The following is a 109,583-nucleotide window of genomic DNA, read 5'->3' on the forward strand; positions in this document are numbered from 1 at the left end:
ACGATCGAGGACGAGGTGCCCCACCGCGGCTACCTCGTTCTGGAGTGGTCCTGAGAGCCGGGCTGCCTGCTCTGGCGCCTGCCCGACGGCGAGCCGCCGCCCCGCCCTACACCTGATACCGGTCCGGGGCGAAGAGGTTGAGGTTGGCCGCGACCCAGTCCGACGTGCGGGCCAGGCCTTCGGAGAGGGAGACCTGCGGCTTCCAGTCCGCCCACTCGCGGGCGCGGGAGTTGTCCGACAGGAGGCGGTGCACCTCGCTGCCCGAGGGGCGCAGGCGGGACGGGTCCACCACCACGTCCGCCTCCCGGCCGGAGGCCGTGATCAGGGCCTTCGCCAGGTCGCCGATGGATATCTCCTGGCCGGAGCCGAGGTTGACCACCTCGCCCAGCGCCCGGTCGCACTCCGCCGCCGCGAGGAAGCCCTCGGCCGTGTCCGTCACGTACGTGAAGTCCCGGGTGGGCGTAGTCGATCCCAGGCGGATCTCCCGGGAGCCCGAGTGGAGTTGGGCCAGGATCGTGGGGATGACCGCGCGCGCCGACTGACGGGGACCGTACGTGTTGAACGGCCGTACCACCGTCACCGGCAGCTCGAAGGCGTGGTGGAAGGAGAGCGCCATCATGTCCGCGCCGATCTTCGACGCGGAGTACGGGGACTGCGGCTGGAGCGGGTGGTCCTCCGCGATGGGGGCCGTCAGGGCCGTGCCGTAGACCTCGCTGGTGGAGGTGTGCACGAGACGGCGTACGTGGTGGCGGCGGCAGGCCTCCGCGATGTTCTCCGTACCGGTGACGTTCGTCTGCACGTACGCGCCCGGCGAGGCGTAGCTGTACGGAATCCCGATCAGGGCCGCCAGGTGGAAGACGGTGTCGCAGCCGGCGACCGCGTCGCTGACCCGGCCCGCGTCGCGGATGTCGCCCGCCCACATCTCCACGGGGCCGCCCGGGTCGGCCAGGTAGCGGGCCAGGTGCCCCTTCTCCGCGTACGGCTTGTAGTGGACGAAGGCGCGTACCCGGGCGCCCCGCGCCACCAGCAGGTCCACCAGGGTCGAGCCGATGAAGCCCTCGGCCCCGGTGACGAGGACGGTGCGGCCGGACCAGTTCGTGGCCATGTTCCTGTTCATGGTCGTGGTCATGTCGGTGCTCATGCGTGCTCCAAGGTGGGAAGGGGAAGGCGGATGCCGGCCACGCGGAGGACCTCCGCGGCCAGCAGTTCGGCGGCCCGCGCGTGCGGGCCGGGGTCGGCGGCGCCGGCCATCGACGCCAGCCGGGCCGGGTCGGCCAGCAACGGGCCGATGAGACCGGCGAGCCGCTCGGCGGTGGTCTCGGAGTCGGGCAGCAGCAGCCCGGCTCCCGCGTCGGACAGCACCCGGGCGTTGTGGGTCTGGTGGTCGCCAGGGGCGTACGGGTAGGGGACGAGCACGGCCGGGACCCCGGTCGCCGCCAGCTCCGCGACCGTCGCCGAGCCCGCCCGGCACACCACCAGGTCGGCGGCGGCGTACACCAGGTCCATCCGGTCCAGGTACGCCACGGCCCGCGCGATCCGCTGCCCGCCGGACGCCGCGAGGTCCCGCGCCGCGTCCGGCAGCGCCGCCGGGCCCGTCTTGACCAGCAGCTGGACGTCGTCCCGGTGCTGCCAGAGCCCTGCCAGGGCGACCGCGGCCCCGGTGAGCCGGACCGCCCCCAGACTGCCGCCGTTGAAGACGACGAGGCGCTTCCCGTCGGGGACCCCCAGCTCCCGCCGGGCCTCGGTGCGCAGCGCAGCCCGCTCCGGCCCCGGCAGGCCCGCGAGGCCGGAGAGCGCCGCGGAGATGGGCATCCCCGTGGTCAGCGCCCGCGCCCCGCCCGCCAGATGGGGGCGGCTGCGGTCGAAGGCCACCGCGACGTGCTCGGTGAGCCGGGCCGCGAACTGGTTGGCCCGGCCCGGGACCGCGTTGGACTCGTGGATCACGGCGGGCACGCCCGCCAGCCGGGCGCCGAGCACGGCGGGCGCGCTCGGATAGCCGCCCATGCCGACGACGACCTGCGCGCCCTGCGCCCGGATCACGGAACGGGCCTGGTGCGCCGAGCGCAGCAGGGCCGCGGGCAGCAGGTACCGCTTCGCGCCGAGCGCCGGGTCGAAGGGAATCATATCGACGGTGTGCAGGCGGTATCCGGCGCCGGGGATCAGCTCGGTCTCCAGGCCCCGTTCGGTACCGACGAACGAGATCACGGCGTCCGGGACGGCCGCGCGCAGCGCTTCGGCGAGGGCGAGGCCCGGGTAGATGTGGCCGCCGGTGCCGCCCGCACCGATCACGACGGACAGGGCCGCGGGTGCGTGTCGAGGGGTTCGAGTGGTCATGGACGCACACTCGCGGTGCGGCTTAAGAACGTTCTAAGAGGATCGCGCCGACGCCTTTGGCAGGCTTTGCCCCATGCAACGCATTCTGGTGGTCGACGACGAGCCCGAGGTCAGGGCCGCCGTCCAGGACGGCCTGGCCGTCGAGGGGTACGAGGTACGGGGAGCCGCGGACGGCCTTGCCGCGCTGAGCGAGGTGGCGCGCTGGGAGCCGGACGCGCTCGTCCTGGACGTGATGATGCCGGTCCTCGACGGGCTCGGGGTGTGCCGTCAGCTGCGCGCGATGGGCGACCGTACGCCCGTACTCGTCCTGACGGCGCTCGACTCCGTCAGCGAGCGCGTCGACGGGCTCGAGGCCGGGGCCGACGACTACCTCGTCAAACCCTTCGCGTTGGACGAACTGGTCGCCCGGGTCCGGGCCCTGCTGCGGCGGGCCGCGCCCGAGCCGCCGGGCAGCGGCCCCCTGGCCTTCGCCGACCTCGTCCTGGACCCCGCCACGCGCACCGGGCGGCGCGGCCGCCGGCCGATGGAGTTCAGCCGTACCGAGGCGGCGCTGCTCGAACTGCTGCTGCGCCACCCCGGTCAGGTGCTGCCGCGCGAGCTGATCCTGGAGCTGGTGTGGGGGCGCGACTTCGGTCCTGACTCCAACTCGCTGGCCGTGTACGTCGGCTATCTGCGCCGGAAGCTGGAGGCCGAGGGCGAGCCGCGGCTCGTCCACACCGTGCACGGGGTCGGCTACCGGCTGGACACGCTGTGAGCGGGGGCGGCCGGCGGCGGCTCGGGGGCGTGTGGCGCAGGCGGCGGCCGCTGCGGACCCGGCTCGCGCTGGCGGTCACGGCGGCGGTGGCCCTGGTGGCGGTCGGGGTGTGCGCGGCCGCTTACGTCGTCGTACGGTCCGCGCTGTACGACCAGCTCGACCTGAGCCTGACGCAGTCCGCGCGGCTCGCGGCGCAGCGCGATCCGGGGCACCCGCCGGGCACGCTGGCGGGTGAGTGCCGCTTCCTGGCCGCCCCGGCCTGTGCGGAGGTGGTGTCGGCCGACCCGGCCCAGGACCCGCGTCCGCCGGGGCAGCTGCCGGTGGCGCCGGCCGCGCGGGAGGTCGCCGCCGGGGAGCGGGCCCCGTACTACACGAACATCACGGTGGCCGGGCACCCCGCGCGGATGCTCACGACCGACTACGCGAAGGGGCGGGCGCTCCAGGTGGCGCTGCGCGCCGACACCGTCGAGGCGGGCATCGAGGAGGCCTCGTGGTGGCTCCTGCTGACGGCGGCGGCCGGGGTGCTGTTGGCGGCCGTCCTGGGGTACTGGGTGTCCCGGACCGGACTCGCCCCGGTGACCCGGCTCACGGCGACGGCCGAGCGGATCGCGGCGACCCGTGATCCCCGGCACCGGATCGAGCTTCCGGCTCGGGGAGCCGCCGGGCGGGAGGACGAGATCACGCGCCTTGCCGGAACCTTCAACACCATGCTCGGGGAGCTTGAACAGTCCGTCACCGCGCAGCGGCGGCTTGTCGCGGACGCCTCGCACGAACTGCGGACCCCGCTGACGGCGCTGCGGACCAACGCGGAACTCCTCGCGCGGGCGGACCGGCTCACACCCGAGCAGCGGACGCGGGCGTCGACCGCGCTCGGGCGGCAGCTGCGGGAGGTGACCGGCCTGGTCAACGACCTGATCGAGCTCGCGCGGGACGAGGAGCCGACCCCGCTGGTGGAACAGGTCCGGCTGGACGCGCTCGTGGAGCACGGCGTGGAGGCGGCGCGGGCCCACTGGCCGGGGGTGCCGTTCGGCGTGCGGACGGAGCCTGTGGTCCTGCCGGGGGTGCCGGCGCGGCTGAGCCGGCTGCTGGGCAACCTGCTCGACAACGCGGCGAAGTTCAGCGGGGAGGGGCTGCCGGTGGAGGTGGAGCTGGTGAGCCTCGGCGCGGGCGCGGAGCTGACCGTACGGGACCACGGCCCGGGGATCGCGGCGGAGGACCTGCCGTACGTCTTCGACCGCTTCTACCGCGCGGGCGCGGCCCGCGCCCTGCCGGGGTCGGGCCTGGGCCTGGCCATGGCCCGGCAGATCGCACGGGCCCACGCAGCGGAACTGGTCGCGGAGAACGCGCCGGGCGGCGGCGCGCTGTTCCGACTGACGTTCCGCGAGGGCGGCTGAACGCGGCCGCCCTCGCTCCCTCCGAGGCGGGGTTCAGAGGGTGGGCCAGGGGACGTCGGTTTCCACGGGGGCTGTGTAGTCGACGCCGGGCACGGAGAAGCCGTAGAGGCGGCGGACTTCGTCGCTGAACCAGTCCAGATCGGCGAGTTCGGCGATGGTGTCGCTGGTCGCGGTGGTCCAGCGTCCGGCGACGGCGTCCTGCACGGCGGGGTCGAGTTCCCAGGTGTCGAGGCGGACCCGGCCCTCGTCGTCGAGGTCGAGCGGGCGGGCACCGGTCAACTGGTCCCACAGCTCCACCAGTTGACCGATCGGGGCCACCATGCCGTCGCCGAGGACACCGCGCAGCAGTCCGACGTACAGGGCGATGCCGGGGATGGCGGTGGAGGACTGGGTGACCGCGGCCGCGTTGACCGAGGTCACGGCCCTGCCACCCACGGTCTTGCCGAGGCGCTCGTCCAACGTGCGTGCGGTGGCTTCGAGATGGGCCTTCGCGGCGCCGATGGTGCCCTGCCGGTAGACGGCCGCGGTGATCGGCGAGCCGATGTAGGACAGGGCCGCGGTGGTGAAGCCGTCGGCGAGCAGGGAACGGTCGGCGAGGAAGGTGATCCACCGTTCCCAGTCGGCGCCGCCCATCACCGCCACGGTCTGCTCGATGTCGTCGCCCTCGGCCGGCGCGGTGGTGACCTCCTTCACCTCCGGCTCACCGTGCTCGTCGAAGACGAGGGTCTTGGTGGTGTGGGGCGAGCCGACCGGCTTGAGGACCGAGGCGTACACGGTGCCGGTGTCCGGGTCGGTGCGGCGCGGAGCGGCCACCGAGTAGATCAGGTAGTCGAGGCGTCCCCCGAACCGCTCGGCCAGGAGATCGGCGACCTGCTCCTTGACCGTGTCGCTGAAGGCGTCGCCGTTGACGAAGACCATGTCCCGCCCGTGCTGTCGGGCGAGCCGTGCGGTGGCGTCGGTGCGGTACCAGCCGGCCGTGCCGGTGCGCCGAGCGGGCGCCTTCTCGAAGCACACCCCGATGCCGCGGATACCGACCCGGGCCAGGCCCGCGATCGTAGCGGCCAGCCCGTACCCGGCGGACGAGCCGATCACCAGGGCCACCGGCCCCTCGCTCCCGGCGGGGGCCGGGGCGGGAACGGCCTGCCACATCTCGTCCACCAGCTGCCGGCAACCACCGGGATGGGAGTCGAGGAACAGGAAGCCCCGGCTCTTGGCTGCAATGACGCGTTCGCTCACGGTGTGGTTCCCCCAGGTGTCGTACGGACAAGGTCACGGCGGCCGCGCTCGGGCTCGGCGGCTGCCTCCCGCAAGTCTGTGACCGAGCGGACGAAGACAGTGATCTTGGTCGGCACAACGATGACCGGCCGTGCTTGGAGGGTTTCACCACTTCCCTCAGCGGCACGGCTTCCGCCTCTTCCCCTCAGCAACACGGCTGAGTCAGCGAGCGGCTGAGTCCAGGGCGTCCTCGCCGAAGAGAGCCTGCACCCAGTTCGGCTGGTAGATCGTGTCGAGATAGCGCTCGCCGAGGTCCGGCGAGATCGCCACGCACGTGAGGTGTTCCGCCTGATGGGCGTCGAGCCAGCCGGTCGCGCCGCTGACGACCGTCCCGGTGGACCCACCGAAGACGAATCCCCGCGCGGCCATGGCACGACAGGTGCGGATCGTGTCGGACTCCTCGACCCGGACCACCTCGTCCACGTACCGCTGGTCGAGCAGAGGCGGGCGCATGCTCATGCCGAGGCCGGGGATCAACCGGCGACCTGGCGGGTCCCCGAAGATCGCCGACCCGATGGTGTCCACGGCGACGATGCGCACGGGTCGGTTCCAGGTGCGGAACCAGCGCGCGCAGCCCATCAGGGTGCCGGTGGTCCCGACGCCGACGAACAGGACGTCGATCTGGGGAAAGGCACGGGCGATCGCGGGCGCCGTCCGGCGGTAGTGGGCCTTCCAGTTGTCGGGATTGGAGTACTGGCTGAGCCACACACAATGCGGATCGGACGCGCACAGGCGCCGGACGGCCGCGAGCCGGCCGCCCAACAGACTGCCGTCCCTCTCCTCCGACACGATGTGCACGCGGGCTCCGAGCGCCTCCATCATCAACCGGGTCGTGAGGTTGCATCGCGAGTCGGTGACGCAGACGAACTCGTACCCCTTGCTCGCCGCGATGACGCTGAGTGCCACGCCGAGGTTGCCGGATGAGGACTCCACCAGAATGGACTCGGGGGTGAGAACGCCCCGCCGCTCGGCGGACTCGACCATCTCCGCAGCGGCCTTGAGCTTGATGGAGCCCGCGAAGTTGAAGCCCTCGCACTTGAGAAAGAGGGGCCGGCCGAGCGTCGGCATCAGGTCGACGTAGAGGTCGTCCTGATTGAAGGCGTGGGGGGCGGTGATGACGGGCACGGTGCTCTCCTCCTCGGGCGACGCTTCGGCCGGTCGGTTCTGACGCGTGTTCTGACTCCGCGTTCCGACTCGCGTTCTGACTCGCGTTCTGGCTCGTCGGGCCCGTCTCATCCGTACCGGCTCAGCTCGTCGAAGAAGTCCTCGACTATGGTCAGTTCGCCGGAGCGCGCCAACTGGTCGTAGACGTACTTGCCGACCATCAGGTCGAGGACGCCGAGTCCGAACGGCGAGAAGATCGCGGTACGGTCCGCCGGCACGGACACGCGGCCGGACATGACGTCGGCGAGCGTGCCGTGCACGAAGTCCCTGTTCCCCGTGAGCTGTTCGGTGAGGTGGGGTGACGTCTGGGCGCGCAGGCAGTGGTCCGTGTCGTCGACGATGTTCGTGGCGGACAACAGGATCTGCGGATCGAGGTCGCGCAGGGAGACGTCGAGGACCACCGGGTGGTGGTCGAACCATGCGGGCTCGGTGATGTGGGGCGTGCTCGCGACGGTGGCGATGACCACCAGATCGCTGTTGCGGACGAGTTGTTCGGGGTCTCGGTGCACGGTGACCCGGCCCTCCATGGCGGACTGCTCCAGGTAGAGCCGGAAGCCCGCGGCGCTGTCCGCGGAGCGGTCGTGGACCCCGATGTCGTCGAAGGACCAGCCGGTCCTTCGCAGGTAGGTGTGGATGTAGCGGGCGATCAGGCCCGCCCCGATGAATCCGACGCGGGAGGCCCGGGGGCGGCCCAGGCTGAGCCAGTTGGCGGCGGAGGCGGCGGACGCCGCCGTCCTCGCGGCGCTGATGACCGAGCTCTCCATGCAGGCGAAGGGGTAGCCGGTCACGGGATCGTTGAGGATGAGGACCGCCGATGCCCGTGGAATACCGGACCTGACGTTCGCCGGGAAGCTGGAGATCCACTTGAGCCCGTCGACCTGCGCGTCGCCGGACAAGGAGGCGGGGAGGGCGATGATGCGCGAGGCGGGGCGGTCGGGGAAGCGCAGGAAGGTCGAGGCGGGGTTGACCGTCCGGCCTGCGGCGTGCAGGTGATAGGCCGACTCCACCACGTCCTTCACCGTCGCCTCCCTGCCGTCGAGGACCTGTTTGACCTGGCGCCCCGGGACGACCGCGAAGGGGGGAACCGCGGGGTCCTCGGTGGACCGGGCGGTGTCCTCCGTGGACCGGACGGCGTCGGACAGAGGCTGGGCGGGGTCGGACAGGGGCTGGGTGACGGTCATGTCGCTGCACTCCTCAGCTGCGCGGCGGGCGATGCCTGCCGCTTGGGGTCGGCCATCGCCACCACCACCTGCCGGGGCCCCTCGTAGGGCTCCCTGCTGTGGGCGGTGCGGATGTTGTCGACGAGCATCAGGTCGCCGGCCTGCCACGGCCTGCGGACGGTATGGGCCTCGTAGACCTTGTTGATCTGTTCCACCGTCTCGGCGGCGACGCTGTCGCCGTTGCCGTAGGACGTGTTGAACGGCAGCCCGTCCGGGCCGTACTCCTCGACCAGGAAGTCACGTACCTCCCGGTCCATCGTCCACTGGTTCAGAAACGCGATCTGGTTGAACCAGCAGCGCCTTCCGGTGCCCGGATGCCGCACGACGGCACTGCGGTGCTGCCGGGTGCGCAGTGACCCGTCCGGCTGCCAATCGGCCACGATGTCCCTGTCCCGGCAGTGGCGGTCGATGGCGTGGGTGTCGGTGGTGCCGAAGGCCTGGGTGAGGCTGGTTCCGATCTCCTCGTGGTACGCACGGGTGAGCAGCCAGCCCTCCCGCTCGAAACGTTCCACGAGTTCCGAGGGCAGAGCGTCCAGTACCGCGGTGGCATCGGCGAGGGCGGTCGTTCCGCCCGTGGAGGGAGCCCGCAGGCATGCGAAGAGCAGGAGACCGGGGAACTGTCCCGCATAGCTCAGCTCGTGGTGCATGCACATCGGCTGCCGGGGCGGCCAGGCCGCCGAGGAGTAGACGCCGTACGCGTGCTCCGTGCGGGCGGCGAAGCCCTCGGCCTCCCGGACCGGACGCACACCCAGTTGCCCGAGCACCGCCTCGACGTCGGAGACGCTGTGCAGACCGAGGCCTGTCACGACGGCGGCGCCGTGCTCGGCGACGACGGCGAGCACCTCTCCACGGTGCTCGGCCACCCAGGCCGCCGCTCCCGCGCCACCGGTCGCGCTCTCGATCTCGGGCAGGATCGTCGGTGCCGATACGTGCTGTCGGTGGAAGAGTGCGGACCTCATGACGAATTCCTCTCTCCTGTAGGGGCGTTCGCCCCGGTGCGTGCGTCGATGAGCGCGGCCAGTTCCTCCAGTACCGGACATGCCGTCAGGTCGCGGAGCGACACCACTCGGTCAAGCACGACGGCGAGGCGCACGGCGGTCAGGGATGTTCCACCGAGGTCGAAGAAGCCGTCCCTCCGCCCGATCCCGGAGGCCGGTACGTCGAGCACCGCGGCCCACGCGTCGGCGAGTCGCTCCTCGGTCGCGGTGAAGGGAGCGTCGCCGGAGCCGTCCCCGGAGCCCTTCTCACGGCCCTCCCCACGGCCGTCACCGCGGCCGGACGCCTCGGCGAGCGAGCCGAGCGCCTTGCGGTCGACCTTCCCGTTGGGTGTCAGCGGGAGCGCGTCCAGCCAGTGGCACGAGGCCGGCACCATGTAGGCGGGCAGCAACTCCCCCAGCAGGTGGCGCAGGTGATCGGAGTCGAGCGCCGGGTCGCCGGTGTGGAAGGCGACCAGTTGGCGCCCGTGTCCCTCCGCCCCGGTGACCACGACGGCGCCGTCGCGTACCTCCGGCACGCGCAACAGAGCGCTCTCGACATCGCCGATCTCGACCCGGAAGCCTCGGATCTTGACCTGCGCGTCGCGTCGGCCCAGGAACTCGAGCTTCCCGTCGGGCAGCAAGCGCCCGAAGTCCCCTCCCCGGTAGAGCCGCTCGCCGGGGCGCAGCGGATCGGCCCGGTAGCACTCGGCGGTGCGGTCGGCGTCGTTGACGTAACCCCGGCCCACGCAGACCCCGGAGAAGGCGATCGCCCCAGGGGCGCCGAGTGGGACGGGCATCAGATGGGCGTCCGTCACATAGGCGCGCACGTTGGGGATCGGCCGCCCCAGGGAGATCCGTTCCCCCGGTGGCGCGGCTTCCATCACCTCGTGATGGGTGTCGTCGGACGTCTCGGTCAGCCCGTACGCGTTGACCAGGCGGCTCCCGGGCCTGACGCGGAACCACCGCCGCACCAGCTCCGCGCGGAGGGCCTCGCCGGTCACCGAGACGCTTTCCAGGTCCGGCAGCCCTCGTGGCGTGCGTTCCAGTGCCGAGACCAGTACATCGAGGTAGGAGGGGACTACCTGGAGCACGTTCACCCGCTCCCGCGCGATCAGGTCGAGGAATCGGTGGACGTCCAGGACCGCCTCCTGCTCCACCAGCAGCGTCCGTCCGCCCACCAGGGGGCCGGCGAACAGCTGCCACAGCGAGATGTCGAAGCACTGCGACGCCGTCTGCGCCACGGCGGATCCCGGTCCGACGCGAAGGTCTTCGACCTTCGCCAGAAGGTGGTTGAGGAGGCCCGCGTGCTCGACCATCGCTCCCTTGGGCTCGCCGGTCGATCCCGACGTGAAGTAGATGTACGCGAGGGCGTCGGCCGGTACGGGGATGCCGAGGTCACGGCCTTCGCTCTCGCGCTCGGCGACGGAGGGCGCGTCGACGACGCGCGGGGCGGTCGACGACGCGAGTGCCGCCGCGAGGTGGCCGGAACTGCCGGGCTCGGTGAGGACGAAGCGGCACTCGGCGCGTCCCAGCATCGTGCCGATGCGTTCGGACGGGTAGTCCGGGTCGACGGGCAGATAGGCGCCGCCCGCCTTGAAGGTCGCGAGGACGCAGGCCATCCAGTACAGGTCCCGCGGGAGCACCACTCCCACCGGGTCCTCGGGCCGCAGCCCCTGGGCCAGCAGGGCCCGTGCGAGGCGATTGGCACGGAGGTTCAGGTCCCGGTACGTCCACCGGCGTCCGCGATGCACCGCGACGACGACGTCCGGGTGCCGGCGTGCCCGTTCCTCGAACAACTCGTGGAACCTCTTGTCCGGCAGGGGCCTTGAGGGTCCGGCGAGACCGTCGACCTGGAACCGGATCTCCTCGGAGGACAGCAGGCAGTGGCGGTCGTGGCGCGAGTCCGGGTCGGCGAGGAGGCCTCGGAGTGCCGTGAGGTGGTAGCCCGCGATGCGCGCCGCGGCGTCGCCGTCGAGCGCGTCCGTACGGAAGCGCAGGCTCAGCGCCTGTCCGTCGGCGTCCTCGCGCACCGTGGCGCAGAGGACCGCGCCGTCGGGCAGGACGGGCCCGTACCCGTCCGGGTCGAACACGGCCTCGGGGCGGACCGCGCGGCCGGTGTCGGACGCTTCGGGGCGGGGGCGCCAAGCCCCTTCCCCGTCGCAAGCCCCTTCCTCGCCGCCGAGCAGCTCCTCCGCACGTACGGCGTCCCCGACAAGGTCGCGCCACGTGCTCGGAGCGACAGTCATCCGGCAGGGCACGTACCGTCCCGGCTCCACCAGACGGGCAGTCGTCACCACCGGATCCCCGGAGAGGGCGGCGAGGACCTTGGCGTGCGCCGCCAGGTGGAGCGCCGAGACCCGCACGCCCAGCTCCTGGGCACGCGTCCGCAAGCCGGTCGCCATGGCGTCCGGGAGGGCGATCGCGTGCTCGGCCGAGCCCGGCATCGGAGCCGTGGTCCACCGGGGGACCTCGGTCCATCCCGTCGTGGACTGCGTGCCGTCGGGCAGCGCGTCGCGTGTGACCGTCATCGGAATCCGCCTCCGTCGGCGCCGTCGTCATGGAGTTCCACGGGTCGGGCGGGGTTCCCCGTCCACCGGCTGTCGTCGGGCACCGTCTCGCCCTTCATCAGGAAGCAGTCGGCCTCCAGCACGGCACGCGCGCCGACCTCGACTCCGTAGTGGACGAAGGCACCGACGCCCAGCGTGCTGCCCGGGCCGAGCGTGCTCGGTTCGGACTTGAAGGCGCCGTCCTCCTGCGAGTGGCACTGGACGACGCTCCCCGCGTTGAGCGTGCAGCCGTCGCCGATCGTCACCATGGACCGCTCGGGCAGGCCGCAGCCGTCGTCGAAGACGTTCCTGCCGATCCGGACCCGCAGCATCCGCCAGACGGCGCTCTTGAACGGCGTGCCGTTCAGCACCTGCAGATACGCCTCCGACGGGACCTTCCAGTACCGTTCGCGCCGCCAGAACCGAACGTCGTAGATCGAGCAGAACAGCGGCCCGAGCGGGGCGAAGAAGGTCACGATCCGCTCGACCAGCACGTAGTAGAGGATCGTGAACGGGAGCAGAACGCCATTGGCCAGGGCGAGCGCCCACACCCCCATGGACCCGTACAGGTCCGCCGCGCCGGCGAAGAGCACGGTGACGAAGAAGAGGTAGAGCCAGGCGGTGGCCAGATACCAGACCATGGTCATGGCGTTGTGCCGGTTCTTCGCCGCGAGCCGGCGACGCAGCTCCTCCCCGTCGCGGACGTCGTCGAACGTACTGTCGCGGAGCACCGAACGCGGGATCTCGAAGCTGGGGGAACCGAGGAGACCGACGTTCTCCCGGATCTCCCCGTCCACCGGGACCATGACCTTGGTGGCCAGGAGGCAGTTGTCACCGGTCCTGCCACGCGCGGGATAGGCGATCTTGTTGCCGAGGAAGTTGCGGGCACCGATCCGGGTCGGTGACAGGCGGAACGAGGTGCTGGAGTAGTCCGCGTTCATGAGCGAGAGGCCGTCGGCGACCATCGTGCCCCTGCCCACATGGCTCATCAGCGGGCTCTCGTGCTTCACGACCGTGCCGAAGTTCGACCCTGTCTGCTCCACGTGGGACAGGTCGTATCCGACCCACCGCAGGTAGTGCACGATGGCCGTGCTGTCGCCGAAGAGCCGTGTCAGGCTCTTCCGGTTGGTGAGCACCGTCGACAGGCGGTGCAGCGTGTGGTGGAGGCCGAAGAGCGGGTACACACGGCCCGGGACCACGATGCGGCCGACCAGGCGGGACACGGTGGCCAGGAGCAGCAGGGCGAGCGGTATCGCGCCGAAGAACACGAGGGCTGTCACCGCGAGCAGGTCCGTGTAGAAGGCCCCGTCGGTGAGGGCCGCGGGCCCGGGTTCCAGTACGACCGCCAGCTGCGGGACCTTGGAGAGCAGGACGTCCACCCCGCCGACGGCCAGCGGCGCGACGAACAACACGGCGAACAGGATCTGACCGACGGCGTGGGAGGCACGCCGTACGCGGCCGCAGCGCGTGTCCTCGACCCCTCGGAAGTCGGTGTCGGCGGGCTGGGCGGGCGACCCGTGCCAGCGCTCGCCGTCGGGAACGGTCTGGCCGGCGTGGAGCGACGACGCGTGGCCGAGCTGGGCACCGTCGCCCATCGACGTCCGGATGTCCAGAACCGTCGACTCGCTGACGAGAACGCGCCGGCCGAGGGAGACGGGGCCGGTCTCGATCACGGCGTCGCGGGCGCTGTAGCAGTTGATCAGTGTGTCCTTGCGGACGATCGTGTGGTCACCGATGGACAGCAGGTCGGTGCAGACGGGAACGCTGCGGGACAGAACGGTGACGCCCCGGCCCAGGTGCGCGCCGAGCGCCCGCAGGTAGAGCGAGTACAGCGGCGACCCCACCGAAAGCACCAGCGGATTCGCCCGCACCAGCGTCTTGACCAGCCAGAACCGCAGGTAGCCGAGGCTCCAGACACGGATCCTGCGCGGCTGCCAGCGCCCGATGAGCAGCCACTTCGCCGCGATGGGCAGGGTGCACAGGATCAGGAGCACGGCCGCACCGAACACCACGGACCTCAGGTAGTCGTCGAGCAGACCGCTGCCGGCCGATATCCACTCGTATCCGCGCGTGACGACGACGGCGAGGAGAAGTGCGTAGCCGAGGTAGCTCAGCAGTTGCAGCAGTCCGCAGAGGACAGGTCGCGGTCGGCCGAGGCGGCTGGTGGGCGCGATGGGCATGCCGGGGGTCTCGGGCATGTCGGGTGTCTCGGGCAGCACGTCGGAGGGCGCCTCGCTCGTCGCCCCCGGACGTGCGGAGGGCCGTGCGGCGGCCGATTCCGCCAGGGCGGCGCCGAGTCCGCGGATCGTCGGATGCTGGTAGACCTCCTTCATGGACACCGGCCGCAGTCCTGGCTGCTTCCGAACGCGCGCGCAGAAGTGGGCCATGAGCAGCGAGTCCGCTCCCAGATCATGGAAGAAGTCACTGTCCGGGGGTACGGATTCCAGCCCGGCGACCTCCGAGAACAGGCGGGTGAGGAGCTCCTCCACGGCGGCCGTGTCGAGCTGATCGGTGCGCGCCGGGGCCACGGCGACGGGGGCTGTCGCCGTCATGTCGAGCTGCTTGCCTCTCATGAGGTCTCCCTGGACGGTGTCCGGTGTCGTACAAGTGATTCGTTGCCGACGCCGGCAGGTATGAGCTGATGCCGAGACTTCTCGGCGTCCGTTCATCCGTCCGTCCGTTCCGTTCCGTTCCGCGGACCGATCCGCTGCGCGGACCGGGTCGGCCCCCGGACGTACGATGAAGGCCACGGACACCGGCATTCCCGATCAGCCGTGTCGAGGGCACCATGACCGACCCCTTCGGCTTCCTCCACATACCCCGGCGACCCGCCCCCTCCAGGCCCCCCGACGAACGCGTCGGGGACTGGCACGAGGTGTACACGGGCCAGCCGCTGCTGCCGGTGGTCTCCGCCCAGGCGCGGCGGTGCATGGACTGCGGCGTGCCCTTCTGCCACGGTGGTTGCCCGCTCGGCAACCTCATACCGGAGTGGAACGTGTACGCCGCCCACGGCGACTGGGCCACCGCCTCCGAACGGCTGCACGCCACCAACAACTTCCCCGAGTTCACCGGCCGGCTCTGTCCCGCTCCCTGCGAGGACGCCTGTGTGCTCGCCCTCACCGGCGAACCGGTGACGATCAAGAACGTCGAGCAGGCGATCGCCGATCAGGCGTGGGCGCGCGGCTTCGTGCGTCCCCTGCGGCCGCCCCGGCCCTCCGGTCACTCGGTCGCCGTCGTCGGGTCAGGGCCGGCAGGACTCGCGGCGGCTCAGCAACTCACCCGCGCGGGGCACGCGGTGACGGTGTACGAACGAGCCGACCGTGTCGGCGGGCTTCTCCGTTACGGCATCCCCGACTTCAAGATGTCCAAGGACCGACTGGACTCCAGGATCGCCCAGTTGGAGGAGGAGGGGACGCGATTCCGCCCCGGTGTCGATGTCGGCCATGACGTCGACGCGGTCTGCCTGAGGGCTGACCACGGCGCTGTGATCGTCGCCACCGGAGCGACGGAACCGCGTGACATCGACTGCCCCGGGCGGGAGTTGGGAGGCATCCACCACGCCATGGAGTACCTCACGGCCGCCAACCGCTCCGCCGGGCCCTCCCCCGTACCCGTACCCTCGGTGCTCTCCGCGCGAGGCAAGGATGTCGTGATCGTCGGTGGCGGCGACACGGGCTCCGACTGTCTGGGCACCGCGCTGCGCCAGGACGCGTCGTCCGTCGTCCAGATGGACATCAACCCGCTGCCCGACAAAGGCCGTACGGCCGACGAGCCATGGCCGCTCGTCCATCCGAAGGTCTACCGGATGTCCCACGCCCACGAGGAGGCGTGCACCCGCGACGGCGCCGACCCCAGGTCCTTCTCCTCCGTCACCGTTCGCTTCGACGGTGACGGGTCGGGACAGGTCGTGGCCGTGGTGCTGAACGAGGTCGAACCCAGGACCAGACGCCCCCGCCCTGGTACGACCCGCGTCCTGCCGGCCCAACTGGTGCTGCTCGCGCTCGGCTTCCGTGGCCCTCGCCACCATCCGGACCTGACCGGCCCCCTGGGTCTCGCGCCCAGCCCCGGGGGAACCTTCGCACGCACCCCGGATTTCGCCGCGCTCTCGTCATCGGCGACGACACCGGGAGCGGAGGAAACCGCCGGCGTCTTCGTCGCCGGCGACGCCGGGCGCGGTCCGTCCCTCGTCGTCTGGGCCATCGCGGAGGGCAGAGCGGCCGCGGCCGCGGCGGACCGCTACCTCCGTGGCGCCACCGAGCTGCCGGCCCCCATCCGCGCCACGGACCGACCCCTCGCGTGACCCATCGCCCGACGCCTCTCCCGGGCGGTGGTGAGGACCAGGCCCCGGGGCCTGGTCCTCAGTGGCAGGAGTTCGGGTCAGCCGTGATGGCAGTCCCAGTGGCCCTTCACCCAGTGGTGCTCCCAGTGGGCCGGGATGTAGACCCACTTGTACTGGTGCTCGATGCTCCAGTAGCCCTTGTGCCAGTTGCCGTGCTTGTCGTGATGGCCCTTGTGCCACGTGTTGTGGTGGGTCCACTTCTTCTCCCAGTGGCCCTTCACCCACTTCTTCTCCCAGTGCCCCTTCTTCCACTCGCACCGGTCGTGACGTTCGTGATGGTCACCGGCCACGACGGTCGAGACGGATGTGGGCGCGGGTGCCGCGGTGGCCGTCCCGGACATGCCGAGCGCGGCACCGCCGGCCAGCAGTCCCGCCGCCGCGGCGCTCGCCACCAGACGACGGGCACGTATGGACGCGGTCATCGGACGCACCTCCCTCGCTTGATCGACATCGTTGAGCACGTCGAGATGGGTCGTACGGCGGCCAGGACGACCGGAGAAACCGGTCGGCAGGGCGGATCCGACGGCCGACTCGCCGTGCGGGGTCACCAGGGATTCGGAACCGGACCACCGCCGGATGAGAATTCGGCGGGAATCCCGCACGACGTGAGCGTGCTGTCGTCGCCGATCACTCATCCGGGCTCCGTACGGCTACGAATCCCTCACACAGCAGGATTCGCCTCCAGGGAGCGGTCATGACCACCACCGCACCACCGCCAGCACCCTCAACACCCTCAGCACCCACCATGACGCGCCACGTCGTGGCCCTGCCCTGCGGACTGCGCAGCCCGGCCGTCGCCCGTCGCATCGCGGCCCGATGGCTGGAGGCGGCCGAATACGCCCGTACGGCCGACGCCGTCCTGATCGTGTCCGAACTCGTCACCAACGCGGTCCGCCACACCCGCGGCCCCTGTGAGCTGACCCTGACCTCGCACGACAGCTCCCTGGACATCGCGGTCACCGACCACAGCGAGGAGATCCCCGATCTCCACCGGTATTCGGGCGGCGACGGGCGAGGCGGTTTCGGCCTGGAGATCGTGCGCCGCCTGGGGGGATCCATCAGGGTGGTCCCCCGTCTGGGCGGCAAGACCGTGCATGTCGCACTCCAGGTCCATGCGTCGGCACACGACCGGCGGGGACCACCGTGAAGCCTCGTCCGCTCCATGCCGACCTCACCCGAGCGGCGCGGCCACGCGACACGACCCCGTCGCAGACGGCAGAGTCGGTCGGGGCGAGCCGCCCCGGGCAGGTCGGCTCGGCCTGCGTCACTCCGGCGACCGACCACCAGAGGCATGATGGGGAGCGACCATTGCCGCACGCAGCATCCGAATCGGACGCCGACGTCGACACGCTCCTGCTCCGGGCGGCGGACGGTGACCGGGACGCGTTCGCGGGCGTGTACGACGCACTGGCCAAGTCGGTGATGGGGCTCGCATGCCGGATCCTGCGGGACGCGGCCCAGGCCGAAGAGGTGACGCAGGACGTCATGATCGAGGTGTGGCGTACGGCCGGGCGATTCGATCCCGGCCGCGGTACGGCCAAGGCGTGGGTGCTCACTCTCGCTCATCGGCGGGCCGTGGACCGGGTGCGGAGCGTCCGGGCCAGCACAGACCGGGAAAAGCTGGCCGGAATGCTGTCGGCGGACAGGGAGTTCGACCACGTCGCCGAGACCGTCGAGGGCCATGACGAACGGCGCCGGGTCCATCGCTGCGTGGCGGCCCTGGCCCGCCTCCAGCGGGTGCCGCTGGTCCTCGCCTACTACCAGGGCATGACCTACCTGGAGGTCGCCCGCTCCCTCTCCACCCCCGAGGGAACGGTGAAGTCCCGCATGCGCAACGGCCTCAAGCAGCTGCGTGCCTGTTTGGAGGCCGGCTCATGACAACGCCGGAAGATCCACACCTCAACGCCGCGGCGTACGCTCTGCACGCTCTCCCGCCCGTGGAGGAAGCCGCTTTCGAGAAGCACCTCGCCGGCTGCGAGGCCTGCCGCCGGGACGTCGCCGAGTTCGAGGAGACCGCCGCCCGTCTCGTCGCCTCCGACACGGCCCCGGTCCCCGAGGAGCTGCGCGCACGCGTGATGGAGCTGGTCTCCCGCACCCCCCAGGACCGCCCGCATCACATCGCCCGGCCCCATGCCAAGGCCCGCGGCCAACGCGCACTGCGCCTCGCACTCGCCGCGAGCCTCGCGGCGGCGGCCGCGCTCGGCTCGATCGCCGTCTGGCAGCACTCGGAGGCCGAGGACGCGCGCGCCCGCGCGGACCGAGCCCAGCAGCAGGCCCGCACGGCGAGCGCCGCCTTCGCGGAAATCCTCACCGCCCCGGACGCCACCGTGCACACCGGCACGCTGGCCGACGGAGCCGATGCGGCGGTCGTCGTCTCCCGCCAACAGGCGCAGGCCGCGTTCACCGCCCGCGACCTCCCGGCACTGCCGAGCGACAAGGTCTACGAACTCTGGTACGCCGCCGAGGCAGGCGACCTCCGCCCCGCAGGCCTCCTGGACAACACCGGCGACCGAGCGACCCGAGTCCTCGACGGCCCCCTGGCCAACGCGGTAGCCGTAGGCATCACGGTCGAACCCGCAGGCGGCTCCACCCAACCCACGACCGAACCCCTCGGCATCATCCCCATCAGCTCATGACGCCCGTTCACTCAGGAACCTGGAGGGCTCCGCTGTGAAGTACACCGTCTCGATCGAGATCGCCCTGCCACGGGAGAGGGTGGTCCAGATGCTCGCCGACCCGGCACACCTGCCGAAGTGGCTGCGGGGCCTGGTGGTGCACGAGCCGCTGAGTGGGGTGCACGGGCAGGTCGGGACCAAGTCGCGGGTCGTGATGCAGATGGGGCAGCAGAAGTTCGAGGGCACCGAGACGATCACACGCCGGGAGCCGGCGGACCTGCACGGGATCCCGAAGGGGAGCGTCGTTCACTTCGACCGAGAGATCGTCGGCAAGGGCATGTGGAGCGCCGTGCGCGACCGGCTGACCGAGGCCGGTCCGGAGAAGACGCTCTGGATGAGCGAGAGCGAGTACCGGTTCAGCGGCGTGCTGATGCGGCTGGTGGGGCTCCTGATGCCCAGCACCTTCCGTAAGCAGTCGCTGCAGCACATGGAGGACTTCAAGGCGTTCGCCGAACAGGGAAAAGACGTCCGCGAAGCGACGGGCTGACCTGGAACGACTTCGACCCCGTCGCCTACCTCCCCTAGCTCCGCAACCTCGGGGTCACCATCACGGAGGAGGGGCCCGGGGCCGCACCCGCGCGTACCTTCCACGGCTCGCTGCCGTGCGGCAGGTGCAACTTTCGCCACTCGAACCCTGGAAACAAGTCCCGGAATCCGCGGTGCCAGGGCCGGAACACTGGAGAGAGAAGGGCGCACCAAGCCCCGGCCGGGGCCGCTCAGCGGCCCGCCGGGCTCTGCAGACGGTGCGCACACCCTGCCCCCTTCAGCGGCGTCGCGCCGCCGCGCGCGGCCGCTCTGCCCCGCTGTCCCGGAAGGAACCTCTCCGTGAAGCCTCTCAGTACCCGTTCCACCACTGTCCGTAAGAGCCTGACCCGCAAGATCGCCACGCTGGGCCTGGTCGCCGCCGGCGCTGTCACCGCTGTCGCGGTGCCGGGAACCGCGCACGCAGAGGCCCAGGCCCCGGTCCGGCCCGCTGCTCAGGTCCAGACCTCCGCGGTCGGCCTTTCCGGTGGCCTGGACAGCTGGATCGCCCAGGCTCGCGCCATCCTGACCGCACACGGCGACAAGGTTCCCTCCGCGGCCGCCATCAAGGCCCGCGCGCTCACCGAGTCCTCCGGCAACCCCCGGGCCGAGAACCACTGGGACGCGAACCAGGCCCAGTACGGCGGCACGTACGGGCTGCTGCAGACCATCCGCCCGACGTTCGCCGCGTACGCGCTGCCGGGCCACACCAACATCCTCAACCCGGTCGACTCGATCATTTCCGGCGTCCGCTACGCCAACGCCCGCTACGGCTCCTTCGAAACCATCGCCCACACCAAGGCCGGCTACTGACTGCCCATCGGGCCGTGCGGTGGCATCCGGATGTCCGCCCATCTCCTCCGCAGGTCAAGGCAGCCAGAAGGTCACGCCGGAGGGGCCCGCGGGGCGCCGGCGACAGGGGCGAGAGGCGCCCCGCAGGGACTGCGGCCCAGGTGCGTGCGGTAGGCGACCGAAGAGGGCGTGACCGCCCCGGTACGGTCCGCGGGGTACGGAACAGTACTGGCGGCTGTCCGTATCAGCCGGTTGCGAGCAGGCCCTCGCGCAAGCGCTTCACGGTGCGCGAGAGGAGGCGGGAGACGTGCATCTGGGAGCAGCCCAGGTGTTCCCCGATCTGGGCCTGGGTGAGTTCTTCGACGAACCTCAGGTGGAGGATCTGCCGGTCGCGCTCGTCGAGGTCGGCGATCAGCGGGGCCAGGGCGTGGAAGTCCTCCACCAGCTCCATGGCGGGGTCCTCGCTGCCGATGAAGTCGGCCAGGCAGGCCTCGCTGTCCTCGTTCTCGCCGCTCAGCGCGGCGTCGAGCGACGAGGAGTTGTAACCGTTGGAGGCCAGCCGGGCCTCGGTGACCTCTTCCTCCGTGAGGCTCATCAGCTCGGCGAGTTCCGAGGCCGTCGGTGTCCGGCCCAGGCGCGTGCTCAGCTCCTCGGTCGCCTTCGCCAGTTCCACCCGGGCCTCCTGCAGCCGGCGGGGTACGTGCACCGCCCAGGAGGTGTCTCGGAAGAACCTCTTGATCTCCCCGACGATGTAGGGCACCGCGAACGTGGTGAACTCGACCTCCCGCGAGATCTCGAAGCGGTCGATCGCCTTGATCAGTCCGATCATGCCGACCTGGACGATGTCCTCCATCTCGTCGCCGCGATGACGGAACCGCCCGGCCGCGTAGCGGACCAGACTCATGTTCATCTCGATGAGGGTGTTGCGCGCGTACTGGTACTCGTGCGTCCCCTCCTCCAGCACCGTGAGTTCCTGGAAGAAGACCTTCGACAGAGCCCGCGCGTCCTTCGGCGCGACCGCCAACGCGTCCGGGATCACCGGCAGCGTTCCCGTTCCGGCCTCAATTCCCTTGGCCGACATCGTGGTGAGCGTCACGCCATTCCCCTTTCACGTGTGTCCCCGAGCCGAAAATCGTGGCTCCGTGTCAGGTCGCCTACCCGGAGCGGCGCAGCGCACACGGCCGAATCTGTCGAGAGCCTTCCCGAGGGGTATTCAGAAGGCCTCCCCGCGCTGCCTGTCGGGGCTGTGAAGTTGGGCCCGTCAGGGGCCGGCGAGCCGTGGCCCGTTCGCTGCGCTGCTCGGGGTACGTCAGTGCGGTCGCCAGTCCGCCGGGGTCGCCGTGTCGGCGTACTCCCGCAGGAGGGAGAGACGCGCCCGGACTCGCTTCCCCTCCGGGTGCGGCTCCACGCTCAGGCTCTCGCAGACGGCGACGACGATCTCGACGCCGTGCTGCCCGATCCGGCCGGGATCGTGTCCGCGGGGCACGGGAGCGGCCACCTCACGGTCGAACACCGAGATCTCCAGCGTGTCCTGGAGCAGCTCCAGGACCAGTCGGCAGGGGCCGACCGCGTGCCGGACCGCGTTCGTGACGAGCTCGCTGACCACCAACTGCGCCAACTCGACGCGCTCGTCGGCCACAGGTTCACGCCGCACGCACGGGACCGCCGCGAGGAAGTCGGCCGTGAAGGCGCGCGCGGAGGAGATCGCACCGCCGCCAGAGGAGTTGTCGTAGACAACACTCGCGGACAGCAAGGGGTCCCGTGCCGCGGTCATCGCATCCGTCATGGCGCTGGTACTCCCCTCGTCCGGTGGGTGCGCAGGGCACCTCGTACATCGCTTTTCCCCTCTTCATGGTTTCCACACCGCTCAAAGGGATCACACCGGGACGTAAACGATGTCCTCGAACCGCGTCACGCGCCTGCTCGACGTCGGCGATCTCGTGCACGCTCCGAACGGGGAGTGCCGGGCTCGTTCATGTGGGAGGGATCGGTCCACACCGCCGGTGGACGACCGGGGCCGACTACCAGCGGTACCAGCGGCCCGTGCCTCCCTTGGGCCGGGCCACGAAGCCCAGCAGCCACAGGACGAGGACGAGGACGGCGATCCACCAGAGCGCCTTGGCCGCGAAGCCGAGGCCGAAGAGCAGCAGGACGAGCAGGAGAACAAGGAGCAGGGGAATCATACGTATCTACCTCCTGAAGGACGGTGGTGAAGGAGCCGAACGGACGGGTACGAGGTGTACGCGTGAGGGGGAGCCTCGCCCCGCCAGAAGTGGCGTTGGAGGAGCAGGGCCACCGCTTGTCAGATGGCACCGGTGCCGCCAGAGAAGGGGCCGCCAGTGCGGTAGTGCTGGGCGATCTCCTCGCGGTACTGCCGGTCCGCCAGGTGCTTGTCGGAGACGAACTCGGGGGCGTCCTTGACCTGTTCCTTGGACAGGGCGAGGTGGATCGTGTGGTCCTCGAGGTCCACACGGGTCACCGCGCTCGCCGGGATCAGCGCCTCCTTGCCGAAGATCCAGGGGCCCGTGTCGACGACCAGATAGGAGTCGTCCACCTCGTCGGAGTGTTTGTCGACCTTGCCGATGTGCCCGTCGGACGCCTCGACCCGCCACCCGATGAGGTCGACGCCCGCCAGGTGGCCGGACTCCGTGCTGTAGGCCCAGATGCGATCGGTCATCACTGTCACTCCTCTGTCGCTTTACGTCGTGTCTGTCACGGCATCGAACGCGCGGGCCGCCTCAGATCAGGTCACGCCGGTCATCGGTGCGCCGTGGGGCGCCACGGGCGGAACAACCAACCGGCGGCGGCGGCGAAGGACGCTCGTGTGCACGGCGGTTCCGTTGGTCCTTCCCGAACGGGTTGGACAGCGTCCGCGTACCCGGTCCCCCGGGGATCATTCGGCTCGCACCGAGCACGGGCCCGGCCGCACCCACCCGAAGCCGCACAGGCCGCATCGTCACGGACAGGTTCGCGATCCGGCGGATCCGGATGGTGTGGGACGGCTGCGACGGGCAACACGGAGTGACAGAACACGAAGCCCGTTGCCCCTCGCCCCCGGCGGAAGGAACACACCCATGGCGTACGACATCTGGACCTACAGGGAGACCGCGGCCCCTGCGGCGCATCTCGACCTGACCGGGTACAGGGTCGAGGCCTTGGACGGTTTCGCGGGCACCGTCGACACGCACGAGCCCACGGCCGGCCGCGCCCATGTCGTCGTGGACACGGATCCCTGGATCCCCGGCAGACGCGTCATCGTTCCGGCCGGCGTCGTGACCACGGTCGACCCCGGCGCCGAGAGGCTCGACATCGGCTGCACCAAGCAGCAGATCGCCGACGCCCCGCCGTTCGAGCCCGGACCCGACCGCGACCTGGACGACGACGAGCCGCACCGGATGGGGCTCGTCGACTACTACCTGGCGTTCTTCCGATAGGCGACCCCCGCAGGAACGTCCCGCCCTTGCGACCCAAGGAGAATCCCATGAGCGCACTGCTGACCCGTATCAAGCGATTCGCCCACAGCCCGCAGGGCCGTAGCGCGGTGGCGTCCGTCCGCCGGGCCGCCGCCGACCCTCGCAGGCGCACCCAGGTGCAGCGCCTCCTCACCAAGCTGCGTGGCCACCGCTGACGGCCACTCACCCGGCCCGGCAGGGCCGGTGGATCGACGCCCCGCGCGGCATACGGCGCGGGGCGTCGCCGCGCGCGGCGCCCGCCGGGGTCAACCGGGCCGGTCCCGGCGACTGGCGGCGAGTGGCAGGCTGGTGCCAGGGGAGAACGACACTCTGGGCTCCCCGTAACCAACGGCCACCGTCATCTGCAGGGCTTCCGGCTCCCGCGTATCTCGCCGAGGGTCTCGACCAGACCGGCCCGGTCGGCCTACACACCATGTGTCGGCACGCCTTAGTCGGCCTGGCCGTCTGCTCGAGCGTCCTCACGGGGATGTCCCAGCAGGCCGAGCGCGGTCAAAACAGTGACGCACAACGTCATCCAGGCGATGAACGCACCGCCGCCGTACAGCACGGCGCCGGCTACTTGGGTTCCTGTCAAGCGAGACAGAACGCCCGCCAGTACGCCGACGAGCAATGACGACATGAACGACACGATCACGAGGAGCACCTGAACGGGAAATGTCAGCCTCACCAGTCGATCCCTCCGCAAGAGGGTGGTCGACCAGTCGGCAGGCAGCCTCAGCTCGACCACCGCTTTCGATGGCCTGCTGAGACTCCGCGACGATTAGAGACTCATCCGTGATCTGTTCTCGATCGAGGCCGGAACACCGTCCCCCAGTCGGACACGTCGCCGGTACTCCATGTAGCTCTCGACAGATCAACGGAGAGCCTAGCGAAGGCTGTTCACCGTCGCGACCACATTGGGTCCATCGGGGCCCATCGTCCGAGCGTGTGGATCCCTGAAAACGGCTCTGCCCGCAGTTCCGTGAAGCGCCGTTAGGATCTTCTGCTCATGGATGCGAGTGCAGGGCCCGAGATGATCGCAGTTCCGGCCGGGCAGGTCACACTGTCGGACCGGCGGACGCAGCGCAGTTGGGTGGTGGAGCTGGACGCCTACCAGCTTGCGATGTACCCCATCACCCAGATGCTGTACGCGCACGTGACCGGCGAGCACCCAAGTACCGTCCATGGGGACCGTCTGCCCGTCGAAGGCGTCTCCTGGTGGGACGCGGTCCAATTCTGCAACGCCTTGTCGCAGCGCAAGGGGCTCAGGCCCGCCTATCGTCAGGTCGGCGGCCAGGACATCGAATGGGACGTGACGGCCGACGGGTACCGGCTGCCGACCGAAGCGGAGTGGGAGCACGCCTGCAGGTCCGGTACGGCGGGGCCGCGCTATGGCTCTCTTGACGAGATCGCCTGGCATCGCGGCAACTCGGCCGAGACCATCCATGAGGTGGGAGGCAAGCACCCGAACCTCTGGGGCTTTCACGACATGCTCGGCAACGTGTGGGAGTGGTGCTGGGACGTCTACGACGCCGAGGTCTACGGCACCTACCGAGTTCTGCGAGGCGGCGGCTGGTTCGACGAGCGCTGGAGCTGCCGGGCGTCCGTAAGGCGCCGCAGTCACCCCACGTTTCGGGTCGACGACGTCGGATTCCGCATCGCACGTTCCGTAATGCGCTGATCCACAACCCAGCCTGGAGACCACCCTCAGTGAGGTGGAGGCGGGCTGTGTGGGCCCGCCTCCACTGTCAGGGCTGGTCAGTGCTGGTTGAGGGGGAGGGCGACGTCGACGACCTGGCGACCGGCCGGGAAGTCGCCGACCAGGGTGGCCTTGCCGGTGAGGACATTGACCTTGTAGAAGCGCTGCTTGCCGCCGGTGGACAGGGTCGCGTAGCCGCGGTTCGAGCCGTCGGAGGCCTGGTAGTAGATGTCGAACCCGGCCGACGGGCCGGTGTTCACGCCGAGGTTGCCGGTGGGTGCCAGGGTGCCGGCGTTGGCCGGGGACTGCAGCGAGACGCGGTCGTTGGTGGTGTCGATGTCGAACAGCGTGGTCGCGGTCGCCGCGTCGAGATCGTTGTTCGTGTATCCGGCACCGGTGACGCCGAGTGCCGTCGACGGCGGCATCGTCGGGTTGGTGAGTGTGCCGTCGACGGTGGTGGTCTTCGGGGCGGCGGGATCGTCGATGTTGTGGCGCAGGTTCTGCCCGGTGTCGCTGATCACGCGCAGGCGGTTGGCGGCAGGGTTGAAGTCGACACCGAAGTACCGGCCCTGGAGCGCCACGGTCAGCTGCGAGACCTTGACGGCCTTGGCATCGCTGGTGAGCGTGTAGACGCCGCCCTTGTCGCCGACGCCGTAGAGCTTGCCGTTCTGGACGCGGAAGTCGATCCCCACCAGCTTGCCGTCGCCCCCGAGGCCGGAGACCTTCCCCCGCGACCAGGTGTCGGTCGGGTCTGCGGCGTCGAAACCGACCAGGCGCTGGTCCGCGGTCAGACCCACACTGAACAGACCGTGCCCAGCAGCGCGGCCCTCCAGCCCGAACGGATCGCCGCCCTCCGCGGTCGCCGCAGCCAGGCCCGGGGAGAGCAGGGAGACAGCCATCGCGGCAGCGGCGACAGAGGTGGCGGCGACTCGACGAGTACGCACAAGAGGACTCCGATCGGTTTTGCGAGCCTCAACCGTGAGGCACGTATGCGCCTCCTTCGGCGCCCCGCAGGGCGCGGATTGCGAGCTCGGCGCGACAACCCCCCAACGGCCGCATTAGTCCTATCGCCACGCCCACCTGCACACCAATCACCGCCCTGGCCCCGCCCCTCCCCCCGGGTCCCACCAACGACTCGATATCTGACCAGCCGGCGCCCAGACCCGATCCGGGCCGCCCGCCCGGGGTGACCCGTCCGAGGGTCTTCTCGTTGGGCAGTCATGTTGACTGGCATCTTCCACGCCATCGGAATATCCACCGCCGGGACCACAGGACCCAAGCGCCCTCCCCTGGACCACGCCGAGGCCGCGCTCGTCGAGCAGTATCCGCGGCTCGTACGGCTCGCCTATCTGATCCTCACGCCCGAACTGGGAAGACACCGGCGCCTGCTCGCCGCACACTCCCTCGTGCAGAAGTCCCTCTCAGGTGCGGGACGTACGCGCTCGGGGCCGACAGTTCCGGCCCCGCGTGGCGAGTCGGGCGAAGCCTTCCTCTGGCTGCGGGGGCACGTCGTGTCCGCCGCGCTCCGCGCCCCCGGGCGCTCCCGACGATTCCCCGCGTGGCCCACGCTTCCGGCAGTCCTTGGGCTGCGGCTGTTCCCCACGGCCGGTAGCGACGGAGAGCCCGCGCTGGACCGTGCGCTGGCCGGTGTGACCCCCGCGGTACGGGCCGCCTTCGTACTGCTGCTCCTCGAAGGCCTGGCACCCGAGGCAAGCGCACGCCTGCTCACGGACGCCGGTGTCGCGGACCCGGACAAGGCACTTGTCTCCGCCGATCGGCTCCGGGCCTCCTTCGGTCGGGAAGCCGAATCGCTTCTTCAGGGAGTCGAGTTCGACCCCTGCACGGTGCAGGCTCGCCCCACGGACCTGCTGCGCCGTCGGCGACGGACACGGCTCACCGGGCTCACGGTGGCTCTGGCCCTCCTTGCCACCGCCGGGGCCGTGGTCGTGAAGGGCAGCAGCCAGTGGGACGACCGGCCGCCTGCCGTCGCCGTCCCCACCCTGGCTTCCGCTGAGGCCTTCGTTCGTGCCTCCGAAGCACGGCATCTGGTGCGGGTGCCCGGGGAGCGGTGGGCCGATACCGCTCGCGTCGACTTCTCGGCGTGGCCCGCGCGTGGTGCCCGTACCGGTGACACGGCTCTCCTGACCCGCGCCCTCCGAACCTGGTTCCGGGAGGCGGGGGTTGGCGGGACACGGGCGGCGAGCGGCAGCCGGGTCGCGGTCGCGGTCACGGTCGCACCGGGAACTCCCAGAACCCCGCCCCTGACGCCGGCACAGCTGCTCTTCGCCGACACCGTCGGGAACTCGGCCGTGGTACTCCTGCACGACGGCCACCGGATCATTCGCTACACCGAACCGCTCGCGGGCGGAGGACCGGCCGCCCTCGAACTGGCGCGGACGGACGACGCGGACGTCACAACGGGCGCGGCCGTCGTCGTAAGCAGTGCGGACGGGATGGTCCGGTTTCTCGTCGCGCCTTGGATCGAAGAGATCGGGGTACGAGACCTTCTTCGCCGCGACGCCACCGCGGCGCCCTTGGGCGTGTCCGACGTCGGAGTCACCGATCCCATGTCCCGGATGCCGAGCGACTGTGGCAGCGCGCCCGTTCTTGAGCTGCGCAGTTCCGCGCGGATCGTCGAGGATCACTCCTTCCTCCTGACGGAGCTCGGGGAGCTGACACCCGTACACCTGACGTGGACGCCTCCTCCGGGCGCCGGAGCTCCGGCGCGTCAACCCCGCGAAGCGACTTCTCCGGCCGGGCTGACCGCCTGGAGAAGGTCGGTCTGTTCGCTGCCCGCCTTGCGCGGAACCGGGGTACGGGCGGTGAACCGCTGGGAGTTCGCCCAGCAGAACCTCCCCGAGCAGCGTGGCCGGGCGACCTGGACATGTCTCAGAGCGGAGAACTGGGAGGGCCGTGGCCGCGTCGCGGTGGCTCTGGAGGAGCCGACGGGAGCGAGTCATGCGGTATCGGGCCCCTCACCCGTGCCGGCGGACACCGCCGCGTGCAGCAGGTTCGGCCAGCACGTGCTCGCCGGAACGTACTGGGTGGCGCCCTCCGGAGCGCGCCACTACCTGGCAGCGGGTAGCCGCCGACTGACCTCGGTCACCGCCGGCGGGGCCGTCTCCGCGACGGCACGGGGACCGCTCCTGGCCGTACGCACAACCACGAACGGCCCGGTGACGTTGACCGGAACAGTGCCCGGCTCCGGCGAACTCCGTGGATGGGACGGGACGGGCTCGGGGGACGACGGCCGACTCCTGAGGTGAGCACGACGGCCGACCTCTGAGGTGAGCACTGGGGCGCGGGGACCGCACCACCCCCTCTGTCGCCCTCATGGGCCGAAGCCAGAGGCGCCAACGCTCCGCGCGAGGGGAACGCATCCGAAGTACGCCCGCCTGCCGAAGGTGGAGGTGAGCGCACGACGCGCCACGAGGCAGAAAAACGGATCGAGACCGCATGACAGGTACAGGTACAGGTACTGGTACTGGTACTGGTACGCACTGGCTCTTCGGCGACCAGCTGGCCCCGGCCTTCCTCGCGGCGGACGGTGACCGTCTCGCGCGTGACGTCCCCGTGGTGATGATCGAGTCGCGTGGCGTCTTCCGCCGTCGGCGCTTTCACCGGGCGAAGGCCCACCTGGTCCTCTCGGCGATGCGGCACCGTGCCTCCGAACTGGGCGCACGCGTGACGTACGTCCGGGCAGACACCTACCGGGAAGGGCTGCGGCGGGCCGTGGGCGACGCAGGGGTGACCGTGCACCACCCCACGTCCCGGGCGGCGCTCGCCCTCGTACGATCCCTGGACAACGTCACCGTCCTCCCGCCGCGCGGCTTTCTTGTGCGTCAGGAGGACTTCTCCGTCTGGGCACACGGGCAGCGGGGGCTCCGGATGGAGGCCTTCTACCGGCAGGTCCGACGCGATCACGACCTCCTGATGGAGGGCGGGGAACCGGCGGGCGGCACGTGGAACCTCGACCACGAGAACCGAGAGCCGCCCCCCAAGGGTGCGCGGACGCTGGGAACCACGGCTCCGTATCGGCCCCGGGAGGACTCCGTCGACGAGGAGGTCCGCCGTGACCTGGACCGCTGGGAACGCGACGGGGATGTCGCCTTCGTCGGCCGCGACGGGCCGCGGCTGTTCCCCGCAGACCGCCGGGAAGCACGTGCCTCGCTGCGCGGATTCCTCCGGCACCGCCTGCCCGGCTTCGGCGCGCACGAGGACGCGATGCTCGCCGACGACGACACCATGAGCCACAGCCTGCTGTCCTCCTCCCTGAACCTCGGCCTGCTCGACCCTGCCGAGTGTGTGGAGGGCGCGGAGGCCGCGTGGCGAGCGGGCGAGGCACCGTTGAACTCGGTCGAGGGCTTCGTCCGACAGATCGCCGGCTGGCGCGAGTACGTCTGGCAGCTGTACTGGCACTTCGGCGAGGACTACAGAGCGTCGAACGTGCTCGGCCACACCGCGCCCCTGCCCGACTGGTGGAACGAACTCGACGCGGATTCCGTGTCGGCCCGCTGCCTGACGACGATGCTGCGCCAGGTCAGGGACACCGGATGGACCCATCACATTCCGCGGCTGATGGTGCTGGGAAGCTACGCGCTTCAGCAAGGCTGGGATCCCGCCGCCGTGACCGACTGGTTCCACCGCTGCTTCGTCGACGGATACGACTGGGTGATGCTGCCCAACGTCGTGGGCATGTCGCAGTACGCGGACGGCGGCCGCATGACGACGAAGCCCTACACGTCCGGCGGTGCCTACATCGACCGCATGAGCGACCTGTGCGGCCCCTGCGCCTACCGCCCGGACCGGAGAGTCGGGGCGGACGCCTGCCCGTTCACGGCCGGCTACTGGAGCTTCCTGCACCGCCATCGCGACTTGCTCGAACACAACGCCCGGATCTCCAGATCGGTGCACGGACTCGACCGGCTCAAGGACCTGGCTGCGCTCCTTGAGCAGGAGCGAGGACGAGGCGAGGAACCGCCGTGAGTCGGCCGGGACTGCGGTCCTGCCCTGTTCGCGGTGACATGCGGGACATGCGGGTCAAGGCCACGTACGAGGAACGAGGATGAGGACGCCATGCGGAAGACGGACAGCGGGCGGTACGACGTAGTGGTCGTCGGCGCGGGGGCAGCGGGGCTCGCCTGCGCGGGCGACCTGGGCGCGGCGGGCCTGCGGGTCCGCCTGCTCGAAGCGGACGACACGGTGGGCGGGCGCATGCGTACCGACCACGTGGCGGGCTTCACGGTCGACCGAGGCTTTCAGGTTTTCAACACGTCCTATCCGCAGGTCAAGCGGCGTATCGACCTGAAGGCGCTCCGTTTGCGGCCGTTCACCCCGGGTGTACTCGTGCACACCCGTGACGGGTTCCGTCGGTTCACCGACCCGACCCGACGGCCCAGAGAGAGCCGTGATCTTCTGCCGGGCCGGCTCGTGTCCGGCCGTGATCTGCTCGCCCTCGGCGCGCTGTCGGCCCGCGACGCACTCGCGCCGGCATCCGTGCTGCGGCGTGGCCCCGACGGCAGCACAGTCACCGCCCTGGCCGAGGCCGGCGTGTCACCCCAGTTGGTGGAGACCTTCTTCCGGCCCTTCCTCTCCGGTGTCTTCCTGGAGGACGAACTGGAGACGTCCGCCCGCTTCTTCCACCTGGTGTGGCGGAGCATGCTGCGCGGCACTCTCTGCCTTCCGGCAGAAGGGATCGGGGCGGTTCCCGCGCAGCTCGCCTCCCAGCTGCCTTCACACGTGCTGCGGACCGGCAGCCCTGTCGGGGGTGTGACGCCGGAGGGGGTCACCCTCGCGAGCGGCGGCGAGGTGGCGGCCCGCGCGGTCGTCGTCGCGACCGGCCAGCGGGCGGCGAGCGAACTACTCCCGGGACTTCGCGTCCCCGAGGGCCGTACCGTGACCACGTTCTACCACGCGACGGCCAGGGCTCCGCTGGCCGAGCCCGTACTCGTCGTCGACGCGCAGCGCAGGTTCCTCAACACGTGTGTCCTCAGCGCCGTCCATCCCCGCTTCTCGACCGACGGCCGGGCTCTGGTGTCCACCTCGGTGCTCGGCTCCCCCGGGCCGACCGAGACAGCGGCTGTCCTGCGCGCCCTCGACGAGGTGTACGACACGGACACGACGGACTGGGAACTCGTCCACCGGGTCACCGTCCCCGACGCCCTGCCGGCCATGCCCGGTCCAGCACCCCTCTCAAGAAGAACTCGCTTCGGGCCGGGCCGGTACGTGTGCGGCGACCACCGCGCCACCAGCTCACTGCAGGGAGCGCTGGCTTCGGGGGCACGCGCGGCCCGCGAGGTGCTCCAGGACCTGGATTCCTGAACTGACCGACACCGACCAGGCGGTCCTAGGTCTCGTCAAGCCTGGTCCGATGCATCCGATGCTCCCACTCACACGGAAGCATCAGTGTCGGGATTGGGGGGCCGGAGGGCCCTGGTGTGGGAGACGGAGGACCATGCGGTGATCAGTGTCGAGCGCAGTATCGAGGTACGGCTTCCCTTGGCCGAGCTCGTGACGTATCTGGAGGACTTCGTCCGTACCGAGGAATGGGATCCGGGGACGGTGTCCTGCGTACGGCTGGACGACGGGCCTGTGCGCACGGGTGCGCGCTGGCGCAACACGTCGGTCTTCCGGGGCCGTACGACCGAACTCGAGTACCGGCTCGACGTGCGTGAGCCCAGGCGGCTGGTGTTCGTCGGAGAGAACAAGACGGTGACCGCCGTCGACGACCTCCGCTTCGATGACGAAGGCGACCGCACCCAGCTGTCGTACAAGGCCTCGCTGGCCTTCAAAGGCCTCGCGAAGCTGGCATCACCGTTCCTGCGAACGGAGTTCGAGCGGCTGGCCGACGAGGTGGCCGCACGCCTGCCGACCGCCGCAGCAGCCGGGCGCGGGCGCACCTGACGGCTTCGAAGTCGACGAGTGGTTCGCAAGATGCCTGAACGCCGGCGCGACTCCCGTCATCGAGCCCGAAGACACGGCATGGAGATCGCGACGCGCTCGTGTTCTGGATCCGGCGGGGTACGAGTGGAGGGCGGGCACGTACGGGCCGGGCTGAGCGATGAGGGGCGAGGACGACGCGCGCGTCAGCGTGGATCGGCGGCTATGAATCCTGCGAGTTCGGTCTCAGTCACCCTTGACCCTGCGCAGCAGTTGCCATGATCGCAGCGATCAGGTGCATTTCCACTGCTTGGGTGGGGTCGGCTCCCGTGGGCATCTTCGGCGCGCTGCCGATCACCGCCCGGTCAACGAACTCGCCGCCAAGGTGCGGCATGCGCACGTCCACGATGCGAATCCCGCGGCTGCGTTGCTCCCGCTCCACCACGCCCAGCCAAGCGGCGAGCGCTGCCTTGGCTGCCGTGTAGTCGGCCATTCCGCGCATTGGTTTGTCGACGATGACTCCGGTGACGACCGCGACGACGCTCGCGGGCTCAAGTACCGGCAGGGCCCCGCGTACGACGGCCATGGGCGCGAGCGCATTGACTGTCATGAGGTGCTCTGCGGCCGCCTCATCGACTTCTTCGGCACGGCCGAAACCGGCTACGCCGATGGCGACAACCACCGCGTTCAGCCCCTCAAGGGCTTCTGCGGCCCAAGGAACGAGAGAGGCGCAGCCTTCAAGGTCATACGCGTTGAAAGACCTGTACGGGCAGTGGCCCAGCAGTCTCGACCGCTCCGCCAGCAGGTGGCCGTCTCGGCCCGCCAGAGCCACAGAGCTTCCTCTGCGAGCCAGGATCTGCGCCGCGAGACCTCCGATCATTCCCGTCCCACCCACAACGAGCACCTTGCCACCGGCCATCTTTCGGACCTCCAGTACCTCACAGCCACGGGCATTCAGACCCCGGTTCAAGAGCCGGAGAATCCCAGACCGCCCTTGAAGGGGCCGAGGATTTCGTCGGTGATCCACCCTCCGTAGAAGTCACCGCCCTGGGCTCGCACGCGCTCCCCGTCGACCGTGCAAAGGTCAACTCTTCCCGCATAAAAGGCAAGGTGGCCGGAAATGCTCTCGTACCCGGACGAGGCAGCCTCATAGCTCCAGGCGACGTCGTGGACGGCGAGCCCTTCCACAACCAAGGTCCAATATGTGGCCACCCCCTTCCACTCGCAGGTCGACGTCGCCTCCGACGGCGAAAAGAGGTCGGTGCGCACATCGCCGCGAGGCACGTAGAAGACAGGTGGGTGACTCGTTTCCAGGACCCGTTTGCAGTTCCGGGATTCGGCTAGCTTCACTCCGCGATGCTCGACCACCACGCGTCGCGCGTCAGGCATCACACGGGGTGGCCGAGGATAGTGCCAGACCGATTCCGTCGGCAGTGGGCCATGCGCGCCCGACTCGTCACTCATCGCATCCACCTCCACCAGCCCTTCCCGACTTCAGCGACTTTGGATGCGCCAGGCCGCAATCTGACCTCAGTGACGGTGCCAGGGACTGTCTCAGCCGATCGCGCCCTCAGACCCTTCGACCCGGACCAGGAAGACTTCGTCGACGAAACACCATGCCCAGGATTCGTCCGGGGCAAGGGACAGGACCAACGGGTGACCCGTCTGCGCGTGGTGGGCATAGGCGTGACGGCCCCGAGAGCTGTCGCAACATCCGACGTGCCCGCAAGTGGTGCACCATCTCAGCCGACTCCAGGTCCAGCCGCGTTCCTGGCATTCTGCACAAGCCTGGGACGGTGTGCTCGGGCAAGCGGGCAGCGTTGCCAGGTGTGAGCAGGTGCGCCCCTCGGGACGTCCTCCGTCCGCTGACACTGCCCATGTCGCGAGCGGCTTTCGACGGTCGTCGAAATTGCTGCCGGTTTGGGTCATCGCACATTCCTTCCGCCCTGGGGCGCCGGCACGTCACTGCGACAGCACCGCCTCACCCCGGGCGCGGGCATGCTCCGTGCGGGCGAGTCAGCTGTCCTGGTGCGCCGGGCCTTCCCGAGATTCAGGGCAGTCGGGATTACTGCAGGGGCCGGGCCGCCATACGGGCACGAAGATTCCGAAGGCCTTGTGCCGTCCTTTGGCGATCGCCGTAACGGGCTGCTTGCAGGCTGGACAGACAAGCGTTCGCTGGGGGCGGGTCTCACGCTCGACTTTACTCATTCTTTGACAATATGCTCAAATTTAACGAAATGGGAGTAAACGGGAAGATGTACCCGCAAACCCGTCTCATCAGTCCGCAGCTCGGGGCGGATCATCACTCGCATCATCCTGCTCGGTAGGCACCCCGCCCCCGGGGCGAGGGTCCTCCGTGGCCGCCACATCGGACGGCGAGGTCGCCTCCTCGCTGGGAACGGCAGGGGCTGGGAGTGGGGCGGGTCGGAGCAGGCTGAGCACCACAGAGCCGGCCAGCACGACGACGATGACCGCCAGGCTGACGGGTGAGGGGATTTCCGGGATGCTGCTGCTGATCGTCTTGTGGGATGCCTGAAGGACGAGCTTGACGCCGATGAAGGCGAGGATGATCGCAAGGCCCCTGTTCAGGTAGTGGAACCGGTCCAGGAGACCGGCGAGCATGAAATAGAGGGCCCGCAGTCCGAGAATGGCGAAGGCGTTGCTGGTGTAGACGATGAAGGCGTCGTCGCTGACAGCAAGGACTGCGGGCACGCTGTCAACGGCAAAAACGAGGTCGGCCGCCTCGATGGCGGCCACGACCGCCAGGAGCGGGGTGGCCACGCGTTTGCCGGCTTCCTTGACGAAGAACTTCATGCCGGCGTACTCGTCGCGGACCGGCATGATCTTGCGGAGCATCCGTACGGCGAAACTCTTTCCCGGGTCGAAGCTCTCCTGTTCGTCCTTGAGAAGTTTGTAGGTGCTGTAGAAGAGGACGGCGGCGAAGGCGAAGAGCACGGCGGTGAAGCGGCTGACCACGGCGACGCCGAGGGAGAGGAAAATCCCCCGGAAGACCAGGGCGCCCATGACGCCGAAGAACAGCACGCGGTGCTGGTAGGCGCGGGGCACCTTGAAATAGGCGAAGATCACGGCGAAGACGAAGAGGTTGTCGACCGACAGGCTCTTCTCCAGAAGCCAAGCCGTGGTGTATTCCGTGCCCGCAGTCGTGCCGAGGACCAGGAATACGACTCCACCGAAGATCAGGGCAAGGCCCACCCACAGGGCACTCCAGGCCCCTGCTTCCTTGAAGCCGATGACGTGTGCGGTGCGGTGGGCGAGCAGGTCCACCGTCAGCGACACCACTACCGTTGCGGCGAACGCCACCCACAGCCAGAGCGGGACCTCAAGCACACCATCACTCCCCGATGGCCCACGCCACCGCACGGGCCCCTCTACCGCATTCTGCGTCCATTCGCTCCTTTAAGCGATCCGGCAGGGTGGACCTGACAGCTCTCTCGCGTGGCGCCGGGCTGCCGGGGCTTTACGAGGCCATGGCCCGTACGGCCGCCGGGGCGCGGTTCCAGTGCATTCGGGACCACGGGAGGGCGAGGTCGCTCTGGTTGGACACCTCACGCGGGGCGAGGTCCTCGATCCGTGCGGCCTGCCCGTGGCGGGCGTAGACGGTGTCGACGTAGCGGTGGCCCGTGTCGGGGGCGATGAAGAGGATCGTGCGGTTCGGGGAGCGGTCGCGTTCGTGGCGGGCCGCCAGGTAGCCGGCGCCGGTCGACAGGCCCGCGAAGACCGCGTGCCGCCGCAGCAGGTCGACGCTGCCGGCCAGGGCCGCTTCGAAGGAGATCCAGTGCAGCGTGTCGTACAGCTCGTGCGAGACGTTCTCGAAGGGGATGGAGCTGCCGATCCCGGCGATGATGATCTCCGGGTCCGAGACGTGCTCGGCGCCGAAGGTGACGCTGCCGTACGGCTGGACGCCCACGAGGTCGACGTCGGCCGGGCCGTCGGGCGCCGCGCGCAGGTAGCGGGCGAGGGCGCCCGTCGAGGCGCCTGAGCCGACGCCGCCGACGATGGTCAAGCCCTCCACGCCGGTGGACTCCCGGATCCGGTCGGCGATCGCGCGGTAGCCGAGGTAGTGGATGTCGTCGTGGTACTGCCGCATCCAGTGGTACTCGGAGTGTTCGGCGAGGATCTCGTGGATCCGCTCGACGCGTCGCTTCTGGTCGAGCTTGAGGTCGCTGCACGGGTCCATCTGCTCCAGCGTCGCGCCGAGGATGGAGAGTTGGGTGCGCAGCGTGTGGTCGACCGTCGTCGAGCCGACGATGTGACAGTGCATGCCGTGCCGGTGGCAGGCCAGGGCGAGGGCGTACGCGTAGATGCCGCTGGAGCTGTCGAGGAGCGTGTCCCCGCGCCGTACGACTCCGGTGTCGAGCAGGTGGCGCACCGCCGCGAGCGCGGAGACCACCTTCATCGTCTCAAAGCGCAGGCAGACGAGCCGGTCGTCGAGGCGTATCAGGTCCGGCCGGCCGATCGCCTCCGCGATGTGCTGGTCCATTCAGGATCTCCTTGGTGGTGGTGAAGGTCGTGAAGGCCCGGGTGGCGGGGATGCCGTGGGCGTCCAGGGCGCGCAAGCAGCTGCGCATGCGGTGCCGCAGGCCCGGGGCGGCGGGGTCGAAGAGGACGCCCGCCACCGCGCCGCTGTGCGCGATCTGGACACCCGCCGCACCGACCCGCCTGGCGATGGCCGTCAGTGCGTCGAACTCCGCGTGGGCGAGGACCTGTTGGCCGCGTCGGGCGCTGGCAGTGGCGACCTCGCCCAGCAGTTGGGCATCGCCCGTGGCCACGGCCCGGCGGAGCAGGGTGCGCAGTCGCTCGAACGCGCGGATGTCGGCATCGGTCGCCTCCCGCACGGGCAGGGCGAGGGTGTCCACGGGTGCGCCCCCGCCGAGGGTGCAGCCCACGACGACCAGCGGTGGCAGGGCCGGGCCGAGGACCTCCAGGACCCGGCCCTCCCGCTGGGCGAAGAGCACCGGGCGGCCGTCCAGCATCAGCGGATCGCAGGCCAGCTCCGCCCGTACGGCGACCCGGGCGACCGTGTCCGGCGCCAGCCGCAGTCCGTACGAGTCCGCGACCGCGCGCACGGCGGCGATCACATCGCTGGTCGAGCTGCCCATGCCCAGGCCCACGGGTATGGCGGACGTGAGCCGCAACTCCCCGCCGCAGGGCCGCTCTCCGGTCCGCTCCGCGCACTCGGCCACCGCGAGTGCCGCCGCCCGGGCGGCCTTCGTGCGCCCGACGGGTACGACGGTCAGCGCCTCGGGTGCCGTGCCGGGCCGGCGGACGAACTCGGCGGTGCTGCCGGGGCCGGCCATGGGGAGCGTGACCAGGCCCGCGCACCGGCGCCCGTCCTCGTCGAGGAAGACGCCCTGGAGGATCTCGCCGTGGTGGCAGGGCGCGTACCCGGTGCCGGTAGGGAGGGCACCGGCACCGGGTACGGCCGGGTGGGCGGCGGGGATCACGCGCCGCCCACCGTCCGGTAGCGGTACAGGACCGTCTCCTCGGCGCTGAACTGAGAGAAGGGGAACGGCTCCGCGGACAGGGCGGTCACGCCCGAGCCGAGGAAGGCACGGGCGACGGCGCTGCCGGTCTGCGCGTACACGATCAGCGGGATGCCCCGGGAGCGGCAGCGCTCCAGGATGGTGTCGAACGAGCCGTTGCTCAGGGTCATTCCGGTGGCGACGACGGCCTCGGCGCTCTCCAGCACCTCGTGCATGTCGGTGGTGACCGGGTCGCCCCACTGGGTGGCCTTGAGGTTGAAGTCGCAGGGCAGCGGTTCGCCGCCGCGCTCGCGGATCGCCGCGACCAGCGGGTTGACGACGCCGATGAGCCCGACCTTGGCGCCCTCCTCGATGTCCAGGAGCCCGGCGATGGCCGCGTCGCGGGCCTTCGCGCGGACCTCCGGGGTGCCGGTGGGGAGGGTCACGGGCTCGGCGTCGCCCGCCTCGGCGGCCACGCGGTGCGGGCGGGTCTCGGAGAGGTACGCGTCGAGGGCGGCGATCCGCAGCGGGCGCGGCGCCTCGCGCAGCAGGACGTCGAGCGGGGTGCCGGAGGAGTCGCGGCAGATCGACGGGTCGATCTCGCCGGCCTCGAAGGCGCAGCCGCCGAAGGAGCCGCCGAGGCGGACCAGAACGTACTGGTTGAGGTAGGTGGTGTTGCCGCCGGCCAGGCGGGTGCCGTGGTGGATCCAGAACACGCTGGTGGCGACGAGTTCGGAGGGCAGCGGGCCGTGTTCGCCCGCGAGGACGGCCTCGATGAGCGCGTCGACGGTCGGGGCCGCGGTGTCGGTGGCGATGCTGGAGAGCTGGGTTGTCCGGTTCATGGGGATTCTCTTCTTCACAGGGCGGGTTGAGGTGTCGGCGCCATCGCCGGGGCTGGTGCACCGAGCGGGCCGCGGTACGTGACCGTGGGGTTGCCCAAGGCGTCGGTGGTGAGTTCGGCGTCCACCTCGAAGACCTCGGCGAGCCGCTCCGTGGTCAGGACGGCGGTGGGGGTGCCGGAGGCGATCAGGCGGCCGTGGTGGAGGAGCAGCAGCCGGTCGCAGTACCGGGCGGCGAGCGCCAGGTCGTGCAGCGCGACCAGGACCGTCTGGTCGGTGCCGGTCAGCAGCTCCATCAGTTCCAACTGGTGTTTGACGTCGAGGTGGTTGGTGGGTTCATCGAGCAGGAGTGCGTACGGCTGTTGAGCCAGTGCGCGGGCGATGTGGGCGCGCTGCCGCTCACCGCCCGAGAGCGCCTTCCAGGAGCGGTCGGCGAGTGCGGTGAGTCCGACGCGCTCCAGCGCGGCGGCGACCACCGCCCGGTCGGTGGCGTCCGGCCCGCGCCAGCGGTCCCGGAACGGGGTGCGTCCGAGGCCCACGACGTCGGCGACCCGCAGATCGCTGTCCGCGCCCGAATCCTGTTCGACGAAGGCGACATGGCGGGCGATGCGACGCGCGCTCCAGTCCCGTACCGACTCCCCGCCGTAACGGACCGTGCCCGCGTCGGGCGCCCGAAGGCCGGCCAGGCAGCGCAGCAGCGAGGACTTGCCCGAGCCGTTGGGGCCGAGCAGTCCGACGGTCTCACCGGGGGCGATGTCCGCGCTGACCTCGCGTACGACTGGCGTGCCCGCCACCGACCAGCTCAGCGCTTCGACGGTGATCCTCACAGTTCACCCCTCTTGCGCAGGACGAGGAGGAAGAGCGGCACGCCGAGCAGAGCGGTGATCACGCCCACGGGGACCTCGCGGGGTGCGAAGGCGATCCGCGCCAGCGCGTCCGTCCACACCAGGAACACCGCGCCCGCAAGGGCCGCGTACGGCAGCAGCACCCGGTGCAGCGGCCCGACGAGGAACCGCACACCGTGCGGGACGATCAGCCCGACGAAACCGATGGCGCCGACGGTCGCCACCGCCACCGCGGTCAGCGCGGCCGTGACCACGAGGAGGAACATCCTCGTGCGCCGTACGCCGATGCCGAGGGAGGCCGCGGTGTCGGTGCCGAACGCGAGCCCGTCGAGGGCGTACGCGCACAGCCACGCCGCCGCCAGACCCAGCGGGGTGACGATCGCGCAGACCACGACCGTGTCCCAGCGGGCCGGCGCCATCGAACCGAGCAGCCAGTGAGTGACGGCCCGCGTGGTGTCCGCGTCCGCCGAGGCCATCAGGACCAGCGAGGTCAGCGCGGTGAAGAGCTGGCCGACGACCACGCCGGTGAGGACGATACGTACGGAGTCGAGGCCGGTCCGCCGCAGCAGGAGCAGGAGCAGCCCGAAGGAGAGCAGCGCACCGGCGAGTGCACCGCCGGTGACTCCGAGCGTGCTCGCGCCGACCCCGAGGACGACCACGGTGACGGCGCCCGTCGACGCCCCCGAGGAGACGCCGAGCAGGTAGGGGTCGGCGAGCGCGTTGCGGGTGACCGCCTGGAGCACCGCGCCGCACACGGCGAGCGAGGCGCCGACGAGGGCTGCCATGAGCACGCGCGGCAGGCGCAGGTCCCAGATGAGGGAGTCCACCAGCGGGGGCAACGGCTGTACGTCCAGGCCGAGCTGGGCGCCGAGGACGCGGCCCAGGTCCGCCCAGCCCACGTCGGCGACGCCGATGCGCACGGCCGCCGCCACCGAGCCCGCCAGGGCGCCCGCGGCCAGGAGGAAGAGGACCGCCTGGGCCGCCGCGGAGCGGCCGGGATGGCCGGCCGTTCCGGGCGGCAGGGGCCGGGTGGTGACGGAGTCTCCCGGGGAGCCCCCCGTCACCACCCGCCCGCGGGCCGCCGGCAGCAGCAGATCCACCGGGCCCCTCGGGGTCGCCGGGTCAGCGGACATACCCGAGGTCCTTCATGCCTTCGGCCAGCAGCCCCAGGGCGTGCACGGAGCGCACCGAGGGGTCCAGTTCGATGCCGGGCACGGTGAGGATCTTGTTGTCGCGGACCGCGGCCAGCTTGGAGATCACCGGGTGCTGGGTCATCGTGGCGCGCTTCTCGGCGGCGCTGTCGCCGGGCCGGCCGCGCTCGGACAGGTCGCCGATCACGATGAAGTCGGGGTCGCGCTCGGCGACTTCCTCCCAGGAGACCTCCGGCCAGTCCTCGTTGACGTCGTCGAAGGCGTTCTTCGCGCCGACGATCCGGCTCATCTCGCTGGGCAGGCCGGTCTTGCCCGCCACGTACGGCATGCCGTTGAAGACGGAGTAGAGGTAGACCACGGTCGGCCGGTCCGTGCCCTGCGGGACCTTGGAGGCGTTCTCCCCGGCCTTGGCGATGGCGGCGCGCTGGTCGGCGGCAAGCTTGCCCGCCCGCTCCTGGGCGCCGAAGACCTTGCCGAGGTTCTCGTAGTCGGAGAAGAGCAGCTCGAAGGGGGTCTTGCCGGCCGGGTTCTGCTGCGGGCAGTCCACGGCGCTGACGAAGGTGGGGACCTTGAGGGCGCCCAGCTCCTCGCGGGTGCCGGCGCGGTCCTTGGTGTAGAGGTCCGAGGAACCGGCGACGACGAAGTCGGGGGTGGCGGCGCGCAGTTGCTCACCGGTGGCGATCTTCGGCGCGATGACCGGGACCTTGGCGTACGCGGCCTGGTACTGCGCGGGGATCTTCGTCTTGAGGTTGGCGGTTCCCGCCATCCGGTCCTGGAGACCGAGTTCGAGCAGGGTCTCGGTCGAGGTCTGATCCAGGGCGACGGTCCGCTCGGGCGGCGCGGTGAAGGACACCTGTCGGCCGCAGCTGGTGACGGAGGCCGCCTTGGCCGCGGGCCTGGTGTCCGTCTTCGAGCCATGGTCGGCCGCCGTGGAGCAGCCCGCGGTGGCGAGGGCGAGGGTCAGGGCGATGCCGAGGCGGGCGGGGTGGCGCATGGGTTCTCCGGTCTGGGAGGGCGGGCGTGGGCGTTGTCGTGCACCGGGCAGGAATGCCGCGTTCGAAAGGGTACTGTAATGGCATTCATTTTCATTAAGAACACAGGGGTGCGGTTCAGCAGGCCGCTCCCCCGCCCCGAGGAGCAACCACACCGTGGCCACCACACCCGTACCGACACCCACCAAGACCGAGGCCCCGCCCCCGCGTTCAGTCCTCCGGGACCCCGCGTTCCTGCGCCTGTGGGCGGGCACCACCGCCTCCGGGCTCGCGACCTGGGCCCTGCCCTTCGTCCTCGGACTCGCCGTACTCCACCGCGACCTCGGCGCCGCCGGCCTCGGCCTGGTCCTCGCCGCCCGCACCGCCGGCTTCCTCGCCGCCGTCGCCGTCGGCGGCGTACTGGCCGACCGGCACTCCCGCCGCGCGGTCGTCCTCTGGTCCGCCCTCGCGGCGGCTGTCGCCGCGCCCCTCCTCGCCGCCGGGCTCGGCCGCTCGCTCGTGCTGATGACGGTCGCGGCCGCCCTCGCGGGCGCCGGACAGGGCGCCTGCCGCCCGGCGTTCCAGGCGCTCACGGCCGAGACCGTCGACCCCGAGCGCCGCCAGCAGGCCAACGCCGCCATGACGATGGCGGTACGGAGCTCCACGCTCGCGGGCCCCGCCCTGACCGCGCTGCTCGCGGCCTTCCTCGACGTCTGGACGCTGCTGCTCGGCATCGGCCTGCTCTGGCTGGTCGCCGCGCTCGTCCCGGGCAAGGGCGCCGGCGCGCACGCCACGACCGCGGACCCGGCCACCGCCGAGCCCACCCCGCGCGCCGGCTTCCGCGCCGAGTTCCTCGAAGGCATACGTGAGGCCCGCCGCCACCCCTGGTTCCTGGCCGGACTCGGCGCCCTCGTCGCCGTCATCGCGCTCGGCTACTCCGCCACGAGCGTCGCGCTGCCCCTGATCAGCCGGGACCGCTACGACACCGAGTGGGTGCTGGCCGCCGCCATGACCGCGTACACCGTCGGCGCGCTCGGCGGGGCCCTGGTCATCGCCCGCTGGCGCCCGCGCTCCCAGGGCTGGGCGGCCTTCGCCGGACTCGCCGTGTACGGCTTCGCACCACTGAGCCTGATGCTGCCCGTCCACCCGGTCGTGGTCGTCGCCGCGTACGCGGTCGCCGGGATCGGGATCGAGCTGTTCAACGTCCCCTGGTTCACGGCCACTCAGCGCGAGGTCGCCCCGGACAAGCTGGCCCGCGTCTCCTCACTGGACTTCCTGGTGTCCTACGGCCTGGCACCGGTGGGACTGGCCCTGATCGCGCCCGCCATCAACGCCTTCGGGGTCACCTCCGTCCTCGCGGCATGCGCCGCCGCCTGCTTCCTCGTACCGGCCGCAGCGGCGCTCGTACCCACGGCCCGCCACTTCACGCGGACGGCGCCGACGACGAAGGACTGACCGCCGCCCGTCGCTCGGCGGGCTCACCGCACCCGGTGGGGGCACCCCAGCCGTCGCGGTTCCGGGGTCCCGAACCGTCCGTCGGGACCCCGGAGGAGGCGATCAGCCAAGAGCCGTGGCGGAGTATCCGGCGGAGGCGATCGCGGCGAGGATCCGCTCCGTCGGCACCGGGTGGTCGAGTTCGACAACGGTGCGGTCGGTGCGCAGGTTGGTGCTGCTGCTGGTGACGCCGGGCACCTCTTCGATCTCGTCGTCGATGAGGAGGCCGCAGCTGTTGCAGTGCATGCCGGTGACGGCGAATTCCAGACGGAGGGTCATCGGTCGGTCTCCTTGGGAGTGGGGGTCTGGGCTCCGCTGGGCTGCTGGAAGGTGATCTCGCCGCCGTACATGCCCATGCCGCAGGTGAAGGCGAGATTTCCGGGCTTCGGGGTGCCGAGGTCGATCACTGTCCGACCGGTGACGGGGAGGATCTCCTGGACGCTGCGGTCGGGGACGACGAAGGCACGGACGCAGCCGTTGGTGTCGTCGGTGGCGACGACCAGCTTCGTCGGCAGGCCGGCGGTCGCGGTGATCGCGGTGGGTGTGTAGGCGTTGGTACGGGCCTGAATGGTGATCGTCTGCTCCCCGCGCACAGTGGTCACGGTCTCGCCCGGCACCGTGGCAGCGGCCGCCGCGGCAGGCGCCGGAGTCGGCCACCAGCCGCCGAGTCGCAGTCCTGAGCCGGCGGTCCACAGGGCGACGGCAAGGATGACCACGGCGGTGATGGTGGTGAGACGGCCCTGCCAGAGGCGGGCGGCCGAGCGCAGGAAGAAGCCCAGGACGGCGAAGAGGGGCCCGGTGCCCAGGACGAAGCCGGCCATGACAGCGGCTCCGGCGAGTGGGGAGCCTGCGGTGACGGCGATCAGTTCCACGCTGAGCGTGACGCCGCAGGGGATGAGGAGGGTGAGGAAGCCGAGGACGGCCGGAGTGCCGACGGCGGTCGACTTCGCCGACCGGCGCACTCGTCGCCCCCATGAGGCGGGCGGCCGAGGGACGAAACGTCGCACGGCGCGCACGCCGAGCATGTCGAGCGCGAACAGCACCATCAGTACGGCGCTGGCCACCAACAGGACGGCGCGGGTGCGGGGTCCGGGTTGGATCGACTCACCGGCCAGGCCGAGGGCGGCGCCGAGGAGGGTGTGGGAGGCGAGCTTGCCGCCGAGGAACGCGCCGACGGGCGCGAACAGGCCGCCGCGTTCCCCTGCTTCGGGGGTCCCCGCTGCGGCGCGGCGGCCGACTGCACTGGCGAGCAGGCCGCCTTGGACGGCTGCGCATGAGGCACCGCCGGCGAAGAGACCGGTGGCGAGGCTGGTGACGAACAAGGTGGTGGTGGAAGCCATGGAGGGAGAACTCCCCTGGTGAGAAAGCCGGATCAGGACACGGCAAGGCACCCGCCGCACGACGAGGGGCGGGCGGGTGCGCGTGACATCAGGTCCGGCTGACGCAGAGGAGAGCGACGGGATCGGGTGCCCGGGGCCAGGCGCATCCGTCCCCAGAGGCCCAGGGCGGCTGCACGGCCGTTGTACGCGGCTCCGCGAGGGCCTCGGGGCCGGGAGCTGCCGCGAGCCCGACGGCCGAGGGAGGGTGCGCGTTCGCGAGCGGACAGTCCATGCTCGTATCGGGGCAGCCCCCGTGTGCCGGGCCGACCTCTTGGAGCGCCTTCCCGGTCGGCGGCGCGGCCGTACCGACGTTCCCGTTCGTGGCCGTCATGCCGGGCATGGTGTCGGCCATAACCATCGCACCGTGCCCGGGGCCCCACATCAGATAGGCGCAGGCGAGCAGTGCACCGGCCACGAGGGCGGCGACAGCAGGCCAGGGCTTCCGGACAGGGCGGACGAGCATGGCCTCGATGCTACCCAGACACCCACGGCCGCCCGTCTCCGCCCTCGACGGCCAGGCGGCACGCCAGCCGGCGCCGGGGGGCGCGGCGGAGTCGGACACGGCGGGCATAGACTCCCTCCGCATCGTCCTGCCCGAGGGCATCACGCCCGAAGCCGTCGTGCTGAAGGGCGGGCCGAAGGGCTGGACGCTGACCCCCTCGAAGAAGCGAGGGGTGTCGCGAGAAAGCCGACCCGACGCGCCGCCGCCGGCTCCACCCTTGAGCGGCCCCGTGGGGCCTTCTTCCGGCAGGCTGCCCGTTGCCGCCGGCGCTCCCACCGCGGAAGTGTCGGGCTGACTGCCCACCACCTGATCGCACGCCGTCACCGCGAGCAGGAGAGCGGCAAGGGCGCACATCTCAGCGAAGTTCACTCGCCGCGCGCGACGGAGATCGCGTCGCTCAGCGCCTGCGGAGAACGGGTGGACAGGTAGATGTACGGCGTCGGATCGTCAGCATCGACCACTTCGATCCTGACCGCGTCGGGTACGAAGCCCCGCATCAGCATGTGAGCCCGCAGGTCGGCCTTGTACGTACGCCACGCACGGGCCTCTTCGCCCTCCAGGACCTCGACCTTGCCGAGGGCCAGGAGGGGTACCCTCGCGTCGTCGGCGACGAGCAGGTTGCCCACGATCCTGATCCGCGAGGATCCTTGAGCGTTCACCCAGGAGCACGCCACCGCCGTGCCGACGACGAATCCACCGAGCGCTGCGGGCAGACCGTACGGGAAGACGATGAGGGCCGAGGCGAAGCCGATCAGCGCGGCGATCACCCAGTAGGAACGAGGAGCGGTGAGCCACTCGTCGTAGGTGGGCGAGATTCTGGTCGTCATGTGGGACGGTCCCGTCTCATGCGGTGCGCGGAGCGAGCACTCCACTTCGGCGAACTCCCGGTCTGCACTCACCGGGCGAGCCGGGAGTCGATGAGGGCCTTGAACGATTCGTACGAGCCCGGGGTCTGGATCTTCACCCCGTCGACGAAGAAGGTCGGCGTTCCCTGCACACCAAGCCCGAGTCCGTCCTGCTGGTCGGCCTTGACCCGTTCCAGGGTGGCCGGCGCCTTCACGGTCGCGTCGTACTTCGCCATGTCGAGGCCCAGACCGGCCGCGTACGTACGGAAGAGGTCGGCCTTGGACTCCTGGGCCTCGCCCCACTCCTTCTGTGTCGCGAAGAGCTTGGTGTACATGCCCTCGAACTTCCCCTGCTGGGCCGCTGCTTCGACCGCGAGGGCGGCGGTGGTGCTGTTGTGGTGACCGGGCATGGGGAAGTAGCGGGCGACGAACGTCACGCGGTCCTTGTACTCGGCCCGCAGCTTCTCGACGGTCGGGTGGACCGCGCCGCAGCCTTCGCACTCGAAGTCGAGGAACTCCACGACGGTCAACTCGCTGCGCTGGGGCGTGGTGAGCCTGTGGCTGTTGTCCCGTACTGGCTGGGCATCGACGGCCGGCTTGGCGTTCATGGCCGCGGAGCCAATGTCGTTCGGCGCGAAGAGGAGGAAGGAGCCGAACGCGACGGCGAGCGCCGCCACGAGGACCGCGGCGGCCAGGAGGTTCTTCTTGAGTTTCGTCATGCTTCCTCAGGTGTGGGGTGGTCGGAGGCCGCCGGACCGGGCTGTCCGGGGACCTTGGCGATCTGCGGAGCGCGGTCGCGTGCGTGGAGGCTCGCCAGGTAGGCGTTGTAGGCAGCGAGTGGGTCGTTGCTGTCGCCCCGGTCGATCTGACGGTCCACGCGCCGGGCCTCGCGGGCGTCGGAGCGGACCCACTGGATCGCCAGGATGATCGTGGTGATCAGGACGGGGATGTCGCCGGTCGCCCAGGCGATGGCTCCCCCGTTGTACTGGTCGTCCAGGAGCGACGGCCCCCAGCCGCGCGCGAGATCGGTCCACCAGTCCTCGCCGATCACGCTGACGGAGCTCATCAGGGAGATGCTGAACCAGGAGTGGAACGGCATCGTCAGCATGAGGACGAAGAGGCGTCCGAGGTGAGGTGGCCTGCGTGGGCCCGGATCGATTCCGATGATGACCCAGAAGAAGAGCAGGCCGGCCGCGAGGAAGTGGATCAGCATCACCATGTGCCCGAGGTGGCTGCGCATCAGCGTCTCGAACAACGAGGTGTAGTAGACGGCGAAAGCGCTGCCGATGAATACGATGCTCGCCACCGCGGGGTGGGAGATGATCCGCACGTAGCGGCTGTGGAGCAGACGCAGAAGGGCTTCTCGTGGGCCGTCCGGGCCGTCCTTGGCCGCGGACGGCATTGCTCGTAGCGCAAGCGTGGCCGGCGCTCCGAGTACGAGCAGAATGGGGACCGTCATGGCGAGGATCATGTGCTGGCCCATATGGACACTCATCATGACCTTGCCGTAGACGGCCAGTCCGCTCATGGTCGCCGGCACGGTGACCGCCAGGCCCGCCAGCCATGAGATCGTCCGGCCGACCGGCCACGCGTCACCTCGGGCGCACAGCTTGCGCACCGCGGCGAGGTAGAGGGCGGCGGCCGCGGCGGTGCCGAACGCGAAGAGCGGGTCGAAGTGCCACTGCGTGAACAGAGGCGTCCACGGGAAGTCCCCGAGCGGCGGGGGCATCGGAAAGCCGAGGAGTTCCTCCGCCGGGCTCGGTTCGGAGCCGCCGGCACCCGGAGCGGGCGTGCGCGACAGTGCGACGGCCAGGCCCATGGTGGTCGCCATGATCAGTACTTCGCCGATCGCGATGCGGAGGAACGGTCGCCGCTCCCCGTCGCCGAGCGCTGCCAGGGTGCGGCGCCGGTGCCACGAGCCCAGGCCACCGAGCGCGGCCAGAGCGATCAGCTTGGCGATGACCATCAAGCCGTACGCGCTGGAGAAGAGCACGTCGAGCGACGGCAGCCGGACCACCGCGTTCACCAGTCCGCTCGCCGCCACAGCCAGGAACGCGCCACCGGCCAGCACACTGAAGCGCCGCACCGCGACGCCCACGCCGTCCTCGCGACGGAGAACGGCGACCACCAGGAAGACCAGTCCGCCGACCCAGACCGCGACGCCCGCCACATGCAAGGCGAGGCTGGTGACGGCGGCATCGTGGTTGGACGCCGCGGCGGAGTGACCCGTGAACGCGGGCGGGAGCACGCCGACGAGCGCGAGCACGACCGCAACTCTGGCCCAGCGAACGGTCGTGACCCCCATCGCCATGGTCGCGAGGACGAGACCGGCGCCGGTCATGATCGCGTAGGAGCGTCCCCGCGTATCGTTGGCGACGAAATCCGCCACGACCGCCGGCTCCAGCACGGCGGCGACGGGTTGGGCGAACAGGTCCGACAGCGTGAACACCAGAAGAGCTGCCGATGCGAGCGCCCAGATGCCTGCCGCGACGGAAGCGGCGGCCACGTACCGCAGCTGGGTGGTGCTCAGGCGTCGACGGCTCGGCAGCAGGACAGAGGCGAGGAGGAGTGCGCCGATCGTGGCGACCGAGGCGATGTCACTGACCACTCGGGCCATCGGCAGCCCCCATGCGGTCAGCTCACTCGCGTCCTCGATTCCGGGTACCGCCTGAGCGCTCCCCCCGGCGACGCCGACACCGACCGCCGTGACGACCACGGCAAGAGCGCCGGCACCTACGAGGAGCAAGGCAGGGCGAGGGGCGCGCAGTCTGTCACCCGTCATGGCGGCGCCTCCGTCGCCACACGACCGCGGCAGCGGTTGCGAGGGCGAGAGCTCCGCCCACGGCCAAGAGTGCGAGGACGGGAGCGGAGACCGATGCCGAGGACGCCCCGCCGGCGGCGGGGGGCGGCGCCGATCGGCTCGGTCGCGGCACCGCTGTGCTCGCCGACCGCGACGGCGTGGGGGCCGCCTTCACCGTGAAGCTGTACGAGCCTGTCACCGGATGCCCGTCGGCCGACACGACTCGGTACCCGACCGTGTACTGCCCGGCGCCGAGCCCGGGCTTCACCGCCAGGATCGCGCTCTTGCCCTCCACCTCGGGCCCGCCTTGGCCGGCCTGGGTTCCGTCCGGTGCCGTCAGCGCCACTTTCGCGTAGCGCTCGGCCATCTCGTCACTGAAGGTCAGACGGATGCTGGGGGGCGGGGCGTCGAGAGACGCACCCTGCTCGGGTGTACTGGAGACGAGGTCGGTGTGGGCGGATGCGGGCACCGTTGCGGACCAGACGAGCACAGCGCTGAGGGGAACTGTCAGAACACGCGCTGCCACGCGAGCAGTTCGGCTCGCTGAGGTTCGGGGATGCATGAAGGCTGGGGTCTCTCTCTGCGGACCCACCCGGATACGGGCAGGTCGGGAGCGCCGCGCCTGCCGATCCCGTGCCTACGCCACGAGGGCGTACGGAGACCACCGGCGGGCCGCGGCCCGGACAAGATGAGGGGCACGGCCGTGCAGGCCATGCCCGGCGCGCGGCGGCGCACGACCGTCGTTCAGCCCGATGACGAGAGCCGATGGCGGCAGTGCGTCGTTCCGCGACGCGCGCGCCTTCGGCGTCGGGCCGGTTCCCGAAGTCGCCGGGAGTGGCCGGAACAAGAGCCACAGCGCCTCGATGGAGGCGAGCACGGGCTGGGTGTGCCAGAGCAGCCGTTCAGCCACGCCGAGCAGTCGCGCCGTCAGGACGAGCGTGACCAGGTGACCGACGAGGAACGCTTCCGGCGGGGCTCCGGACACGGTTGCGTGCCCCGTCGCCGAAGCCAGTCCGCTGGGTTCCCCGACCACCGCGCACACACCGGGCACTGCGTAGGCCACCTGGTACGCGAGTTGCGCACCGACGAGCGCGGCCAGCAGCTGCGCATCCGAAAGCCGGCGGCGCGAGAGGCCGACCACACCTGCCCCCGCACCGCCCAGCAACACGGCGACGATCATCCACAGGGGTAGATGCCCCTGGGTCAGCAGGTGCCCTGCCATGGGCAGGAGAACGCACACGGCACCGAGGCCCGCCGTCCGGAGCCCCCGCACGAAACCGTGGCTCTGCGCTGCGGGCATCGTCCGGAGCACAGGAGACATCAGTTCAGGGCTTTCGGTCGTTCCGGGGTAGGGGCTGCCCGGCTGGTGCACGTCGTGGATACCGCCCAGCACACTATCCCGCCCGGGGAGCGATGCGGACGACGCCCCTCGTTGAATCTAAGTTTCTAAAGAGATTAGTATTCGCGACCGTCGGGAGCCGTCACACGGTCGGCCGCCCGCCGAGAAGAAGGAGCTCACCGCAGTGGCTTCGCATCGTCGCCCGAAACAACCGACTCAGCGCTACACCGGCGTCCTCACCGTGACCGCCGCAGCGGCTGTGGCCATGTCCACGCAGTCGGCCTCCGCCGACCCACTGCCGGACCCGAACAAGAAGGGCGTCCAGGCGCAGATCGACCGCCTCTACGAATCGGCGACGCAGGCCACGGAGAAGTACAACGGGGCCAAGGAGAAGGCGGACGCTCTCCAGAAGCAGGTGGCGGCCCTCCAGGACGGGGCCGCTCGTCAGCAGGGTGAGCTGAATGAGCTCCGCGACCGGCTGGGCACCGTCGCGGCCGGTCAATACCGGTCGGGCGGCCTTGACCCCGCGCTGCAGCTGTTCCTGTCGGAGGACCCGGACAACTATCTGGAGAAGGCGTCCGCGCTCGACCGGGTCGGCGATCGGCAGTCCGCGCTCCTCAAGCAGTTCCTCTCGCAGCAGCGCGCGCTCAAGCAGCAGCAGCGGGAGGCATCCGAGAAGCTCGGGGACCTCGACTCCACCCAGCGAGAACTCGGCAAGAGGAAGACGGAGATCCAGGGGAAGCTCCGTGAGGCCCAGCGACTGCTCAACACGCTGTCCGCCAAGGAGCGGGCCAAGATCGCGGCCGAGGAGGACCGGGCCAACCGGTCGAGCGCCCGCGTCGAGCTCGGCAACGAGGCCAGCGCCTCGGAACGTGCCGCGGCCGCCTTCAGCGCCGCCCAGAGCCGGGTCGGCATGCCGTACGTGTGGGGGGCGACCGGCCCCAACTCCTTCGACTGCTCCGGGCTCACGTCCTGGGCCTTCCGCCAGGCCGGTGTCTCGATACCCCGGACGTCACAGGCGCAGGCAGGCGTCGGCACGCGGATCAACTCACTGAGCGACCTCAAGCCGGGCGATCTCATCATCATGCGTACCGACCTGAGCCATGTCGGGTTCTACGCGGGCAACGGTCAGATCCTCCACTCCCCCAAGCCCGGTGCGAAGGTCCGGTACGAGTCCATCGCTCGAAGCGGTATGCCCTTCATGTGGGGCGTCCGCATCGGCTGACCTCCGCCCAGGAACGCGTACGACCGGCGCCGGTTCTCCGGTCATGGCGGCGGCCGGCTCGGCGACCGTGCCACACGCAGGCGCGGCCGTGCATCTCGGACGCGGCGAACACAGGACGGCCCGTCTACGATGTGACCGAATCGCGGGCACAGCGGAGAGGAACACGTCCATGCGTCGCCTGGGGGAACTGGAGGCGGAGATCATGGACCGCTTCTGGAGGTGGAACCGGCCGGCGACCGTTCGCGAGATCGTCGACGACATCCAGCTGCATCGGGACATCGCGTACACGACTGTCACGACCGTCACGACCATTCTCTTCCACAAGGGCCATCTCACCCGTACCCGCGACGGCCGGGTCTGGATGTACAAGCCGGCCGCGACGCGCGAAGCGTACGCGGCAGCGCTCATGGAGGACGGTCTGGAGGCGAGCGAGGACCGGAAGGGCGCCCTGGTGCAGTTCGTCGAGAATCTCGACGAGGACGAGATCGCCGCGCTGCGCCAAGCCCTCCGTAGCGTGGGACGACGGGACAAGCCATGACCGCGGCCGCCGCCCTCGTCGCCTACGCGATCGTCGTGGGTGTCGCCGTCCCGCGTCTGATGGTGCGCAGCTCATGGCCGTACCGGGCACCCGCGTTGGGTGCCGCCGTGTGGCTCGCCCTCATGGTGTCCTTCACCCTGGCGACCGCACTCGCCACTTCCCACCTGGCCACGCCCACCGAGCACCTGCATGCCGGACTCGTAGGTCTGCTGCACGCCTGCGGCATTGGCACAGAGGCACCCGCACCCGACCCCAGCACCGCCGACCAACTGGCTCTGGCCATGCCGTTCGCGGTGATCATCGCTTTCGTCGGCTCCTTCTTCTTTCACCTCGCCCGCGCGGCGATGGTGCGCGCCCGGCACCGCGACCGCCTCGACAAGGTGGCCGTACGCTGCGATCGCCTGCGCGCCAGTGTCCTCCCACACGGCACACCGGCGGCCTACTGCCTCCCGGGCTTCCGCTCCCGCGTCGTCGTGAGCGACACGGCCGTGCGGCTGCTCGCCGAGGAACAGCTCGGAGCCGTACTGGAACACGAGCGGGCACACGTCTCGGGCCGCCACCATGTGCTGATCGCGGCAGCGGAGGCGTTCGCCTCCGTCTTCCCCTGGGTCCCGCTCGCGCGCCGGGCACGAGAGCAGATGGCGGTCCTCCTCGAGATGATCGCGGACGACCGGGCGCTTCGAAGCCACTCGGACGAGATGCTCGCCACGGCCTTGTACGAGCTGGCCGCCGGCCGCGTCCCCAAAGGGGCCTTCGCCGCAGGCGGTTCGACCGCTCTCCTCCGCCTGAAGCGCATCCTGGGCCCACGCCCGGCGCCCCACCCGGCCCTGAGGGGCTCGCTCGCCTCCATCGCACTCAGCGCCCCACTGATGCCTCTGCTGCCCCTACTGGTCGCCTGCCCACCCACCGTCTGACCCTGTTGACCGGGCCGGGTGCGGCCTTGTTCGGCTTGGCCACAGCGCGAACAGGCGTCCCTCCAGCTGGCCTTCGACTCCGGGGTGTGTCGTTCTGGCAGTCCGGCACGGCCGGGCCACCAACTCCACACCACCGGGATCCCGTATCGGCCGCCGCCATTTACGTCCCCGCCTCAGTCGCCCAGACGCCGCAGGGTCTGCTGCAGGGAGGCCGCGCCATCGCGAGGGCGATTGTGGGGCAGTTTGGCCAGGACGGCGGCCATGCCGCAGGTGTTGGTCACACCGGAGAAGACCAGTCCGGCGCCGACGGCTCCGGACAGCCAGTGGGCGGGCGTCCAGGCGAGGCCGGCCAGGAAGCCGACGACGACCAGCGCGCCGGCCGCGAGGCGGACCTGGCGGTCCATGGGCCAGACGGCGCGCGCCCCGGCGGGACGCTCGACCTCATGCCCGGCGGCGGCCCAGGCCGCGGTACCGCCCTCCAGGGTGGCGGCGTCGATACCGAGGGCGGCGAGCTGAGCACAGCCCTTCGCGGAGCGTGCCCCGGAGGCGCACACGATGAGCAGCGGCGTACGGGCGGCTGCCGCCTTCAGAACGTCGGCGGCCTGGGCCAGGCGGTCGAGGGGGATGTTGTGTGCGCCTGGCAGATGGCCGGCGGCGTACTCACCGGGGGCGCGGACGTCGATGACGGTGAACTCACCGAAACGTCCGGTGGCCTGGGCGGGAGTCATTGCGGCGGTGGTCACGGAGCGGATGCCTTTCTGGATGGTTCCCCCACGGTAAGATACCCACAGGGGTATACGAGGAGGTTGGTGTGCAACTCGACATGAGCGCCGAGGAGCTGAAGTCGGCGCTGAACCGGCTACGGAGGGCGCAGGGCCAGCTCGCGGGAGTGATCAAGATGATCGAGGAGGGCCGGGACTGCGAGGACGTCGTCACGCAGTTGTCCGCGGTCTCCAAGGCGCTGGACAGGGCTGGATTCTCGATCATCGCGACGGGCCTGCAGCAGTGCATGACCAGCGAGGACCCGGAGGTGCGGGACTCCACGCAGATGCGGGCCCGGTTGGAGAAGCTGTTCTTGTCCCTGGCCTAGAGCCGACGGGCGCGGCCATGGCCGCTTCACAGTGCCACGCCGGCGGTCATCACCGTGGCCACGACCAGCAGCAGGGCGCCGAAGACCCGCTGCAAGGCGGCGGGTGCGACCTTCGCGGCCAGCCGCTTGCCGTCCCACGCGCCCAGGACCGCCGTCGCGATGAACGGCATGATCAGCGCCCAGTCGAGGCCGGCCTCGGTGGTCGCACGCGCGGCGAGGGCGACCAGTGCGTTGGCGATGATGACCAGCAGGCTGGTGCCCACGGCAGCACTCATGGGTACGGCGAGCACGGCCACCAGGGCAGGCGCGACCAGGAAGCCGCCGCCGACCCCGAGGAAGCCGGTCACGGCCCCCAACCCGGCCCCCGCGCCCGCAGCGCGTGGGGCGGACACCTTCGTGTTCTTGGGCGGTGCGCGATGACGCAGCATCCGCAGGCCCGCCAGGACGGCCAGTACCGCGAATGCAAGCGTCAGCATGGTGGCGGGGAGGTGCGCGGACAGCACACCGGCCGCGGCGGCGGGCAGAAGTCCGGCCGCCGCGAACAGAAGCCCGGCCCGCCAGCGCACGTTCCCGGCGCGAGCATGGGCCACCAGGGCGGTGACCGAGGTGACGATCACGATGACCAGGCTGGCGGTCGTCGCCTCGACGGGACTGAAACCGAGCAGGTAGATCAGGGCGGGGACGGTCAGGATGCTGCCACCCGCCCCCAGTGAGCCCAGCGCCAGGCCGACCAGCGCCCCGGCAAGGAGCGCGAGGACGAGCGCGGTCATATGACCGCCCCCGCCTGCCCGTGCGCGCCCTGGATGGGCAGTCCCTCTCCAGCCCAGGCGACCATGCCGCCGCTGACGTCCACGGCTTCCACGCCGCGCCCGGCGAGCAGCCGCGCGGCCTGCCGGGAACGGTTGCCCGATCGACAGATCAGCACCAGGCTGCGCCCGTCCTTGGCGCCGGGCATATCCGCCGCGGCTGCTGCCAGCGTCGACAGCGGCACAGCCAGCGCGCCGGGCGCGTGACCGGCCTCGTATTCGTACGCCTCCCGGACGTCGAGCAGCACGGCCGCACCCTGCCCGACAAGGCGTTGGGCTTGAGATGGGGAAACACAGCCTGGGTCGCTGTGGGAGAAGAGCATCGCGCGCGTTCCTTCGGTTCACCTCGTCTGCCGGGCCGTCGGCGGTCCGGCAGACGAGGCTGGGGAATCAGTTCTGGGCAGCCGTGACCAGCGCGAGACCGGCGTCGGCGGTGGCTGCGTAGCCGTCGTCGATGGCCACCACGTCACGGCCTGCGGCGTCCAGCACCGAGGCGGCGATCGCCGCGCGCATCCCGCCCGCGCAGTGCACCCACACCGTGCCCGCGGGCACCTCGTCCAGGCGCTGGTGGACCTGGTGAATGGGGATGTGCACGCTGCCCTCGATCCAGCCGCCGGCCCGCTCGCCTGCGCGGCGCACATCCAGGACCACGACGTCCTCACCGCGCTCGCGTGCGGCGGCGAGGTCGGCGAACGTCGCCCGCGGGAACGACGCCGGCATGTCCTGTCCGGTGACCCAGTCAGCCGGAGAGCCGACGGCCGCCGCGGCCGGTCGGTCGATGCCCACCCGAACCAGCTCACGCTGAGCGCGGGAGACGTCCTCGACGCTCTCGGCCAGCAGCGTCACCGGCTTGCCCCACGGAATCATCCACGCCAGATAGGTCGCCAGCTGCCCCTCGACCTCGAAGTTGAAGGAACCGGCCACATGGCCCTCGGCGAACGCCACCCGGTTGCGCAGATCGACGACCCACTCGCCCGCCGCCAGACGACGCGCGATCTCGCACGCGTCAGCACACAGCGGTGCGGTCAGGTCCAATGGCGCGGGACCCGCGGCGTTGGCCGGGCCCATGTGCGCGTAGTACGCGGGCACATCGTCCAGTCCGGCCAGCAGCTCCTCGACGAACGTCTCCACGTCCTGAACGAGCGCCGGGTTGGACGCCTTCTCCGCACCGATGGTGCTGCGCGGCCCGCCGGCCTGGTTGGAGGAGCAGAAGCTGCCGAACCCATGGGTGGGCATCACCGCCACCTCATCGTCTAGCTCCGCCGCGAGGCGGTGCGCGGACGCATGCTGGGCCCGGGCCAACGGCTCGGTCAGCCGCGGCTCCACCAGATCCGGCCGCCCGACGCTGCCGATCAGCAGCGACCCGCCCGTGAAGGCGGCCATGGCCCGCCCGTCCTCCTCCAACACGTAGGACGTGTGGTGCGGAGTGTGCCCCGGAGTCGCCACGGCTCGCAGGACGAGGCCCTCGGCAACCTCCTCCACATCCCCGTCGGACACGGGAACCCGCTCGTACGCCACCGACGCCCCCGCAGGGACCAGGTAGCGAGCGCCGGTCAGCCGAGCCAGCTCCAGGCCCCCGGTGACGTAGTCGTTGTGCACGTGCGTCTCCGCGACCACCGCGATCCGCACTCCACGCCGCGCGGCGGCAGCGATCACCCGGTCGATGTCCCGAGGCGGGTCCACCACCACCGCGGCAGCGGCGCCCCCGGCCAGGTAGCTGCGGTTGCCCAGACCTTCGGTCTCAAGGATGTCGGCAAAGAACACGGCATTCTCCCTCGTCACACTTTTACCCCCCGGGGTATCTGGATCCACCGTAACAGAGATACCCAGGGGGGTATTTTCGGAGGTGTGCGACAGCCTCACCTGCGCGGTCCACCCGCAGACGGCAAGGAGGCGCCCCTGAGAGCAGGACAGATCGGCCCCCGTAGACGCCCCTCCCGGGGCCAGCTCGAAAGCAACTCTTCGCCCTCGCCGGGGTGGCGAAGTCGTTCCCACCCATCCGGGCCCGCGACATCCGCAGCGCGCTCACCGAACTCCCCGAGCTCCGGCAGCTGAACGCCGAGGCTGCTTCGTACGGTCCGTCGTGGGGAAGGCGGCCGCGGCGCCGGCGGCGCCTTGGCCGTACCGGGTGCCGTGCCTGCGATCTCGTCGTCGATCTTCACGTAGAGTGCGGTCACGTTGTCTCAAGGTCTGCCGTCACACACGGATCACTGAGGCCCTCGCCGCCTTGGTGGAGCCGAACGTGAGACTTACTCCAGTTCCTCCGCCAACAGGTCCATCTGCAGCCCATCGTGCCAGCTGCCGTCCGGGCCGCGCTCGTACTGCCGCATGATGCCCACCGGGCGGAAGCCGACCTTGCGGTAGCACCGGATGGCGGCCGCATTGTCGGCGGCCGGGTCGATCACCAGTCGGTGGTATCCGTGATCATCGATCAGATGGCGTGCCAGAACGCGAACGGCGTCTGCGCCGAGGCCGCGCCCGTGCACCGCCGGGTCGAGATAGATGTCGATGTTGGCATGCCGGTAGTCCGGCTCGTCCTCGGCGCCCCACTGGATCGCGCCGACCACGCGGCCGCCGTGCTCGACCGTGAAGGTCCGGGCCCCGTGATCTTCAAGGTCCTTGGCCACAGCGGCCGTCAAGTCGTCGCCGCCCCGCCAGCGCGCGTACACCTCAGGCGTGGTTCGGATCGCGGCCAGCGCCGGGATATCGCCCACCGTCGACGGGCGAAGCGTCACCAGGGCTCCGCGCAGGACCGTCCGCATGCCACTGATCATCCCCGACTTCGGATGCACTCGTCCAAGGCGCGCGCGAAGGCGCCGCCTTCGAAGGCTTTCACGACAGCTCAGAAAGGGAGTCCGGACGCCGCCGGCCCGGCCTTCGTCACCGCGTCCCGTCAGCCCTGCTCAGCGCACCCTCCCCCGTGGCTTCAGCGGAGTCGCGGGGAGTTCCGGGGCCGGGAGGGGGGCGCCGTCGTAGCCCTTGACCTCGCCGAAGCGTGTGCCGGTCGCCCAGGCCTCGCGGGCCTCTTCGATGTCCTGTTGCGATCGGCCGATCCAGTTCCAGAACATGACGATCTCCTCCTCGAACGGCTCGCCGCCCAGGAGCATCAGGCCCGCGTCGGAGACGGCGCGGAGGGGGAGTTCGCGGCGGCCGCAGCCGAGGTAGAGCATCGAGCCGGGGAGGACCGGGACGCCGTCGACGTGGGCCTCGCCCGACATCGACAGGACCGCGTACTCGAAGTCCGGGTCCAGGGGGAGGCTCGTCTCCGTGCCCGCCGTCAGGGCGAGATCCGCGCCGATCAGGGGGCTGTACGTCGTGCCGGGCGAGGCGGCGCCGTCGAGTTCGCCGAGGATGACCGTGGCGGTGAGACCGGCGGCGGTGACCTGCGGGAGGTTCGCGTGGTGCTGGAAGTGCGGCTCGACGTGGCGGTGGGCGTCCGGGAGCGCCACCCAGAGCTGGGCGCCGTGCAGATAGCGGGCGTGGGACTTCGGGCTCTCCTCGGAATGGGAGATCGCCCGGCCCGAGGTCATCAGGCCCAGCTCGCGCGGGCGGATCGTCTCCAGGCTGCCCGTGCTGTCGCGGTGCAGGACCTCGCCCTCGTGGAGCCAGCTCACCGTCTGCAGCCCCATGTGCGGGTGCGGCGGGACCTGCATGCCGGGCTCGTCGGCGATGTCGTCGGGGCCGTAGTGATCGACGAAGGCCCAGGCGCCCACCATGCGGCGGCCGAGGTTGGGGAGCAGGCGGCGGACCTCGGTCGACTCGCCGAGCTGGACGTGACGGGGGCTGAGGAGTTCCCGGACCGGCTCGGCGACGACGAAGCCGCGGCCGCCGCAGACGGTCAGGGCGGCCTGACGATCAAGATTGCTCATGACGCTCAACCTATTCCTGTCGGGGTACGACGTGGGTGTGTCTCCACGCCGAAATAGTAGTGGAATGTTCAACTAACCTCAGGCGTTGACGCGAGTGCCATCCCTTCGGGTGGCAGGGTAGGGACGCCACTAGGGAGCGCAAGTGAACGACACGTACTACGAGTTCGGTACGGCCGGCGAGCGCTGGGACCGCGCACAGCTGTTCTTCGAGGCCAAGGAGTACATGACCGCCGCCCGCATCCTGCGCGGGCTCGTCGCCGAGCACCCCGAGCAGAACGCCCAGCGCCTGCTGCTCGCCCGCGCCTACTACCACTCCGCCCAGCTCTCCCGCGCCGAGAGCGAGCTGCGCACCGTCCTCGACCGCGACCCGGTGGAGCACTACGCCCGCCTGATGCTCGGCCGCACCCTCGAGCGCCAGGGCCGCCACGCCGAGGCCGCCCCGCATCTGCGGCTCGCCGCCGCGATGAGCGGCGACCTTCCGGAGTGAGCCCGGGGGCCGTTCTGTAGGCTCCTCGCAGGAGGTGCGGGGCGTGCGTACGGGACCAGTGGGGCGGAGCGACCTCAGAGTGGCGGGTGCCCTCGCGCACCTGCTGCTCGTCGTCGTGCTCGCCCTCGGCGTCTTCGTGATGCACGCGTTCGGCCACCCGGAGGGCGCCTCCGAGAGCGGGGCGGACCGCATGACGCATGCCTCCGCTCCCGCGCACCACGGCAACACCACCGGTACGTCCGGTTCCGAGACCCCCGGCTCCGAAGCCCCCGACTCCGATGCGCACGGGGACATGGCCACGCTCTGCGTGGCCGTCCTCGGCGTGTGGGCCCTCGCCCGGGTCGTCCTCGCCGCCCTCGGGCGGCACCCCGACTGGCTGGTCCGGCTGCTCGACCGGCTCCGGCCGGCGCTGGGGCCGAACGCCCCGCCGCCCATACCTCCCGACCTCGCTCAGCTGTCCGTCCTGCGGATATAGGCCGAATCGCCGCCGCGGGCCGCCTCGTGCTGCCCGCAGATACCGGCTTCAGCCCTTCCGACAGCACAGCACTCACACAGCACACGAGGTGTCCACAGACATGTCCGACTACCCCAACGCCCGCAAGCTCGCGGTCCGCGGCGCGGGCGCCGTCACCGCCGTCGTCGTCGCCGGTCTGCTGCTCTCCGGCTGCGGTACCGCGCCGGAGCCCGACGCGGCCGCCAAGCCGTCCGCGTCCAGCACCGATCGCGCGTTCAACGACGCCGACGTCGCGTTCGCCCAGGCGATGATCCCGCACCACCAGCAGGCCCTGGAGATGGCGCGGCTCGCCGACGGCCGGGCCGAGGACGCCGGCGTCAAGAAGATCGTCGCCGACGTCGAGAAGGCCCAGGACCCGGAGATCCGCACCATGCGGGGCTGGCTCAAGGCCTGGGGCAAGCCCGAGGCCCCCGAAGGCTCCGCAGCCTCCGGTGGGCACGGCGGTCACGGCGGTGGCGGCGAAGGCGCCGGCTCCATGGCCGGGATGATGTCCGAGCAGGACATGAAGGCTCTCGCGGCCCTGCGCGGCAAGGCCTTCGACCGGAAGTTCGCCGAGCTGATGATCGCCCACCACGAGGGCGCGGTCGAGATGGCCGAGGCGGAGCGGAAGAACGGTCGCGACGCCACGGCCCGGAAGCTCGCCGATGACGTCGTACGCACCCAGTCCGCCGAGATCACCGAGCTGAAGAAGATCCTCGGCCGGCTCTGACCCCGGTGCCGACCCGGCGGGCTCCCGTGTCCCGGGGGCCCGCCGGTACCCACGCGCGCGTGCGGGGGCTCAGGCGCCCACGCGCGCGTGGACCACCTCACCGCCGACCACGACCACCTCGGCCACCGTGCCGGGGATCTCCTCCGGGTCGATGCGGAGGATGTCGCGCGAGAGCACGACGAAGTCCGCGAGCTTGCCCACGGTCAGCGAACCCCGCTCCTCCTCGAGGAAGTTGGCGTACGCCGACCCCATCGTGTAGCCCTCGACGGCGGTCGCGACGTCGATCGTCTCCTCCGGCGTCCAGGCCTCTCCCCCACCGTTCAGCGCCCGCCGGGTGACGGCGGTGTAGATGCCGACCATGGGGTCCATCTCGGCGACGTTCCAGTCGCTGGAGAGGGCGAGGACCGCGCCGGCGGCGTGCAGGCTGCGCAGGGGCCAGGCCTTGTGCCAGCGGTCGGGGCCGATGTTCTCGGCCCAGTCCTGGCCGGGGCCCGCGATGTCGGGGGCGGCGTGGCGGGGCTGCATGCAGGCGACGACGCCGAGTTCGGCGAAGCGCGGGGTGTCGGCCGGGTCGAGGCACTCGACGTGGACGACCTGGTGGCGGGCGTCACGCGGGCCGTTGACGGTACGGGCGCGGGCGACGGCGTCGAGGACCGTACGGATGCCCCGGTCGCCGGTGGCGTGCACGAAGCACTGGAAGCCGCGCGCGTCGAGACCGGTGAGCAGGTCGGCGAATTCCTCCGGCGGGTAGAAGGTGTCCCCGCGGTGGTGGCCGCAGCCGGCGTACGGCTCGAGGAGCGCGGCCGTACGGGGTTCGACGACGTCGTCGATGTACAGCTTGAGCGGGCCGACCCGCAGCCGGTCGTCGGCGAACTCCTTGGCCGCCGCCTCGAATTCGTCCAGTTCGGCCTCGGTGGTGCCGCGCGGGTGGAACAGGGCGGCGACAATCCGCGAGCGGAGCCGGCCCTCGGCGCGGGCGCGCGTGAACAGGGCGAGGTCGTCCAGGGAGTTCTGCGGTTCGACGACCGTGGTGATGCCGTACGCGACGGCGTCGTCGAGGGACTTGGCGAGCCTGCCGTACTGGCGGTCGGGCGAGGCCCACGGCACGCCGAGTTCCCGCAGGGCGCGGTGACCGGCACGGGAGAGGCCCTTGATGGCGAAGTCCTTGACGAATCCGGTGGGTTCACCGGTCTCGGGGTCGGTGACGGCGGTGCCGAAGGGCAGGTCGGTCCGGTCGCGGGTGACGTCGAGTACGCGCAGGGCCGCGGTGTTGAGCCAGGCGGTGTGCACGTCGTAGCTGAGGACGAGGGCGGGGGTGTCGCCGGTGACGGGGTCGAGGTCGGCTGCGGTGGGCATGCGGCCGCCGGGGATCGCGGAGTAGTCGAAGGCCTCGGCCTCGATCCACAGGGCGTCGGGGTGGGCCGCCCGCCACGCGCGGATCCGCTCGTGGATCGCGTCGAGGGTACGGGCACCGGCGAGTTGGACGCAGGCGTCGTCGGAGCCGAGCCGTACGTGGTTGTGGGCGTCGATGAAGCCGGGCAGGACCAGGCGGGCCCCCGCGTCGACGACCGTGGTGTCGGGTCCGGTCCAGCGCGCGGCCTCCGCGTCGGACCCGAGCCAGACGATGCGTCCGTCGCGCACGGCGAGCGCCTCGGCCTCGGGCAGACGGGGGTCGACGGTGTGGATCCTGGCCCCGGTGAGGACGAGGTCGGCGGGGGTGGGGGTCGTGGTCATGGTGCGGTGAACTCCTGTGCCTGACGGAGGTGTTACGGCTGTACGGAGGGGTTACGGCTGTACGGGGGTGGTGGTGCGGCGCGCGAGGGCGACGTACACGAGCGCGGAGACGAGGGCGCCGAGCAGGGTGAGGTCGGCGCCGCCGAGCGGAGCGACGAGGGGGCCGGTCCAGAGCTCGGAGTCGCAGGTCAGGGCGGCGAAGACCATGCCCGCGAGGAGGGCGACGACACCGGCGGGGTGCCAGCCGCCCCGGTACCAGTAGGCGCCGTGCTCGCCGGCGTGCAGCGCCGCGGAGTCGTAGGTACAGCGGCGCAGCACCATGTCGGCGAGGAAGACTCCGCCCCAGGGGGCGAAGACGATGATCAGGAGGGAGAGGAAGGCGAGCAGCGAGGTGGTGAAGTCGATGAGGAACAGCGCCCCGAGCGAGCCGAGCGCGGTGACGGCGGCGCTGACGACGATGGCGCGGGCGCGGGTCCAGGGGATGCCGAGGACCTGGAGGTTCAGGCTGGAGGAGTAGAGCGTGATGATCGAGTTCGTCACCGATCCGCCGAGGACCAGGGCGAGGAAGAGCGGCTGGAACCAGCCGGGGAGCAGCCCCTCGGCGCCGGCCACCGCGTCGGTCATGTCGGTCTGCGTCGCGGCGGCGACACCGGCGACACCGAGGGCGACGGAGGAGAGGAAGCCTCCGAGCGCGCCGCTCCAGGTGAGGGCCTTGAGGGAGGTGGTGCGCGGCAGGTAGCGGGTGTAGTCGGCGGGCATCGGGACGTACGAGATGGGGCCCGCGAACATGACGACGAGGGCGAGGCTCCAGGCGGAGACGCCGGGGATCTCGGCGGGGGCGGCCGTGTCGGCGCCGGGCAGGACGAAGACGAGCAGGGCGGCGAAGCCGAGGGCGAGGGCGTAGGCCATCCAGCGTTCGGCGAACTGGACGGTGGCGTGGCCCCAGAGCGCGACGGCGAATGTCATCGTGAGGGTCACGAGCAGGGCGAGGGCGCGGGCCGTGTGGCCGCCGGCCCAGCCGAGGTCGGCGAAGAAGGCTTCGAGGGCGAGGGTGCCGACGACCGTGTTGACGATGGTGTAGCCGATGCTGACGATCCAGTTGAGCAGTCCGGCGGGCCAGTTGCCGCGCACGCCGAAGGCGGCGCGGGAGATGACGAGGGTGGCCGTGCCGGTGCGGACGCCGCTGAGTCCGGCGGCGCTGATCGCGAAGAAGGAGAGACCGCCGATCACGACGACGGCGGTGGCCTGCCAGAAGGAGAGGCCGAAGGCGACGGCGAGGGCGCCGTTGATGACGTAGGTGAAGGTGAGGTTGGAGCCGAACCAGAGCCAGAAGAGGTCCTTGGCGCCGCCGTGGCGCTCGGCGTCGGGAATGGGGTCGATGCCGTGGCCCTCCACCTGGAAGACCTCGTCCTTCCGGACCTCGTCGCGGAAGCTCTCGTCACGACCGGTGTCCGGTGCTCTCTCCTGGTGCAGCATGCCCACTCCCCAGACTTTGAATGACGTTCTAGAACTTAGAACAGGGTTCAAGATGTGCGAGAGGTGGCGGCCGCGTCAAGACCTCGGGGACCTGCGGTTAAAGTCGTGACCTGTCGGGCGACGGGGACGGAGGCGGAACGGGTGGCTGGGTCAGCACGGCGGCGCGACGGGCACATCACCCAGGAGCGGATGCTCGAGGAGGCCATGGCGGCCATCGCCGAGGACGGCCTCGCGGCGCTCACCATGTCGGCGCTGGCCGAGCGCCTGGGGACCAGCGGCGGCCACATCCTCTACTACTTCGGCAGCAAGGACCTGCTGCTGCTCGCCGTGCTGCGCTGGAGCGAGGCCGCCCTCGCCGACGAGCGCCGGGCGCTCCTTGCACGCCGGCTGACCGCGGAGCGCAAGCTCGACCTGTTCCTGCGGCTCTACCTGCCGCATGGTCCGCGCGATCCGCGGTGGATGCTCTGGATCGAGCTCTGGGCGCGCATACCGGCGAACGAGGCGCTGCGCGAGGCGCAGCGGGACCTCGACCGGGGCTGGCAGGAGGACCTGGAAGCCCTGCTCACCAAGGGCGTGGCCCAGTCGCGCTTCGCGCCGATGGACACGGACGAGGTGGCCGCGCGCGCCTCCGAACTCCTCGCACTCCTCGACGGCCTGAGTACCCGTGTGGTGCTCGGCGAGCAGTCCGGCCCGGCCGCGCGCCCTGCGCTCGACGCCGCCCGGTCGGCGGCGGCACTCCTGGTGCCGCGCGGCTGAGGCGACTCAGGGCGCGCCCCCTGGCGGTTCCCAGGGTTCGGGCGCGGTGTCGGTGAAGGGCCAGTCCGGGGCGTCGGGGTGGCGGCGCATCTGCTCGGCGTACCAGCGGATCTGCTCGGTGTGCAGCGCCGGCCGGGACAGTTTGGCGACGGCGGGGTACGAGTCCGCGATCACCTGGGCCAGGGCGAGCGCGGCCTCGGCGTCCGACGCGGCGTCCCCGGGGTGGGCGTGCGGGACGCCGTACCACTCGGCGACGGCGCGCAGGGAGCGGCGGCCCGGGCGGTAGCGGTCGGCGTGACGGTCCAGGACCAGGGGGTCGCAGACGGGGGCGACCCCCTGCGGGAGCCGTTCGGTCAGCGGGGCCAGGCCGTGGCGCCGGAGTTCGGCGTGGAGGGTGGTCAGGACGTACGGGGAGAACCAGACGACGAGCACCTCGTGCGCGGCGAGGTGGTCGGTGAGGACGGTCGCGAGTTCGTCGAGGGCCTGGGGCGCGGGGACGCCTTCGGCGCGGGCCCGCTCGACGGCGGCGCCGAGCGCCGCCCCCTCTTCGGAGACCGGAACGCGGAGATTGGATCCAATATCCATGATCCAATCTCCGATATGTCCGTCGGAGCCCCGCACCGACGCGGAAAGGATCCGATCCACCGCCGTCCGGTAGCCGGTGGACACGATGTCCACCGCCAGCAGACGGCGGTGGTGCCAGCCCGGCAGATTCTGCCGGGCCGGCGGCGCCGGTTCGGGCACGTGCCCCGGATGGAAGACCTGCCAGCCGTCCGACGGGCCATGGCCGTGCCGGAGGACCCCCGTCCCGGCCGGTACGACCGCCCCGCAGACCGCGCAGGGACCGTCGTACTCGTTGGTGAGGTCGGGGGCCCCGGGGCTCATGAGGTCCCCGCACCGTCCCGGTACGCCTCGAGGAGCCGCAGCCAGGCCTCGCTCAGCGTCGGATAGGAGGGGACGGCGTGCCAGAGCCGGTCGATCGGGACCTCTCCGACGACGGCGACGGTCGCGGAGTGGATGAGTTCGCCGATGCCCGGCCCGACGAAGGTGACGCCGAGGACGGTCTCGCGGTCCAGGTCGACGACCATCCGGGCGCGGCCGCGGTAGCCGTCGGCGTAGAGGCCGGCGCCGGCCACCGAGGTGAGGTCCAGGTCGACGGCGCGGACGCGGTGCCCGGCGCGCTCGGCCTCGGCGAGCGAGAGCCCGACGGCCGCGGCCTCGGGGTCGGTGAAGACGACCTGCGGCACGGCGGCGTGGTCGGCGGTGGCCGTGTGCGCGGCCCAGCGCCCGTTCTCCGGGAGCGAGGCGCCGGAGGCGCGGGCGGCGATGGCCGCTCCAGCGATCCGCGCCTGGTACTTGCCCTGATGGGTCATCAACGCCCGGTGGTTGACGTCTCCCACGGCGTAGAGCCAGTCGCTGCCCTCGACCCGGAGGGTGTCGTCCACCGGGAGCCAGGAGCCGGGCTTCAGACCGACGGTCTCCAGGCCGATGTCCTCGGTGCGCGGGCTGCGCCCGGTCGCGAACAGGACCTCGTCGCCCTCGACCCGGTCGCCGCCCTCCAGGACCACGGTGACGGGACCGGTGCCCCCGTCGCGTACGACGGCGGCGACGGAGACTCCCGTACGGACGTCGGCGCCGCCCTCGGTGAGCGCGTCGGCGACGTGGCCGCCGACGAAGGGCTCCATGCGGGGCAGCAGGCCCTTGCCGCGCACCAGGACCGTCACACGGGAGCCGAGCGCCTGCCAGGCGGTCGCCATCTCCGCCGCGACCACTCCCCCGCCGACCACGATCAGCCGCTCGGGGACCTCCTTGGAGCTGGTCGCCTCGCGGCTGGTCCACGGCCGGGCCCCGGTCAGCCCCGGCAGGTCGGGCAGGGCGGCGCGGCTGCCGGTGCAGACGGCGACGGCGTGCCGGGCGGTGAGGACGTGCCGGTCGCCCTCGGGCCCTTCGACGGTGACCTTCCGCTCGCCGTCGAGCCGGCCGTGGCCGCGGTAGAGGCGGGCGCCGGTGGAGTCGAGCCAGCCGACGGCGCCGTCGTCCTTCCAGTCGGAGACGTAGTAGTCGCGGTGGGCGAGCACCGCCGCCGCGTCCAGGGGACCCTGGACCAGCTGCCGCAGCCCGGGGACCTTGCGCGCGTCCGAGCGGGCGATGGCGGGCCGGAGCAGCGCCTTGCTGGGCATGCAGGCCCAGTACGAGCACTCGCCGCCCACCAGTTCGCTCTCCACGACGGCCACGCTCAGGCCCGCCGCCCGGGCCCGGTCCACCACGTTCTCGCCCACGGGTCCCGCGCCCAGGACCACCACGTCGTACTCGTGCTCCACCTCATGTGTCATGGGCCCCAGTCTGGTGGCAGGTGTGCGCCGTGGCCACAGGGGAAGGCGTGGCGTGCACGCAGGGGATACGCACGGTGCACCCGTGGAACTCGGCCTCCGCACGCGTGGGGCGGCGCGGAATAGCGCGGCTCGATACGCGGTTGTGCGGGGCGAGTCCCCAGGGGACCGTGATGGACACCCGCCAGGAGACCCGGAGAGGTAGAAAACATGAGCACTGTCGAGCTCACCAAGGACAACTTCGACCAGATCGTGAGCGAGAACAGCTTCCTTCTGATCGACTTCTGGGCTTCCTGGTGTGGTCCGTGCCGCCAGTTCGCGCCGGTCTTCGAGGCCGCTTCCGAGCGCCACGAGGACCTGGTCTTCGCCAAGGTGGACACCGAGGCGCAGCAGGAGCTGGCCGCCGCGTTCGAGATCCGCTCGATCCCGACGCTGATGATCGTCCGTGACAACGTGGCCGTGTTCGCCCAGCCCGGAGCGCTGCCGGAGGCGGCTCTGGAGGACGTGATCGGCCAAGCGCGGAAGCTGGACATGGACGAGGTGCGCAAGTCCATCGAGGACGCGAAGCAGCAGCAGGGCCAGTAGGGGCGGCTGCGGCAGCACCATGCGGGGGCGGTACGGGAGTTCCCGTACCGCCCCCGCTTCGTCTGCCCGACGCTGCGTCCGGTCAGCGCTCCAGGACGAGCGCGAGACCCTGGCCGACGCCGATGCACAGGGCCGCGAGCCCCGTTCCCGAGCCGGCCGCCGCCAACTGGTGGGCCACCGCGCCCGCGAGCCGCGCCCCGGATGCGCCCAGCGGGTGCCCGATGGCGATGGCGCCGCCGCGCGGGTTGACGATCTCCGGGTCGAGTTCCGGCCACTCGGCGAGGCAGCCGAGGGACTGGGCGGCGAACGCCTCGTTCAGCTCGAAGGTCGTCAGATCGGCGAAGGAGCGACCCGCCTTGTCCAGCGCGCGCCGGACGGCCTCCACGGGCCCGAGCCCGAAGAGCTGCGGCTCGATTCCGGTGACCGCGGAGGCGCGGATCCGGGCGAGCGGCTCGCGACCGGTCTCCCGCAGGCCCTCCTCGTCGACGAGGAGCAGGGCCGCGGCGCCGTCGTTGAGCGGCGAGGCGTTGCCCGCCGTCACGGTGCCGCCCTCGCTCCGGAAGGAGGGCTTCAGCTTGGCGAGGGCCTCCATGGAGGTGGTGTCGCGGATGCACTCGTCGCGGGTCAGCTCCACCCCCGGGTACGGCACGACCTCACCGTCGTACAGCCCCTTGCCCCACGCCTCGGCCGCCTTGCGGTGGCTGGCCAGGGCGAAGGCGTCCTGCTGCTCGCGGGTGAGGGCGTGCTTGTCGGCGACGAGCTCCGCGCCCTCGCCGAGCGAGACCGTCCACTCGGCGGGCATGCGCGGGTTGGTCATGCGCCAGCCCAGGGTCGTGGAGTACATCTGCTGGTGGCCGGCCGGGAAGGCGCGTTCGGGCTTCTGCATGACCCAGGGCGCGCGGGACATCGACTCGACGCCGCCCGCGATCGCCACGGACGCGTCGCCCAGCGCGATGGCGCGCGCGGCCTGGATCACCGCCTCCAGGCCGGAGCCGCACAGGCGGTTGAGGGTCACGCCGGGGACGGAGGTGGGGAGGCCCGCGAGCAGGACGGCCATGCGGGCCACGTCGCGGTTGTCCTCGCCGGCACCGTTGGCGTCACCGAAGTAGACGTCGTCGATCCGGGCCGGGTCGAGCGCGAGTACGCGGTCCACGAGCGACCTGACCACGTGGGCGGCGAGGTCGTCGGGGCGTACGGCGGAGAGCGCGCCTCCGAACCTGCCGATCGGGGTGCGGACGGCGTCGACGATGTAGACGTCGCGGATGCTCATCGGTTCTCTCCCACGTGCCCTGGGGACGGTCCTCTTCGACCGACCGCCCACCCGTGCGTTCGCCTGGTGAATTTTCCTTCGTTGACGTGCGCGCAGAGTCTCCGCCCGGCGTGGGTTCCTGTCAACGGTGCCGAGCGGCGATACGTGGTGGGCGAAAGAACCCGGTCACGCCGCCGGCGCCGGCCGGACCAGCGCCGTCAGGCCGTAGTCCAGTTCGCGGCCGTCGACCAGGAGCGCCTCGACGGTACGCGTCTCGGGGTCGATGTCGGCGGCGATGCCGTGCCCCTCGTAGCGCGGGTAGCCCGAGGAGCCCGTCCGGCCCGTGGCCTCCACGACCGCCGACCGGACCGCGCTGTCCTCCACGGACGCGCCGCCCCGGTCCTCCACGTGCTCGGAAACGAGCAGGATCTCGAAACGCCGCGGCAGTGTGCTCATGCTTCGACGCTAAGCCGCTTCGCCCCCGGGCGCCCGCCACGACAGCACGCCCGCCGTGAAAGGCCCGGGATCAGCTGGACTCCCGGGGGATCACCCGCGAGGCCATCAGCTCCTGCGCGCGCGGGGTGGCCTCGGGGTCGCGGACGGCGCTGTCGACCAGCTCGGCCAGGTGCCGGCCGATGACCATGTCGATCTCCACGGTCGTGAGCCGGGGCCGCAGCAGCCGCCCGAGGAGCAGATCGTCCGAGCCCACGACGGCCGTCTCCCCGGGGATGTCGATCCCCGCGTCCTGGAGCGCGCGCATCAGCAGCATCGCGTACTCGTCGTTGTACGCGAACACCGCGTCGAGGCCCAGGTCGCGCCAGCGCCCCGCGAGTGCGTTGGCCGCCCCCTCCTCGTACCGCAGCGGCAGCGGTACGACGGTGGCGTCGGTCCCCGCCACCGCCTGGCGGGCGCCGTCGAGGCGGGGTCCGGAGAACATCTCCAGGCCCGGCTCCTCGGGGAGCACCACGCCGATCCGGCGCCGCCCGCGCTCCACCAGGTGCTCGGTGGCGACCCGCCCCACCCTCCCCTGGTCCATGACCAGGGCGTGCGCGCCCTCGACGCGGTGCGGGCCGACAGTGATGACGGCCTTGGCGCCGGAGCGCTTGAGGATCTCCACACCGCCCGGGGAGAGCTGGACCTCCCCCAGCGAGACCACCGCCACGGGCCGGAGCTCCGCCCAGGCGCGCGCGGCCTCGTCCCCCTCGAGCCCGAGGCTGCCGTACTGCACGACGGTGTAGTCGAGGCGGCGCAGGGCCCACTGCAACTCGTTGAAGAACTGGCTGTACAGGGGGCCGATCGGCACGTGCGCGGTGGGCAGCAGGACCATCCGGCTGTGACCGGCGCGCAGGCTGCGGGCGGCGGCGTGCGGGACGTACCCCAGCTCCTCGGCCGCGTCGCGGACCCGCTGCCGGGTCGGCTCGCTGATCCGTACGGCCGCCGTGTTGTTCAGGACGTACGAGACGGTGGCTCTGGAGACGCCCGCGAGCCGCGCCACATCGGCGCTCGTCGGGACGGGACGTTCGGCGGACTGTTTGGGTGACTGGCTCATCGCTCCGGCATCTTTCCAGAACAATCCGGCCCCGAGTCTGGCGGATGGCCGGATTCGAGTGCTACACAGTGATTACACGCGTCAGTGACACGTGTAACTCTCTCGAAACTTCCGCTCTCGCCCCCGCACCGGGCGATCTTCACCAGGAGGGCAACGTGGCCCTTTCCTCCTCCGAATCCGGAAGAGTCGGCACCACCGGAGCCGAGGCCCCGTCGGGCCCCCGGCCCACCCGTGGGCTGCTGCCCCTGCTCCTCGCCGGGAACACGGCGATGTACGCGCTCTACGTCGGCGTGCCCGGACTGCTGCTCGCGCTGCAGATCGAGGACATCGACCCGGCGAACAAGGTGGCCAACTTCGGTCTGATCTCCGGCGTTTCCGCGATCTTCGCGACGATCTTCAACCCGGTCGCCGGCGCACTGTCGGACCGCTCGGGCCGCCGCAACCCGTGGATCCTGGCGGGCGGTCTACTCGCGATACCGGTGATGTTCCTGCTCGGCAGCGTGCATACGATCCTGCTCGTGCTCATCGCCTGGTGTCTGGGCCAGGCCGTCATGAACATCTACCAGGCCGCGATCACCTCCGTCGTGCCCGACCGGGTCCCCTTCGCCGCGCGCGGCAAGGCCTCGGCGGCCGTCGGGCTCGGTCTGCCGATCGGTTCCACCATCGGCGCCCTTGTCGGCGCCGCGTTCTCGGAGAACTACCGCACCGGGTACCTGGTCTTCGGCGTGATCGTGGCGGCCACCGCCGTCCTGTTCACCACCTTCGCCCGTGAGGAGCGGATGCCCGCCAAGGCGCCGCTGCCCGTGAAGCAGCAGCTCGCCGCCTTCGGCAGCGCGCTCAAGGACCACGACTTCCGCTGGGCGTTCATCGGCCGCGCGCTGCTCGTCCTCGGCTACTTCGCGGTCGCCGGCTTCCAGCTGTACATCCTCAAGGACCACACCGACCTGCCGGCCGGGCTCTCTCCCGAGGAGGCCGTGGCGATCCTCATGCCGCTCAACTCCGTGGCCATGGTGGTCTCCACCGTCCTGGGCGGCTGGCTCTCCGACCGCTACGACCGCCGCAAGCTCTTCGTCGGCGCCTCCGCCGCGCTGGCCGCCGTCGCGCTGGTCATCCCGGCCGTCTCGTCGAGCTGGACCGCGATGCTCGCCTTCTCCGCCGTCAACGGCCTCGGATTCGGCTGCTACATGGCGGTCGACACGGCGCTGGTGACCATGGTGCTGCCGAAGGCGGAGGACGCGGCCCGCGACATGGGTGTGCTCAACGTCGCCAACGCGGGGCCGCAGATCGTCGCACCGTTCGTCGCCTCGCTCGTCGTCTCGCTGAGCGGCGGGTACACGACCCTCTTCCTGGTCGCGGCCGTCCTTTCGGTCCTCGGGGCGCTCGCCGTGCGTCCGATCCGCGGCGTGCGCTGAGCCCGGGGCGCGCGGGCCGGGTCGGGCCGGGGTGGGCCGATTCCGTACGCGCACACACCCGTACGCTCGTCGGGCCACCCGTACGACCCGTACGCCCGATCCGCGAGAGGCCTTGACGTGCTGCTGAACACCCGTACTTGGGGATCCGGTGACCGGATCGCGCTCCTGATCCACGGGATCATGTCCGACCACCGCACCTGGCGCCGGGTCGGACCGGCGCTGGCCGAGCGCGGCTACCGGGTGATCGCGGTGGATCTGCGCGGTCACGGCGCGAGCGGCCGGGCGGCCGGGCCCGAGGGGTACGGACCCGGGGACTACGCCGACGATCTCGTCGAAACCCTGCCCGCCCGGGCCGAGTTGGCGCTCGGTCACTCGCTCGGCGGGCTGGCCCTGGCCGGCGCCGTCGACCGGCTCGCGCCGCGGCGCGCCGTGTACGTGGATCCGGCCTGGCACATGTCGGCCGGGGACACGGGCGACCGCATGGAGCTGTTCGTCGCGGCGAAGTCGCTCGCGCGGGAGCACATCGCGATGTTCAACCCCCGCTGGGAGGAGGAGGATCTCGACGTCGAGATGGCCACCTTGCGGCTCTGGGACGAGCGTTCCACCCACGGACTCGCGGCGTGCGTGGGCCGTGATCTGTGGCCCGCGAAGCCCGTCGTCCCCGCGCTGGTCACGCTGTCCGACCCGAGCTGGCTGGTCTCGCCGGAGAACGCGCGGATGCTGGAGGAGCGCGGCTTCGACGTCCGTACCGTAGTCGGCGCGGGACACACGATCCACCGTGACGATTTCGACGGGTTCATGGCCGCCCTGGAGGGCTGGATCTGACGTACCGTGTGGTCATGGACGACGTCTCGATGGTGGGCCTGCTCGGCCGGGTGACCGGCACCGTCGGGCCCGGCCTCGTCGGCGAGGTGATCGTCCGGATCCGGGGCGGCGCCGAGCACTTCCTCGCGTACGCGGCCGACGCCAAGGAGCGGATCCATCCCGGAACGGTCGTGATGGTCGTGGAACATCTCCCTCCACGCACCGTGTATGTCACAGCCGCGTACGACAGTTGACCGAAGCGTTGAGCGCTCGTCCGTCGAGGCGCACACTCCCTTCACCGGATCCGCACGGCTCCGGTGAAGGGGGAGCTGCCCATGGCCATCGGCATCGTGGCGGGCGGCGTGGTCGTCGCCGTCCTCGTCCTCATCGCACTGTTCAAACTCATGTGGCGCGTCGCCGAACCGAACGAGGCGCTGATCATCTCCGGTTCCAACCACAAGATGGAGGGGCTCGGCGAAGGCATGGGCTTCCGGATCGTCACCGGTCGCGGCACGCTCGTGATGCCGGGCGTCCAGGCGGTACGGAAGCTGTCGCTCGACCTCAACGAGACGCAGTTGCAGGTGGAGTGCGTGACCCACCAGGGCATTCCGCTCAAGGTCCGGGGTGTGGTGATCTTCAAGGTGGGTGACGACTTCGTGTCGATCGCCAACGCCGCCCGCCGTTTCCTCGACCAGCAGAAGCTCATGTCGGAGCGTGTGCACATCGTCTTCGCCGGTCATCTCCGCGCCATCGTCGGCGGGTTGACGGTCGAGGACATGATCCGTGACCGGGAGAAGCTGACCGGGCAGGCGCGTTCGGCCTGTGGCACGGAGATGGAGAAGCTCGGTCTGATCGTCGACTCGCTGCAGATCCACGAGATCGAGGACCCGACGGGGTACATCAAGAACCTGGCCGCGCCGCACGCGGCGGCGGTCCAGCGGGACGCCCGGATCGCGCAGGCCGAGGCCAACCGGCGGGCCACCGAGGCCGAGCAGCAGGCCGCGGCGCGGATGTCGGAGGCCACCAGGGACAGCGAGATCCTGCAGGCCGGCTACCAGGCGGAGCGGGACCAGGCGTCCGCGAAGGCCCGGCAGGCCGGGCCGCTGGCCGAGGCGGGGGCGCGGCAGGAGGTCGTCGTCCAGGAGACCCGGGTCGCGGAGCTGGAGGCGCACCGCAAGGAGCAGCAGCTCCAGGCGGACGTCCGCAAGCCGGCGGACGCGAAGGCGTACGAGACCCGGACCCGTGCCGACGCCGAGCGCGACGCCCGGATCTCGGCGGCGCAGGCGGAGGCGAAGGAGACCGAGCTCGCCAGCGCCGCGCGGGCGACGGCGACCCGGCTGACGGGTGAGGCGGAGGCGGCGGCCCAGCAGGCGCGGGGGCTCGCCGTGGCCGAGTCGACCCGGGCGAAGGGTCTCGCCGAGGCCGAGTCGATCAAGGCGCGGGCGGCGGCCCTGGCCGAGAACCAGGAGGCCGTGGTCGCTCAGCAGCTGGCCGAGAAGTGGCCGGAAATCGTCGAGGCCGGTGCGTCGGCCTTCGGCAACGTGGATCAGATGATCCTGCTGAACGGCGCGGACGGCATGGCCGAGATGTTCGCCAAGGCCCTGACCATGGGCGGGACGGGTCTGGGTCTCGCCCGGCAGCTGCTCGCGAACATGAGCCCGGCGGCGGCAGCGGCGGAAGCGCCCGCGCTGAAGCTGAACGGCGCGGCCGCGCCGGCTCCCCCGGTGGAATCCATCCCGCTCGCCGACGAGGCGTAGCCCTGAGGGCCGGGCCCGGTGCCGTGATGGCGCCGGGCCCCGGTCGTGGCGAGCGGAAGGTCAGTTGTGGCCGAACTTCCGTTCCTTCTTGTGGGAGACCTGCTCGATGATCGGCCGCGGCGTCTCCCGCACGACCGGTGTCGATTCCTTCGCCGCCGCTTCGGTCCGGTGTTCGTGGCCGCCCGTACGGGCGCCCTTGTTCACCCGGGTCTGTTTCTTGCCCACGATCGTGCCTCCTGACAGCGGTACTCGGACGCTGGGGCAGTTTTCGGCCTCTGGGGCCGTTTTCAGCCTCGCACGCGAGTACGAGCACCGCATGTCAGGGACGGTGCCGGTCAGGAGCTCCGCCGGTCAGGTACCGAGGACGTCCTGGAACGCGCCGAGTGTCGCCCGACCGGCCGTGCGGTCGAGGATCGCGAAGACGATCTCGTCGAAGTGGCCCGCGAAGCGGCCACCGTCGGTGAGCAGCGCCCGGAACGCCTCGGCGACCTCGGCCGGGTCGTTCTGGAAGACACCGCACCCCCAGGCGCCGAGGACGAGCCGCCGGTAACCACCCGCGACGGCGGTCTCCAGGACCCGCTCGGCACGGGCGGCGAGGGCGGCCGGAATCCGTTCGGCCAGGTCCGGGGTCCGCCGCCGGACGACGCCCGCGTTGGGGGCGGGCGAGGTGAGGAAGCCGACCGTGAACGGCTCGTCCAGGAGTCCGCCGCGGTCGTCGCGGAAGACCGGGACGCCGGGCGAGAGGATCACGCGGTCCGTGTAGAAGGCATCCTTCTCGGCCCGGTGGTGCGCGTAGAACTCGGGGGCGCGCAGGAGGGTGGTGTAGAGGGCGGAGGCCCGGCAGACCGCCTCTTCCTGGGCCTGGGCGCCGTTCAGATAGCCACCTCCGGGGTTGCGGGCGGAGGCGAAGTTCAGGACGGCGACCGGGGCGGCCGGATCGGCCCGGGTCAGCCGGCGGGCGGCGACCAGGCTGCTCTCGTCGGTGACCTCGATCGCGGTGGCGCGGTCGGTGTCGGGGGTCACGGGGACGGGACCGGGGCCGTACATCCTGGTTCCGGCCACCGCGGCGCTCAGCTCCTCCTCGAGGGAGACGGACCGGCCGCCGGGGGCCCGGTACCGGCCCGCCTCGACGATCTCCTCGGTCTGCTTCGCGATCCCCCGCAGTCGTGCGCTCATGCCCGGAAGCATGATCGACTCCGCACTCCGGGGGCAACGGGTTATTCACCCTGAGGCCGATGAGGCGCTCTTGCACGCCCGTCGGCGGTGGCTTTAGGTGGAATCAGCGCCTATGAGGGCGCCCCATAGGAACACCTGTCGGAACAAGGAACAGGAACAGGAACAGGAACAGGAGGGAACGACATGTCGCCGAGCGGTATACCGCGGAGCGGTCCCGCCATCAACGAGGACGAGGCGGAAGGCCTGCTGCGATGTATCTGCTTCAAGACGGGCCCACCCCGCACCGTCGGGGTGGAGGTGGAATGGCTCGTCCACGAGCTGCGCGACCCGCGGCTCCCCGTCCCGGCCGAACGGCTGGCTCCGGCCTTCGACGCCGTACGGTCCCTGCCCCTCGCCTCGTCGCTCACCCTCGAACCCGGCGGACAGCTGGAGCTCAGCTCGCCTCCCGCCGACTCCCTCATGAGCTGCGTCGACACTCTCTCGGCCGATCTGCGCACGGTGCGTGACGCGCTCTCCCCTCTCGGACTCACTCTCAGCGGATACGGGGTCGACCCCTGGAACGCGCCGCGCGAGCGGCTCCTGCGCGAGCCCCGCTACGACGCGATGGAGACCGCCCTCGACCGTACGGGCCCCGCGGGGCGGGCCATGATGCGCGACTCGGCGTCGGTGCAGGTCTGCCTGGACGCCGGTCACGAGGAACCGGGTCCGCTCGGCTACCACCGCCGCTGGCAGCTGGCCCATCTGCTGGGCGCGGTGCTCGTGGCCGCGTTCGCGAATTCTCCGCTCCACGGCGGACGCCGGACCGGATGGCGCTCGACCCGGCAGGCCCTGTGGACCGACCTCGACCCGGCGCGGGCGCTCGCCCCCGACCCGGACCGCGAGCCGCGCGACGCCTGGGCGGCGCACGTCCTCGACACCCCGGTGATGTGCGTACGGGGCGAGGACGCGCCGTGGGCCGTGCCGGAGGGGCTGACCTTCCGGGAGTGGCTGCGCACCGGGCGTCCCCGGCCTGCCGACGTGGACGATCTGCACTACCACATGACCACTCTCTTCCCGCCGGTGCGACCGCGCGGGCATCTGGAGCTGCGGATGATCGACGCTCAGCCCGGTCCTGACGGCTGGGTCGTGCCGGTGGCCGTGACCACGGCGCTCTTCGAGGACCCGGAGGCGGCCGAGACGGTCTACCGGGCGGTCAAGCCCCTCGCGGAGCGGGCGGGTTCGGTGGCCGCTCCCCGTAATCCGCTCTGGCTCGCGGCGGCCAAGGACGGCCTCAAGGACACCGAACTGCACGCCGCGGCTCTCGTCGCGTTCCCGGCGGCGCTCGACGCGCTGCCCCGGATCGGCGCGAGCCCGGCCGTCGTCGCCGCCGTGGCCGCCTTCCACGAGCGCTATGTCCTGCCCGGCAGCTGTCCCGCCGACGATCTCCTGGAGGTGGCGTCATGACCGTGACCGACGACCCGTCGGCCCTGCGGGCGCGGGCGCTGGACGCGCTCACCACCGCGCGGGCCCGTACCGCGCTGCTCACCTCCTGTGTCGAGGACGACGAACTCACCGCGCAGCACTCCCCGTTGATGTCGCCGCTGGTGTGGGACCTGGCCCATATCGGCAACCAGGAGGAGCAGTGGCTGTGGCGGGCGGTCGCGGGACGTGACGCGCTGCGCCCGGAGATCGACTCGATCTACGACGCCTTCGAGCACCCCCGCGCCACGCGCCCCACGCTGCCGCTGCTGCCGCCGGCCGAGGCCCGCGCGTACGCCTCGGACGTACGGGGCCGGGTCCTGGACGTCCTGGAGCGGACCCCGTTGGAGGGCCGGCCGCTGGTGGAGGCGGCGTTCGCCTTCGGGATGATCGCCCAGCACGAACAGCAGCACGACGAGACCATGTTGATCACCCATCAGCTGCGGAAGGGTCCTCAGGCGCTGACCGCTCCCCCGCCGCCCGCGACGGAGACCGGTCCGCTCCCCTCCGAAGTCCTGGTCCCCGGTAGTGCGTTCACGATGGGTACATCGGACGAGGCCTGGGCGCTCGACAACGAGCGTCCGGCGCACACCCGGGTCGTCCCTTCGTTCTTCATCGACACCGTGCCGGTCACCAACGGCGCCTACATGGCGTTCCTGGCCGACGGCGGCTACACGGACGAGCGGTGGTGGCATGCGGAGGGCTGGGAGCAGATCCGCAAGCACGGGATCGCCGCGCCGCTGTTCTGGCGGCGGGACGGCGCCCAGTGGACGCGGCGGCGGTTCGGCGTGACGGAGCCGGTGCCCGAGGACGAGCCGGTGGTGCACGTCAGCTGGTACGAGGCGGACGCCTACGCCCGCTGGGCCGGGCGCAGGCTGCCGACGGAGGCCGAGTGGGAGAAGGCGGCCCGGCACGACCCGTCGACGGGACGTTCGCACCGCTATCCCTGGGGCGACGCCGACCCTGCGCCCGAGCACGCCAATCTCGGTCAGCGGCACCTGCGGCCCGCCCCGGCCGGCAGCTACCCGGAGGGCGCTTCGCCGCTCGGGGTACGGCAGTTGATCGGGGACGTGTGGGAGTGGACGGCCAGCGACTTCCTGCCGTACCCGGGGTTCACGGCCTTCCCGTACAAGGAGTACTCGGAGGTGTTCTTCGGTCCCGCGCACAAGGTGCTGCGCGGTGGGTCGTTCGCGGTGGACGCGGTGGCCTGCCGGGGCACGTTCCGCAACTGGGACCTGCCGGTGCGCCGGCAGATCTTCTCCGGCTTCCGGACCGCACGCGACGCGGAGCTCACCTGATGTGCCGTCATCTGGCGTATCTGGGGCCTTCGGTGGCGCTCGGCGAGCTGCTGACGGAGCCGCCGCACGCGCTGTACCGGCAGTCCTGGGAGCCGCGCCGCCAGCGGTACGGCACGGTCAACGCGGACGGCTTCGGGGTCGGCTGGTACGCCGAGGAGGATCCCGTGCCGGCCCGCTACCGGCGGGCCGTGCCGATCTGGGCCGACGCCCCGTTCATGGACCTCGCGCGCGTGGTGCGCGCCGGGGCGTTCCTCGCGGCCGTACGGGACGCGACGGTGCCGGGGGCGGACGGGGAGGCAGCAGCGGCCCCGTTCGCGTCCGGGCCGTGGCTGTTCAGCCACAACGGGGCGGTGCGGGGCTGGCCCGGCTCCCTCGCCCCCGTGGCGGCGACGCTCCCGGCCGAGGAGCTGCTGTCCCTGGAGGCCCGTACCGACTCGGCCCTGGTGTGGGCGCTGGTGCTGCACCGACTGCGGGCGGGCGACGGACTGGACCGGGCGCTCGGGGACACCGTGGTGGAGGTTGCCGAGGCGGCCCCCGCGTCACGCCTGAACCTGCTGCTCACCGACGGCGCCACCATCGCGGCGACCGCCTGGGGGGACTCCCTCTGGTACCGGACGGAGCCCGGTCCGCCGGGCGCCGCCCGCACGGTCGTCGCCTCCGAACCGTACGACGACGATCCGCACTGGCACGAGGTGCCGGACCGCACCCTGCTGACCGCCACCCGTACCGACGTCACCCTCACCTCGCTCAAGGAGCCCTCCTCGTGAGTCCGTTCCAGCTGACCCGCACCCTTCCCGAGGACGCCACGGAGGCCGATCTCCGCGCCGACGTGCTCCACGGACTGACCCGTACGCCCAAGGAGCTGCCGCCGAAGTGGTTCTACGACGCGCGCGGCAGTGAACTGTTCGAGGAGATCACCCGGCTGCCCGAGTACTACCCGACCCGCGCCGAGCGGGAGATCCTGATCGACCGGGCGCCGGAGATCGCGGCGGCGACGAGGGCACGGACCCTGGTCGAACTGGGCTCGGGCTCCTCGGAGAAGACCCGTTTCCTGATCGACGCCCTGCTGCCGGAGCTGGACAGCTACGTGCCGGTGGACGTGAGCGAGTCGGCGCTGAAGGGGGCGGCCGACGCGCTGCTCGTGGACCGGCCGCAGATGCACATCCACGCCCTGGTCGCCGACTTCACCCGGGGGCTCGCCCTGCCCGGGACTCCGGGGCCGCGTCTGGTGGCGTTCCTCGGCGGCACGATCGGCAATCTGCTGCCGGCCGAGCGCGAAACGTTCCTGCGCTCGGTACGGGCGATGCTCGCGCCGGGCGACGCGCTGCTGCTCGGCACGGACCTGGTGAAGGACGAGGCGACGCTGGTCGCCGCGTACGACGACGCGGCCGGGGTGACGGCGGCGTTCAACAAGAACGTGCTGGCCGTGATCGCCCGTGAACTGGAGGCGGACGTCGAGCCGGACGACTTCGAGCACGTCGCGCGCTGGGACCGTGAGCGGGAGTGGATCGAGATGCGGCTGCGGGCGCGGCACGCGCTGACCGTGAAGATCCCGCAGCTGGATCTCGTGGTGCCGTTCGAGGCGGGCGAGGAGATGCGGACGGAGGTGTCGGCGAAGTTCCGTCAGGCGGGTGTGCGGGCGGAGCTGGCCGAGGCCGGGCTTGAGCTGACCCGCTGGTGGACGGACAAGGAAGGGCGGTTCGCGCTGTCGCTGGCGACGGCGCGCTGAGCCGCCTGAGCGAGCGCACGACGGTTCGGATACTGGATCGTGGATATGGGATCCAGTATCCGAATTTCGGCGGTGAGTCCGCGGGCGGCGACGACCCGCCAGAGCGAGGCGCCCAGCGGATCCTCCCCCACGAAGGCCGCGGGCCCGACCGGCCGGTAATCGAGCCGTACCGGTAGCACCGGTACGGAGGCGTCGAGAGCCGCCTGGAACGCCGCGTGCCGGAAGGCGCCACCGCCGCGGCCGCACCAGGTCGAGCCCTCGGGGAAGACGATGACCCGGCCCCCGCCGGACATGGCCCCCGCCATCGCGCGGACGGTGCCGGGCAGGGCCCGCAGCCGGTCGCGGTCGATGAAGAGGGTGCCGCCGCGCGCCGCGAGCGGGCCGAGCACCGGCCACTGCCGGACCTCCCGCTTGGCGAGCATGCGCCCGGGGAGGACGGAGGCGACGAGCGGGATGTCCAGCCAGGAGATGTGGTTGGCGACGATCAGGAACGGCGCGCCCGCCGGGACGGTGACCCCGGTGACCTTGATCCGGACGCCGAAGGACCGGAGGACCAGCCGGCACCACACCCGGACGAGCGCCTGCCGGCCCGCCGCCGGCAGCAGCGCCGCCAGGGGCGCGAGCAGCACCCCGGCGAGGACGGCGACGATGCCCGCGACCAGCCGGAGCACCGCCAGAACGGACCCGGCGACCGGGCCGGAGTGCCGTGCGCAGGGGTCGGGCGCGCACGGCGACGTCGGCAGCCAGGGGGAGACGGGGCCGGCGGTGGTCACTGCGCCGGGGCGAGGGAGAGGAAGTGGTTCAGGTAGCGGGGGTTGGTGTTGCGCAGCGACAGCAGGACGTAGAGGTCGGCGACCCCGAAGTCCACGTCGTGGGCGGGCGCGCCGCAGACCCAGGCCCCGAGCCGGATGTAGCCGCGCAGCAGCGGCGGGAGCTCCACGCGGCCCTCGGGGCGGGCGATCCCGTCCGGGGTCCAGAGCTTGTGCGGGGTGACCCAGTACTCCTCGGGGGCGAGGTGCTTGGCCTTGACCCGGTCCCAGGTGGCGGCGGCGAGCGTACCCCCGTCGTTCAGCGGTATCGAGCAGCACCCGGCGAGCCAGTTGTGGCCGGTGCGGGTCATGTAGCGGGCGAGCCCGGCCCAGATGAGGGCGATGACGGCGCCGTTGCGGTGCGCGGGGTGGACGCAGGAGCGGCCGACCTCGACGAGGTCGTCGCGGATGGGGCCGAGGCGGCCGAGGTCGAACTCGCTCTCGGAGTAGAGGCGGCCGGCGATCCGGGCGCGGTCGGGCGGCAGCACCCGGTAGGTGCCGACGACCTCGCCGGTGGTCTCCTCGCGGACGAGCAGGTGGTCGCAGTAGGCGTCGAAGGCGTCGATGTCGAGGCCCGGCTCGGGTCCGTCGAGGTGGGCACCCATCTCTCCGGCGAAGACCTGGTGGCGCAGGCGCTGGGCGGCGCGGACGTCGTCCTGGTCGCGGGCGAGGCAGACGATGTAGCGGGGCTCCTCGGCAGGCGCGGCCGCGGTCTGGGGCTGCGGCTGGGCCGGGACCCCGCTGAGCGGGGCGCCCGTCAGGGGGGCGCTCATGAGGGGGAGACCGGCGGGGACGGGGACAGCGGGTGCGACAGTGGCTGCGGGTGACGGTGCGGGCATGTCGGGCTCCTCCGGCGTACGGAAGGGGGACGGTGAGGGCCGGACCGGGTGAGCGGTGGTCCGGCTCCTTACTTCTTCCGTGGCCGATTGGATTCGACATGACCGTTCGGGGGATCGCGGGTGTGTAGGCGCTGAATGCTGGTCGGTGGACCCCGCGCCGCCTGCCGGTTCGACTCGGTGCTGTCCGGCGGATCAAGGCCGGACAGCACCGGGCTCCCCGCTACTCCGCGAGCGCCTCCGTGATCTGCGTCGAGGCCGCCTCGGCGGCCTTCTTCGGGTCCTCGCCCTGGAGCACGGCGGTCATGTAGGGCTTGATCGGGTTGGTCGCCTCGACGTCGGCCCACTGGGGCGAATTGGGCGTGGCCCTGCCGCGGGCGGCGCCGACGGCCATGACGGCGGTGGCCTCCTGGCCCTCGACGACCGAGGCGAGGGAGGTCTTGTTGGGGACGTAGTTCATGGCGCGGGCCAGCTCCGTCTGCCACTTCTCGCCGGCCAGGGCTTTGACGACCTCGATCGCGGCGTTCCGGTGCGGCGCGTTCTCCGGGACGATCAGGTCGGAGCCGCCGGTGAAGACCGCGCAGGGCTGCCCGGCCTTCTTGCCGGGTATCGGGAAGAAGCCGAGCTTGTCCTCGAGCTCCGGGTTGGCCTTGGTGATGGCGGCGACGGCGCTCGGGGTGGCGATGATCTGGGCGACGTCGCCCTTGGCGAAGACCTCGGCCTGGGGAGGCGTCTGCTCGTCCGCGTTCTTGGGTCCCGAGCCGAGCGACTGCAGGTCCTTGTAGAAGTCCATGCCGCGCAGCGCGGCGGGGCTGGCCAGAGCGCCGGTCCAGTCGCCGCCCTTGTCCACGGCGAGCTCGCCGCCCTCGTCCCAGATGAACCCGGAGAGCGTGTACCAGTCCTGACCGGCGAGGTAGATGCCCTGCGAGCCGTTGCGGTTGAGCTTCTCGGTGTCCTCGAGCCACTCGGCCCGGGTGGCGGGCGGCTTGGTGACGCCGGCCTGCGCGAAGAGGTCCTTGTGGTAGATCACCACGCGGTTGGCGGCGTACCAGGGGATGCCGTACTGGGAGCCGCCGATGCGGCCGGGCTCGGCGAGGCCGGGCAGCCAGTCCGCGCTGCCGAGGTCGCGTATGGACTCCAGGGTCAGGTCGTAGAGCTTGTCGGTGTCGGCGTACTGGGCGACCTGGGTGTTGCCGACCTCGATGACGTCGGGGCCGCCCTCCCCCTTGATGGCCTCGGTGACCTTCTTGCCGATGCCCGTCCACTCCTGAATGGTGAACTTCAGCTCGACGCCCTTGTGCTGGGCCTCGTAGTCGGCGGTGAAGCGCTTCAGGAAGTCCTCGCTGACGCTGTCCCGCATGAGCCAGACGTTGACCGTGCGGGTCTCGTCGCCGGAGCCGGGGAGGAGTCCGCAGCCGGCGAGGGCCAGGGCGGTGGCGGCCGCCAGCGGACAGACCAGGTGTCGGTTCTTCACGTAGGTCACCTTCTGCGTCCCAAGAAGGGACTGCGGTTGGGGAGCTGACCCGTCGTGGGGGGACCGAACGGCGTGTTCGTGCGGGTGTGTGGGTTGGATTCTGGTCTGGACCAACGGAGCGGTCAAGCCCCGGACGTTCCGGTTCCGGACGGGCGCGCGACACGCGCCCGTCCGTTACCGCGGGTAGGACTGGGTGGGCCGTGACGTCAGACGGCCGGTACGGAGTCCTCGAAGGCCGTGCCCGCCGTGCGGTACGCCGCGATCCTGGCGGCCACCTGCGCCGGGGTGAGGACCTGGTCCTTCACGTGCAGGACGTAGTCGACCTTCTGGTCGTAGGACCGGGGTGTGGTCGAGGTCTGGCCCTGGAGGTCGATGATCCACTGGTTGAAGTTGATGGACATCGGGCGTTCGGGCAGATAGCGGGCGTCGTGCCGGCCGAACTCCTGGCCGTCGACGTAGTAGACGATCGTGCTGTCGTCGATGGTCAGGACGAGGTCGTGCCAGCCGGCGTAGCTCGCGCGGACCTCGGAGTGCTGGTTGACGGCCTCCCACGGGTCGGGCCGGTAGGTCTCCCACGAGGTGGTGTAGAGGATGTTCGCGGGCTCGCCCCAGCCGCCGTTGGGCAGGTACTCGAAGTCGTATTCGGCGTAGTCGTCGGCCATCGGCGCCTTGAGGTCGTTGATGGTGAAGAAGGTCTGCACGAGCCGGTCGCCGTCCGGGCCTGAGAGCGGCGCGTCGGAGAACCTGACCCGTGCCGCGTACGTACCGTTCCTGAACTTCATGGACCGGGTGAGGATCTCGGTCTGCCGGGTCGACTCGGCGGTGCCGGCCGTCGAGGTCCGCAGGTTCATGATCGAGTTGGTGCCCTCCTTGGCGAAGGTCACGTTCTCGGGCGCCCAGCCGGCCCCGGGCACGCCCGGGCCGCCGGAGTTGGACCGCACGCTCCAGCCGTGGGCGGCGATCGACGGGTCGGTGTGGCCGGTGTAGTCGAAGTCGTCGAAGAGCGCGGCCCCTCCGGTGGGCGGCGGGGTGGTCGGGTCGGTGGGCGTCGGGGTGGGCTCGTTGCCCGCGGGCGCCGTGCCCCAGACCTGGACGCCGCCGACGGTGGCGGTGACCTTGCTCCAGTTCGCGTACGTCGTCTGCGTCGGGCCGAAGGAGTAGTCGTCGCTCTGGTTCAGCGGCTGCCAGTTGGAGCGGTGGAAGCGCAGCTGCATGTCGCCCGTGTCGGCGCCGGGGGCGAGACTGCCGGCCCCGGCGGTGAAGCCGACCTCCAGATAGCGGTCGGCGGTCGCGGTGGGGTTGGCGAGGGTGCCGAAGGTGCCGGTGAGGTTCGCGCAGCCCTTCACCGCCCAGGAGCAGGCGTAGGTGTACGAGGCTCCCGCGTCGGCCTTGAAGTAGTACCGCAGCTTCACCTGGCTCAACGGGACGCTCGACGAACCGGAGTTGACCACCTTGAACCAGGGCTCGACCTGGTCGCCGCCGGTGGCGCTCTGCCGGTACTGGACGGTGACGGCCTCGCCGGCCGCGGCGGCCGGGAGCGCGGTCAGGGCGGTGGCGCCGAGGCCGGTCACGCCGGCGACGGCGAGCGCGGCGCGTATCCGCAGTGTCGTCTGGCGGGTGCTCGTTCGGGTGCTGGTTCGGGTGCTCGTTCGGGCACTCATGAGGTTTCCTCTCCTTGCGCGGAGGTGGGGGAAAGGCGGCGCGGCACCCGGAGGGTGTCGAGCCGGGTCCGGTGGTGGCGCAGCCGCGCCTGGAAGCCGGGCCAGTCCCGGCGCCCGGTCCAGGCGGTCTCGGCGAGGGCGCAGAGCCGGGGGAAGGCCAGGTACTCGGCGTGGGCTCCGGTGGGGACGTACTCCGTCCACAACTGGGCCTGGGTGCCGAGGACGCGCGCGCTCTCCTCCGGGCTCCAGTGCGCGGGCGCGGGGTCGGTGCGGAGCACGGTGCGCAGGTCGACGACGGCTCCGGGCTGGCCGGGCGGCTCGTCCGGGCTCGCCGACTGGGGGTAGTCGAGGTAGGTGGAGCGGTGCGGCGCCATGACGACCTCGTGGCCCCGGCGGGCGGCGGTGCGGCCGTGGGCGGAGTCGCGCCAGGGCATCACGGTGAAGTACGGAGGGAGGTCGGCGCCGGTCTCGGTCCAGCCGAGCGGGTGGCGGCCGGCGGCGAGGAGATGGCCGCCGATCCGCTCCATGAACCAGCCGTGCAGGGCGTCCGGACCGTCGAGCCCCTCGTCGGCGACGCGCCGCAGGGCGGCGGGCGAGGCGTGCCACTCGGTGGTGGGGCACTCCTCGCCGCCGATGTGGACGTACGGCGAGGGGAAGACGTCCATCACCTCGTCGAGGACGTCGCGGCAGAAGTCGAGGGCCTCGTCGTGGACGCCGAGGACGGTGTCGCAGACGCCCCAGCGGTCCCAGACGGGGAGCCGGCGGTCCGGGCGGTTGCCGAGCGAGGGGTAGGCGGCGAGGGCGGCCCTGACATGGCCGGGCATCTCGATCTCGGGAACGACGGTGATCCCGCGTTCGGCCGCGTGCCGTACCAGGGCGGCGAGTTCGGCGCGGGTGTAGGCGCCGCCGTGCGGATGGCCGCCGATCTCGGTGAGCCGGGGGTGGGCGGCGACCGGCATGCGCCAGCCCTGGTCGTCGGTGAGGTGGAGGTGGAGGACGTTGAGCTTGTGGAGGGCGAGCAGGTCGACGTATCGCCGGAGGAAGTCGATCGACCGGAACGTACGGGAGACGTCGAGCATGGTGCCGCGCCAGGAGAACCGGGGGACGTCGGTGATCTGGACGCAGGGCACGCTCCACTCGACCCCGACGACCGGGTGATCCAGCAGGGCCTCGACGGGCAGGAGTTGACGGAGCGTCTGGACCCCCGCGAGCAGCCCGCGTGGGGTGGCGGCCCGTAAGAGCACGCCGTGCTCGCCGACGGTCAGGCCGTAGCCCTCGTCGCCCAGGCCTGTGAGAGCGGGGTCGACGGCGAGGACGACGGGCCCGTCGGGGCGCTCGGGCAGCCGCAGCCCGGTGGCCGGCCCGAGAAGGGTGCGCAGCAGTGCGGCGGCGCCGTGGGCGCCGGGGGCGACCCTGAGCGCGGTGGTCTCGTCGAAGGTGAACCGGCCTGGCAGTGCGGTGAGTTGGGTGGGTTCGGGCACGAGCGGGGGTGTGCGGAGGGCGCGGAGTGTACGCATGGTGAGGCTCGCTATCCCTTCACGGCTCCGCCGGTCATCCCGGCGGCGACCCGGCCCTGCAGGACCAGGAAAAGGACGAGGACGGGCAGGGCGAAGAGGGTGGAGGCGGCCATGGTGGCGCCCCAGTCGGTGCCGAAGACGTTGGAGAAGGAGGAGAGCCAGACCGGCAGGGTCCGGTCGTCCTGGTTCTTGATGATCAGCATGTTGGCGAAGGCGAACTCGTTCCAGGCGGTGATGAATCCGAAGAGCGAGGTGGCCATGAGCCCGGGGGCGAGCAGGGGCAGCGTGACCCGGCGGAACGCCTCGGCGCGGGTGCAGCCGTCGACCTGCGCGGCCTCTTCGAGTTCGGCGGGGACGGCGGCGAGGAAGGAGCGCAGGGTCACGATGGTGAAGGGCAGGGTGATCATGAAGTAGATCAGGGTCAGGGTGGCAAGCCGGTCGAGCAGGTCGGCGTCCCGGGCGATGACGTACATCGGGATCAACAGCGCTTCCCACGGCGCCACTTGGGCGACGAAGACCATCAGGACGAAGCCGCGCCGGCCGCGCCAGCGCATCCGGGCGACCGCGAAGGCCGCGCCGAGCGCCACGATCAGCGCGAGCAGGACGCAACCGGCGGTGACGAGCAGGCTGTTGCGCCAGAAGAGCCAGAAGCCGTCCGCCTCGACGGCATGCGCGAAGTGCTCCAGGGTGAGGGAGGTCGGCAGGAAGACGGGGGTCTCCGCCTGGATGTCGGGGGTGGGCTTGAAGGCCGTCAGGACCATCCAGTACACGGGGAAGACGGCGAGGACGAAGACGATCGAGGCGGCCGTGTTCAGGGGAACGCGGCGCAGGGCGCGGGGTGTCACCGGTCGGCCTCCTGGCGGAACAGCTGACGGAAGTAGGCGATCAGGACGGCGACCAGGAGGAGCACGGTCAGGGTCGAGACGGCCGAGCCGAGGTCGTAACGGTGCAGGGACTGGGCCACCCGGTAGGCGTAGACGGGGAGCGTGGTCGTCGCGTCGCCGGGGCCGCCGCGGGTGACGGCCCAGATCTGGGCGAAGCAGCGGAAGACCCAGATGACTTCGAGGCAGAGCACCAGGCCGAAGATCGGGCGGAGCAGGGGCAGGGTGATCGAGCGGAAGATCCGCCCCGCCCCGGCGCCGTCGAGCCGGGCCGACTCGTAGATCTCCTCGGGCACCGTCATCAGGGCCGCGTGCAGGGTGATCGCGGCGAACGGCACCGACTGCCACACCACCAGCAGGACGAGCACGGTGAAGGCGGCGGTGCCGTCGGCGAGCCAGGAATAGCCCTCGTAGGAGGTGAACCCGAGGCGTACGAGCACCCAGTTGACGACGCCGAGGCGGGAGGCGAAGAGCCACTGGAAGACGGTGGTGGTGGCGATGACCGGGCTGGCCCAGGCGAGGACGAGCCCGCTCGTCACCAGGATCCGCATCCGCCGGCCGAGCCTGCGCATCATCAGCGCGACGAGGGTGCCGATCACCATGATCAGGACGACATTGATCAGGGTCCACCAGAAGGTGCGGCGGACGACCTCCCAGAACTCCGGGTCCGCGAGCACGGTCCGGTAGTTGGCGAGGCCGACGAACGGGGCGCCGCCCCTGATGAGTTCGCCCATGCCGTAGTGCTGGAAGGAGATCAGCAGATTGCGGACGAGGGGGTAGCCGAGGAGCAGGGCGCCGCCGAGGACGGTCGGCGCGACGAGGAGGTAGGGCCAGAGCGCGGCCCGGCGCCGCCCGCTCACGAGCCGAGGGTCTTGGTGATGCTCTCCGACGCGTCCTTGGCCGCCCGCGCCGGGTCGGTGCCGGTGAGCACGGCGGTCATGTACTGCTTGATCGGGTTGGTGGCCTCGACGGCCGCCCATTGCGGGGAGTTGGGCGTCGCCCGGCCCTGCGCCGCCCCCGCGGCCATGGCGGCGGTGCCCTCGTCGTCCTGGATGACGCGGGCGAGCGAGGTGCGGTTGGGGACGTAGCTCATCGTCTTCGCCATCTCCGTCTGCCACTTCTCGCCGGCGAGCGCCTTGACGACCTCGTACGCGGCTTCGGGGTGGGCGGAGGCCTCGGGGACGATGAGGTCGGAACCGCCGGTGAAGACGGCGCCCGGCTTGTCCGCGGTCGTGCCGGGGATCGGGAAGAAGCCCAGCTTGCCCTTGAGGGCCGGGTTGGCCTCCTCGACGATCTTCGCGCCGCCGGGTACGGCGATGATCTGGGCGACGTCGCCCTTGGCGAAGACGTCGGCCTGCGGGGGCTTGGCCTCGTCGGAGTCCTTCGGCCCCTTGCCGAGGGCCTGGAGCTGCCGGTAGAAGTCCATGCCCGCGAGCGCCTGCGGGGTGTCGAGGGCGCCCTTCCACTCCTTGCCGTCGGGTACGGCGAGGTCGCCGCCGTCCTCCCAGATGAAGCCGGCGAGGGCGTACCAGTTCTGTCCGGGCAGGTAGATGCCCTGCGTCGAGCCCTTGTTGAGCTTGGCGGTGACGGTGAGCCACTCGGCGCGGGTCTTCGGCGGGGCGGTGACGCCGGCCTGGGCGAAGAGGTCCTTGTGGTAGATGACGACCCGGTTGGCGGCGTACCAGGGGATGCCGTACTGCTTGCCGTCGACCTTGCCGGGCTCGGCGAGTCCGGGCAGCCAGTCGGCGCCGTTCAGATCGGCGACCTTGTCGCTGAGGTCGCGGACGCCGCCGCTCGCCGCGTACTGGGCGATCTGAGTGTTGCCGACCTCGATGACGTCGGGGGCGTCCTTGCTGGCCAGGGCCGCCGTGACCTTCTCCCCAATGCCGTCCCACTCCTGGATCTGGATGTCGAGCGTGGTGCCCTGGTGCGTCGCCTCGAAGTCGGCGCGGAAGCGGCTGAGGAAGTCGTCGGTGACGCTGTCCTTCATGATCCAGACGGTCACCTTGCCGGATCCGCCGGCCTTCGGGTCGTCCGTCGAGCCGCAGGCGGTGACGGTGAGGGCGAGAGTGGTCGCGAGGGCGACGGGGACGGCGAGGGAGCTGATCTTCACGGGCACCTCGGAGAAGAAGGATTGACCAATTGGTCAAGTGGTCAGCTGCGTGCCCAGAAGGTGGCATGGACCAATCCGGCCGTCAACCCCAAGAAAAATATGCGCTGTTCACGGAATCACGGGCACCGACCGTGGCTAGGATGGACCTCACCAGTTGATTGGTCCTTTACCAGTTGGCCAGTCAGGGGAGCCAGGGAGAGCACATGAAGGACAGCCCCTCGGGCGGGGTGCTGAAGCGGGAGCGGGTACGGGAGCATCTCCTCGGCCTGATCGAGGCGCGCGGGCCCGGCGTCCCCATCCCGTCCGAACGCACGCTCTGCGCCGACCTCGGCGTCTCGCGCCCCACGCTGCGCGCCGCGGTCGACGAACTCGTCGCGACGGGCGCGCTCGTACGGGAGCAGGGGCGCGGCACGTTCGTCGCACCGGCCAAGATCACCCAGCAACTCATGCCGCTGGACAGCGCGTTCACGGTTCCCCGGGCGTCGGGCACCTGGTCGAGCCGGGTCCTGGAGTGCGCCAGGACGACGGCCGGGGCGCGGATCGGCCGGAAGCTCCGGATCTCTCCGGCCGCCGAGCTGCTCTACATCGCCCGGCTCCGCCTGGTCGACGGCTCCCCCATGGCCATCGAGCACCTGCACATCCCGGCGGACCTGCTGTCCTCGACGCTCACGACGGAGGAACTGGAGGCGGGCGATCTCTACGAGCATCTGCGCGACCACCACCGGATCCACGTCCGGGAAGCGACGCAGTCCATCGAACCCACCGTCGTCAGCGAGGACGAGGCGAAGCTGCTCGACATCCCCGTACTCTCCCCGGCCCTGCTGATCGAGCGCCTCACCCTGGACACCTCGGCCCGGCCCGTCGAGTACGTCCACTCGGTGTACCGGGGCGACCGGTACCGGATCGTCTCGCGCCTCGACTTCACCCAGGACGGCGTCGTGACGTCCTCGACGGAGGGGGACGCGTACTAGGAGTGTGGACCCGCAGGGTTGTTGACGCTGTAGCCGATCACAGGCTTGCGGCCGCGGCGCTCGTCGGTGGTGGCCTGCCGGTTGTGGTCGCCGGTCGTCTCGCCGACGATTCGCCAGCCGCCGCCGTCGGGGATATCGCCGAGTTTCTTGATGTCGACGTGGACCAGTTCGCCAGTCCGCTCGCTCAAAAGCGTCGGAACGCCACGGGCGGGCACGAGTCGAGTCAACGGTCAACCAGCCGTGGACGCGGGGCCCCACCCGTGAATTCCGCGTCGGTGTCGTCGGCGCCGACCGGGCCGCGGGGAAGCAACCGGTCCAGCCACTTCGGCAGCCACCAGTTGGTCCGGCCGAGGAGTGTCATGGTCGCCGGTACCAGCACCATGCGTACGACCGTGGCGTCGACGAAGATCGCGGTGGCCAGGCCGAGCCCGAACATTTTGGCGGAGGGGTCATCGGCGACGGCGAAGGACAGGAAGACCGCCACCATGATGAGCGCGGCCGACGTGATGATCCGGGCGGTGCCCGCGACGCCCTCCACGATCGCCGTGCCGTTGTCGCCGGTGCGCACGTACTCCTCACGCACGCGCGAGAGGAGGAACACCTCGTAGTCCATCGACAGGCCGAACAGGATGGCGAAGAGGAACATCGGGATGAACGACACGATCGGAACCGTCGCTTCCAGCCCGATGAGCGCGCCTCCCCAGCCCCACTGGAAGACCGCGACCATGACGCCGTAGGCCGCGCCGATGCTCAGCAGGTTCAGCAGCACCGCTTTGAGCGGTACGACGACCGAGCGGAAGACGAGCATCAGCAGCAGGAACGAGAGCGCCAGCACGGCCGCGACGAACAGCGGCAGGCGGTCGCTGGTGCGTCGGCCCACGTCGGACAGGCTCGCGGCGGCGCCGCCGACGTGGGCCCGGGCAGGGCCTTGTCCGATCGCCGCGGGCAGCACCTCGGCGCGCAGCCGGGCGAGGGTGTCGGTCGTGGCCTCGTCCTGAGGGCTGGTGGTCGGGAACACCACGAGGGTCGCGATGCCGGTGGCCCGGTCGATGCGCGCCGGCGCGACGGACGCGATCCCCGGATCCGCCACGACCGCCCCGACGAGCCGGTCCACCACTCCCGGATCACCGGCGGGGTCCGCGGCGAGGACGAGGGGACCGTTGGTGCCAGGGCCGAATCCCTCGGCGACGAGGTCGTAGGCCCGGCGCTCGGTTCGGCTCTGCGGCAGTGAGCCGTCGTCGGGCAGGCCGACGCGCAGGCCGAGCACGGGCAGCGTCGCCGTCAGCAGCAGCGCCGCGGCGCCGACCGCGTACGGCACCGGGTGCCGGCCGACGTGCCCGAGCCAGCGCCGCCACCCGACGGCGGGGACGGCGCCCGCCGCAGTGTCCCGCCGTCGGCCGAGGCGGCCCGACCGCCCTGCCCGAAGTGCCCGGCCGATCCGGCCGGCCCGGCCGAGCCGCGGGCCCGCCGCGCCGAGGAAGGCCGGCAGCAGCGTCACCGACGCGAGCACCATCGTCAGGACGACGATCGAAACGGCAACCCCGCCCACCGTCATAAACGGCACGTTCGCGACCGCCAGGCCGAGGATCGACACGACGACGGTGCCGCCGGCGAAGACCACCGGCCGCCCCGCCGTTGCCACCGCTCGTCCGGCCGCCGCCTGCGGATCGAGCCCGCACGCGAGGTACTCCCGGTGCCTGGCGAGCACGAACAGCGCGTAGTCGATGCCCACACCGAGCCCGACCATGCTGCCCAGGACCGGTGCGAAGGTGGGGACCTCTGTCACTCCCGCCAGTACTGTCATCGTGGCGACCCCGACGGTCAGCCCGAAGACCGCCATGCCGATCGGCAGCGCGGCGGCGACGAGCGAACCGAACGCCAGGAAGAGGATCGCGGCCGCGGCGAGGAGGCCGATCAGCTCGCTCGCGCCGCCGTCGGGGTCGGAGAAGGCGTAGAAGAGGTTCCCGCCCATCTCGATGCGCAGCGGCAGCTCGGCGCGCAGCCGGTCGCCGAGATCGACGAGGGCGTCGAGGTCGTCGGCCGACAGTCTGCTCTGGTCGGGGTACTGCACCCGGACGACCGCGATCCGCCCGTCGGCCGAAACGAGGCCGCCGCGCACGGCGGTGTCCCCGCCCGCGTCGAGCGCCCCCGCCGGGTCGCTCGTGCCGAGCACGTGGGGCAGCCGCTGCACCTCGGCCCGCAGCCGCGTGAGAGCGGTGCGCGCGCCGTCGTCGTCGAGGAACGTCGCACCGTCGCCGAGGGGGGTGACGACCACTTGGGCGGTCATCCCCTCCTGGCCGGTGCCTGCCCGCTCGATCAGTTCCGCGGCCCGTCGGGAGTCCAGTCCAGGAGCGGTCATCGAGTCCGCGGTCCGCCCGCCGAAGGCGACGGCGGCGAGGACGGCGAGCGTGGCGGCGATCAGCCATGCCGCGATCACCCGCCAGGGATGGCGGGCAGCGCCCCCGCCCAGGCGCAACAGGGATTTCGAGAGCATCGGGTCCTCCAACCACCTCGTCGGCCGTCCTTGTACGGCCGCCGATGCCGAGGCTCGTCGCCACGGCGCCCCGCGGCATCGGCTCGCGGGCCGCGGATCCGTCGGCCCCGGGGCGGAGTGACGACCCGTCCTTTCGGCCGATGCGCGGCGCGCCGCGGTCCCTAGGCTGAGAACCGTGCTCCGAGACGACCTGCGAACCCTGTGGACCGAACCCCGGCCGCCCGACGCGCCCGCCCGGCTGCGGCGGGACTGGGCGCTGCTCGCAGCGGGCCTTGCCGTTGTGGCGCTGGAGGCCACCCTGCGCGAGAACGTCGTGTGGCGGCCGGTGGCGGTGGTGTTCGCCGTATGGCTGTGCCTGCTGCCCCTGTGGCGCCGGACCCGCCCGCTGGCGATGGTGACGCTGGCGTTCGGCTCGGTGATCCTGCTTCAGGCGGCCTCGCTCGTCGCCGCACCGCGCGAGCCCGTCGGCCTGTACACCGGCGCGGTCGTGCTCGTGCTGGTGTACGCGTTGCCCCGGTGGGGATCGGGACGCGAGATCGTGCTGGGCGGCGCGGCGATCCTCGCGGCCGGCGCGCTGTGTTCCGTCACGGACGAGACCCCCGTCGTCGAAAATGTCGTGGGCTTCGCCTTCCTGTTGCTGCCCGGCGTGGTCGGGGCTGCCGTGCGGTTCCGGGTGACCGCTCGCGAGCGGCAGTTGGAGCAGGTGCGCTCCCGCGAGCGCGAGCAGCTCGCCCGGGAACTGCACGACACGGTGGCCCACCACGTGTCGGCCATGGTGATCATCGCTCAGGCGGGCCGGGTGCTCGCGGGCACCGAACCGTCCGCCGCCGTCGAGGCGCTGGAGGGGGTCGAGGAGGAAGGGGCGCGCACGCTGGAGGAAATGCGCGCCATGGTCGCCGCGTTGCGCGACCACGGGGTCGGCGCCGAGCTGGCGCCCCCTGCCGGAGTCGCGGCTCTGGAGCGCCTGGTGCGCACCCCGGGCGGTCGCCTCAGTGTCGACCTGGGGCTCGACGGCGAACTGGACGCGCTGCCCCCGGCCGTGGACGCGGCCGTCTACCGGATCGTGCAGGAGTCGGTGACCAACGCGCTGCGCCATGCGGTCGACGCGACCGAACTCGTCGTCCGGGTCGCCGCGGAACGGCACACGGTACGGGTGAGCGTGCGCGACAACGGCCGGCGCACCGGCCGGGGTCGCGACGGATACGGACTTACCGGACTGCGCGAGCGCGCGACCCTGCTCGGCGGCACACTACGAGCCGGCCCGGGTACCGACCGGGGCTGGCATGTCGAAGCCGAACTGCCGAGAGCGAGGAGCGATCGCGGTGTCCATTCGCGTCCTCGTCGCTGACGACCAGACGATCATCCGCACCGGGTTGCGGATCATGCTGAACGCCCAGCCCGGCATCGAGGTGGTCGGCGAGGCCGCCGACGGGCGGGAAGCGGTACGTCTGGCTCGCGAACTACGCCCCGACGTCTGCCTGTTCGACATCCGCATGCCCGTACTCGACGGGCTCGAGGCCACCCGGCTGGTCGCCGGCCCGGGCGTCGCCGACCCGCCGGCCGTGGTCGTCATCACCACGTTCGACCTCGACGAGTACGTCTACGGCTCACTGCGTGCCGGCGCCCGCGGATTCCTCCTCAAGGACACGGGACCGGACCTTCTGGCGCAGGCCGTACGGTCGGCGTCCGACGGTGAGGCGCTCATCGCGCCCAGCGTCACCGTCCGTCTGCTCCAGACATTCGCGGACCTGCCCGCCGGCCGGCCCGCGGCCCAGCCGGTCTCACCCGTCACCGCCCGCGAGGAGCAGGTGCTCCTCGCCGTCGCCCGCGGGCTGACCAACACCGAGATCGCCGACGCGCTGCACATCAGCCTCAGCACGGTGAAGACGCATCTGGCCAGCCTGATGGCCAAACTCGGCGCCCGCAACCGGGTCGAGATCGCCATGTGGGCCTACGAAACGCGCCGTATCCTCCCGGGAACCTGAGCCGGGTGCCGGGCCCCAGAGCGTGACGTACCAGGAGGCCGGAACGGGGACGGTGGGACACCCCATGCGACAAGACTCCCCGCCACCGCCGGCAGCCGACGTGTCGCGGACCCGGGCGCCGTGGGGCACCGTGGAGGGACCCCCACGGAGAGGAATCCGGCCCCCATGTCGAACCACACCTACCGCGTCACCGAGATCGTCGGCACGTCCACGGAGAGCGTGGACCAGGCCATCCGCAACGGCATCGAGCGGGCCTCGCAGAAGCTCCGCGGTCTCGACTGGTTCGAGGTGACGCAGGTCCGCGGCCACCTGGTCGACGGCGCGATCGCGCACTACCAGGTCGGCCTGAAGGTCGGCTTCCGGCTCGAGGAAGGCGACTGAGGCGGCCGATGGGGCCGGTCAGGTCCGGCCCTCCTTCTCCTGGGCATCCTTGAGCGCCTCCGACGCCGTCGCCCAGCGGGCCCGTACGACCGTGAAGCCCGCCTCCTCGGCCGCGTCGCAGACCAGCTCGTCGTCGTCCACGAGCATCCGGATCTCACGGTCGCGGCCGAGCCGGCGCAGGATCTCCAGCTTCGTCACCCGCGCGGGGCGGAAGTCCCGGTCCCGCCGCATGTGCAGGGCGCCCTCCGGAAGGCCGTGCGCGGCGAGCCACGCGACGGTGTCCCGGCGGCAGCGCTCGGGCCGCCCCGTGAGGTACACGGTCTCGCACTCCTCGGCGGCCTCCCGGCACAGGGCGACGCCCTCGGCGAGCGGCGGGTCCTGGGGCGCCGCCGCGAAGAACGCCGCCCAGTCGCGCGGCTTGCCCTCCAGGAAGCGCTGCCGGTGCGCCGTGGAGGCGAGCGTGTTGTCGAGGTCGAAGACGGCGAGGGGCCTGTCGGCACTGCTGGTACGGGTCACCCGGACAGCCTAGGCAACGCCGTACCGTGCCCCGGCCGCGGCGCCCCGGAGCATGCCCTGTCCGGCCGCGGCGCCCCGGAGCGTGCCTGTCCGGCCGCGCCGGGAATCCTCGGCGACCCGGTGCGTTGAACCCCATGTGACTCTTTCCGCCGACGGCATCCGTCTCTCCGTTCTCGACCGCTCCCGGACCCGGGAGGGCGAGGACGGCTCCGTGGCGCTGCGCGCGACCGTGGACCTGGCGCGGGAGGTGGAGGCGCTCGGCTACCACCGGTTCTGGGTCTCGGAGCACCACAGCGTGCCGGGTGTGGCCGGCTCGGCGCCGACGGTCCTGGCCGCCGCCGTGGCCGCCGCCACCTCGGCCATCCGGGTCGGGACCGGCGGGGTGATGCTCCCGAACCACCAGCCGATGGTCGTCGCGGAGCAGTTCGGCGTTCTGGAGTCGCTGTTCCCCGGCCGGATCGACATGGGCCTCGGCCGTTCCGTCGGCTTCACCGACGGCATCCGGCGGGCGCTCGGCCGGGACAAGGACGACGCCGACCGGTTCGCGGAGCAGCTGGACGAGCTGCTCGGCTGGTTCACGGGGACCCAGACCGCCCACCCCCAGGTGCACGCCCGCCCGGCCGAGGGCCTGCGGGTCCCGCCGTACGTCCTGGCGACCGGCGAGGGCGCGGCAATCGCGGCCCGGGCCGGGCTGCCGCTGGTGATCGGCGATCTGCGCGGCCGGGAGCGGATGCTGCGCGCGATCGACGAGTACCGCGCCGCCTTCCGGCCCTCTCCCTGGTCCGCGGAGCCGTACGTGGTGATCGCGGGCACGATCGCGGTCGCCGCGACCGAGGAGGAGGCGCGGGAGCTCCTGGTCCCCGAGGCCTGGTCGCTCGCGCACTCCCGTACGCGGGGCGCCTTCCCGCCGCTCCTGCCCGCCGAGGAGATCCGGCGCCTCGCCATGACCGACAAGCAGCGCGAGTTCTTCGCCTCGGGGCTCCAGGGGCATCTGCACGGCGCGGAGGAGCAGGTCGGGGACGCGCTGGAGCGGGTGGTGAAGGAGAGCGGGGCGCGGGAGGTGCTGGTGACGACCAGTACGTACGACCGTGCGGCGCTGCTCGACTCGTACCGCCGACTCGCCCGTACGGCGGGGCTCGGACCGGCCTGACCAGGGCAAACACCTAGAATCGAGCCATGCACCACAGCTCCCCCGGCACCTCCGATCCGTACGTCCGTGTGCGCGGCGCCCGCGAGCACAATCTCGCCGGTGTCGACGTGGACATCCCGCGCGACGCGATCGCCGTCTTCACGGGGGTGTCGGGCTCCGGCAAGTCCTCCCTGGCGTTCGGGACGATCTACGCGGAGGCGCAGCGCCGCTACTTCGAGTCGGTCGCGCCGTACGCCCGGCGCCTCATCCACCAGGTGGGGGCGCCGAAGGTCGGCGAGATCAGCGGGCTGCCGCCGGCGGTCTCCCTCGAACAGCGCCGCTCCTCGCCGGGCGCCCGCTCCTCGGTCGGTACGGTCACGACGCTCTCCAACTCGCTGCGCATGCTGTTCTCGCGCGCCGGTACGTATCCGGCGGGCGCCGAGAGGCTGGACTCCGACGCGTTCTCGCCGAACACGGCGGCCGGCGCCTGCCCCGAGTGCCACGGTCTCGGCCGGGTGCACGAGACCAGTGAGGAACTGCTCGTACCCGACGCGGAGTTGTCGATCCGGGACGGGGCGATCGCCGCCTGGCCCGGGGCCTGGCAGGGGAAGAACCTCCGCGACGTCCTCGACGCCCTGGGGTACGACGTCGACCGGCCGTGGCGGGAGCTGGACGCGAAGGACCGGCGGTGGATCCTCTTCACGGACGAGCAGCCGGTCGTCACGGTGCATCCGGTACGGGACGCGGGGCGCATCCAACGCCCGTACCAGGGGACGTACATGAGCGCCCGGCGCTATGTGATGCACACCTTCGCGGACTCCAAGAGCGCCACGCTGCGGGCGAAGGCGGAACGCTTCCTGACCAGCAACCCCTGCCCGGTCTGCCGGGGTGGCAGGCTCCGCCCCGAGGCGCTCGCGGTGACGTTCGCGGACCGGACGATCGCCGAACTGGCCGCCCTGCCGCTGACGGGCCTGGCCGGGCTCCTGGTGGAGCACGACGGCTCGGAGACGGCGCGGGTGCTGACCGAGGACCTCGTGGCGCGGATCGGCACGGTCACCGAGCTGGGCCTCGGCTACCTCAGCCTGGACCGCGCCACCCCGACCCTCTCCAACGGCGAGCTCCAACGCCTGCGGCTCGCCACCCAGTTGCGCTCGGGCCTGTTCGGCGTCGTGTACGTCCTCGACGAGCCCTCCGCCGGTCTGCACCCGGCCGACACCGAGGCGCTCCTGGTGGTCCTGGACCGGCTGAAGACGGCCGGCAACACGGTGTTCGTGGTCGAGCACCATCTCGACGTGATCCGTCACGCCGACTGGATCGTGGACGTCGGGCCCGGGGCCGGTGTGCACGGCGGCCGGGTCCTGCACAGCGGCCCGCCCGGCGGCCTCGCGAAGGTGGCGGAGTCGGCGACGCGCCGCTTCCTCTTCGACCGCGCGCCCGTGCCGGAGCGCGCGGTCCGCCCAGCCACCGGCCTGCTGCGGGTCGGGCCCGTCACCCGGCACAACCTCACCGCCGTGTCGGCGGCGTTCCCGACGGGGGTCCTCACGGCGGTGACCGGGGTGTCGGGCTCGGGCAAGTCGACGCTGGTCGGCGCGTTGAGCGAGGAACTCGAAGGCGTGGGACGCCTGGTGACGGTCGATCAGAAGCCCATCGGACGGACTCCTCGGTCCAACCTGGCGACCTACACGGGCCTCTTCGACGTCGTACGGAAGCTGTTCACGGACACCGAGGAGGCGCGGGCCCGCGGCTACAAGGCGGGGCGGTTCTCGTTCAACGTGAGCGGCGGGCGGTGCGAGACCTGCCAGGGTGAGGGCTTCGTCTCGGTCGAGCTGCTGTTCCTGCCGAGCACGTACGCGCCCTGCCCGGACTGCCAGGGCGCCCGCTACAACCCGGAGACGCTGGAGGTACGGCTGCGCGGGCTCACCGTCGCCGAGGTGCTCGACCTGACGGTCGAGTCGGCGGCCGAGTTCTTCGCGGACACCCCGGCCGCCGCACGGAGCCTGCGGACGCTGCTCGACGTCGGCCTCGGGTACCTGCGGCTCGGCCAGCCGGCGACCGAGCTGTCCGGCGGCGAGGCCCAGCGCATCAAACTGGCCTCCGAGCTCCAGCGCCCCCGCCGGGGCCACACCCTCTACGTCCTGGACGAGCCGACGACGGGCCTCCACCCGGCCGACGTCGAGGTCCTCATGCGCCAGCTGCACGGCCTGGTCGACGCCGGTCACACCGTGGTCGTGGTCGAGCACGACATGGACGTGGTCGCGACAGCGGACTGGGTGATCGACCTGGGGCCGGGCGGCGGCGAGGAGGGCGGCCGGATCGTCGCCGAGGGGCCGCCGCACGAGGTGGCGGGGACGGCGTCGAGCCGGACCGCGCCGTATCTCGCGGCCCGGCTCGACGAACGGGACGTGACCGGGTAGTCGAACACCGCCCCTTCAGGGCTACTTGGGTTCGACGAACTGGACCTCCAGGCTCACCTTGATGACGTCGCCGAGGAAGCCCGGCGCGAAGTCCAGGCCGAAGTCGCTGCGACGGAACTCGCCGGTCGCGTCGAAGCCCGCGTGCCGGCTGCCGTCCACCGGGACGTCGACGACGCCCCCGAACTCGACGTCGAAGGTGATGGGCCGGGTGACGTCCCCGATGGTGAGGTCGCCCTCCAGCGTCCACTCCTCCCCCGCGCCGCCGATCCGGGTGGACCGGAACGTCATCGTCGGGCGCTTCTCGACGTCGAGCAGGTCCGCGGCCCGCACGTGCGCGTCCCGGTCCGCGTTGCCGGTGTCGATCGAGGCGAGGGCGACGGTCGCGGTGATGGAGGAGTCCGCCAGGCTCTCGCCGACGACCAGCTCGGCGCTCAGGTCGTTGAAGCGTCCACGCACCTTGGAGATGCCGAGGTGGCGGATGGTGAAGCCGACGGCGGAGTGCAGCGGGTCGAAGGTCCAGCGCCCCGCGGTCAGCGGAAGCGCGGTGGTGGTGGAGGTCTGTGATTCGTTCGTCATGCCTCAACGCTGCGGCCCGGAGGCGCGGCGAGGAAGGCCGCACCGGGACGGGTAGTGCGCAGGCTGGTAGCGCGCAGAGTAGTACTGACAGGGCCACCCTCGCGCCCTCTCCTCCTCGTACGATCGGGGGATGAGCGACAACGAGCTGGGGGCCTTCCTGCGCGCCCGCCGCGAGGCCCTCACCCCCGCCGAGGCGGGGCTGCCCGCCGGGACGCGCCGGCGGACGCCGGGGCTGCGGCGGGCGGAGCTGGCGATGCTGGCCGGGATCAGCGTCGAGTACCTGGCCCGCCTGGAGCAGGGCCGGGACCGCAACCCGTCCGCCCAGGTCCTCGGCGCGCTCAGCGACGCGCTGCGGCTGCCGCTCGACGCCCGGGTCCACATGCGGCGGCTGTCGAAGTCCCACGGCCACAACCACATCTGTTCGGCGGCCCCCGCGCCGGCCCGCGAGGTGCGCTCCACGGTGCGCGCCCTGCTGGACCGGCTCGGGGAGACACCGGCCGCCGTCACCAACATGCTGGGCGAGACCGTCGCGTACAGCGACGGCTACGCCCGGCTCGCGGGCCCGGTGGGCCTGCTCGACGGCGATCCGCCGAGCCTGCCGCGGTACGTCTTCACCGATCCGCGGGCCCGCGAGGTCTACCCGGACTGGGACCGGGTGGCCGACCAGCAGGTGGCGGCCCTGTACTTCGGCATCACCGGCTCCGACCCCACGATGGCCGATCTGGCCAGGGAGCTGACGATCACCGCGGGCGCGCCGTTCTCGGACCGTCTGGCCTCCTCGGGCGTCCTGCCGGACCGCTCGGGCGTCGAGCGCCTGATCCACCCCGAGGTCGGCGAACTGCGTCTCGCGTACGAGATCCTGGAGCTGGCCGAGACCGACGGCCAGCACCTGGTGGTGCGCCTGCCCGCCGACGAGGCGTCCTCCGCCGCCCTGGACCGGCTCGTGGGCCGCCGACCGGGCACCTTGCGCGCGGTCGGCGGCTGACGGTCCGGAGCGGACGCCAGGGCGGAGGAACGACCCTAGGCCGCCGTGTCGAAGGTGTAGTGGCGGGTGTGGTCCAGCATGTCCGCGGGGGTCACGTTGTTCCAGGGGCGCATCGTGTCGGTCAGGTCGACGACGTTCGCCGTGCCCGCGGCCGGCAGGTACGCGGACCGGGGGTGACGGGCCTGCCAGTCGGCCCACAGCTTGTCGATGAAGGCGTGGTGCATCCAGAAGACGGGGTCGTTCGGGGAGACCCCGGTGCCCATCTGGCCGCCGACCCAGACGTGGACGCGGTTGTGGAGGTTGACACCGCGCCAGCCCTCCAGGTGGTTGCGGAAGCCGTCGGACGAGCTGTTCCACGGGGCCATGTCGTAGGTCTCCATGGCGAGGACGGAGTCCACCTCGGCACGGGTCGGCAGCTGACGGCCACCCGCGCCCAGGTCGCGCCGCAGGAAGTCACGGCTGTCGACCCGGACGTTGATCGTCCACCGGTTGCCGCTGCGGGCGAACGCGCCGTCGAGGACCTGACCGTCGCGGGCGCGGCCGGTGCCGCCGAGGAAGTCGGGGGCCCAGAGCGAGGAGCGGGCCGTACGGTCGGCGGTCCAGTCCCAGTAGGGCAGGGCGACCGTGGCGTCGACGGACTGCAGTGCCTGCTCGAACTCTATGAGGAAGCGGCGGTGCCAGGGGAGGAAGGAGGGCGAGCGGTGGCCGACTCTGTCGCCGCTGTCGGTGTCGCCCATGATGAAGGCGTTGTGCGTGGTGACGAAGGTGTCGTAGCGGCCCGAGCGCTTGAGCTCGAGGAGCGCGTCGACGAAACGCTTCTTCTCGTCGGCGGTGAGGGCGGCCTGGTTCTTGCGTACGGTCATGGTGGTGCGGCTCCTGGATCGGGTCAGACGAGGGTGAGCGGAACGAGGGGCGCGCCCCTCAGTTCGACGACGGCGGCGCGGGCCGCCGCCTTGGGCGTGGCGACCGGCTCGTAGTGGCTGATCACGCTGATCCAGGTGCCGTCGGCGTTCTGCATGACATGCAGTTCCTTGCCGTCGATGGTCACGGAGTAGCCGCCTCCGTGGTGCCCCCCGTGGTGGCCGCCGCCATGCGCGGGGCCGCCCTTGATGCGCCGGCCCAGGTAGGTCTCGTCGAAGGACGCCGGGGTGGAGCTGTTGGCCGGGGCCGCGGCGAGCGGTGCGGCCGCGCCCGCGGCGCCGGCGGCGGTGAGGCCCGCGACGGCACCGGCGGCGCCCGCGGCGACGCCGAGGGCCTTGCGGCGGGTGATGCTGGACATGCTGGTCCCCCCAAATGGTCGGATAGGACCGGGGGTTGGTCATATGCCCCCGGCAGGACCATGCATACCCAAGGGTGCCGGAGCGCAGGAAATCACCAGATGCCGGTTGGCTCTGAAATGGCCAACTCGCAGTGAAATGTACAGAGTTGAACGGAGTTGATCTTGCTGCGGGAGGGCAGCAGGACGCCCCACAGTGAAGATCCTACGGCGATCACGCGCATTTGGTGAAGATTCTTCTCCCGGGAGCGCGGGGCGTGGCAAGGGTCACGCCCCGCGACTGTCCGAAAGCGGGCCGCGCCCCCTCGCCGGAATCCGGGATTCAGTGGCGGGGCTTACGGCGTGCCCGCAGCCACTCCTTGTTCATCGCGGCGATCGACGGCAGCGGAATCCCCTTCGGGCAGGCCGTCGCGCACTCCCCCGTGAGGGTGCAGCCGCCGAAGCCCTCCGCGTCCATCTGTCCGACCATGTCCAGGACCCGGGTCTCGCGCTCCGGGGAGCCCTGCGGCAGGACGTTGAGGTGGTTGACCTTCGCCGAGGTGAAGAGCATCGCCGAGCCGTTCGGGCAGGCGGCCACGCACGCGCCGCAGCCGATGCACTCGGCGTGCTCGAAGGCGAAGTCGGCGTCGGCCTTCGGGACCGGGGTCGCATGGGCCTCGGGGGCCGATCCGGTGGGGGCGCTGATGTAGCCGCCGGCCTGGATGATGCGGTCGAAGGCGGAGCGGTCGACGACCAGGTCCTTGACCACCGGGAAGGCGGAGGCGCGCCAGGGCTCGACGTCGATGGTGTCGCCGTCGCGGAAGGACCGCATGTGGAGCTGGCAGGTGGTGGTGCGCTCGGGGCCGTGGGCGTCGCCGTTGATGACCAGGCTGCACGCGCCGCAGATGCCCTCGCGGCAGTCGTGGTCGAAGGCGACGGGGTCCTCGCCGCGCAGGATGAGCTCCTCGTTGAGCGTGTCGAGCATCTCCAGGAACGACATGTCGGAGGAGATGCCGTCCACCTCGTAGGTGGCCATGGCTCCGGGGGCATCGGCGTTCTTCTGGCGCCAGACGCGGAGGTTGAGCTTCATGCGTAGCTCCGCTGGGTGGGGTGGACGTACTCGAAGACGAGGTCTTCCTTGTGCAGGACGGGGGCGTCGCCGGTGCCACCGAACTCCCAGGCCGCCGCGTACGAGAACTCCTCGTCGCGGCGCTCGGCCTCGCCGTCCGGGGTCTGGGACTCCTCGCGGAAGTGGCCGCCACAGGACTCGGCCCGGTGCAGCGCGTCGAGGCACATCAGCTCGGCGAGCTCCAGGTAGTCGACGATCCGGTTGGCCTTCTCGAGCGACTGGTTGAACTCCTCGCCCGTACCGGGGACCTTGATGCGGCGCCAGAACTCCTCGCGGATCTGCGGGATACGGTCGAGCGCCTTGCGCAGGCCCTCGCTCGTGCGGGCCATGCCGCAGAACTCCCACATCAATTCGCCGAGTTCGCGATGGAAGGAGTCCGGGGTCCGGTCGCCGTCGACCGCCAGCAGCAGGTTGAGCCGGTCCTCGGTCTCGGCCAGCACCTCCCGTACCGCCGGGTGCTCGTCCGTGACCCGCTCGGCGTGCGGGTGTCGGGCGAGGTAGTCGTTGATGGTGGACGGCAGGACGAAGTAGCCGTCGGCGAGCCCCTGCATCAGCGCGGACGCGCCCAGCCGGTTGGCCCCGTGGTCGGAGAAGTTGGCCTCGCCGATGGCGAACAGGCCCGGCACGGTGGTCTGGAGGTCGTAGTCGACCCAGAGTCCGCCCATCGTGTAGTGCACGGCCGGGTAGATCCGCATCGGGACCTCGTACGGGTTCTCGGCGGTGATCCGCTCGTACATGTCGAAGAGGTTGCCGTACTTCTCCTCGACCGCCTTGCGGCCCATCCGCCGGATCGCGTCGGCGAAGTCCAGGTACACGCCCTGCCCGCCCGGGCCGACGCCCCGCCCCTCGTCGCAGACGTTCTTCGCGGCGCGGGAGGCGATGTCGCGGGGGACGAGGTTGCCGAAGGACGGGTAGATGCGCTCCAGGTAGTAGTCGCGCTCGTCCTCGGGGATCTCGACGGCGGGGCGGGTGTCGCCCTTCGCCTTGGGGACCCAGATGCGGCCGTCGTTGCGCAGCGACTCGCTCATCAGCGTCAGCTTGGACTGGTGGTCGCCGGTGCGCGGGATGCAGGTGGGGTGGATCTGGGTGAAGCAGGGGTTGGCGAAGTACGCGCCGCGCCGGTGCGCCCGCCAGACGGCGGTCGCGTTGGAGTTCATCGCGTTCGTCGACAGGTAGAAGACGTTGCCGTAGCCACCACTGGCGAGGACGACGGCGTCCGCGTAGTGGGTGGAGACGGCGCCGGTGATCAGGTCGCGGGCGACGATGCCGCGCGCCCGGCCGTCGACGACGATCAGGTCGAGCATCTCGGTGCGGGCGTGCATCTCGACGTTGCCGGCGGCGATCTGCCGGGAGAGCGCCTGGTACGCGCCGAGCAGCAGCTGCTGGCCCGTCTGGCCGCGGGCGTAGAAGGTACGGGAGACCTGGACGCCGCCGAAGGAGCGCGTGTCGAGGAGACCGCCGTACTCGCGGGCGAAGGGGACGCCCTGGGCGACGCACTGGTCGATGATCTCGACCGAGATCTGCGCGAGACGGTGGACGTTGGACTCGCGGGCGCGGAAGTCGCCGCCCTTGACGGTGTCGTAGAAGAGCCGGTGGATCGAGTCGCCGTCGTTGCGGTAGTTCTTGGCCGCGTTGATACCGCCCTGGGCGGCGATGGAGTGGGCCCGGCGCGGCGAGTCCTGGTAGCAGAACTGGACGACGTGGTAGCCCTGTTCGGCGAGAGTCGCGCCGGCGGAGCCGCCCGCGAGGCCGGTGCCGACGACGATGACGGTGTGCTTGCGCCGGTTGGCGGGGTTGACCAGCTTGGCCTGGAAGCGGCGGGTGTCCCAGCGTTCGGCGATGGGTCCCGCGGGGGCCTTGTGGTCGACGACCGGCTCGCCGGTCGTGTAGTCGAGGAAGCGCATGTCAGCTCACCACTCCGGTCATGACGGCGACGGGTACGGAGACGAAGCCCACGGTCAGGACGAGCGCGAGGCCGTTGGCGAGGATCTTGAGGAGCCGCTCGCGGCGGGCGTTGCCGAGGCCGAGGGTCTGGGCGGCGCTCCAGAAGCCGTGGCGGACGTGCAGGCCGACGGCGAGCATGGCGACGAGGTAGATGACGTTGCCGTACCAGGTGGAGAAGGTGTCGACGACGTTCTCGTACGGTCGTCCCTCCTGGAAGCCGCCGGGGTGGACGGTGCCGGTGGTCAGGTCCAGGACGTGCCAGACGATGAAGAGGGCCAGGATGATCCCGCCCCAGCGCATGGTGCGGGTGGCGTACGAGGACCCCTTGCGGCGGTGGACGTAGCCGGTGGGGCGGGCCTTGATGTCACGCCTGCTGAGCTGGTACGCGGAGACGGCGTGGCCGACGACGGCGGCGAGCAGCACGATCCGGACGAGCCAGAGAGCCCAGGAGTAGTGCAGGACGGGGGCGCCCATGGTGCGCAGCCAGTGCCCGTACGCGTTGAACTCCTCGGGCCCGAAGAAGACCTTGAGGTTGCCGGCGACGTGGGCCACGAGGTAGCCGAGCATGATCAGACCGCTGACGGCCATGACGGTCTTCTTGCCGATGGTCGAGGACCAGAAGCCGCGGGAGCGGGTGGGCGACGGTGAGCGTTCCTTCGATGCCGTCTTCGTTGCCAGAGCCATGCAACCGACGCTAGGGCCGAAGGGCCCGAGAGGTCCAAGACATGGTTCGGCTCATCTCGATAGGCTGTGCCTATGCAGTTCCAGCAGCTTCTGTACTTCGTGGCCGTGGCGGAGACCCGGCACTTCACGCGCGCGGCCGAGCGGGTGCACGTCTCCCAGCCCTCGCTGTCGCAGCAGATCAGGGCCCTTGAGCAGGAGCTGGGGGCGGAGCTGTTCAGCCGGGCGCGGGGGAACATCGCGCTGACCGACGCGGGCGAGGCGCTGCTGCCGCTGGCGCGGCGGATCCTCGCGGACACGGACACGGCGCGGCACGAGGTGCAGGAGCTGGTGCAGCTGAAGCGGGGGCGGGTGCGGCTCGGCGCGACGCCGAGCCTGTGCACCGGTCTGCTGCCGGACGTGCTGCGCGCCTTCCACGATCTGCATCCCGGGATCCAGCTCCTGATCGAGGAGGGCGGCTCGCACGATCTCGTACGGGAGCTGGCGCGCGGCGCGCTCGATCTGGCGCTCGTGGTGCTGCCGCTGCCGACGCCGTCGCCCGCGCTGACGACGGTGGAGCTGCTGCGGGAGGACCTGGTGGTGGTGTCGAGCGCGGCGGCGCCGGCGCCCGCGCGGCCGGTACGGATCGCGGACCTCCGCGACCAGCCGATGGTGATGTTCCGGCACGGCTACGACCTGCGGGAGCTGACGGTGGCGGCGTGCCGGGCGGAGGGCTTCGAGCCGTCGTTCACGGTGGAGGGGGGCGAGATGGACGCGGTGCTGGGCTTCGTACGGGCGGGTCTCGGTGTCGCGGTGGTCCCGGCGATGGTGGCCGCCCGCGCGGGCCGCGACCTCCGCGTCACGTCCCTGGCCCGCCCCGGCCTCCGCCGCACGATCGCCCTGGCCCACCGCAGCGACGTGGCGCCCCCGCGCGCGGCCCGAGAGCTCCAGCGCGTCCTCCTGGCGTCCCGCCCGGGCTCCTGACGGGTGGGGGCACGCACCCCCACCCCCGGCCTGCTACACCGCGTCCGCCAGGACCAAGGAGTGGATGCGGTCCGGGGCGCCCGGGCGAGCGTAGTACCAGCCTTGGGCCGTGTCGCAGCCCAGGTCGCGGAGTTGCTGCGCCTGCGCGCCCGTCTCCACGCCCTCCACCGTCACCGCGAGCTCCAGGCTGTGCGCCAGGGAGACGATGCCCTCCACGATCTTCAGGTCGACCGGGTCCGCCGGGTGCTGCTGCATTCCCTGCGTGAAGGAGCGGTCCAGCTTCAGGACGCTCACCGGGAGGCGGCGGAGGTTCGCCAGGTTCGAGTACCCCGTGCCGAAGTCGTCGAGCGCGATGTCCACGCCCATCTCCGCGAGCTGCCGCAGCGGCTTCAGCAGATCGTCGTCCGCGCCGATCAGCGCCGACTCGGTGACCTCCAGACAGAGCGCGCCCGGTTCGAGCCCCGACCGCTCCAGAACGTCGACCGTGTCGGCGACCAGGCGCGGGTGGTGCAACTGCGTCGGCGAGAGGTTGACGTTGATCCGCAGCGGGCCCCCGTCGGAGTGCCGCGCCTGCCAGAACCGGGCCTGCCGGACGGCCTCCTGGAGGACCCAGCGCCCGAGCGGCACGATCAGGCCGGTGTTCTCGGCGAGCGGGATGAACCGGTCGGGGCCGAGCACGCCGTGCTGCGGGTGGCACCACCGGACGAGCGCCTCCGCGCCGTGCACGCTGCCGTCGCCGAGGTGCACCAGCGGCTGGTACTCGATGAAGAACTCGCCGCGCTCGAGCGCCGCCGGCAGCGCGGTGGTCAGCCCGTGCCGGGTGATCGCGCGGGCGTCGGCCTCCGCGTCGGCGAACTCGAAGCGGTTGCCGCCGGCCGACTTGGCCCGGTACATGGTGATGTCCGCGCTGCGCAGCACCTCCGCCGGGGTCCGCTCCCCCGCCGGGCCCTCGACGACCCCGATGGAGCCGCGGACGGTCAGTTCGCGGCCGTCGATCCGGACGGGCGTGGCGAGCGTGGCGAGGATGCGGTTCGACAGCTCGACGACCTCCCGCTCGGTGTGCGGGCCGGTGGTCAGCGCGACGAACTCGTCGCCGCCGAGCCGGGCCACCATCTCCCCCGGCGCCGTGGCGCAGCTCTGCAGCCGGTCCGCGACCTCGACGAGCAGCCGGTCACCGGTCGAGTGGCCGAGGCTGTCGTTGATGGCCTTGAAGCCGTCCAGGTCGAGGTAGCAGAGGCCGAAGCGGCCGCCGTCGGCCGGGGCGAGCGCCTTCTCCAGGCGCTCGAAGAACAGGGTCCGGTTGGGCAGCCCGGTGAGCGCGTCATGGGTCGCCTCGTACCGCAGCCGCAGGTTGAGCAGCCGCCGTTCGGTGGTGTCCTCCATCAGCGCCAGCTGGTACTGCGGGACGCCCTCCGCGTCGCGCAGCAGCGAGACGGTGAGGTTGGTCCACAGGACCGTGCCGTCTCCCCGGTAGTACGGCTTCTCCACGCGGTAGTGGTCGCGTTCGCCGCGCACCAGCTCGCCGTAGAGCTTCCAGACGTGCGGGCCGTCCTCGGGGTGCGACCACTCGCTGACGTTCCGGCTGCGCACGTGCTGTTCGAGGCCGCCGAACATGCGGGTCAGGGTCTCGTTGACCTCCAGGATGTTGCCTTCGAGGTCGGCTATCCCGATCCCGATCGCGGCGCCGTCGAAGACCGCCCGGAAGCGGCTCTCCGTGGTGTGCAGGGCGACTTCGGCGGCGCTGCGGGCGTTCAGCGCGGACCGTGCGATGGCCTCCTGCTCCAACCGGGTCCGCTCGCGCAGCGCCTGGGCGAATCCGGCGGCCATCGCGTGCTGGAGCCGTGAGCAGCGGGCCCGCAGCTCCTCCGTGGCCGTGACGGTCGGAGCACCGGCGGGGGCGGCCGTGCCCGTGGCGGCGGTGGCCTCCTCCTCACCGCAGTACAGCACCAGGTACGCGTCGATGACCCCGAGCGTGCGGCTGAGTGCGTCGGGGTCGGTGCAGTGGACGCCGACGAGCGCGGCTCCGGCGCGGTGCGCGGGTGCCGTGTCGAAGGACCTGTCGTGGAGCGCGGCGCGCAGTTCGCGGGCGAGCGGCAGCAGATGCTGCTCGAACTCGGCGCGGGTCATCGAGGTGGCCGTGACCGGGAAGATGGCCCGGCTCCATATCGTCACGAACCGCCTGAGTCTGTCCTCGAGGCCGTCCGGCTCCGCGCCGGAACCGGACGGCTGCGACGGCACCTTCACGCTTTGCGCCCCACCCCTGCGAAGCCCGAGAAGGCGAAGGGATCCTCGTCCTCGACCGGGCTCTCGGGCCGCCAGTCGGGCATGGACACCAGGCCGGGCTCGATCAGTTCGCAGCCTTCGAAGAAGCGGCTGATCTCGCCGTGCGAGCGCATCACGAGCGGGTTGCGGATGCTCTTGTAGACCCCGACGGTGCCGGCGGCCTCGTCCTGCGAGAGCGGAATGCCCTCGTACGAGGCGTGGGTCAGCACGAGCAGACTGCCGGGCGCGAGGGCTTCGAGGAGTTCGGTGACGGCCGCGCCCGGTTCGTCCTCGTCCTCCAGGAAGTGCAGGACGGCCACCAGCAGCAGCGCCACCGGCCGCTCCAGGTCGAGGAGTTCGCGGACCTCGGGGCTGTTCAGGATCTCCCGCGGCTTGCGCAGGTCGGCGGCGACGACGGCGGCGCGGTCGTTGCCCTCCAGGACCGCGCGGCTGTGCGCGACGGCGACCGGGTCGTGGTCGACGTACACCACGCGCGCCTCGGGGGACGCCGCCTGCGCGACCTCGTGGACGTTGCCGAACGTCGGTATGCCGGAGCCTATGTCGAGGAACTGGGTGATGCCGTTGTCGACGGCGAAACGCACGGCGCGACGCATGAAGGCCCGATTCGCCTGCATGATCTTGGGGAGCCCCGGCATGAACTCCATGGCCTTGCGGGCCGCTTCCCGGTCCACCTCGAAATTGTGCGAGCCGCCCAGATAGAAGTCGTACATACGGGACACACTCGGTACCGAAATATCGATACCCGGCGGGGCCCAGGCGGGACGCTCCATCAATGTCTCCAACAAGTCGCCACGGGGGATACGGCCATGTGTTCGCGGCCGGTGTTCGAGCCGAGGCTACTGATCGCCCGCCGAGAGAGCGAGTGGAAACGGAAATTCGCGGTCCGTTCTTGGTCACACGCCATTGGCACGTGCGCGTGGAACTCCGCGAGGAACGCAGAGTTCACGCCGTCAGCGCGTGCACTTTCACGTGCATATGGACGTGCGCCGGTCCGCCGTCACCCGTGGGGTGACGGCGGACCGGCCGGCCGAAAGCGCTGCGCGGGGGAGTTACTTGGGCGCTCCGACCAGCTTTCCCTCGGGGGACACGGCGTACCAGGTGCCGCCCACACCTTGGCCGTTGGTGTCTCCGGGCGCCTCGTCGCCGGCGAAGGTGTAGAGGGGCCAGCAGTCGATCGTCTGCTGCTTGATGCCGTCGGGGCGGTTGAAGGTGACGAAGCCCTTCTTCGTGATCCCCTCGATGTCGTTCTTGTCGACAGGGGCGACAACCGGCCACTTCTCCAGGCAAGCCCCCGTGCAGGCTGTCTTCATGGGCCAGGCGGAATCCTTCTTGAAACGGTAGACCGTCATTCCGCTCGAATCGACCACGATGTCACCGAGCTTGGGGTCCTTGCGCACCGAGAGGCCCGCCGCGTCGGCCGGCTGCGCCTCCTCGGCGCCCTCCTCCGCACC

The 109,583-nt window shown here is 71.3% G+C and carries 110 protein-coding genes (2 of these 110 only partly in view); 42 read left to right on the forward strand and 68 right to left on the reverse strand.

Annotation, left to right across the window (positions count from 1 at the left end; genetic code table 11):
- A protein-coding gene (locus ACWCO8_RS05845) for a hypothetical protein (protein WP_451031110.1) crosses the window boundary here: on the forward strand, positions 1-54 show its end. Its footprint begins 1,845 nt before the window's first position; only the last 54 of its 1,899 coding nucleotides appear in the window; its start codon lies beyond the left edge, outside the window; the stop codon is at positions 52-54.
- A 52-nt stretch (positions 55-106) separates the two neighbouring features.
- Here the strand turns inward: ACWCO8_RS05845 and ACWCO8_RS05850 are convergent, their stop codons facing one another.
- The gene (locus ACWCO8_RS05850; protein WP_451031111.1) at positions 107-1,141 is read right to left on the reverse strand and encodes an SDR family NAD(P)-dependent oxidoreductase; all 1,035 of its coding nucleotides are present in this window, start codon (positions 1,139-1,141) and stop codon (positions 107-109) included.
- Positions 1,138-2,334, reverse strand: coding sequence for a UDP-N-acetylglucosamine--N-acetylmuramyl-(pentapeptide) pyrophosphoryl-undecaprenol N-acetylglucosamine transferase (locus tag ACWCO8_RS05855; RefSeq protein ID WP_451031112.1), 1,197 nt, complete (start codon positions 2,332-2,334; stop codon positions 1,138-1,140). Before ACWCO8_RS05855 ends, ACWCO8_RS05850 begins: the two co-directional genes overlap by 4 nt.
- A gap of 73 nt (positions 2,335-2,407) precedes the next feature.
- On the opposite strand from ACWCO8_RS05855, the gene ACWCO8_RS05860 reads away from it, so the two are divergent.
- Both ACWCO8_RS05860 and ACWCO8_RS05865 read left to right on the forward strand, forming a co-directional pair.
- Positions 2,408-3,088, forward strand: coding sequence for a response regulator transcription factor (locus tag ACWCO8_RS05860; RefSeq protein ID WP_451031113.1), 681 nt, complete (start codon positions 2,408-2,410; stop codon positions 3,086-3,088).
- Positions 3,085-4,482, forward strand: coding sequence for a sensor histidine kinase (locus ACWCO8_RS05865; protein WP_451031114.1), 1,398 nt, complete (start codon positions 3,085-3,087; stop codon positions 4,480-4,482). Before ACWCO8_RS05860 ends, ACWCO8_RS05865 begins: the two co-directional genes overlap by 4 nt.
- 33 nt (positions 4,483-4,515) lie before the next feature.
- Here ACWCO8_RS05865 and fabV read toward each other — a convergent pair whose 3' ends face one another.
- From fabV to ACWCO8_RS05895, 6 genes are all read right to left on the reverse strand, one after another.
- Positions 4,516-5,718 (reverse strand): enoyl-[acyl-carrier-protein] reductase FabV, encoded by a 1,203-nt coding sequence (fabV, locus tag ACWCO8_RS05870; RefSeq protein ID WP_451031115.1) that lies wholly within the window; start codon positions 5,716-5,718, stop codon positions 4,516-4,518.
- A 201-nt stretch (positions 5,719-5,919) separates the two neighbouring features.
- Positions 5,920-6,882: a 2,3-diaminopropionate biosynthesis protein SbnA gene (gene sbnA, locus ACWCO8_RS05875; RefSeq protein ID WP_451031116.1), complete on the reverse strand. Its 963-nt coding sequence runs from the start codon at positions 6,880-6,882 to the stop codon at positions 5,920-5,922.
- Positions 6,883-6,989: 107 nt separating this feature from the next.
- A complete protein-coding gene (gene sbnB, locus ACWCO8_RS05880; protein ID WP_451031117.1) occupies positions 6,990-8,102 on the reverse strand; it encodes a 2,3-diaminopropionate biosynthesis protein SbnB in 1,113 nt (370 codons plus the stop codon).
- Complete coding sequence (locus ACWCO8_RS05885) at positions 8,099-9,100, reverse strand: TauD/TfdA family dioxygenase (RefSeq protein WP_451031118.1); 1,002 nt, start codon at positions 9,098-9,100, stop codon at positions 8,099-8,101. The genes sbnB and ACWCO8_RS05885 overlap by 4 nt, the downstream gene beginning before the upstream one ends.
- Positions 9,097-11,646, reverse strand: a complete 2,550-nt coding sequence (locus ACWCO8_RS05890; protein WP_451031119.1) for an amino acid adenylation domain-containing protein — start codon at positions 11,644-11,646, stop codon at positions 9,097-9,099. The genes ACWCO8_RS05885 and ACWCO8_RS05890 overlap by 4 nt, the downstream gene beginning before the upstream one ends.
- The gene (locus ACWCO8_RS05895; protein WP_451031120.1) at positions 11,643-14,237 is read right to left on the reverse strand and encodes a Pls/PosA family non-ribosomal peptide synthetase; all 2,595 of its coding nucleotides are present in this window, start codon (positions 14,235-14,237) and stop codon (positions 11,643-11,645) included. The genes ACWCO8_RS05890 and ACWCO8_RS05895 overlap by 4 nt, the downstream gene beginning before the upstream one ends.
- A 215-nt stretch (positions 14,238-14,452) precedes the next feature.
- Here ACWCO8_RS05895 and ACWCO8_RS05900 point away from each other — a divergent pair, with 215 nt between their 5' ends.
- Positions 14,453-15,964, forward strand: coding sequence for a glutamate synthase subunit beta (locus ACWCO8_RS05900; RefSeq protein ID WP_451031121.1), 1,512 nt, complete (start codon positions 14,453-14,455; stop codon positions 15,962-15,964).
- A gap of 77 nt (positions 15,965-16,041) precedes the next feature.
- On the opposite strand, the gene ACWCO8_RS05905 is transcribed toward ACWCO8_RS05900, so the two are convergent.
- Positions 16,042-16,425: a hypothetical protein gene (locus ACWCO8_RS05905; RefSeq protein WP_451031122.1), complete on the reverse strand. Its 384-nt coding sequence runs from the start codon at positions 16,423-16,425 to the stop codon at positions 16,042-16,044.
- A gap of 323 nt (positions 16,426-16,748) precedes the next feature.
- Here ACWCO8_RS05905 and ACWCO8_RS05910 point away from each other — a divergent pair, with 323 nt between their 5' ends.
- The 5 genes from ACWCO8_RS05910 to ACWCO8_RS05930 all read left to right on the forward strand — a co-directional run bounded on the left by ACWCO8_RS05910 (position 16,749) and on the right by ACWCO8_RS05930 (position 20,013).
- Positions 16,749-17,150, forward strand: coding sequence for an ATP-binding protein (locus ACWCO8_RS05910; RefSeq protein WP_451031123.1), 402 nt, complete (start codon positions 16,749-16,751; stop codon positions 17,148-17,150).
- Positions 17,151-17,311: 161 nt separating this feature from the next.
- Positions 17,312-17,881 (forward strand): ECF RNA polymerase sigma factor SigK, encoded by a 570-nt coding sequence (gene sigK, locus ACWCO8_RS05915; RefSeq protein WP_451031124.1) that lies wholly within the window; start codon positions 17,312-17,314, stop codon positions 17,879-17,881.
- The gene (locus tag ACWCO8_RS05920; protein WP_451031125.1) at positions 17,878-18,639 is read left to right on the forward strand and encodes an anti-sigma factor; all 762 of its coding nucleotides are present in this window, start codon (positions 17,878-17,880) and stop codon (positions 18,637-18,639) included. Before sigK ends, ACWCO8_RS05920 begins: the two co-directional genes overlap by 4 nt.
- Before the next feature lie 34 nt (positions 18,640-18,673).
- Entirely contained in the window at positions 18,674-19,165 is a 492-nt protein-coding gene (locus ACWCO8_RS05925) for an SRPBCC family protein (protein ID WP_451031126.1), read from the forward strand.
- 338 nt (positions 19,166-19,503) lie between these two features.
- Positions 19,504-20,013 carry a transglycosylase SLT domain-containing protein gene (locus tag ACWCO8_RS05930; protein WP_451031127.1) on the forward strand — a complete coding sequence of 170 codons (510 nt, stop codon included), beginning with the start codon at positions 19,504-19,506 and terminating at the stop codon, positions 20,011-20,013.
- A gap of 223 nt (positions 20,014-20,236) precedes the next feature.
- On the opposite strand, the gene ACWCO8_RS05935 is transcribed toward ACWCO8_RS05930, so the two are convergent.
- The 4 genes from ACWCO8_RS05935 to ACWCO8_RS05950 form a co-directional block, all read right to left on the reverse strand.
- Positions 20,237-21,073 carry an RNA polymerase sigma factor SigF gene (locus ACWCO8_RS05935; protein ID WP_451031434.1) on the reverse strand — a complete coding sequence of 279 codons (837 nt, stop codon included), beginning with the start codon at positions 21,071-21,073 and terminating at the stop codon, positions 20,237-20,239.
- A gap of 228 nt (positions 21,074-21,301) precedes the next feature.
- A complete protein-coding gene (locus ACWCO8_RS05940) occupies positions 21,302-21,778 on the reverse strand; it encodes an ATP-binding protein (RefSeq protein ID WP_451031128.1) in 477 nt (158 codons plus the stop codon).
- A 235-nt stretch (positions 21,779-22,013) separates the two neighbouring features.
- Positions 22,014-22,175: a hydrophobic protein gene (locus tag ACWCO8_RS05945; protein ID WP_362003138.1), complete on the reverse strand. Its 162-nt coding sequence runs from the start codon at positions 22,173-22,175 to the stop codon at positions 22,014-22,016.
- Between the two features lie 119 nt (positions 22,176-22,294).
- Positions 22,295-22,669, reverse strand: a complete 375-nt coding sequence (locus ACWCO8_RS05950; protein WP_451031129.1) for a PRC-barrel domain-containing protein — start codon at positions 22,667-22,669, stop codon at positions 22,295-22,297.
- A gap of 397 nt (positions 22,670-23,066) precedes the next feature.
- Between ACWCO8_RS05950 and ACWCO8_RS05955 the strand changes: the two genes are divergently transcribed.
- Together ACWCO8_RS05955 and ACWCO8_RS05960 are read left to right on the forward strand one after the other, a co-directional pair.
- Positions 23,067-23,426, forward strand: a complete 360-nt coding sequence (locus ACWCO8_RS05955) for a PRC-barrel domain containing protein (protein ID WP_451031130.1) — start codon at positions 23,067-23,069, stop codon at positions 23,424-23,426.
- Positions 23,427-23,473: 47 nt separating this feature from the next.
- Positions 23,474-23,620, forward strand: a complete 147-nt coding sequence (locus tag ACWCO8_RS05960; RefSeq protein WP_451031131.1) for a hypothetical protein — start codon at positions 23,474-23,476, stop codon at positions 23,618-23,620.
- A 272-nt stretch (positions 23,621-23,892) separates the two neighbouring features.
- Here the strand turns inward: ACWCO8_RS05960 and ACWCO8_RS05965 are convergent, their stop codons facing one another.
- A complete protein-coding gene (locus ACWCO8_RS05965) occupies positions 23,893-24,099 on the reverse strand; it encodes a hypothetical protein (protein WP_451031132.1) in 207 nt (68 codons plus the stop codon).
- A 354-nt stretch (positions 24,100-24,453) separates the two neighbouring features.
- On the opposite strand from ACWCO8_RS05965, the gene ACWCO8_RS05970 reads away from it, so the two are divergent.
- On the forward strand, positions 24,454-25,125 hold the full coding sequence (locus ACWCO8_RS05970) for a formylglycine-generating enzyme family protein (protein WP_451031133.1): 672 nt from the start codon (positions 24,454-24,456) through the stop codon (positions 25,123-25,125).
- A 77-nt stretch (positions 25,126-25,202) separates the two neighbouring features.
- Here ACWCO8_RS05970 and ACWCO8_RS05975 read toward each other — a convergent pair whose 3' ends face one another.
- The gene (locus ACWCO8_RS05975; protein ID WP_451031134.1) at positions 25,203-26,087 is read right to left on the reverse strand and encodes a DUF4394 domain-containing protein; all 885 of its coding nucleotides are present in this window, start codon (positions 26,085-26,087) and stop codon (positions 25,203-25,205) included.
- Positions 26,088-26,363: 276 nt separating this feature from the next.
- Between ACWCO8_RS05975 and ACWCO8_RS05980 the strand changes: the two genes are divergently transcribed.
- From ACWCO8_RS05980 to ACWCO8_RS05995, 4 genes are all read left to right on the forward strand, one after another.
- Positions 26,364-28,409, forward strand: a complete 2,046-nt coding sequence (locus tag ACWCO8_RS05980; protein ID WP_451031135.1) for a hypothetical protein — start codon at positions 26,364-26,366, stop codon at positions 28,407-28,409.
- A 190-nt stretch (positions 28,410-28,599) separates the two neighbouring features.
- Complete coding sequence (locus tag ACWCO8_RS05985) at positions 28,600-30,129, forward strand: cryptochrome/photolyase family protein (RefSeq protein WP_451031136.1); 1,530 nt, start codon at positions 28,600-28,602, stop codon at positions 30,127-30,129.
- 90 nt (positions 30,130-30,219) lie between these two features.
- Positions 30,220-31,464, forward strand: coding sequence for an NAD(P)/FAD-dependent oxidoreductase (locus ACWCO8_RS05990; RefSeq protein WP_451031137.1), 1,245 nt, complete (start codon positions 30,220-30,222; stop codon positions 31,462-31,464).
- A gap of 138 nt (positions 31,465-31,602) precedes the next feature.
- A complete protein-coding gene (locus ACWCO8_RS05995; RefSeq protein WP_451031138.1) occupies positions 31,603-32,046 on the forward strand; it encodes an SRPBCC family protein in 444 nt (147 codons plus the stop codon).
- Between the two features lie 226 nt (positions 32,047-32,272).
- Here ACWCO8_RS05995 and ACWCO8_RS06000 read toward each other — a convergent pair whose 3' ends face one another.
- The 10 genes from ACWCO8_RS06000 to ACWCO8_RS06045 form a co-directional block, all read right to left on the reverse strand.
- Positions 32,273-32,941: an SDR family NAD(P)-dependent oxidoreductase gene (locus ACWCO8_RS06000; protein ID WP_451031139.1), complete on the reverse strand. Its 669-nt coding sequence runs from the start codon at positions 32,939-32,941 to the stop codon at positions 32,273-32,275.
- Between the two features lie 47 nt (positions 32,942-32,988).
- Positions 32,989-33,486 carry a DUF427 domain-containing protein gene (locus ACWCO8_RS06005; RefSeq protein WP_451031140.1) on the reverse strand — a complete coding sequence of 166 codons (498 nt, stop codon included), beginning with the start codon at positions 33,484-33,486 and terminating at the stop codon, positions 32,989-32,991.
- A gap of 90 nt (positions 33,487-33,576) precedes the next feature.
- Positions 33,577-33,951, reverse strand: a complete 375-nt coding sequence (locus ACWCO8_RS06010) for a UBP-type zinc finger domain-containing protein (protein WP_451031141.1) — start codon at positions 33,949-33,951, stop codon at positions 33,577-33,579.
- 348 nt (positions 33,952-34,299) lie between these two features.
- On the reverse strand, positions 34,300-35,370 hold the full coding sequence (locus ACWCO8_RS06015; protein ID WP_451031142.1) for a TerC family protein: 1,071 nt from the start codon (positions 35,368-35,370) through the stop codon (positions 34,300-34,302).
- Between the two features lie 130 nt (positions 35,371-35,500).
- Positions 35,501-36,523: a pyridoxal-phosphate dependent enzyme gene (locus ACWCO8_RS06020; RefSeq protein WP_451031143.1), complete on the reverse strand. Its 1,023-nt coding sequence runs from the start codon at positions 36,521-36,523 to the stop codon at positions 35,501-35,503.
- A complete protein-coding gene (locus tag ACWCO8_RS06025) occupies positions 36,444-37,487 on the reverse strand; it encodes a GHMP family kinase ATP-binding protein (RefSeq protein ID WP_451031144.1) in 1,044 nt (347 codons plus the stop codon). Before ACWCO8_RS06025 ends, ACWCO8_RS06020 begins: the two co-directional genes overlap by 80 nt.
- The gene (locus ACWCO8_RS06030; protein WP_451031145.1) at positions 37,484-38,347 is read right to left on the reverse strand and encodes a Rossmann-like domain-containing protein; all 864 of its coding nucleotides are present in this window, start codon (positions 38,345-38,347) and stop codon (positions 37,484-37,486) included. The genes ACWCO8_RS06025 and ACWCO8_RS06030 overlap by 4 nt, the downstream gene beginning before the upstream one ends.
- A gap of 14 nt (positions 38,348-38,361) precedes the next feature.
- Complete coding sequence (locus ACWCO8_RS06035) at positions 38,362-39,171, reverse strand: ABC transporter ATP-binding protein (protein ID WP_451031146.1); 810 nt, start codon at positions 39,169-39,171, stop codon at positions 38,362-38,364.
- Positions 39,168-40,322 (reverse strand): FecCD family ABC transporter permease, encoded by a 1,155-nt coding sequence (locus ACWCO8_RS06040; protein WP_451031147.1) that lies wholly within the window; start codon positions 40,320-40,322, stop codon positions 39,168-39,170. Before ACWCO8_RS06040 ends, ACWCO8_RS06035 begins: the two co-directional genes overlap by 4 nt.
- Positions 40,312-41,334, reverse strand: a complete 1,023-nt coding sequence (locus tag ACWCO8_RS06045) for an ABC transporter substrate-binding protein (protein WP_451031148.1) — start codon at positions 41,332-41,334, stop codon at positions 40,312-40,314. The genes ACWCO8_RS06040 and ACWCO8_RS06045 overlap by 11 nt, the downstream gene beginning before the upstream one ends.
- Positions 41,335-41,488: 154 nt before the next feature.
- Here ACWCO8_RS06045 and ACWCO8_RS06050 point away from each other — a divergent pair, with 154 nt between their 5' ends.
- A complete protein-coding gene (locus ACWCO8_RS06050) occupies positions 41,489-42,766 on the forward strand; it encodes an MFS transporter (RefSeq protein ID WP_451031149.1) in 1,278 nt (425 codons plus the stop codon).
- A gap of 102 nt (positions 42,767-42,868) precedes the next feature.
- Here ACWCO8_RS06050 and ACWCO8_RS06055 read toward each other — a convergent pair whose 3' ends face one another.
- The 8 genes from ACWCO8_RS06055 to ACWCO8_RS06090 all read right to left on the reverse strand — a co-directional run bounded on the left by ACWCO8_RS06055 (position 42,869) and on the right by ACWCO8_RS06090 (position 49,511).
- Complete coding sequence (locus tag ACWCO8_RS06055; protein ID WP_451031150.1) at positions 42,869-43,084, reverse strand: heavy-metal-associated domain-containing protein; 216 nt, start codon at positions 43,082-43,084, stop codon at positions 42,869-42,871.
- Positions 43,081-44,145 (reverse strand): urease accessory protein UreH domain-containing protein, encoded by a 1,065-nt coding sequence (locus tag ACWCO8_RS06060; RefSeq protein ID WP_451031151.1) that lies wholly within the window; start codon positions 44,143-44,145, stop codon positions 43,081-43,083. The genes ACWCO8_RS06055 and ACWCO8_RS06060 overlap by 4 nt, the downstream gene beginning before the upstream one ends.
- Positions 44,146-44,233: 88 nt before the next feature.
- The gene (locus tag ACWCO8_RS06065; RefSeq protein WP_451031152.1) at positions 44,234-44,647 is read right to left on the reverse strand and encodes a hypothetical protein; all 414 of its coding nucleotides are present in this window, start codon (positions 44,645-44,647) and stop codon (positions 44,234-44,236) included.
- A 404-nt stretch (positions 44,648-45,051) separates the two neighbouring features.
- Positions 45,052-45,513: a DUF3093 domain-containing protein gene (locus ACWCO8_RS06070; protein ID WP_451031153.1), complete on the reverse strand. Its 462-nt coding sequence runs from the start codon at positions 45,511-45,513 to the stop codon at positions 45,052-45,054.
- A 68-nt stretch (positions 45,514-45,581) separates the two neighbouring features.
- Positions 45,582-46,250 (reverse strand): DsbA family protein, encoded by a 669-nt coding sequence (locus ACWCO8_RS06075; protein WP_451031154.1) that lies wholly within the window; start codon positions 46,248-46,250, stop codon positions 45,582-45,584.
- Complete coding sequence (locus ACWCO8_RS06080) at positions 46,247-48,313, reverse strand: cytochrome c oxidase assembly protein (protein ID WP_451031155.1); 2,067 nt, start codon at positions 48,311-48,313, stop codon at positions 46,247-46,249. Before ACWCO8_RS06080 ends, ACWCO8_RS06075 begins: the two co-directional genes overlap by 4 nt.
- Complete coding sequence (locus tag ACWCO8_RS06085; protein ID WP_451031156.1) at positions 48,303-48,893, reverse strand: copper resistance CopC family protein; 591 nt, start codon at positions 48,891-48,893, stop codon at positions 48,303-48,305. The genes ACWCO8_RS06080 and ACWCO8_RS06085 overlap by 11 nt, the downstream gene beginning before the upstream one ends.
- Before the next feature lie 75 nt (positions 48,894-48,968).
- Positions 48,969-49,511 carry a hypothetical protein gene (locus ACWCO8_RS06090; protein WP_451031157.1) on the reverse strand — a complete coding sequence of 181 codons (543 nt, stop codon included), beginning with the start codon at positions 49,509-49,511 and terminating at the stop codon, positions 48,969-48,971.
- A gap of 343 nt (positions 49,512-49,854) precedes the next feature.
- Between ACWCO8_RS06090 and ACWCO8_RS06095 the strand changes: the two genes are divergently transcribed.
- The 3 genes from ACWCO8_RS06095 to ACWCO8_RS06105 all read left to right on the forward strand — a co-directional run bounded on the left by ACWCO8_RS06095 (position 49,855) and on the right by ACWCO8_RS06105 (position 52,347).
- Positions 49,855-50,895: a C40 family peptidase gene (locus tag ACWCO8_RS06095; protein WP_451031158.1), complete on the forward strand. Its 1,041-nt coding sequence runs from the start codon at positions 49,855-49,857 to the stop codon at positions 50,893-50,895.
- A gap of 169 nt (positions 50,896-51,064) precedes the next feature.
- Entirely contained in the window at positions 51,065-51,433 is a 369-nt protein-coding gene (locus ACWCO8_RS06100; RefSeq protein ID WP_451031159.1) for a BlaI/MecI/CopY family transcriptional regulator, read from the forward strand.
- On the forward strand, positions 51,430-52,347 hold the full coding sequence (locus ACWCO8_RS06105) for a M56 family metallopeptidase (RefSeq protein ID WP_451031160.1): 918 nt from the start codon (positions 51,430-51,432) through the stop codon (positions 52,345-52,347). The genes ACWCO8_RS06100 and ACWCO8_RS06105 overlap by 4 nt, the downstream gene beginning before the upstream one ends.
- A gap of 173 nt (positions 52,348-52,520) precedes the next feature.
- Here ACWCO8_RS06105 and ACWCO8_RS06110 read toward each other — a convergent pair whose 3' ends face one another.
- Entirely contained in the window at positions 52,521-53,075 is a 555-nt protein-coding gene (locus ACWCO8_RS06110) for a rhodanese-like domain-containing protein (protein ID WP_451031435.1), read from the reverse strand.
- 83 nt (positions 53,076-53,158) lie between these two features.
- Here ACWCO8_RS06110 and ACWCO8_RS06115 point away from each other — a divergent pair, with 83 nt between their 5' ends.
- Positions 53,159-53,437, forward strand: coding sequence for a metal-sensitive transcriptional regulator (locus ACWCO8_RS06115; RefSeq protein ID WP_451031161.1), 279 nt, complete (start codon positions 53,159-53,161; stop codon positions 53,435-53,437).
- A gap of 26 nt (positions 53,438-53,463) precedes the next feature.
- Here the strand turns inward: ACWCO8_RS06115 and ACWCO8_RS06120 are convergent, their stop codons facing one another.
- The 5 genes from ACWCO8_RS06120 to ACWCO8_RS06140 form a co-directional block, all read right to left on the reverse strand.
- Complete coding sequence (locus ACWCO8_RS06120; RefSeq protein WP_451031162.1) at positions 53,464-54,207, reverse strand: sulfite exporter TauE/SafE family protein; 744 nt, start codon at positions 54,205-54,207, stop codon at positions 53,464-53,466.
- Entirely contained in the window at positions 54,204-54,491 is a 288-nt protein-coding gene (locus ACWCO8_RS06125) for a rhodanese-like domain-containing protein (RefSeq protein WP_451031163.1), read from the reverse strand. The genes ACWCO8_RS06120 and ACWCO8_RS06125 overlap by 4 nt, the downstream gene beginning before the upstream one ends.
- 142 nt (positions 54,492-54,633) lie before the next feature.
- The gene (locus tag ACWCO8_RS06130; RefSeq protein ID WP_451031164.1) at positions 54,634-56,007 is read right to left on the reverse strand and encodes an MBL fold metallo-hydrolase; all 1,374 of its coding nucleotides are present in this window, start codon (positions 56,005-56,007) and stop codon (positions 54,634-54,636) included.
- A 485-nt stretch (positions 56,008-56,492) separates the two neighbouring features.
- A complete protein-coding gene (locus ACWCO8_RS06135; RefSeq protein WP_451031165.1) occupies positions 56,493-57,005 on the reverse strand; it encodes a GNAT family N-acetyltransferase in 513 nt (170 codons plus the stop codon).
- A gap of 141 nt (positions 57,006-57,146) precedes the next feature.
- The gene (locus tag ACWCO8_RS06140) at positions 57,147-58,112 is read right to left on the reverse strand and encodes a pirin family protein (protein ID WP_451031166.1); all 966 of its coding nucleotides are present in this window, start codon (positions 58,110-58,112) and stop codon (positions 57,147-57,149) included.
- 142 nt (positions 58,113-58,254) lie between these two features.
- On the opposite strand from ACWCO8_RS06140, the gene ACWCO8_RS06145 reads away from it, so the two are divergent.
- The 3 genes from ACWCO8_RS06145 (at position 58,255) to ACWCO8_RS06155 (ending at position 59,822) form a co-directional block, all read left to right on the forward strand.
- Positions 58,255-58,599, forward strand: coding sequence for a tetratricopeptide repeat protein (locus tag ACWCO8_RS06145; RefSeq protein ID WP_451031167.1), 345 nt, complete (start codon positions 58,255-58,257; stop codon positions 58,597-58,599).
- A gap of 43 nt (positions 58,600-58,642) precedes the next feature.
- Positions 58,643-59,074, forward strand: coding sequence for a DUF6153 family protein (locus ACWCO8_RS06150; protein WP_451031168.1), 432 nt, complete (start codon positions 58,643-58,645; stop codon positions 59,072-59,074).
- 100 nt (positions 59,075-59,174) lie between these two features.
- The gene (locus ACWCO8_RS06155) at positions 59,175-59,822 is read left to right on the forward strand and encodes a DUF305 domain-containing protein (RefSeq protein ID WP_451031169.1); all 648 of its coding nucleotides are present in this window, start codon (positions 59,175-59,177) and stop codon (positions 59,820-59,822) included.
- Between the two features lie 69 nt (positions 59,823-59,891).
- On the opposite strand, the gene ACWCO8_RS06160 is transcribed toward ACWCO8_RS06155, so the two are convergent.
- On the reverse strand, positions 59,892-61,556 hold the full coding sequence (locus tag ACWCO8_RS06160) for an amidohydrolase (protein ID WP_451031170.1): 1,665 nt from the start codon (positions 61,554-61,556) through the stop codon (positions 59,892-59,894).
- Positions 61,557-61,607: 51 nt separating this feature from the next.
- Positions 61,608-63,032, reverse strand: a complete 1,425-nt coding sequence (locus ACWCO8_RS06165; protein WP_451031171.1) for a purine-cytosine permease family protein — start codon at positions 63,030-63,032, stop codon at positions 61,608-61,610.
- A 141-nt stretch (positions 63,033-63,173) separates the two neighbouring features.
- On the opposite strand from ACWCO8_RS06165, the gene ACWCO8_RS06170 reads away from it, so the two are divergent.
- The gene (locus ACWCO8_RS06170) at positions 63,174-63,788 is read left to right on the forward strand and encodes a TetR/AcrR family transcriptional regulator (protein ID WP_451031172.1); all 615 of its coding nucleotides are present in this window, start codon (positions 63,174-63,176) and stop codon (positions 63,786-63,788) included.
- 6 nt (positions 63,789-63,794) lie between these two features.
- On the opposite strand, the gene ACWCO8_RS06175 is transcribed toward ACWCO8_RS06170, so the two are convergent.
- Together ACWCO8_RS06175 and ACWCO8_RS06180 are read right to left on the reverse strand one after the other, a co-directional pair.
- Positions 63,795-64,673, reverse strand: coding sequence for a 3'-5' exonuclease (locus tag ACWCO8_RS06175; protein ID WP_451031173.1), 879 nt, complete (start codon positions 64,671-64,673; stop codon positions 63,795-63,797).
- Entirely contained in the window at positions 64,670-66,121 is a 1,452-nt protein-coding gene (locus ACWCO8_RS06180) for a dihydrolipoyl dehydrogenase family protein (protein WP_451031174.1), read from the reverse strand. Before ACWCO8_RS06180 ends, ACWCO8_RS06175 begins: the two co-directional genes overlap by 4 nt.
- A 207-nt stretch (positions 66,122-66,328) precedes the next feature.
- Here ACWCO8_RS06180 and trxA point away from each other — a divergent pair, with 207 nt between their 5' ends.
- Positions 66,329-66,703 carry a thioredoxin gene (gene trxA / locus ACWCO8_RS06185; RefSeq protein ID WP_362003084.1) on the forward strand — a complete coding sequence of 125 codons (375 nt, stop codon included), beginning with the start codon at positions 66,329-66,331 and terminating at the stop codon, positions 66,701-66,703.
- Between the two features lie 82 nt (positions 66,704-66,785).
- Here trxA and ACWCO8_RS06190 read toward each other — a convergent pair whose 3' ends face one another.
- From ACWCO8_RS06190 to ACWCO8_RS06200, 3 genes are all read right to left on the reverse strand, one after another.
- On the reverse strand, positions 66,786-67,973 hold the full coding sequence (locus tag ACWCO8_RS06190; protein ID WP_451031175.1) for a thiolase family protein: 1,188 nt from the start codon (positions 67,971-67,973) through the stop codon (positions 66,786-66,788).
- Between the two features lie 165 nt (positions 67,974-68,138).
- Positions 68,139-68,408, reverse strand: a complete 270-nt coding sequence (locus ACWCO8_RS06195; RefSeq protein ID WP_362003080.1) for a hypothetical protein — start codon at positions 68,406-68,408, stop codon at positions 68,139-68,141.
- A 70-nt stretch (positions 68,409-68,478) separates the two neighbouring features.
- Positions 68,479-69,501: a LacI family DNA-binding transcriptional regulator gene (locus ACWCO8_RS06200; protein ID WP_451031176.1), complete on the reverse strand. Its 1,023-nt coding sequence runs from the start codon at positions 69,499-69,501 to the stop codon at positions 68,479-68,481.
- Between the two features lie 155 nt (positions 69,502-69,656).
- Here ACWCO8_RS06200 and ACWCO8_RS06205 point away from each other — a divergent pair, with 155 nt between their 5' ends.
- The 4 genes from ACWCO8_RS06205 (at position 69,657) to ACWCO8_RS06220 (ending at position 73,474) form a co-directional block, all read left to right on the forward strand.
- On the forward strand, positions 69,657-70,913 hold the full coding sequence (locus tag ACWCO8_RS06205) for an MFS transporter (RefSeq protein WP_451031177.1): 1,257 nt from the start codon (positions 69,657-69,659) through the stop codon (positions 70,911-70,913).
- 117 nt (positions 70,914-71,030) lie between these two features.
- Entirely contained in the window at positions 71,031-71,738 is a 708-nt protein-coding gene (locus tag ACWCO8_RS06210) for an alpha/beta fold hydrolase (protein ID WP_451031178.1), read from the forward strand.
- Between the two features lie 14 nt (positions 71,739-71,752).
- A complete protein-coding gene (locus tag ACWCO8_RS06215; protein ID WP_361967461.1) occupies positions 71,753-71,971 on the forward strand; it encodes a hypothetical protein in 219 nt (72 codons plus the stop codon).
- Between the two features lie 81 nt (positions 71,972-72,052).
- Positions 72,053-73,474, forward strand: a complete 1,422-nt coding sequence (locus ACWCO8_RS06220) for a flotillin family protein (protein WP_451031179.1) — start codon at positions 72,053-72,055, stop codon at positions 73,472-73,474.
- Positions 73,475-73,534: 60 nt separating this feature from the next.
- Here ACWCO8_RS06220 and ACWCO8_RS06225 read toward each other — a convergent pair whose 3' ends face one another.
- Both ACWCO8_RS06225 and ACWCO8_RS06230 read right to left on the reverse strand, forming a co-directional pair.
- Positions 73,535-73,699 carry a hypothetical protein gene (locus tag ACWCO8_RS06225; protein ID WP_362003070.1) on the reverse strand — a complete coding sequence of 55 codons (165 nt, stop codon included), beginning with the start codon at positions 73,697-73,699 and terminating at the stop codon, positions 73,535-73,537.
- 126 nt (positions 73,700-73,825) lie between these two features.
- Complete coding sequence (locus ACWCO8_RS06230) at positions 73,826-74,650, reverse strand: TIGR02452 family protein (RefSeq protein WP_451031180.1); 825 nt, start codon at positions 74,648-74,650, stop codon at positions 73,826-73,828.
- Positions 74,651-74,833: 183 nt separating this feature from the next.
- On the opposite strand from ACWCO8_RS06230, the gene egtA reads away from it, so the two are divergent.
- The 4 genes from egtA to egtD are packed head-to-tail and all read left to right on the forward strand — an operon-like array spanning position 74,834 to position 79,135.
- Entirely contained in the window at positions 74,834-76,093 is a 1,260-nt protein-coding gene (egtA, locus tag ACWCO8_RS06235) for an ergothioneine biosynthesis glutamate--cysteine ligase EgtA (RefSeq protein ID WP_451031181.1), read from the forward strand.
- The gene (gene egtB / locus ACWCO8_RS06240; protein ID WP_451031182.1) at positions 76,090-77,406 is read left to right on the forward strand and encodes an ergothioneine biosynthesis protein EgtB; all 1,317 of its coding nucleotides are present in this window, start codon (positions 76,090-76,092) and stop codon (positions 77,404-77,406) included. Before egtA ends, egtB begins: the two co-directional genes overlap by 4 nt.
- Complete coding sequence (gene egtC, locus ACWCO8_RS06245) at positions 77,406-78,173, forward strand: ergothioneine biosynthesis protein EgtC (RefSeq protein ID WP_451031183.1); 768 nt, start codon at positions 77,406-77,408, stop codon at positions 78,171-78,173. The genes egtB and egtC overlap by 1 nt, the downstream gene beginning before the upstream one ends.
- Positions 78,170-79,135 carry an L-histidine N(alpha)-methyltransferase gene (gene egtD, locus ACWCO8_RS06250; protein ID WP_451031184.1) on the forward strand — a complete coding sequence of 322 codons (966 nt, stop codon included), beginning with the start codon at positions 78,170-78,172 and terminating at the stop codon, positions 79,133-79,135. Before egtC ends, egtD begins: the two co-directional genes overlap by 4 nt.
- Here egtD and ACWCO8_RS06255 read toward each other — a convergent pair.
- From ACWCO8_RS06255 to ACWCO8_RS06290, 8 genes are all read right to left on the reverse strand, one after another.
- Positions 79,030-79,908, reverse strand: coding sequence for a lysophospholipid acyltransferase family protein (locus ACWCO8_RS06255; RefSeq protein ID WP_451031185.1), 879 nt, complete (start codon positions 79,906-79,908; stop codon positions 79,030-79,032). The genes egtD and ACWCO8_RS06255 overlap by 106 nt on opposite strands.
- Positions 79,905-80,717, reverse strand: coding sequence for a GNAT family N-acetyltransferase (locus ACWCO8_RS06260; protein WP_451031186.1), 813 nt, complete (start codon positions 80,715-80,717; stop codon positions 79,905-79,907). The genes ACWCO8_RS06255 and ACWCO8_RS06260 overlap by 4 nt, the downstream gene beginning before the upstream one ends.
- A 286-nt stretch (positions 80,718-81,003) precedes the next feature.
- The gene (locus ACWCO8_RS06265; RefSeq protein WP_451031187.1) at positions 81,004-82,254 is read right to left on the reverse strand and encodes an extracellular solute-binding protein; all 1,251 of its coding nucleotides are present in this window, start codon (positions 82,252-82,254) and stop codon (positions 81,004-81,006) included.
- 206 nt (positions 82,255-82,460) lie between these two features.
- Positions 82,461-83,915, reverse strand: a complete 1,455-nt coding sequence (locus ACWCO8_RS06270) for a cellulose binding domain-containing protein (RefSeq protein WP_451031188.1) — start codon at positions 83,913-83,915, stop codon at positions 82,461-82,463.
- Positions 83,912-85,432, reverse strand: coding sequence for a beta-N-acetylhexosaminidase (locus tag ACWCO8_RS06275; protein WP_451031189.1), 1,521 nt, complete (start codon positions 85,430-85,432; stop codon positions 83,912-83,914). The genes ACWCO8_RS06270 and ACWCO8_RS06275 overlap by 4 nt, the downstream gene beginning before the upstream one ends.
- An 11-nt stretch (positions 85,433-85,443) precedes the next feature.
- Positions 85,444-86,277, reverse strand: coding sequence for a carbohydrate ABC transporter permease (locus tag ACWCO8_RS06280; protein ID WP_451031190.1), 834 nt, complete (start codon positions 86,275-86,277; stop codon positions 85,444-85,446).
- Positions 86,274-87,173 (reverse strand): carbohydrate ABC transporter permease, encoded by a 900-nt coding sequence (locus tag ACWCO8_RS06285; RefSeq protein WP_451031191.1) that lies wholly within the window; start codon positions 87,171-87,173, stop codon positions 86,274-86,276. The genes ACWCO8_RS06280 and ACWCO8_RS06285 overlap by 4 nt, the downstream gene beginning before the upstream one ends.
- The gene (locus ACWCO8_RS06290) at positions 87,170-88,426 is read right to left on the reverse strand and encodes an extracellular solute-binding protein (RefSeq protein WP_451031192.1); all 1,257 of its coding nucleotides are present in this window, start codon (positions 88,424-88,426) and stop codon (positions 87,170-87,172) included. The genes ACWCO8_RS06285 and ACWCO8_RS06290 overlap by 4 nt, the downstream gene beginning before the upstream one ends.
- Before the next feature lie 203 nt (positions 88,427-88,629).
- Here ACWCO8_RS06290 and ACWCO8_RS06295 point away from each other — a divergent pair, with 203 nt between their 5' ends.
- A complete protein-coding gene (locus ACWCO8_RS06295) occupies positions 88,630-89,397 on the forward strand; it encodes a GntR family transcriptional regulator (RefSeq protein ID WP_451031193.1) in 768 nt (255 codons plus the stop codon).
- On the opposite strand, the gene ACWCO8_RS06300 is transcribed toward ACWCO8_RS06295, so the two are convergent.
- Both ACWCO8_RS06300 and ACWCO8_RS06305 read right to left on the reverse strand, forming a co-directional pair.
- Positions 89,394-89,612, reverse strand: a complete 219-nt coding sequence (locus ACWCO8_RS06300) for a hypothetical protein (RefSeq protein WP_451031449.1) — start codon at positions 89,610-89,612, stop codon at positions 89,394-89,396. The two genes, ACWCO8_RS06295 and ACWCO8_RS06300, sit on opposite strands and share 4 nt — an antisense overlap.
- An 8-nt stretch (positions 89,613-89,620) precedes the next feature.
- Entirely contained in the window at positions 89,621-91,891 is a 2,271-nt protein-coding gene (locus ACWCO8_RS06305; protein WP_451031194.1) for an MMPL family transporter, read from the reverse strand.
- 175 nt (positions 91,892-92,066) lie between these two features.
- Between ACWCO8_RS06305 and ACWCO8_RS06310 the strand changes: the two genes are divergently transcribed.
- From ACWCO8_RS06310 to ACWCO8_RS06320, 3 genes are all read left to right on the forward strand, one after another.
- Complete coding sequence (locus ACWCO8_RS06310) at positions 92,067-93,239, forward strand: sensor histidine kinase (protein ID WP_451031195.1); 1,173 nt, start codon at positions 92,067-92,069, stop codon at positions 93,237-93,239.
- Entirely contained in the window at positions 93,214-93,876 is a 663-nt protein-coding gene (locus ACWCO8_RS06315) for a response regulator (protein ID WP_451031196.1), read from the forward strand. Before ACWCO8_RS06310 ends, ACWCO8_RS06315 begins: the two co-directional genes overlap by 26 nt.
- 165 nt (positions 93,877-94,041) lie before the next feature.
- Positions 94,042-94,257 (forward strand): dodecin, encoded by a 216-nt coding sequence (locus ACWCO8_RS06320; RefSeq protein WP_451031197.1) that lies wholly within the window; start codon positions 94,042-94,044, stop codon positions 94,255-94,257.
- Positions 94,258-94,275: 18 nt separating this feature from the next.
- Here the strand turns inward: ACWCO8_RS06320 and ACWCO8_RS06325 are convergent, their stop codons facing one another.
- Positions 94,276-94,773 (reverse strand): phosphatase domain-containing protein, encoded by a 498-nt coding sequence (locus tag ACWCO8_RS06325; protein ID WP_451031198.1) that lies wholly within the window; start codon positions 94,771-94,773, stop codon positions 94,276-94,278.
- A 52-nt stretch (positions 94,774-94,825) separates the two neighbouring features.
- Here ACWCO8_RS06325 and ACWCO8_RS06330 point away from each other — a divergent pair, with 52 nt between their 5' ends.
- Together ACWCO8_RS06330 and ACWCO8_RS06335 are read left to right on the forward strand one after the other, a co-directional pair.
- Positions 94,826-95,923: an LLM class flavin-dependent oxidoreductase gene (locus tag ACWCO8_RS06330; RefSeq protein ID WP_451031199.1), complete on the forward strand. Its 1,098-nt coding sequence runs from the start codon at positions 94,826-94,828 to the stop codon at positions 95,921-95,923.
- Positions 95,924-95,949: 26 nt separating this feature from the next.
- A complete protein-coding gene (locus tag ACWCO8_RS06335; protein ID WP_451031200.1) occupies positions 95,950-98,316 on the forward strand; it encodes an ATP-binding cassette domain-containing protein in 2,367 nt (788 codons plus the stop codon).
- A 21-nt stretch (positions 98,317-98,337) separates the two neighbouring features.
- Here ACWCO8_RS06335 and ACWCO8_RS06340 read toward each other — a convergent pair whose 3' ends face one another.
- A complete protein-coding gene (locus ACWCO8_RS06340; RefSeq protein WP_362003032.1) occupies positions 98,338-98,892 on the reverse strand; it encodes a YceI family protein in 555 nt (184 codons plus the stop codon).
- A 130-nt stretch (positions 98,893-99,022) separates the two neighbouring features.
- Between ACWCO8_RS06340 and ACWCO8_RS06345 the strand changes: the two genes are divergently transcribed.
- On the forward strand, positions 99,023-99,877 hold the full coding sequence (locus ACWCO8_RS06345) for a helix-turn-helix domain-containing protein (protein ID WP_384512469.1): 855 nt from the start codon (positions 99,023-99,025) through the stop codon (positions 99,875-99,877).
- 35 nt (positions 99,878-99,912) lie between these two features.
- Here ACWCO8_RS06345 and melC2 read toward each other — a convergent pair whose 3' ends face one another.
- From melC2 to ACWCO8_RS06370, 5 genes are all read right to left on the reverse strand, one after another.
- Complete coding sequence (melC2, locus tag ACWCO8_RS06350; RefSeq protein ID WP_451031201.1) at positions 99,913-100,740, reverse strand: tyrosinase MelC2; 828 nt, start codon at positions 100,738-100,740, stop codon at positions 99,913-99,915.
- 23 nt (positions 100,741-100,763) lie between these two features.
- Complete coding sequence (gene melC1 / locus ACWCO8_RS06355; RefSeq protein WP_362003026.1) at positions 100,764-101,156, reverse strand: apotyrosinase chaperone MelC1; 393 nt, start codon at positions 101,154-101,156, stop codon at positions 100,764-100,766.
- 319 nt (positions 101,157-101,475) lie between these two features.
- The gene (locus ACWCO8_RS06360) at positions 101,476-102,222 is read right to left on the reverse strand and encodes a succinate dehydrogenase/fumarate reductase iron-sulfur subunit (RefSeq protein ID WP_451031202.1); all 747 of its coding nucleotides are present in this window, start codon (positions 102,220-102,222) and stop codon (positions 101,476-101,478) included.
- The gene (locus tag ACWCO8_RS06365; RefSeq protein ID WP_451031203.1) at positions 102,219-104,165 is read right to left on the reverse strand and encodes a fumarate reductase/succinate dehydrogenase flavoprotein subunit; all 1,947 of its coding nucleotides are present in this window, start codon (positions 104,163-104,165) and stop codon (positions 102,219-102,221) included. The genes ACWCO8_RS06360 and ACWCO8_RS06365 overlap by 4 nt, the downstream gene beginning before the upstream one ends.
- 1 nt (position 104,166) lies before the next feature.
- Positions 104,167-104,889, reverse strand: coding sequence for a succinate dehydrogenase (locus ACWCO8_RS06370; RefSeq protein ID WP_451031204.1), 723 nt, complete (start codon positions 104,887-104,889; stop codon positions 104,167-104,169).
- Positions 104,890-104,961: 72 nt separating this feature from the next.
- Here ACWCO8_RS06370 and ACWCO8_RS06375 point away from each other — a divergent pair, with 72 nt between their 5' ends.
- On the forward strand, positions 104,962-105,849 hold the full coding sequence (locus ACWCO8_RS06375; protein WP_362003019.1) for a LysR family transcriptional regulator: 888 nt from the start codon (positions 104,962-104,964) through the stop codon (positions 105,847-105,849).
- Between the two features lie 33 nt (positions 105,850-105,882).
- Here ACWCO8_RS06375 and ACWCO8_RS06380 read toward each other — a convergent pair whose 3' ends face one another.
- The 3 genes from ACWCO8_RS06380 to ACWCO8_RS06390 form a co-directional block, all read right to left on the reverse strand.
- Positions 105,883-108,093: a putative bifunctional diguanylate cyclase/phosphodiesterase gene (locus ACWCO8_RS06380; RefSeq protein ID WP_451031205.1), complete on the reverse strand. Its 2,211-nt coding sequence runs from the start codon at positions 108,091-108,093 to the stop codon at positions 105,883-105,885.
- Entirely contained in the window at positions 108,090-108,902 is an 813-nt protein-coding gene (locus ACWCO8_RS06385) for an SAM-dependent methyltransferase (protein WP_451031206.1), read from the reverse strand. Before ACWCO8_RS06385 ends, ACWCO8_RS06380 begins: the two co-directional genes overlap by 4 nt.
- 279 nt (positions 108,903-109,181) lie before the next feature.
- A protein-coding gene (locus ACWCO8_RS06390; protein ID WP_451031207.1) for an SCO0930 family lipoprotein crosses the window boundary here: on the reverse strand, positions 109,182-109,583 show its 3' end. Its footprint extends 576 nt past the window's final position; only the last 402 of its 978 coding nucleotides appear in the window; its start codon lies beyond the right edge, outside the window; it ends in the stop codon at positions 109,182-109,184.

Source organism: Streptomyces sp. NPDC001927 (genome assembly GCF_053594455.1).

What these genes read in the sequence shown, in the direction of transcription:
- ACWCO8_RS06200 (WP_451031176.1), bottom strand. Translation starts at nt 69,501, where the DNA reads ATGAGCCAGTCACCCAAACAGTCCGCCGAACGTCCCGTCCCGACGAGC.
- ACWCO8_RS06190 (WP_451031175.1), bottom strand. Translation starts at nt 67,973, where the DNA reads ATGAGCATCCGCGACGTCTACATCGTCGACGCCGTCCGCACCCCGATC.
- ACWCO8_RS06030 (WP_451031145.1), bottom strand. Translation starts at nt 38,347, where the DNA reads ATGAACCGGACAACCCAGCTCTCCAGCATCGCCACCGACACCGCGGCC.
- ACWCO8_RS06320 (WP_451031197.1), top strand. Translation starts at nt 94,042, where the DNA reads ATGTCGAACCACACCTACCGCGTCACCGAGATCGTCGGCACGTCCACG.
- ACWCO8_RS06055 (WP_451031150.1), bottom strand. Translation starts at nt 43,084, where the DNA reads ATGACCCTCCGTCTGGAATTCGCCGTCACCGGCATGCACTGCAACAGC.
- ACWCO8_RS06260 (WP_451031186.1), bottom strand. Translation starts at nt 80,717, where the DNA reads ATGAGCGCCCCCCTGACGGGCGCCCCGCTCAGCGGGGTCCCGGCCCAG.
- ACWCO8_RS06330 (WP_451031199.1), top strand. Translation starts at nt 94,826, where the DNA reads ATGCCCTGTCCGGCCGCGGCGCCCCGGAGCGTGCCTGTCCGGCCGCGC.
- ACWCO8_RS06085 (WP_451031156.1), bottom strand. Translation starts at nt 48,893, where the DNA reads ATGCATCCCCGAACCTCAGCGAGCCGAACTGCTCGCGTGGCAGCGCGT.
- ACWCO8_RS06295 (WP_451031193.1), top strand. Translation starts at nt 88,630, where the DNA reads ATGAAGGACAGCCCCTCGGGCGGGGTGCTGAAGCGGGAGCGGGTACGG.
- ACWCO8_RS06180 (WP_451031174.1), bottom strand. Translation starts at nt 66,121, where the DNA reads ATGACACATGAGGTGGAGCACGAGTACGACGTGGTGGTCCTGGGCGCG.
- ACWCO8_RS05855 (WP_451031112.1), bottom strand. Translation starts at nt 2,334, where the DNA reads ATGACCACTCGAACCCCTCGACACGCACCCGCGGCCCTGTCCGTCGTG.
- ACWCO8_RS05905 (WP_451031122.1), bottom strand. Translation starts at nt 16,425, where the DNA reads ATGACCGCGTCCATACGTGCCCGTCGTCTGGTGGCGAGCGCCGCGGCG.
- ACWCO8_RS06090 (WP_451031157.1), bottom strand. Translation starts at nt 49,511, where the DNA reads ATGATCGTCGCCGTGTTGCTGGGCGGTGCGGGGGCAGGTGTGGTCGGC.
- melC1 (WP_362003026.1), bottom strand. Translation starts at nt 101,156, where the DNA reads ATGTCCAGCATCACCCGCCGCAAGGCCCTCGGCGTCGCCGCGGGCGCC.
- ACWCO8_RS05850 (WP_451031111.1), bottom strand. Translation starts at nt 1,141, where the DNA reads ATGAGCACCGACATGACCACGACCATGAACAGGAACATGGCCACGAAC.
- ACWCO8_RS05860 (WP_451031113.1), top strand. Translation starts at nt 2,408, where the DNA reads ATGCAACGCATTCTGGTGGTCGACGACGAGCCCGAGGTCAGGGCCGCC.
- ACWCO8_RS06070 (WP_451031153.1), bottom strand. Translation starts at nt 45,513, where the DNA reads ATGACGACCAGAATCTCGCCCACCTACGACGAGTGGCTCACCGCTCCT.
- ACWCO8_RS06005 (WP_451031140.1), bottom strand. Translation starts at nt 33,486, where the DNA reads ATGAGTGACGAGTCGGGCGCGCATGGCCCACTGCCGACGGAATCGGTC.
- ACWCO8_RS06000 (WP_451031139.1), bottom strand. Translation starts at nt 32,941, where the DNA reads ATGGCCGGTGGCAAGGTGCTCGTTGTGGGTGGGACGGGAATGATCGGA.
- ACWCO8_RS06385 (WP_451031206.1), bottom strand. Translation starts at nt 108,902, where the DNA reads ATGGAGCGTCCCGCCTGGGCCCCGCCGGGTATCGATATTTCGGTACCG.
- egtA (WP_451031181.1), top strand. Translation starts at nt 74,834, where the DNA reads ATGTCGCCGAGCGGTATACCGCGGAGCGGTCCCGCCATCAACGAGGAC.
- ACWCO8_RS06060 (WP_451031151.1), bottom strand. Translation starts at nt 44,145, where the DNA reads ATGGCTTCCACCACCACCTTGTTCGTCACCAGCCTCGCCACCGGTCTC.
- ACWCO8_RS05900 (WP_451031121.1), top strand. Translation starts at nt 14,453, where the DNA reads ATGACCGACCCCTTCGGCTTCCTCCACATACCCCGGCGACCCGCCCCC.
- trxA (WP_362003084.1), top strand. Translation starts at nt 66,329, where the DNA reads ATGAGCACTGTCGAGCTCACCAAGGACAACTTCGACCAGATCGTGAGC.
- ACWCO8_RS06340 (WP_362003032.1), bottom strand. Translation starts at nt 98,892, where the DNA reads ATGACGAACGAATCACAGACCTCCACCACCACCGCGCTTCCGCTGACC.
- ACWCO8_RS05990 (WP_451031137.1), top strand. Translation starts at nt 30,220, where the DNA reads ATGCGGAAGACGGACAGCGGGCGGTACGACGTAGTGGTCGTCGGCGCG.
- ACWCO8_RS05955 (WP_451031130.1), top strand. Translation starts at nt 23,067, where the DNA reads ATGGCGTACGACATCTGGACCTACAGGGAGACCGCGGCCCCTGCGGCG.
- ACWCO8_RS05960 (WP_451031131.1), top strand. Translation starts at nt 23,474, where the DNA reads ATGAGCGCACTGCTGACCCGTATCAAGCGATTCGCCCACAGCCCGCAG.
- ACWCO8_RS06165 (WP_451031171.1), bottom strand. Translation starts at nt 63,032, where the DNA reads ATGCTGCACCAGGAGAGAGCACCGGACACCGGTCGTGACGAGAGCTTC.
- melC2 (WP_451031201.1), bottom strand. Translation starts at nt 100,740, where the DNA reads ATGACCGTACGCAAGAACCAGGCCGCCCTCACCGCCGACGAGAAGAAG.
- ACWCO8_RS05950 (WP_451031129.1), bottom strand. Translation starts at nt 22,669, where the DNA reads ATGACCGATCGCATCTGGGCCTACAGCACGGAGTCCGGCCACCTGGCG.
- ACWCO8_RS06365 (WP_451031203.1), bottom strand. Translation starts at nt 104,165, where the DNA reads ATGCGCTTCCTCGACTACACGACCGGCGAGCCGGTCGTCGACCACAAG.
- ACWCO8_RS06305 (WP_451031194.1), bottom strand. Translation starts at nt 91,891, where the DNA reads ATGCTCTCGAAATCCCTGTTGCGCCTGGGCGGGGGCGCTGCCCGCCAT.
- ACWCO8_RS06270 (WP_451031188.1), bottom strand. Translation starts at nt 83,915, where the DNA reads ATGAGTGCCCGAACGAGCACCCGAACCAGCACCCGAACGAGCACCCGC.
- ACWCO8_RS05920 (WP_451031125.1), top strand. Translation starts at nt 17,878, where the DNA reads ATGACAACGCCGGAAGATCCACACCTCAACGCCGCGGCGTACGCTCTG.
- ACWCO8_RS06370 (WP_451031204.1), bottom strand. Translation starts at nt 104,889, where the DNA reads ATGGCTCTGGCAACGAAGACGGCATCGAAGGAACGCTCACCGTCGCCC.
- ACWCO8_RS06140 (WP_451031166.1), bottom strand. Translation starts at nt 58,112, where the DNA reads ATGAGCAATCTTGATCGTCAGGCCGCCCTGACCGTCTGCGGCGGCCGC.
- ACWCO8_RS05940 (WP_451031128.1), bottom strand. Translation starts at nt 21,778, where the DNA reads ATGACGGATGCGATGACCGCGGCACGGGACCCCTTGCTGTCCGCGAGT.
- ACWCO8_RS05970 (WP_451031133.1), top strand. Translation starts at nt 24,454, where the DNA reads ATGGATGCGAGTGCAGGGCCCGAGATGATCGCAGTTCCGGCCGGGCAG.
- ACWCO8_RS06155 (WP_451031169.1), top strand. Translation starts at nt 59,175, where the DNA reads ATGTCCGACTACCCCAACGCCCGCAAGCTCGCGGTCCGCGGCGCGGGC.
- ACWCO8_RS06080 (WP_451031155.1), bottom strand. Translation starts at nt 48,313, where the DNA reads ATGACGGGTGACAGACTGCGCGCCCCTCGCCCTGCCTTGCTCCTCGTA.
- ACWCO8_RS06065 (WP_451031152.1), bottom strand. Translation starts at nt 44,647, where the DNA reads ATGCTCGTCCGCCCTGTCCGGAAGCCCTGGCCTGCTGTCGCCGCCCTC.
- ACWCO8_RS06120 (WP_451031162.1), bottom strand. Translation starts at nt 54,207, where the DNA reads ATGACCGCGCTCGTCCTCGCGCTCCTTGCCGGGGCGCTGGTCGGCCTG.
- ACWCO8_RS05980 (WP_451031135.1), top strand. Translation starts at nt 26,364, where the DNA reads ATGTTGACTGGCATCTTCCACGCCATCGGAATATCCACCGCCGGGACC.
- ACWCO8_RS06215 (WP_361967461.1), top strand. Translation starts at nt 71,753, where the DNA reads ATGGACGACGTCTCGATGGTGGGCCTGCTCGGCCGGGTGACCGGCACC.
- ACWCO8_RS06160 (WP_451031170.1), bottom strand. Translation starts at nt 61,556, where the DNA reads ATGACCACGACCCCCACCCCCGCCGACCTCGTCCTCACCGGGGCCAGG.
- egtB (WP_451031182.1), top strand. Translation starts at nt 76,090, where the DNA reads ATGACCGTGACCGACGACCCGTCGGCCCTGCGGGCGCGGGCGCTGGAC.
- ACWCO8_RS06195 (WP_362003080.1), bottom strand. Translation starts at nt 68,408, where the DNA reads ATGAGCACACTGCCGCGGCGTTTCGAGATCCTGCTCGTTTCCGAGCAC.
- ACWCO8_RS05885 (WP_451031118.1), bottom strand. Translation starts at nt 9,100, where the DNA reads ATGAGGTCCGCACTCTTCCACCGACAGCACGTATCGGCACCGACGATC.
- ACWCO8_RS06360 (WP_451031202.1), bottom strand. Translation starts at nt 102,222, where the DNA reads ATGAAGCTCAACCTCCGCGTCTGGCGCCAGAAGAACGCCGATGCCCCC.
- ACWCO8_RS06345 (WP_384512469.1), top strand. Translation starts at nt 99,023, where the DNA reads ATGAGCGACAACGAGCTGGGGGCCTTCCTGCGCGCCCGCCGCGAGGCC.
- ACWCO8_RS06010 (WP_451031141.1), bottom strand. Translation starts at nt 33,951, where the DNA reads ATGACCCAAACCGGCAGCAATTTCGACGACCGTCGAAAGCCGCTCGCG.
- egtC (WP_451031183.1), top strand. Translation starts at nt 77,406, where the DNA reads ATGTGCCGTCATCTGGCGTATCTGGGGCCTTCGGTGGCGCTCGGCGAG.
- ACWCO8_RS05890 (WP_451031119.1), bottom strand. Translation starts at nt 11,646, where the DNA reads ATGACGGTCACACGCGACGCGCTGCCCGACGGCACGCAGTCCACGACG.
- ACWCO8_RS06045 (WP_451031148.1), bottom strand. Translation starts at nt 41,334, where the DNA reads ATGCGCCACCCCGCCCGCCTCGGCATCGCCCTGACCCTCGCCCTCGCC.
- ACWCO8_RS06110 (WP_451031435.1), bottom strand. Translation starts at nt 53,075, where the DNA reads ATGACTCCCGCCCAGGCCACCGGACGTTTCGGTGAGTTCACCGTCATC.
- ACWCO8_RS06040 (WP_451031147.1), bottom strand. Translation starts at nt 40,322, where the DNA reads ATGTCCGCTGACCCGGCGACCCCGAGGGGCCCGGTGGATCTGCTGCTG.
- ACWCO8_RS06335 (WP_451031200.1), top strand. Translation starts at nt 95,950, where the DNA reads ATGCACCACAGCTCCCCCGGCACCTCCGATCCGTACGTCCGTGTGCGC.
- ACWCO8_RS05910 (WP_451031123.1), top strand. Translation starts at nt 16,749, where the DNA reads ATGACGCGCCACGTCGTGGCCCTGCCCTGCGGACTGCGCAGCCCGGCC.
- sbnB (WP_451031117.1), bottom strand. Translation starts at nt 8,102, where the DNA reads ATGACCGTCACCCAGCCCCTGTCCGACCCCGCCCAGCCTCTGTCCGAC.
- ACWCO8_RS06135 (WP_451031165.1), bottom strand. Translation starts at nt 57,005, where the DNA reads ATGCGGACGGTCCTGCGCGGAGCCCTGGTGACGCTTCGCCCGTCGACG.
- ACWCO8_RS06105 (WP_451031160.1), top strand. Translation starts at nt 51,430, where the DNA reads ATGACCGCGGCCGCCGCCCTCGTCGCCTACGCGATCGTCGTGGGTGTC.
- ACWCO8_RS05985 (WP_451031136.1), top strand. Translation starts at nt 28,600, where the DNA reads ATGACAGGTACAGGTACAGGTACTGGTACTGGTACTGGTACGCACTGG.
- ACWCO8_RS06100 (WP_451031159.1), top strand. Translation starts at nt 51,065, where the DNA reads ATGCGTCGCCTGGGGGAACTGGAGGCGGAGATCATGGACCGCTTCTGG.
- ACWCO8_RS06075 (WP_451031154.1), bottom strand. Translation starts at nt 46,250, where the DNA reads ATGACGAAACTCAAGAAGAACCTCCTGGCCGCCGCGGTCCTCGTGGCG.
- ACWCO8_RS06375 (WP_362003019.1), top strand. Translation starts at nt 104,962, where the DNA reads ATGCAGTTCCAGCAGCTTCTGTACTTCGTGGCCGTGGCGGAGACCCGG.
- ACWCO8_RS05895 (WP_451031120.1), bottom strand. Translation starts at nt 14,237, where the DNA reads ATGAGAGGCAAGCAGCTCGACATGACGGCGACAGCCCCCGTCGCCGTG.
- ACWCO8_RS06275 (WP_451031189.1), bottom strand. Translation starts at nt 85,432, where the DNA reads ATGCGTACACTCCGCGCCCTCCGCACACCCCCGCTCGTGCCCGAACCC.
- ACWCO8_RS06220 (WP_451031179.1), top strand. Translation starts at nt 72,053, where the DNA reads ATGGCCATCGGCATCGTGGCGGGCGGCGTGGTCGTCGCCGTCCTCGTC.
- ACWCO8_RS05935 (WP_451031434.1), bottom strand. Translation starts at nt 21,073, where the DNA reads ATGTCGGCCAAGGGAATTGAGGCCGGAACGGGAACGCTGCCGGTGATC.
- ACWCO8_RS06175 (WP_451031173.1), bottom strand. Translation starts at nt 64,673, where the DNA reads ATGAGCCCCGGGGCCCCCGACCTCACCAACGAGTACGACGGTCCCTGC.
- ACWCO8_RS05945 (WP_362003138.1), bottom strand. Translation starts at nt 22,175, where the DNA reads ATGATTCCCCTGCTCCTTGTTCTCCTGCTCGTCCTGCTGCTCTTCGGC.
- ACWCO8_RS06020 (WP_451031143.1), bottom strand. Translation starts at nt 36,523, where the DNA reads ATGGACCAGCACATCGCGGAGGCGATCGGCCGGCCGGACCTGATACGC.
- ACWCO8_RS06230 (WP_451031180.1), bottom strand. Translation starts at nt 74,650, where the DNA reads ATGAGCGCACGACTGCGGGGGATCGCGAAGCAGACCGAGGAGATCGTC.